Genomic DNA, 115343 nt, shown 5'->3' with positions numbered 1-115343 from the left:
AGCGCAGCACTACCTTGTTCGCTGAGTGTCCCTAAAGGAACTTGTACTAAATGATCGCTAATCTGCCGACGCAAAATTGGTTCCAAAGCAAAGGCTGCTAAGTGTGAATACTTGAAGGACAGGCTACGAAAAATATAAGCAAAAATAGCAAAAAGCAATGCCGTCAAAAACCACGTCCATGCCACTGTATCGGGTTGGGCGATTAACTGGCGGATTAACCCCGCCAGCAACAACATTGTGAATAAAGCGCATGCCGCTGCAAGCACGGCAACTGCCATGGCAAAATAAATTGTTTTTTTGACAGGGGCGATAATATGCCAATGTGAGAAAGATTTAGATGGTTGTTTGTTCATGGTGGGCTTTAAATAGGAAAACAGGTGGATATGCCGGTCAATACTATGTAGTCATTTTTTTTGCTTAGAAGAGGTAAAGTATCAAATATACTAATGTAAATAATAATCGTTATCAATATAAAGAGTAAAAAACTGTGGTAGTATCTACATCCGATAATTTATCTACCTAAAATATAAAGTAATAAAATTACTCTTGAATGGTTTTCTGTTAAAAAATGCTGATAAATTCATTTACCAATATTGAAAAAATGTCTATTTTTATAGCATCGAATTAAAAATATCGTTGTCGTTGAGCGAGATATAAATGCTAGTAAGGCAACTAATCGGCGTAGCAATAAACTTAGCTAAGTAAAAATTAACACTTGTCAATAAAGAACAATAACGGTATAAATAACGGTTCGCTTAGTTTTTGCGGTTTAGGGTTCTAAACACCCTTATAAGTAGGCAAGTTATAAAAATGAAGGATCTATCATCGCGTATTGCATGGCAATATCCTGAGTTCAGCAAACGGTAGGGCTGGTGGTAGTTGGTAAACGTTTTACGATTGGCGAGAGCTTTCATTACGCAGTTCATGCGTTGCGAGGTGGTAGTCGAGGTGCAAAAAATATTTTAAATGAGGTAAGGGTTTATGGGTGGACTGCTGTATAACATATCAGACGAACGTTCGAATTGTGGGGTTGGATTTATTACCCACAAACGCAGCATACAAACCCACGAATTACTCGAATTAGCCAACCAGGCGTTATGTAAAGTCCCGCATCGCGGTGGTTTTAACGCAGAAGGGGTTGGTGATGGCGGCGGTGTAGGGATTGACCTGTCGCCGCGTTTTTATCGTCATCTAACCGGACTGCCTCTAGAGGCAGGCTCGTTTGCGGTAGGCAATTTCTTCTTACCTACCGATCAGAGTGTACGTATCTCCGTGTTGCAGTATCTGCAGTCGGTGCTCGATAAACATGGTTTAGACGTTTTGCACCGACGTGATGTGCCGGTGAGTAACAGCGCGTTAAATGAAGCAAGTCAAAAAGCGCAGATGCCAATTGTTCAATGGGTTTTATCCTGCCCGGATAGCTGCACCGATTGGGACAGTTTTGAACATTTTCTCTGTGGCGTGTTGCTCGAAATCGAAGAAAATGCGGTCAATGAACACCAGTTTCCTGGCTTTTATCCGCTTTCTTTTAGCTCACGCACGCAGGTGTATAAAGGCTTGCTTAACTCGTGGGAAGTGTTCCCTTATTATGATGATTTACGCAATCCAGAGCATGAAGTGAGCATGCTGTGGTTTCACACCCGTTTTTCCACCAATACCGCGCCTAACCCATCCTTTGCCCAGCCATTTCGCCGCTTAGCACACAATGGTGAGCTTAATACCGACCGCAAAAGCCGGATTAGTGAGCTGGCGGTTGCGCGTCATGAAGGCTATAAATTGGTGTTTCCAAAAGGACAGTCTGATTCAGCGCGACTTGATCAAACCTTAATGCGCCGTTTATGGGATGACCGCCAGCCGATTGATGAAATTATGGTCAAAATGATGCCGCCGGCGTGGGAAAATAAACAAGATGAATATCCGCTGGCTGAGCGCGATATGTTGGCGTATTTCTCGCTCTCGGAAGAAAAAAATGACGGTCCGGCAGGGTTGGTGTTTTGTGATGGGATCAAAATCGGTGCAGCATTAGATCGCTTAGGTCTACGCCCTTTGCGCACTGTGGAAACTGACGATTATGCCGCGGCAATGAGTGAAGCAGGACAAATTGATTTTCCTCCAGAAAGCGTCACTCGCCGTGGGCGGATTAAAGCCGGTGGGATGTTTGTTTTTGATCATGCTTCAAAAACGCTTAATGATGAATACGAGATTCTTGCGCGAATGGCTGCTGCTCAGCCCTATGGTGAGATGCTTCGCGATAAACGCGTGCGCTTAAGTGCGTTACCTGAAGTTTCTATCAGTGAGTTATCCGATACGTCGCCGCTGGATTTTACCAGCCGCCATATTGCCTATAGCCTGAATCAGGAAAGCTTCCGTTTTCTACTCGATCCTATGCTCGATACGGGCGCTGAACGAGTGTCTGCGATGGGCTATGGCCTGGCGATTAACGCAGTAACCGGCGTTGAAGGCGGTATGTCGCGTTATTTTACCCAGCGCTTTGCGCAAGTGACGAATCCACCGCTGGATTCTATCCGCGAAACCGAAGGCATGACGTTGCGCGTAAGCCTCGGCGGAAAACCGAATTTTGTGCGACGCAGTACCAAACAATTGGTGCTGGAAAGCCCGTTATTATTGCCACAGGAATTAGCTGCCATTGAGCGGGCAGGTGCTGAAGGGATATTGCGTGTCGGTAGGATTGAAGCACTTTATGACTATTGTGAAAACCCCGAAGAAAATCAGGCCTCATTAGAGGCAGGCTTAGCAGCAGTTTGTGAGCAGGTGTGGACGCTGTGTAAAGCGGTCACCGATATCATCATCCTCGATGATAGTGGGGTGAGTAAAGAGCGTGCGGCGCTGCCGGCAGTACTATTAAGCGCGATGGTCAATCGTTACCTTATTGATAACGGCTTCCGTTTTCACACCAGTATTGTTTATCACAGTGGCCAGATCGCAAGCACCCATGATGTGGCGCTAATTCTTGGTTTTGGTGCTTCAGCAGTGTGTCCGGCAACGGTGTATAACCGTGCACGTGAGCTTTATGGTGCAGAAGGTACAGCAAAAGCGATGGCGAAATTTAAAAAAGCGCTGCATAAATCGCTGTTAAAAACGATGGGTAAATTCGGTCTGTGCACGGTGGAAAGCTATAGCGGTGGTGCGTTCTTTGAACCGGCATTTTTAGATACGGAAGACCCGAAACTGGCGCCCTATTTCCCGAACAGTTATTCGCCACTTGGTGGCGTGGGCTTCAGTGAGCTGTGCTACAGCGCGTGGCAGTGGCATCAAAGCGCTGTGCAGCATCATGAGGGTGAAGATGTGCCATTATTGGGCTTGTTTAAAGAGCGTGGTGATGGTGCAGGCCATAGTTACGGCAATGTTGCGGTGCGTACCTTTGGAGAGATGACCGAAGAGGCGATTAGTTTTGCTGAAGTGACTTCTCGCGAAGGAGAACGCTTGGATATTTTGCCGCAAGACGATAGCTATCTCTTCCAAAGCCATCAACCACGCACGCCAGAGCAAATTGATGCCCACCGTATCACGCCTGCGTATGAAGCCTTTATCGAAGCGATGAATGCTGAACGCGTCGCACGTCCTTCAGCTTTGCGTGACTTACTCGGCTTTCCAGCAGATGTGACGAGCGCTGATTCGCAAGCAGCCTTCACTGCGGCATTAGCGACCTTCAAAACCGATACCGCAGTGCATAGTGCGGTGCGCGGGATGACTGTAACCCATGATGGTAGTGAGTGTATTATCAAACTGGATAACCCCAGCAAAGCGAGACATCAGGCGTTAGCTGGCGCCTTACAAGAACGTTTCGCTTCACTCGATATCGTGCGCTGCGATGATGAGGCGCTGCAGGTGAAGGCTGATGATGAAGCACAAGCGTTTTTCGATAGCTTGATCGCAGCACCAAAACCGATAGCGTTGGACGACATCCAGCCAGCGCATGAGATTACTGCCAACTTTACCGGCGGCGCAATGAGTCATGGCTCGCTCTTGTTTAAGGCACATCAGGCGGTAGCGATAGGTGCGAATATGGTCGGCGCGAAAAGCAATAGCGGTGAAGGTGGTGAGCATCCTTCGCGTTATAACTCTATCCGCGCGAGTAAGATCAAACAGATTGCTTCAGGGCGTTTTGGGGTGTGGGCCGGTTATTTAGCTGATCCGATGCTTGAAGAGTTGGAGATTAAAATCGGTCAGGGGGCAAAACCGGGCGAAGGTGGGCAGTTGCCTGCGCAGAAAGTCACGGTGGAAATCGCCTCAATGCGTGGTGGGACACCAGGTGTGGAGCTGGTTTCACCACCACCACACCACGATACCTATTCGATTGAAGATTTAGGACAGTTGATTCACGATTGCAAAGCCGCACGGGTGAAGGTGATTGTGAAACTGGTGTCTTCTGAAGGAGTGGGGACGATTGCCGTTGGCGTGGCGAAAGCCGGCGCGGATATCATCAATATTGCCGGTAATACCGGTGGCACAGGCGCTGCGCAAGTCACCAGCTTGAAACACAGTGGGCGAATTGCTGAGCTCGGTTTGGTTGAAGTCCATCAAGCGCTGACCCTCAATGGCTTACGTGAGAAAGTGGAGCTGCGTTGCTCTGGCGCGCATCAAACCGGCAGCGACATTATTAAATCCGCAATGCTCGGTGGGGATTCGTTTGAATTCGGCACCACGTGTTTGATGATGCTCAAATGTGTGATGGCGAAAAACTGCAATATTAAATGTCCGGTGGGTTTGACCACACCGCATGAAGTGTTCGATGGCGATCCACGTGCGCTCGCGCAGTATTTCTTAAATGTCGCTCATGACGTGCGCCGTTTGCTTGCTGAATTGGGTTTTAGCTCGCTGCAAGCTATCCGTGGACGCGCTGATTTGTTGCATTTGATTGATCATCCGAATTTAGTCGGTCGCTACCATATGGAGGGCATGTTGCAGCATGTTTCTTTTGATCTCGGTAAAGAAGCGGTGGCGCTTGAAGCCGATTACACCCTCGATGAAGCGCTTTGGCATGAATTCAATGATGCGTTTAGCACCATGGCTGAAGATGATTATTTAGCGATTGATGTGGATAGCATTAGTAATACGCATAAAACAGTGGCAGGACGCTTTGGGATTGATGTCGAGCGTTATCTCAATTATCAGTTCACGGATATGCATCCGAAAGTCTACACGCTGACTGATGGTCGTCGAGTACTTAGCGATGGCGCAGTAGAGATCAGCAGCAGTAATGCAGCAGGACAAAGCTTTGGCGCGTTTAATAATAGCGGCATTACCTTAATCCATCGCGGCACGTGTAACGATGGCGTCGGTAAAAGTATGAGTGGCGGGCGGATTATTGTACAAGATCCGGGCGGCGGCAGTCATGAATCCGGTGGTAATGTGTTGCTCGGTAATTTCGCCTTATTTGGCGCAACCGGTGGCGAGCTTTATGCCGCCGGTGAGGCAGGGGATCGCTTCGGAGTGCGTAATTCTGGGGCGGTGTCTGTGATTGAAGGCGTTGGCGATTTTGGTTGTGAATACATGACCAATGGTGCGGTGGTGAACATCGGTAGCTTTGGACGCGGATTTGGTAACGGCATGAGCGGTGGTGTTGCCTATCAATACGATCCGAGTGGCAAGATTGCCGAACACTGCGCTAAAGATAGCGTCAGCGCGATCGCCCTTGATAGCGAACACGAAGCACTCAGCGGACAAGAAGATGCACTGCTGTGGTATCTCTCGCGACATGCGGCATTTGCAGAGTCTGCTTTAGCGGAGCAGTTGTTAAATGACTGGGAGAACGTTCGCCACGATTTTTATTGTCTGTTGCCGAACGCGTGGATTGCCGCACATGATGGTCGCGAGATTGCCTCTGATACGGATCGTGCGACGATGGTGAGCGAATTAGCGGCAGGGATAACCCAAGCATTGCTCGATGAGGTTGGCGCGCACTACGCCGCCAAAACCCCGTTATTTGCTGGTCGATTGCCTGGTGAAGCGCTGACCAGTGCCTCTGATTACATGGTTGCCGCGGGGATTTTCTTCCGTGCACAGGAGCAGGTTCGTGAACGTGGGGTAGATGATATCGCCGAAGCGGCGAAAAAACTCTTGCTCAACGATGATCGCAGCTTACATGATACCTTGCAGCGCGATGTGATTGGCGCATTAGCAGATTATGAAGATGGTGAACTGGCGCACCTGCTCGCAGCGCAGCGGGTTGATGATTATTGCCGCGCACTAAGTATGCGTGCCAATTTTGATTCACATGCGCTGGGTACGTATGCATGGATTTTGCATCGTCGGCGCGCTAATACAGCTGCATTACTCAATATTACCCCTATTAAAGAACCACTCGCGCAACGTTTGTCTGGTGTTATCGCTGAGGCGATGTATCAGCAACGAGAGCAGAACGCGGCGTAAAGGAATAGTATGAATCAAAACAAAAAAACGCCTCTTTTTCCCCAAGACCTGCCCTTGGATCAAGGGCAACGGCAATGGCTGGAAGGTTATCTTGCCGGACTTGATGCCGCTTATGCGGCATTGCGTGCCAATGGCTTCGATGGCACAAGCGCTAGCGGTAAACCCTTAACCATTCTTTACGGTTCACAAACTGGCAACGCTGAAGGGCTTGCCTGGCAGTGTGCTGAAGCCGCAAAAGCGCATGATTTGGCAGCCAGCGTGGTCGATATGGATGATTTTGACCTCGCAGACTTACCGAGTATTGAGCGGTTGTTGGTGATCACCTCTACCTACGGCGAAGGCGAAATGCCCGATAACGGTGAAACGCTGTGGCAGGCAATACAAAGCGATGACGCGCCCGCACTTGAGCAAACTTTTTTCAGCGTACTCGCGCTTGGCGATACGGCGTACGAACATTTTTGCTTAGCCGGTAAGCAATGGGATGCGCGTTTGGCTGCGCTTGGTGGTGAACGGGTGAGCGATCGCGTCGATTGCGATGTCGATTTTGATCAAGCAGCTGAGGCATGGATCGAAGCCGTATTACCGGCGATTAGCGAGAAAGGTTCGCAAGAAACGGTGAGTGCGGCGAGCGCTGCGCAAAAACCACAAGGCTACAACCGAAGCAACCCACTAGAAGCGTCGTTGAAAAGCAAGCGCGTGCTTAGCGGAGCGGGTTCGAGTAAAGAAATTGTTCATTATGAAATTGATCTCGCTGACAGTGGCGAAACGTACGAAGCGGGCGATATTTTGCATTTAATACCGCGTAACCGTCAGGGGTTAGTCGATGAATTATTGGCCGCGATTGGTGCAAACGGCAATGAAAGCGTGAGCTGGCAAGGCGATAATCACGAACTGGCGAGCTTACTGCGTGATCAACTCGATATTCGTATGCCGTCGAGTACGTTTTTGCAAGCGTTACTGATTGCCGCTGATGACGACGACCTGCACCAACGCTTTGCCCAGGAAAAAGGTACAGAGCTGGATGATTTTCTCTACGGTAAAGATATCGTCGATTTCTTACATGCCTACCCTGATGCAGGATTTGATGCGCAAAGCTTAGTTGATGTGCTTAAACCGATTGCCCCACGCGCCTATTCCATCTCATCGAGCCATAACCAACATCCGGGTGAGGTGCATTTAACCATCGGTTCGGTGCGTTATGAACACAATGCGCGCATGCATCATGGTGTGGCTTCCACCTGGCTGGCTGATGAGGTCAGCGCAGGTGATACGCTACGTTGTTATTTTGCGGCGAATAAGCATTTTTCTGTGCCCGCTGATGACAGCGCACCGATGATTATGGTTGGGCCGGGTACAGGAATTGCGCCGTTTCGTGCTTTTTTAGAAGAACGCGGGGTTCGTGAAGCTGAGGGTGACAATTGGTTATTTTTCGGCGATCGCACGCGAGAGCATGACTATATTTACGCGGATACACTGGAATCCTGGCAGCAAAATGGTTTGCTCACTCGACTGGATCTGGCATTTTCTCGCGATCAGGCTGAGAAGGTGTATGTGCAGGATTTAATGCGTAAAGAAGGCGCAGAACTCTTTGCCTGGTTAGAGCGTGGTGGATACTTTTTTGTTTGTGGTGATGCGCTGCGTATGGCGAAAGATGTTGATCACGCACTACATGACATTATCGCAGAACATGGTAAGATGAGCGCCGATGATGCCGCAGATTATGTTGCGGCGTTGAAACAGGCGAAGCGGTATGTTCGAGATGTTTATTAAAAGCCGCTATAAAGCGCGTTGCTTAAGCTTTTGCAATGCGAGCAGTGGCATGACACACAGCCGCCTGTAACCAGCGATGATGAAGCCGCCGAGGCGAGCTCGGCAGCAATCAGCATTGAAGATCAACCCAATTAAGTGCATGTTGTTTATCTATCACAGTATTTTTAATAACAAATTATCGCAGTCACTATTGCTGCGGTGGTGTGTTAGCGAACAGCGTGCCAACAACAATGAGAGGATGGCATGAGCCAAGCCGCAAACTCACCTAACTTAACCTGTCGTCGTCTTGATGGTAAAGATTATGGCATAACCAACAACCAATTCGACCGCCGAGCGGTTAATATCGTCAAACAAATCAATCAAGCCGGCTTTGATGCCTATTTGGTTGGTGGCTGTATACGCGATCTACTGCTCGGACTTCCCCCAAAAGATTTTGATATCGCCACCAATGCGCGTCCGGAAGAAGTGGCGGGATTATTTCGCAATTGCCGCTTAATCGGTCGGCGTTTTCGCCTCGCGCATATTCATTTTGGGCGCGATATTATCGAAGTCGCTACCTTCCGCGCCTCACCTGATCAAGAACAGCGTACTGACGCACATGGTCATGTGCTCGAAGACAATCATTACGGCCATATCGAAGACGATGTCGTGCGTCGTGATTTTACGGTCAATGCGTTGTATTACGACGTGCGTAGTGGTGAAATCCTAGATTATCTGAACGTGATGGACGATATCGAGGCCAAACGCATTGCGATGATTGGTGATCCGGAGGCGCGTTATACCGAAGATCCAGTGCGTATGCTACGTGCTGCGCGCTTTGCCGCCAAGCTGAACATGACCATTGAGCCCAAAACACAAGCCGCGATCGCGCAGTGTCGTGACGGTATTAAAGCAGTTCCTGCAGCGCGTTTATTTGATGAGGCACAAAAATTATTTATGGGTGGCTATGGTGAGCGTTGCTTTGCCAGCCTTCAAGAACACGATTTATTTACCGCGCTTTTTCCCGATACAGCGAGTGTATTTGAACATCAACAAGAAGATTATGCGCGTTATGCCCAAGAACTGGTGCGTATTGCGCTGGCCAACACCGATCAGCGCATTGCTGAAGGGCGTCCGGTCACGATTGCCTTTTTACTGGCAGCGATTCTTTGGCCGGTCTATCAACTTGCCTACCAAGGGTTATTTGAAGAACGTGATAACTGGCATGCAGCGATGCATGAGGCAGTGGATGTGGTGCATTTAGCGGCAGCAGAACGCTTGTCGATTCCAGTACGTTTGCGCGGGATGATCCGTGAGATTTGGACGTTACAAGCGCGCTTTGACTTAGCCGGTCGCTCAACGCGGAAAATGCAAAGCTTGCTCAGTCATCCGCGTTTTCGCGCGGCTTATGATTTCTTGCTTATTCGCCATGGTGCTGGTGAGCCGTTAGATGCGCTGGTTGATTGGTGGACTGCGCTGCAACAAGATAACGATTTGATGCCTAGTCATGATGAAAAGCCTCGCCCGAAAAAACGGCGTAGTCGTGGTGGGCGAAAGCGTCGGGGTGATCGATGAAGCATCGCGTGTGGGTGGCTTTTGGCAGCAATATAGAAGACCCGGTTGCCCAGCTTGTGCGTGCGCGTGCGAGCTTGGCGCAAACGATGGTTGAAGAAGCTGCCTCACCGCTGTATCAAACCCCACCATTTGGCTTCACCGAGCAGCCGGATTTTGTCAATGCGGTGGTTCGCTACCGTACTGATCTTTCCCCGCATGCGGTTTTAGCGCTGTTGATGCGCACCGAACACGCGCAAGGTCGCGTGCGCAGTATTAAAAATGGCCCGAGAACGTTAGATCTCGATGTGCTGCTTTATGACGATGCTGTAGTCGAGAGCGCGGATTTAATCGTGCCGCACCCAGGCCTAACCTCGCGCGATTTTGTCTTACAACCGCTCGCAGCTATTGATGCTGAATGTGAGATTCCCGGTCATGGACGAGTCGCTGACGTATTAAGCACATTAGCTAGCAAGCCATTACCAATCATTGAGGACAAGCGATGGGTATCACCTTAACCACCTTACAAAAAAAGAAAGCCGAAGGCACGCGCATTACCATGCTTACCGCTTATGACGCAAGCTTTGCAGGGCTGATGCAGCAAGCTGATATCGATTGTCTATTGGTTGGCGATTCGTTGGGTATGGTGGTCGCAGGACACGTCAATACCACACCAGTGAGTGTCGATGATATGGCCTACCATGCTGCTGCAGTTGCACGTGGCGCGCCAGGATGTTGGCGGATCGTCGATATGCCGTTTATGAGCTACGCCACAGTCAAGCAAGCTTTAGCAAGCGCGCAACGCTTGATGCAGGAAGGGCAGGCGAATATGGTCAAACTCGAAGGTGGACATTCGTCGCAGCTTGACGTCATTCGTGCACTGAGTGAACAAAATATTGCTGTGTGTGCGCATTTGGGGTTAACCCCACAAACGGTCGATAAGCTTGGTGGCTACCGTACAGTTGGTAAACGCGACGGTGAAGCAGAACAACTGCGCGAACAAGCGTTAGCGGTGCAGGCGGCAGGTGCTGAGATGCTGGTGCTTGAATGTATTCCACGTGGTTTGGCAGCAGAAATCACCGCTGCGCTCGATATCCCTGTAATCGGTATTGGTTGTGGGCCAGCAACCGATGGGCAGGTTCTGGTCAGCTACGATGCCATCGGTATCTCACCGCATATCCCGTATTTTTCGCACAATTTTCTCGAAGGTCAAGCGAGTTTGCTCGACGCATTTGCAGCCTATCGTGAGGCGGTAATCAGTGGCGCATTCCCTGGAGACGAACATGCGCGTGATTAAAGACCTCAAAAGCTTAAACGAATGGAAGCTCAATCAGCGTGATGCTGGTGCGTCGTGGACGTTAGTGCCGACGATGGGAAATTTGCATGATGGGCATTTATCGCTGGTTGATGAGGCGTTAACGGTTACGGATTGTGTGATGGCTTCCGTGTATGTGAATCCTACGCAGTTTGGTGTAAACGAAGATTTAGACAGCTACCCACGCACGCCAAAAGAAGATATCGAAAAGCTTGAGGCGGCTGGTATTGCTGCGGTGTTTATGCCTGATGACGGGCTAATCTACCCATTTGGTAAAGACAACGCGATTGGCTTTACCTTACCTGATGTGTTCACCAAGATCTTGTGTGGTGTGAATCGTCCGACGCATTTCCAAGGCGTGGCTGCAGTCGTCTCACGCTTGTTTCACTTAGTTGAGCCAAAATACGCCGTTTTTGGTTTAAAAGATTTCCAGCAGCAGTGGATTATTCGTCGTTTGGTCGCAGACCTGCATATACCAGTGGAGATTGTTGGTGCGGAAACAGTGCGCGCTGAAGACGGTTTGGCGATGAGCTCGCGTAACCAATATCTAAGCACGACTGAGCGCGCAATCGCGCCAGTTTTACACAGTACGTTGCAGCAAAGTCAGCTCGCGATTAGTGCTGGTGAGGATATTGAGCGTACGCTAAGACAGGCCAAAGAGCGCTTAACCCAAAAAGGGTTTGTGGTGGATTACCTTGAACTGCGCCAGCAAAGCGATTTGATGCCCGCAACGGATATCTGTGAACCGGTTGTGCTGCTTGTTGCGGCAAAGCTTGGCCGTACACGTTTGATCGATAATATACAGTTCACGAATTAACCGTTTTGACGCTGTACAGTTCATGGGCCATTAACGACTCAGCTTGATAGGTAACATGATTGCCTGAAACTAAAAGCGGATTGACATAAAAGTATTCTCTTTTGCACTATGATTTTGTAGGAAAAATTGGCTATAATCATTTTGGTTAACCATTTTTAATCATCGTTAATGGAGCAAATTATGTCTATTAAACAAACCCCAGTTGGTAGTTTGCCACGTTCTGCGGAATTACAAGCCGCCTATGCCGCTTATGCGGATGGGCAGTTGGCTAAGTCTGAGCTCGATCGTTTAATCGAGAAAGAAATTAAAGACGTTGTTCAGACTTACGAACAGATTGATGGCAATCCGATCATTACTTCTGGTGAGGTGGAAAAGCCCAATTTTCTCACGTATTTCCTTGAGCAAGGATTTATTAAACTTGGTGAACCCAATCCTAAAGACAAAAAAGGGTTTGTGATCGATTTTGAAGGGCACCATTCGCGAGAAATGGCAGTTTTACAGAAAGAACAAACGCCGTTTAAATTTGCTCATTACAGCGATGAATGGCTGCCAGTGCTAAAAAAATACAGCAACAAACCGTTTAAAGCCACAGTCATTTCTCCCTCAGCTGTATCATTGATTTATGTTGATGAAATTGAAGGCTATAGCAAAGCGCAATTTACCGAAGATTTGGTGAATGAATGTGCTAAAGATATTAAAAAAGCCATTGCTGCTGGTGCTTCTGAAGTGGGTTTGGATATGACCGAGGCTACTTATGCTCAGAAAGTGGATAGTAGCGGGGCGTTACTCAAACAAATGGTCGGTTTAGTGAACCAGGTATGCGATAAACTCACGCCGCAAGAATTACAAGCAGTAACGCTACATACTTGCTTTGGTGCGGATAATTTCACCAACCATAATTACAGTAATTACGCTGAAATTTATCCTGTGTTATTGCAATCGAAGATTCAGAATTTCCATTTTCCATTTGCCAGCTTAGGTGAGCGAGAGTTCGAATCGATCCTGCATTGTATTAAAGAGTATATCGGCAATAAATTCGTGTATTTAGGTTTTGTGTCGCATCTGAATAAAGAGATTGAATTACCGACACGGATTGCCGAACGAATTGTGTTGGCGAGCGATATTCTTGGGCAGGTGCCAGGGGTGTCAGAATGCTGTGGTTATTCGCCATTTTGCAATGATTTAACCACCACACGTGAATGGGCGTTTGAAAAAATACGCGCCCGTGTAGCTGGTGCGCAGTTAGCGGCAAAAAAATTAGGGATTTAAAGCCTAATCAATGTGTTTCCGCAAGTGGTGCCTGGGCAATAAATGGTTCGAGTAACACACGAAAACGCAACGTCGTTTCCAGCCAGCTGTGCGCAGCGGCGAATTCTGCGCAGTCGTCGCGATTTAGCGCGAGTGCGTCTAAGCAGGCCTGCGCTAAATCCTTATTTAACGCACCGGTTTTAGGGTCGCTAATTACATCTATAGGCCCTTCAACCGGATACGCCGCCACCGGTGTGCCACACGCCATTGCTTCGAGCAGCACCAAGCCAAAGGTATCGGTTTTACTGGGAAACACGAACACATCGGCTGCGCGGTAAAATGGCGGCAGTTCTTTTTGCGGATACGCGCCGAGAAAATGCACCTCAGGATAGGCTGCTTCAAGTGTGGCTTTTGCAGGGCCATCACCTATCACCCATTTGCTGCCGGGTAAATCCAGTTTAAGAAACGCTTCGATGCTCTTTTCCGGCGCCACGCGACCAATATAGACAAAGGTAGGACGTGCGCGTTCTTCGTCACGCATCATGGGCTCTAATGCATTGCGCTCACCGGGATAAAACCGCGCAGTATCCACACCGCGGCCCCAAATTACCGTGTGCTCAATGCCACGTGCATTGAGTGCTTTGCCAATACCTTCGGTAGGAACCATCACCCGCACCGATGGCTTATGGAACAGGCGCATGATCGCATAACCGATGCTTAGTGGTAGGCGAAAACGGGTATGGATGTATTCAGGGAAACGGGTGTGATAAGCGGTCGTAAACGAGAGTTTGTGACGCAAGCAATACCGGCGTGCCGCCCAACCGAGTGGTCCTTCGGTGGCGATGTGAATGGCATCAGCAGAAAATTCATCGAGTAGAGTAGCAACGCGGCGTTTTGCACCGCGAGCCAAACGGATTTCCGGATAGGTTGGACAAGGCCAGGTGCGAAATTGGTCGGGGGTGATCATCAATACATTGTCGCCTTGATCAAGCAAGGCACGGCGTGTTTGTGTAAGCGTGCGTACAACGCCATTAACTTGAGGATGCCAGGCGTCACTGACAATCGCGATATTCATGCGGCATCCGCAGTTTCTTGGACGCTGGTTTTTTCCATACGCTTAGCGACTACATCCGCCCAGTAAATAATCTCCATTCGTCCGTCGCTGTGTTCAACTAACGCGGTCACACTTTCTACCCAGTCACCGCAGTTGTAGTATTCGATGCCTTCGATAGTACGCATTTCTGCGTGATGGATGTGTCCGCAAACCACACCATCAAAGTCACGTTTTTTTGCCTCGCCAGCCAGTAAGCGCTCAAACTCACTAATAAAATTCACCGCATTTTTCACTTTATATTTTAAGTATTGCGAGAGCGACCAATAGGGCTTGCCTAAGTAGCGCCGGATTTTATTGAGCAGTGTATTCAGCGAAAGGGCGAGCTGGTAAAGTGTATCGCCAAGGTGGGCTAACCACTTGGCGTATTGCATAACGCCATCGAATTCATCACCATGCATGATGAGCAAGCGTTTACCATCGGCCGTGGTGTGTTCGCTTTGCTGTCTAATTTCTACCCCACCAAAATCAAGATCAACGTATTGCCGTGCCGCCTCATCGTGGTTGCCCGGAATATAAATCACTCGTGTGCCTTTGCGTGCTTTACGTAGCAATTTCTGCACCACATCATTATGCTCTTGAGGCCAATGCCAATGCTTTTTCATTTGCCAACCATCGACGATATCGCCCACTAGAAACAGCGTATCACTTTCCGTATGGCGTAAGAAATCGAGCAACATATGGGCTTGTGAGCTGCGGGTACCAAGGTGGCAATCGGAAATCCAGATAGTGCGGTAGTGTTTGCTCATGAGTACTCCGGTTTGTTGGCTTACCGGCAAGTTAACAGCGCGATGTTACGGTTTTATGACCATCGTCACTAAGATCATTCATGATAAAATTGATGAGATAGAGTCCATAAAACACAGCGATAGGGCTGCGCTTTTTCGTAAAAACTGCGCGTGCTGATCAACGCATTATTTTGCACGTCGATAGGAGAGATAGATTAATGACAAACCCCATTCACAACAGTATCGCGCGTGTGCTCGAACAGATCTCTGGCGCTTGTGAACAAGCTGAGCGCTCGCCTGAAGATGTACGATTAATGATGGTCACAAAAACGGTTGAAGCCGCGCGTATTCGTGAAGCCTTGGCTAGTGGGCAAACGCTGATTGGCGAGAATAAGGTGCAGGAAATTAACGCCAAATATGATGCGCTCGCTGATGTGGCACATGACACGCACCTGATCGGTCATTTACAAACCAATAAAATTAAAGATGTGATCGCGCAAGTGAGCTGTATTCAGTCGCTCGATCGGGTGAAGCTGGCGCATAAACTTGAGCAGCGTCTGGAATTTGAAGACCGTACCATAGATGTGCTGGTTCAGGTCAATACCTCTGGGGAGGCGTCAAAATTTGGCGTAGCGCCAGAAGACACGCTTGCGCTGATTGAAGAAACGCTGCATTGTGAGCGGATTCGCATTCGTGGTTTGATGACAATTGGTGCCAATACCACTGATGAATCGCGTATTCGCGCGTGTTTTCGTAGCTTGCGTGAGATTCAAGCTCAAGCTCGAGATCGCTTTGCTGATCGCGCGCAATTCGATGAATTATCGATGGGGATGAGCGGGGATATGGCGTTGGCAATTGCTGAAGGCTCAACCTTGGTGCGGGTTGGCAGCGCTATATTTGGCGCACGCTAATCGCTCAGTGAGTAGGGGAATTTTCACCAAGCAACGGACAAGATGGACAGTTGCCGTTATAATTGGCTTACGTTACAGCTAGTTTAGAGACGGGATTATGGCGCAAGACCGCAAAATCGTTTTAATAGGGCCGATGGGTGCAGGGAAAACCTCGCTCGGAAAACGCTTGGCAAACCGCCTGCGCTGGCGGTTTGTTGATACCGATCAAGCGATTTGCGCACGAACTGGTGTGGATATTCCGACGATTTTTGATACTGAAGGTGAAGAAGGATTTCGCCGTCGCGAAGAACAAACCTTAGCTGATGTGTTAGCGGAACCGCATGATTGCGTGGTGGCTTGTGGTGGTGGGATTGTGCTTAGCGAGCATAATCGACGCCTCATTGCACAACAGCGCCTGGTTGTGTTTCTTGATGTGTCTGTAGAACGTCAACTGCAACGCGTGGGCAATGATAAGCGCCGGCCACTGACGCAAGTCCCCGATGTTGCGGTACGATTGCAGGTGTTGCGCGATGAGCGCTTAGGGCTATATGAAGGCTTGGCGGATTACCGCCTGGATACCGACGCGAATTACTTTTCCCTGTCGTTTAAATGGTTATGGGAAGAAGTCCAACGCCGCTTGGAAATGGAAGGCGTTTAATTCAAAACCTAAGCTAGCAGTTTTTTATTTCTCTATGAGAAGTAGGCCACTATAAAAAGACATAGTCGATCACTTAAATCGTATACCTATAACCATAGATGGCAATTGGTTTTTACATCAACTCAAATGTAATAGGGGTTTTGTAACGCTTGGTGGTTAACTCAGCCCTAAAGGATTTTTTAGGGTTCAATATGATTTTGTTATTTTTAACCCCAATAGTGTCAACCAATGAATAGATATCTTCGTAATCTTCCAGTGTAAAGTTATGAGTGGTTGTTGAAGCATTTTTCTTATCTTTATATTCAATAATTGCATTATCCAGCTTGTTAACCGGAGCCACTTGGTAATAAATATCTATTCGATAGGTTTTTGTTTCTTTGGTTTTGAAATGGATTTTGAGTTCACGACCATACTTGGCTAGTTCGAATTTGGTTTGTTCTATAAGTTTTTGGGAATTTTTGTTACTTATCGATTCCAGAATCTCTAAAATTTTAGTCTCAATAAACGCATCTTTTTGATTATCTTGTAAGGCATTGAATTTTTCTGGGACAATCCCAAAGTCCACATATTGTATTCTTCTATCAATATTACGATTAGAAACATGGAGTTTGTTTTCCTTAAGAAGGGAGGTTAAATTGATATAAATATGGTCTTGCTCGCCAAAAGAATAGTTTAATTCATTGAGTTTTCTTGCGATTCTTTGGGTAATATGCACTAAGTTTTTAGTTGGCTTTAAAATAATGCCTAAATATGACGGCAAACTATGTCCTGAAATATTTTCAATCTCACTTTCATAGAGCCGGATGTCTTTAAGTACTCTGTTAGCCATTGTAAATACCTGCTATATAAGTCGTGTCGGCGTTGAAAGCCACCAGTTTAAATTAACAGCCTAACCTTGATGTTGTTCTCGCCATTGTTCAATGGCTTCGTTGGCGAGCGTATCCGCGACTTCGTTGCCAGGGTGGCCGCTGTGGCCTTTAACCCAGGCCCACTCAATATCGTATTGCTGCACGAGGTTATCGAGTTGTTGCCAGAGTTCTGCGTTTTGTACCGGTTTTTTTTGTGCGGTGCGCCAGCCATTCTTTTTCCAGCTGTGAATCCATTGGGTAATGCCGTTTTTAACATAGACTGAATCGGTGGTGATGCGGATTTTACATGGGCGCTTGATCGCTGATAACGCTTCAATCGTTGCTTGTAGCTCCATGCGGTTATTGGTGGTGTGTGATTCAGCGCCTTTAAGCGTTTTTTCATGGCTGCCATAGCGCATGAGTACGCCCCAGCCGCCAACGCCTGGATTACCTTTGCATGCACCATCGGTATAGATGTCTAAAAAGTCGTTACTCATGGCTGCTTGCGATTGCCTCACCCATATAGATTTTTTCTCCACACTCAAGTTTGTCATTCGCCCAATCAATGGCTTGTGGTTCGAATAATAAAATGACCGTTGAGCCAAGATTAAAGCGTCCGATTTCCTCACCTTTATTAAAGGATAGCGTTTGTTCGCGGTAGTCATACGTATTATCGGCGGCGTTTAATACATCACCATGCCAGACGGTGCTGATACTGCTGACGTTTAATGCGCCAACCATTACCACCGCCATTTTGCCTAAATCCGTATTAAATAGACACACTGCGCGTTCATTGCCGGCAAAAATGTTGGGAATTTTATCGAGCAGCGATAAGGCAACGCTGTGTTTGTCGCCGGGGCAAAAACGCATCGCTTGCAGGGTGCCGGGATAAGGCATGTGGATGCGATGATAATCGTCGGGTGCGAGATAAAGTGTTGCTGCGCTGCCGCCAATAAATGGTTGCGCCCAATCTTCGCTGCCAAGCAGTGCAGCGAGTGAATAGGGCATGCCTTTGGCTTGCAAGAGGGTTTCGGCGCTGAGTTGTTCGTGGATCGCGCATCTGCCGTCAACCGGGCTGATAATATGGCCTGGGTTATCGTCAATCGGGCGCGCACCATCGGCGAGGGCGCGGGTAAAGAAGTCATTAAGGCTATGGTAGGATAAAGGGTCTTTTTCGGCGGCAAAATCGGTGCGTGCACCGGTAATGCGCATATAGCTTTTAATGATGGCGTTTTTTATTTGTGGCTGTTCGATGCGCGCCAAACGAAACATCAGTTGGCTCATCAAACGCCGCGGAATCAGGGTATAGAGGGCTTTATTCATGGTCGAGGATTTTAGCATATCCACCTGCCAGCTTTTGACATCTTTCAGTAACACGCCATTTTTATAATGCGTCAAAACCTTAAGGTGTGTTTATGATTGATATTGCCAGTTCCTATAAAGCCCATGCTCGAGGAATCATGCATCTTCCCGGGGTGCGCCATGCAGCGATTGCTTTTTTACGCTATCTATTACACGAACGCGAAATTAATGATTTTTTGCAGCAGCATGGCCATCTGCCGCTAAAAGCATTTATCGAAGAAGCTTTTGCCTATTTAGAGATCGATTATTCGTTAGAGCTCGGCGTTGATGCCGCTATTCCAGCTCACGGCCGTTGCGTTGTGGTCGCCAATCATCCGTTAGGCGGGATCGATGGATTGATTTTATTACACGCAATGCTTTCTGTGCGCGATGATGTGAAGATTGTCGCGAATGAGCAGTTGTGCGCGATTACGCCACTCGCGCCTTATGTTATCCCCGTTGATGTCTGGCGCCATGATTTTGCACGCAAGCAAATTCGTGCGATTGAAGCAGCGCTGCATGATGAAGAGATGGTGATTATTTTTCCAGCTGGCGAAGTCTCGCGGATGCAGCAAGGTGAGGTTGCTGATCGTCAGTGGTCAAAAGCTTTTTATCATATTGCGCGCTCTTCTGATGCGCCAATACTGCCGATTTATGTGGATGGGCGTAACAGTCAGTGGTTCTATCAAGTGAGCCGCGTTGCCCCATTTGTTTCAACACTCATGCTGGCGCGTGAAATGTGGCGGCCGCCAAAATCTGCGGTAAAACTCCATTTGGCTAAAGCGCTATCGATTAAGATGCTCCAAGGTTTGCCGCTCGATTTATCGCAGGTGGTCACGCTCATTCGTCAGCATGTCTATCAGCTCAGTGGGCCAAGCAGTGGCATATTTAATACGCCAAAACCGATTGCTGATGCGCTTGATCGGCGAGTCATTCGCCATGCGCTACGCTCGACAAAATTGCTTGGCCATGTCGGTGAGTATCAGCGGATTTTGTATTATCAGCCACAACATAATGCCGTTTTACTGCAAGAAGTTGGGCGGCTGCGTGAATTGGCGTTTCGTGAGGTAGGAGAGGGCAGCGGTCAGGCGCGTGATCTGGATAAATACGATAGTTATTACCACCATTTGCTGATCTGGCATAACCAGGATCAGGCGTTGATGGGGGCGTATCGTGTGTTGCCGACTGAAAAGATTTATCGCACGCAGCAGCTTGATAAACTCTATACCCATCAGTTTTTTGAATTCTGTGGTGATACGGCATGGCTTAATGAGGCTATGGAGCTTGGGCGAGGCTTTATTTGTCCAGAGTATTGGAATACGCGTGCGCTCGATACCACATGGCAAGGTATCGGTGCATACTACGCGCAGCACCCATCGATTCGCTATTTATTTGGCGGGGTAAGTATTTCGCCACAATATCCACGCGAAGCGGTTGATTGGCTGGTGGCTTATTATCGGTTGTATTATGCGTCAGACCGGCAATGGGTTAAGGCGCGTAATCCGTATGTGATTACCGCAAAACGCCGGCGTATGATTGAAGAAACTTTTACCGGTATGGGACGTAAAGAAGCGGAAAAAACCCTCAAGCAACGACTGAAGCATATGAATTTAGTGATTCCACCCCTGTTTAAACATTACAGCGCGCTGTGTGAAGAAGGCGGGGTGGTGTTCGCGGATTTTGCCGTTGATCCGGATTTTGGCTGTTCGGTAGATGGTTTTGTGGTGGTCGATATGCAGCAAATGAAAGCGAAGAAGCGACAACGCTATATCGATCCGCATTGTGGGGATCAGCAACAAAAGGGCGAGGCTCAGCCATCGAGTGATGCGTTGGTGGCGATGACTCTGGACGAGTAAGCTAAATACTGCTTGCTTTGTTGGCAAGGACTCTGTAAAATTTCGCAGTTTTTCAGCCGAATGAGTTTAACCCGGAGTAGATTATGAAAAAAGACATTCATCCAGAATATCGTCCTGTTGTTTTTCAGGATGTTGGTGCAGATTTTGCCTTCTTGAGCAAATCAACTGTTGAGACTAAAGAAACCATTAAATGGGAAGATGGCGAAGAGTATCCATTAGTACGTGTGGATATCAGCAGCAAATCACACCCATTCTATACTGGTAAGCAGAACATCGTTGATAGCGCGGGTCGTGTTGACCGCTTCCGTCGTAAATACGGTAAAAAATAAGCCCAAACTAAACGTTTGCTTGACGTTAATTATTGATTGGGTTAATTTGGTGCGTGTTTTATGATGTTGCGCAGATAGAGGAGGCGTTATGGTTGATCGTTCGGTAAAATTGGTTGATTCACAGCAGGGTAAAGAGATTGAACTGCCGGTTTATGAACCAACCTTAGGGCGCCCCGTTATCGACATCGCTAGCTTGCCAAAAGAGGCAGGCTATTTCACGCATGACCCTGGCTTTGGCGTGACCTCAAGCTGCGAAAGTAAAATTACCTTTATCGATGGTGGTGAAGGTAAGTTACTTTATCGTGGCTACAGTATTGAAGATGTTTCTGAGAACTTAAATTATCTTGATACCGCGTATTTGCTTTATCACGGTGAAGTACCGACAAAAGAACAAAGCGAAGCCTACACACAAAAAATCAAATACTACCGCCTGCTCAATGAGCGCGTGCATCATTTCTTTGATGGCTTCTATTATGACGCGCATCCGATGGCGATGATGACAGGTTTAGTTGGTTCATTGGCTGCATTCTACCCTGATGCCATTGATATCAATGACGAAAAAATGCGCGAGATCACCTCGTTGCGTTTGATCGCTAAAATGCCAATGATTGCAGCAGCAATTTACCGTCATTACAAAGGCTACCCCGTCATTTATCCTGAGCATAATGAAGGTTACACTGAAAGCTTCTTACGCTTGATGTTTGAGCGCCCAGGTCAAGACTACGAGCCTGATCCATTAGCGGCAAAAGCGCTCGATTTGTTGTTTATCTTGCACGCTGATCATGAGCAAAATGCGTCAACGTCAACGGTGCGCTTGGCCGGTAGTACCGGAACCAACCCTTATGCGGCAATTTCTGCTGGTATCGCGTCATTGTGGGGTCCAGCGCACGGTGGTGCAAACGAAGCTGTGCTCAATATGCTTGATGAAATTGGCTCGGTCGAGAATATTCCTAAATTCATCGAGAAAGCTAAAGACAAGCAAGACCCCTTCAAACTCATGGGCTTTGGGCATCGTGTGTATCGCAATTATGATCCGCGCGCCAAAATTATTCAGAGCATTTGCTATGAGATTCTTGAGCGCTACGGTGATGATCCGCGTATGGAGTTGGCGATGAAGCTCGAAGAAGCGGCGCTGAAAGACGATTATTTCATTGAACGTAAACTTTATCCGAACGTTGATTTCTACTCAGGGATTATCTATAGCGCGCTCGGCATTCCAGTAAATATGTTTACGGTGATGTTTGCGATCGCTCGTACCTCTGGTTGGGTGGCGCACTGGAACGAAATGGTCAGCGATGGCTACCGCATCGGTCGACCTCGCCAGCTTTACACTGGAAATAATATCAGAAAGTTATAAAGAAATAGATAATAGACTGGTAAAAATAGCGCTTATATTGTAATCTTGTCCGTAATAATAAATAATTTCTAATTATGCTGGGCAGATGGAATTTGATTTAGCAAAGGAGCAACAATGCTAAGCGCAAAGACGAGCGATGTGGCGATTGATATTGGGCAGTATGCGGTTAAGCTTATTGAGCTCAAAAAAAATAGTGGGACCTACGTTGTATCAACGTACCGCGCGTCTCGTCTTAACCGAAGCGAAGTACATAATGAAGTTGGTGCTATTCAACAAGCGGTAAGTAATGTTGCCGGACAATATAATTTCTCCAAGCGAAGCGCGATAACCCACATTCCTTTGGGCGATACCATCACTCGAAAAATCGATATCGAACCAAGTTTGAGCGATTATGACACTGATGGCTCTATTGAAGTTGAATTAGGCGAAGTATTGCCTTTTACACTTGATCAAGTTTATTACGATTATCATATGCTGGATAATGAAGGTCATTATCTAGCCGTTGCTGCGCGGCGTGATATTGTTAATCAGCGCGTTGATGCGATTACCCAAACAGGAAAATATACGAAGCGTAGTCAGCCACAGATCGAGGTTGATGTTGACGCGTATGCTTATGGTCGTCTGGTCTCGCAAATCTATAGCCGGCATTTTGCTGATAATGAGATTATTGTTTTGGTCGATATTGGCAGCAAGAAATCCCGCTTCTATTTTTATGATGCAACGGGATTGATTTTCCACCGGGAGCAGCAAATTGGTGGGCAACAAGTTACCGATAGTATCATGGATATCTATTCGTTATCAGAACAAGAAGCTGAAGAGCGTAAGGTACATCAGAGCGTTGGTGAGGAATTTACGGATTTGGTGCTTACGCCTTATGCCAATAGCTTTGCTGAACAAGTCAATTTAGTGTTTGATTTCTTCGATGCCAGTAAGAAAACCGACGCTCCGATTGCAAAAGTGGCACTTTGTGGTGGTGGTGCTTGCCTGAAGGGGCTGCGCAAAGCGTTAAATGCTCAGGTTGAGTATCCTATTGGTGATCTTGATTTAAGCGAAGTTGTGATCAATAAGCATGCTGATGATCAAGATTGGGCAAACGCCATGCTGCAGTTTGCACTCCCCGTAGCGTTGCTGTGTGAAGGAGAATAATCATGAAAACACGTTTTAATTTATTACCTTGGCGGGAAAAAAAACGTGCTGAACAGCAGCAGCGTTTTGTTGGTATTACCGTTTTTGTTGGTTTAATCTGCGCGGCAATTTGGGGTTATAACTACTTCCTCGAGAAAAAATATATTGAACAACAAAACGATACAATCGCGATGCTCACATCCGATATCCAAGGTTTTGAGCGTGCAAAAAAAGAAGTTGAAGAAATCAAAAGCTTAGTTGGTGATATTAATAAACAAATAACCACGATTTCTGCGCTGAGCGTTAAGCGTGAAGTGGTGGTTGACACGTTAGCGTTTATTGCCAATAACACCCCAGAAGAAATTTTCCTAAACTCTATCTCGTTTAACGGTCAAATTTTAACCATCGATGGAGTGGCTAAAAATGATGCGGAAATCGCCAATTTTATGCGTAAGATGAAAGGCCTTGAATTTTTCACTGAACCCAGGTTGCGCGGGATTAATGCCGCAAAATCTTCCTCACGTTATACCGTGCCTGAGGAATCAGAAATCAAAACATTTACCATCGTGATTTATTTGGCCTAAAGGAGTCATTCGTGAATATTGTTAGGTTATCACAATTAGACCGAAGCCGCCCCGGGACATGGCCAATTTATTATCAGGTGTTGATTTGGGTTGCGATTGCGGTTGTTCTGTCGTTTCTCTATCTCAGGTTTGTGCACGGTAAATTAGCGGACGAGCAAGATTCTTTAGACAATCAAATTAATAACTTAGTCGGGCAATATGATAAGCTCTATCAATATAGTGTTGACTTACCGGCTTATCGCGAACATAAGAAACAACTGGTTGGTCAATTACAAGAGTATTTGACCTATCTGCCGTCTGAAACCGAAATGCCGAGTCTGGTCGATGAAATTTATCAAACCGGCTCACAAAATGGCATCGTGTTTTCAGCGCTCACCCCAGGACAAAGCAGCGCTAAAACCTATTACAATCTTGAACCGATTTCTTTAGCCACGAAAACCTCTTACGACAGCTTTGCGCATTTTGCCGAACAAATCGCTTCTTTCCCACGCATCCTCAATGTGCAAAACTTTGATATGAAAGTAGAGGATGATTCGCCTAGCGGGATTGCAATCAACAGTATTCTTGAAACCTACATCTACAACCAAGATATTTCAAAATACCTAGGTGAGGGACAGTAAGATGCCGACACGTAACGCTGGAATACACAAAAGTGCGCTTATAGTTATGGCGGTATGTTCAATGGGGTTTACAGAATTCTTCATTAAAGATAATCCGAAAGAGGGTATTGAAGAACATATCCAGCGTACGGTTGAGTCAACTCAACCCAGCGAAACGCTTGATGTTGAGTCGGTTGCGGATCTGCAGGTGGCTTTTCCTATCCGCTATAAAGGGAGTGAAAACAGTCCATTTGCGGTGAAAAGCTTTGTTGGTCGTACGGATGTGTCTAGTCAAGAACAACCGGAAGATATCTGCGAAGATACGCAGTGTGGTGATGGTCCGCCCACCGATCATTTACCATTTTTCTTAGAAAAATATAGCCTTGATGCCTTGGCCATGGTTGGTACGCTAGATGCACCTAATGGTGGTAAAAGTGCACTCATTAAAACACCTGATTCTGGCATTGTCACTGCCGATGTTGGTCAATATATCGGTAAAAACAACGGGTTAATTATCGCTATTGGTCGGGATAACCTGATCGTTAGAGAAAAATACCGCGTGGCGAATGGCTGGGAAGACCGGATGGATAAACTGATATTGATAAGGAAATAAGAAAGGTTAATTATGAAACATATAGCGCTTGTATTGGCAATCTCAGTAGCGACAGCTGCACAGGCAGCGACCCTTTCAGACCTTTCTTATGGTCCGACGAATGGTCGTTATCAGCTCATTTTTGAAAACGCTGGTGTGAAACCGAATGTGTTTACCACCGCCGAACCAGCAACGATTGTTTTGGATTTTGCGGGGGTGAACTCTGGCTTGAGCGCGCGCGAGATCGCGATTTCCCAAGCTGGGATCTATGACGTTGATGTCGTAGAGGCCGCTGGCACAACTCGGGCCGTTGTGAACTTGGCTGCACCACAATCTTATGAAGTTGTTCAGCAAGGTAAGGATATTATTTTGCTGTTTACTAATCCACCAAAACACATGCCTGCCAAAGCTGCACCAGTGGCTACGGCCACAGCTTCTGGAGGTTTGTTCAACAGCGTCATCAGCCCAACGGGATCCGCAGGTGAGGTGACGATTTCTCGCCAGCCGACGAGCGTTACACCAATGCCAAAACCGGTTGTGAGAGAGCCTCAGCCGCCAACACAGACCAAACAATTTGAAGCACCTGCGCAGGCTTTACTCAGCCCACAATTTCGTAAGAAAGACGGTAATACAGCCGTGATTTCATTTGTGCTCCCAGCGCAGCATCGGGTCGTGAATACCCGAAAACAAGCTGGGGAAATTATGGTGACCCTCGATGGTCATCAGCTTGCGAAATCAGAACAAAAACGCATGGAGTTTGCGGATTTTGGTACCGCGGTAAATTATATTGATTTAGCGCGTACCACAACCGGCACAAACATGGTTATCGCAACCCAGAAAAATACTCCTTATGAATACACCACGTATCAAAATGGGGATATTTACACCATCGAGTTGACTATCCCTAAGCCCGATACCAGCTTTATGGAGCAAGTTGATGAAGTACAAGGGTTCAGCGCAACCAAGCGTTATCGTGGTGAGCCATTGTCGCTTAATTTCCAGGATATTGAAGTGCGTGCGGTGCTGCAAATTATCGCTGAATTTACCGGCAATAACGTGGTGGTTAGCGATGCAGTGTCCGGCAACATCACTCTGCGCTTAGATAATGTGCCTTGGGATCAAGCGCTTGACATTATCTTGAAAACCAAAGGGCTAGGAATGCGTGAAAATAATTCCGTGATCTATATTGCCCCGGCAGCTGAGTTAGATCAGCGTGAATTAGACGCGCTGCGTGTGGTGCAAGAGCGTAATGAATTGGTGCCTTCGCGTACCGAGCTGATTCAAGTGCAGTATGCGCGCGCGGCCGATTTGGTCGGTATCATCGAAAAATCGCGAGAAGGCAGCGGCGGTGAAGGTCGCGGCGCATTTTTCCGCGATGCGATTCTTTCCAGTAAAGGAACGGTGAGCGTTGATGAACGCACTAACACCTTATTGGTCAGCGATATTCCCAGCAAAATTCAAGCAGTCCGCGAACTGGTGGCGAAACTTGATGAGCCAGTACGTCAGGTATTGGTTGATGCACGCTTGGTGATCACCAATGATGATTTCTCTCGTGATCTTGGCGCAAAGTTTAACACAAGGTTTACTTCAAGAATTGCAAACGAAAATGATCAAAGAGGAAGAGATCTAAGAAATCAAACATTGACAGGTCGATTGGGAGTCGATTTACCTAAACCTGCTACTTATGGCTTAGCGATTTTGGGTTCTGATTTCTTAGTCGATTTAGAGCTCTCAGCGCTTCAAACTGAAGGTCGTGGGGAAATCATCTCCAGCCCACGTGTGGTTACTCAAGACGGACAAAAAGCAACCATTGCTTCTGGTCAAGAGATCCCTTACCAGACTGTGAGTAGAGATGGTGTGCCTTCAGTTGAGTTTAAAGAGGCAGAATTATCCCTTGAGGTGACCCCGCGCATCGCGCCGGATAATCGTGTTGATATGGAGCTTAATATCACCAAAGATTCACCAAACTTTGCCAACCAGTTAGGCAATAATGTGCCGATCAATACCAACCAATTAGAAACCAATGTGTTGGTTGATAATGGCGAAACCATTGTTTTGGGTGGAATTTATGAACAGGCCCAAAGTATCAGCACCAATAAAGTGCCACTATTGGGGGATTTACCGTTAATCGGTAATGTGTTTAAGAAAACCAACAACCAGTTTAAGAAAAATGAGCTGTTGATTTTTGTTACCCCAAGAATTATTGATCACCGCTTATCGCAATCAGATAAGTTCTCTAACTTGCGTGACTAAACGGTTCTTTTTATAATCTTAGCTTTGCCCCACTGAACGTGGGGCAGCTTGCTTTATCAGGATGGCATCATGCGTTATGAAGCTGTGATTGGTTTGGAGTTGCATATTCAGCTCGATACCAACAGTAAACTTTTTTCTAGCTCCCCAAACACTTTTGGCTCAGAGCCGAACGACAATACCAACGAACTCGACTTAGCTTATCCTGGGGTTTTGCCTGTGCTCAATCGTCAGGCGGTAGTCTATGCGGCGATGTTTGGCCAGGCGATTGACGCCAAGGTCAATCCGCACGCGTTTTTCATGCGTAAAAATTATTTTTATCCTGATCTGCCGAAAGGTTATCAAATCAGCCAACTGGATGATGCGGTCATTCAAGGCGGTACGGTGGTGCTTGATATGGGTGAGTATCAACGCGAAGTACGCATTAATCGTGGACAACTCGAAGAAGATGCTGGTAAATCGGTGCATGATGCGTTTTCAGATCGTACCGGGATTGATCTCAATCGTGCGGGTGTTCCACTGATTGAATTAGTAAGCGAGCCGGATATGCGTAGCGCTAAAGAAGCAGTCGCCTTTATGCGCAAAATTCACCATCTAGTGCGCTATCTTGGCATCAGCGATGGCAATATGCAGGAAGGGTCATTTCGCTGCGATGCGAACGTATCGATTCGTGAGCCGGGCAGTGAGGCATACAACGCACGCGTTGAGCTTAAAAACATCAACTCATTCCGCTTTGTCGAGCAGGCGATCAATATCGAAATTGAGCGGCAAAGCGATTTAATGGATCAAAGCCAGCCAATTGACCAGGAAACGCGCTTATTTGACGCTGAAAAGCAAGAAACGCGCACTATGCGCAGTAAGGAAGAAGCGAACGACTACCGCTATTTCCCTGATCCTGATTTGCTACCACTGGATTTGGATGAAGCATTTTTTGAGGAAGTGGCAGAACAATTGCCGGAATTGCCTCATCTGCGTCGCGAACGCTATAGACAAGCGCATGAGCTTGATGAAGATAGCCTGGATTATATTCTTCAAGATCGTTATAGCGCGGATTTTTTTGATGCCGTGGTCGCGCAATGTGGCGATGGCAAGCTGGTGAGTAATTGGTTGCAGGGTGAATTTGCACGACTATTAAACGAACATCAACTAGACATCGATGAAGCGCCGGTTAGTGCTGAGGCTTTAGCAGCACTATTGCAACGCATTCAGGATGGGACGATTTCTGGCAATGCCGCCAAAAAATTACTCCCACAAATGTGGGAAAGTGGTGAGTCAGCTGATGTGCTGATTGACGCGCAAGGCTTGAAACAAGTCAACGATGATCAGCAAATCCTGAGCTGGATTGATGAGGTGATTGTTGAAAGTCCTGATCAGGTTGCCGCTTATCAAAATGGGCAGGAAAAAATGCTGGGTTATTTCGTCGGGCAAGTACTTAAGCGTTCAAAAGGGCAGGCGAACCCGAAAACGGTTAATCAATTGTTGCGTGATAAGCTTAAACAATAAAGTTAATGAGAAATATTCTGATTATTGTTGCTTTTTGTATTAAGTAGGCGTAGTCTAACGCCCACATTCACACACTAAGGATTAATGATGACTCATTCCTTTAAGAAAGTGGCGCTCGCTGTCGCTATTGGTTTTACGGCTACTGGTGCGTTCGCACAAGAACCAGCCGCAGTATTAAATACCTATGCTGAAATTGCCCAGGCTAACTATAGCGATGCGCTCGCTGATGCGATTAAGCTGCAAGAAGCGATTAAGCGTTTTAGCGACAATCCAACGGAAGAGTCACTACAGGCGGCTAAAGACGCTTGGCTGCAGTCGCGCGAAAGCTACGGTGAAACAGAAATTTTTCGTCTTTCAGCCGGTCCAATTGACGCCGAAGAAGGTTGGGTAGCTGATGCTTATGGTGCCTTAGAAGGGCAAATCAACGCCTGGCCGCTCGATGAAAACATGATTGACTATACGATTGATGCCGATGGCCAAAAAACCACTGGTAATATCATCGATTCAACGGGTGAGTTTACCCCAGGTGGCGAAGAGCCTGAAGCGGTTAATGTTGATGAGATTAACGTTGAGGTTATCACCGCGCTTAATGAAAATGGTGGTGAGGCGAACGTTGCCTCTGGTTATCACGCCATCGAGTTCCTGCTCTGGGGACAAGATCAAGACTACAATAACTTTATTGAAGACACGATTACCAATGGTGCCATGGTCGCTGGTCAACGTCCATTAACTGACTTTACTGAAGACAAATTCGCTGAGCGTCGCTTAGCGTATTTAAACGCGGCCGCTGATAAGTTAGTGGCTGATGTTGAGTTGGTCAGCAGCGCTTGGGCTGGTGAAGTTGATGGTAATAAAGGGCTTTATCGCGCCGCGTTGCTTGGCCAACTTGATGGTGCAGACGCCGATAAGAATATTGCTAGTGATGAAGCATTGAAAAACATCTTTATTGGCATGGGGATGTTCATTAAATCAGAGCTTGCTAATGAGCGTATCGCGGTCGCTGTGCTCACGCCGAGCGAAGAAGATGAACATAGCTGTTTCTCAGATAATACGCATCGCGACATCGCACAAAACTTCCAAGGATTTAAAAATATCCTGATGGGTGAGTATTTAAACGATAAAGTTGGTGCGGCACCATTTGATGCGCTTTCTGAAGAAGATCAAAAAGCTGTTACTGCTTTGGTTGACGATATTGATGCACGAATTGCCACCATCAATGATCTGGCGATAAACAGTATGCATTTTGATTATCAAATTCACCCAGAAAATGAAGACAGCGTCAATAACGTGGTTGCGCTGAAAAATCAGCTACGTAAATTGGGCGATAAAATGGTCACCGTTGGTGCGGCCTTTGATGTATCGCTTAACGAAGACGACGTAACCGACGCAGAAGAAACTCAAATTTAGTTTTAAAGCGTTTCGTAAAAAAACCTCGGTTGCTTCTCTTGCAGTCGAGGTTTTTGCATAATAAAAAGGCAGTGATGATGGATTACCGTCGCGTATTGATATTAGGGGCTTTGGGGTTATGTTCATGGGTAGTCGCTTCCCCTGATGAGTGGTTTAGCGATACGAGCAGTGAGCGACCGATGGCACAACGATTAGAGTCACTCGATGATGCGACGCTCGATCAATTTATTTTAGGACGCTCATTTTTCTCAATCCCGTGGGTGGTGGCGCCTAGTGCGACGACCGCGCGAGATGGATTAGGGCCACTATTTAGCGCCAATACCTGCGCCAGTTGTCATCAAAATAACAGCGGTGGGATGGCGATTAATGATAAGGGTGAGCCATTGCGTGCACTGGTGTTTAAGTTAGCGCAACCTGAGTTACATGGAGCGCGTCGCGCTGATGAGATCAACATTGCAGATCCGTCTTATGGCCGGCAAATTTCGATTAATGGCACGGGTGCTGTGCCCCATGAAGCAAATACCCATTTAGAGCGGGTTGAGCGCATCTTTAGCTTTCCGGATGGTACAGAAGAAACGCTAGAGGTATTTGTGCCGTATTTGAGTAATCAACAATATGGCGACCTACATCCTAAGAGTCAATTTGCTCTACGCCAGGCGCTACCTTTAACCGGCATGGGCTTGATTGCCAAGATTGACCCGCAAGATTTGCTAGAGGCTGCTGACCCTGAAGATAGCGATGGTGATGGCATCTCTGGGCGGGTGAATTGGGTGCATGACATAGTGAGTGATAGCTCACGTGTCGGTAAATATGGTTGGAAAGCAGGTCAACCCACCGTTTTACAACAAACTGCGGATGCGGCAGCGCACGATATGGGCTTAACCAACCCCTTGTTCCCTGAAGAATTGTGCACACAGTCACAAACTGAATGTTTAGCAGCACCAAGAGGTCGACCAAGTCCACTGGGTGATTTTGATTTACCAGAAATGCGCTTACAAGCGATTGTGGCTTATGTCCGATCGTTTAAGGCGCCACGCCCTGTATCGCTCAGTGAAGAAGCGCAATCAGGAAAGACGTTATTCACAGAGATAGGTTGCGCGACCTGTCATAGCCCACTCCAACGCACCCGTGAAGGGCTTGAGTTTGCCCCGTATAGTGATTTCTTACTTCATGATATGGGCGTGAATTTAGCCGATGGGCGACCAGAATTTGATGCTGATACGTTTGAATGGCGTACAACCCCATTGTGGGGTATGGGTTATCGAATACGGGCTGGTGAGCGTTTTTTACATGATGCACGCGCAGCCACACCGTTGGCGGCTATTTTATGGCATGGTGGTGAAGCAGAGGCGGTACGTGATCGCTTTAGTGCCTTACCTGCCGCGCAGCGACAACAGATTCTCAGCTTTTTGGAGGCTTTATGAAACCGATTTTGCTTGCCCTTACCTTAGTGTGTTCTTCATTAATCCACGCTGAATCTTATAGCGATGATGAGGCGCTCGCGGGCATCTATGATCAAGTGCTTAAAACCAATGCTGCACAAGCAATTGGTGCTTGCAGCAGTTTGCAAGAAGCCCTTGGTGGTGGCATAGAAGGTTTGCCCTATGAAACCGCTTTTAGCGAGCTGGTGGTGGCTTGGAAGCAGGTAGAAGCAACCTATATGCTCGGCAGCATCGATGTGGCGGCGATTGATTTTCCCACCTATATCGATATGTTCCATATGGGCAACGAGGATATTAATCAATCGTTAGCGCGCGCGCTTGATGGCGACAGTGAGCCGAAAACGGCGTTATTCAAAAATGCCTACAAAACGATCGGTGCACTGGAGTATTTGCTTTATCAAGAGGCGAAAAGCCCACGTCAGTTAGCGTTTGCCCAAGTGGCCACGGATAATCTCTGTCGTCGTTTTGGTGATATTGCGCAAGTGCTTGATGACGCGCAAGGTGATTATATGAATAATCCGGATAAATCTACCGCGCTCCTGCTTAATGCGCTGGTTGAAAGTGTGTATAAAACACGCGAATGGCGGGTAGGGGATCCGGCAGGCTTATCGCGTAAATATGGTGGTTCCCCTGATCCTGCACGTGCGGAATATCGCTTAAGCGGTCAGTCGCTGCCAGCGATCCGCGCGATTTTGGCCACGCATCAGCAAATGATTGGTGAGGACGCACAACCGAATTTAGCAACAATTGCCTATAATCATGGCGCTGATGAAGCGATTGCCTTAGCACAAGGCGATTTGTTGACCGCGATTGCTGCTGCTGAGGTCATGGAGGTTGGCGAAGATTTGACGCCAGAGAATGCACAAGCGCTATTTGACGCGATGAGTGCGCTACAAACCGATTACTACCAACATTTGGTGAAATCGCTTGATGTGGTGGCGAAAATATTGGATGCTGATGGGGATTGATGATGGCGTGGTATCTGAATGATCCAAGCGAGCGTTTGTACTGGGGGTATTTAGTAACCTCTGTATTATTAGCGCTGATGCTTAGTTTCATTCAATACCGAAAACTGCCGCAAATTTCAGCGATTAAACGTTGGCTAACCCACCGTGATACGCGTTTGGACGTGGGCTATTTCTTTGTTATCTGGGCGATTAAAGCGTTAGTGATTGCGCCGTTAATGCTCTCAGCACAGGTAGTCGCTATGGCCACTTATCAGCTTTCCTCGCAGTTCTTGGAGCCCATTTATCGGCCGATTCGTTATGAATGGTTGGTGATCGCATACACCGTATCATTATTTTTGGTCAGCGATTTTACGCGTTATTGGCTGCACCGTTGGCTACACAGCAATCGCTTTTTATGGTCTTTTCACAAGGTTCACCATTCACCGGAAGTGTTGAATCCTCTGAGCTTTTATCGCGTTCACCCGGTAGAGAATATTTTGTTTGGCCTGCGATATGCCTTCAGTGCAGGGTTGGTCACTGGGGTTTTTATGGCGTTATTTGGTGCGCGCTTTAACCTCTATACTGTCTTTGGGGTCAACATTACTATTGTTATTTTTTCTGCACTGGGCGCAAATTTACGCCATTCACCGGTGCGCCTGAGTTATGGGCGATGGCTGGAGCATATTTTTATTTCTCCCGCACAACATCAAATTCATCATGCCACCAAACATATGCATCATAATTATGGCGGTTATTTAGCGGTTTGGGACTGGCTCTTTGGCAGCTTGAAATGTAATCACGAAGTAGAAAAAAACCTGCAAATCGGTTTGGGGCGAGGGCAATTTAAAAAATACAATACAATAATAAAAATGATAATATATCCTATTAAGGAGAGTGGGCGACTCATTTATCGTTCTTTGAGGAAAAATGACTATGAAACAAGCAATCATCATCGCACTGGCCATAAGTTCTATTCAGTTAAGTTTTGGCGACGAACTCACTGAAGCCGATCTTGGACAACTACTGTTTTTTGACGCCAACCTGTCGCTCAATCGCAGCCAATCATGTAGCACCTGTCACGACCCTGCACGCGCGTTCACCGATGGGCGCGAAACAGCAGCCTTAGGGATTGCTTCTCTAGGAGATGATGGTCATTCATTTGGAAACCGGAACGCACCAACCGCTGCCTATGCCAATACATCTCCGGCCTTTCATTATGATGAAGCGCTTGGGGAATACGTTGGTGGTCAATTTTGGGATGGGCGCGCGGCAACCTTAGCCGATCAAGCTGCTGGTCCACCGCTCAATCCAGCCGAAATGGGCATGCCCGATACCGCAACGGTTTTTGAACGCTTAAACGCTAATGCTGTCTATAAAGAAGCGTTCCCAGCGCTCTATGGAGAAGCGGTGCTCAACGACCCGGATACTGCTTATCAGGCGATGACACAGGCGATCCAAGCTTTTGAGCAGACCGAATTATTTTCGCCGTATGACAGTAAATACGACCGGTTTTTGCGTGGTGAGTATGAGCTTACGGTGCTAGAAGATTTAGGGCGCACGCTGTTTTTCTCGGAAGCGAATGTCAATTGCTCAACGTGTCATATGCTCAAGCGCGAAGATGCAGCACAAGAACCATTCACCAACCATCAATACCGCAATATTGGTGTGCCGTCGAATCCGAACATCATTGCTGCCGCAGAGTTAGGAGAGGCATATATTGATCATGGCTTACTGGAGAATCCAGCAGTCGATGATGCGACGTACGATGGCAAAATCAAAACGCCGACCTTGCGTAACGTGGCGATAACCGGGCCGTATATGCATAACGGCGTATTCAAAGACTTACGCACAGTCGTTGAATTTTACGACAAGTATAACAATACCGAGCGCACCATTAACCCTGAAACAGGTGAGCCTTGGCGTGAGGCAGAAGTCCCCGGGACGATTGATTTAGACGATTTGCGCGCACAAAAACTCACTGAGCGTAAAATTGATGCCTTAGTGGCGTTTATGAAAACGCTGACCGATGCCCGCTATGAATATTTGCTTGAAGAAAAATAGTCTTGAATGCTTTTTCACGGCTTTGTTAACGAGCGGTTTTAGCCTACTCATCTAACACGGATGGTTGCAATTCCCTTATCGTGGTGGTGATTTGTTCGGTTTTCAGCGACAATAGCGTTTAATGTTAAAAGAGAATGTATAAAGCATGAATCATGAGGCGCTAGCGGGGAAAACCGCTGTATTGTTAATCAACCTGGGCTCACCGGAAGCACCGACAAAGCAGGCGTTGCGTCCGTATTTGCGCGAGTTTCTTTCTGATCCACGGGTGATTGATTTACCGCGTTGGCAATGGTTGCCGATACTATATGGTATTGTGCTCAATACTCGGCCAAAAAAATCCGCACAGGCTTATGAGCAAATTTGGTGGGATGAAGGCGCGCCCTTGATTGTGATTAGCGAACGACAAGTCGCTGCTTTAGAAGAACGTTTTGTTGCGCAAGGCTTAGATCATGTGGTGGTTGATTATGCGATGCGCTATGGTCAGCCGTCGATTGATAAAAAAATGACCGCTTTAGCCAAACAAGGCGTTGAGCGAGTGTTAGTGGTGCCGATGTATCCACAATACGCCGATGCGACTACTGCGAGTGTGTTTGACGGAGTTGCTATGGCGCTTGAAAAGCAGCGCAATGTTCCAGAATTACGCTTTGTGCGCAGTTGGCATGATCATCCGCTGTATATCAACGCACTCGCTGATTCAATCCAGCGCCATTTTGATGAATACGGTCAACCGCAAAAGCTGTTGTTTTCGTTTCATGGCGTACCTAAGCGCTATTTGCTCGAAGGCGATCCGTATTTTTGCCAATGTCATAAAACCACACGTTTGGTGGTTGAGGCGTTGGGCCTTGCAGAAAACGACTACCAACTGGTGTTTCAATCGCGCTTTGGTCGTGAAGAGTGGCTGCAGCCTTATGCCGATAAAACAATTGCCGCCTTGCCAGCGCAAGGGATTGAGAGTGTGAGTGTGATCTGTCCGGGCTTCAGCGCCGATTGTTTGGAAACCTTGGAAGAAATGGCGATAGGCAACCGTAATCTCTTTTTAGAAAACGGCGGCAAACGCTATGATTACATTCCCTGCTTAAATGAAGACCCAGCGCACATTGATTTATTGAGTGCTCTGGTGCGCCAACACACGCAAGGTTGGGCTGCTTTTGATCAAGGCTTACCACCAGATGATCAAGCCGCGCAAAAAGCATTAGCAAGACGGGCACAATGGGAAGAAACACAAAAGGTGGCGCGATGAGTGACACACCACGCAGTATTTTAATCACCGGTTGCTCGAGCGGGATTGGCTACCGAGCAGCGCACACTTTACATGAGCGCGGTTGGACAGTGATTGCCAGTGCGCGCGATGCGGCAGACGTTGAGCGCTTGAAAAGCGAAGGGCTTGCCGCTGTTCAGCTTGATCTAGCTTCGCCAGATTCGATTACTATGGCGCTGGATTGGACGATGAAATATACCGATGGGCGGCTCGATGCGCTGTTTAATAACGGCGCATTTGCCATTCCCGGTGCGGTAGAAGATTTATCGCGCAGTGCGCTCGCCTATCAACTCGATAATGGTTTACTAGGTTGGCATGATCTCACCCGTCGCGTGCTGCCGTTAATGCGCCTGCAAGGCTCTGGCCGTATTGTCCAGAATAGCTCGGTGCTTGGCTTGGCGGCGATGCGCTATCGTGGCGCGTATTGCTCGATGAAATTTGCCTTAGAAGGGCTAAGTGATGCCTTGCGCTTGGAATTATCGGGCAGTGGCGTTTATGTCAGCTTGATTGAGCCCGGCCCGATTCGTACCGAGTTTCGCGACAACGCATTTAAAGAATTCCAACACTGGATCGATGCCTCACACAGCCTGCACAAAATGCACTATGTGAATATGATTCAGCGCTTGGAAAGCGATAAACCGGAGCCATTTACCCTAGAGCCTGATGCGGTGGTCGATAAATTAATCCATGCACTGGAAGCGAAGCGCCCGAAACCGCGCTATTACGTCACCAAAGCCACTTGGATTATGGCGATACTGCGTCGTCTATTGCCCACACGCTGGATGGATCGTTTTGTCCTGCATCTCGCCGAGCGCGAAGGTAAGCGCTACCGTTGATCGAGCTAGACACCTTACGTAAACAGCCCATCGCAGCGCTACCTGCTGTGTGTGAGACTCTGCGCGAAGAAATTATTACTATCTGCGCGAAGCAAGGTGGGCATCTTGCCTCATCGTTAGGTGCTGTGGAACTGGTAGTCACGCTGCATTATGTGTTGGATACACCAAATGCGTCGGTATGTTTTGATGTCGGACATCAAGCGTACGCACACAAACTATTAACCGGCCGTTGGCAGGAGATGCAACGCGTACGTGCACCCGATGGTGCAGCGCCATTTCCGCTACGCAGTGAGTCAGCCTATGACGCGTTTGCAGGCGGGCATGCCGGTAATGCGCTCTCTGCAGCAGCAGGATTTGCGGCAGCTGGACAAAGCAGTATCGCGCTGATGGGCGATGGTTCGCTGACCTGCGGGATGACTTTTGAAGCGCTTAATCATATCGGTGATAAAGGGTGGGGCGTGCTCGCGATAGTTAACGACAATGGCTATTCGATTGACGATAATGTCGGCGCGCTGAAGCGCTTTGGAAATCTTGAAGCCTACGCACGTTCGCTCGGTTGGGATTATGTCGGTATCGATGATGGTCATGATATTGCTGCGTTAGTTAGCCGGCTGCGCGCACTGTTGCCTATCACCAAGCCGATTTTATGGCATGTGCGTACCCAAAAAGGCAAAGGGTTGATCGAAGCAGAAACCGATCCTGTAGCCTGGCATGGCCGGCCGGCGAATACCGTAAAACAATCTAATACAACATCTGCGGCGTCAGTGTTGTCCTCATGGCTGATTGAGCGAATGGCGCAAGATTCGCGCATCCATATGATTACCCCGGCAATGATGTTGGGCTCTGGATTAAGCACTGCGCTAAAACACTTCCCTGAACGGGTGCATGATGTCGGGATTGCTGAGCAACACGCGTTGAGTTTTGCCGCTGGGTTAGCAGCAGCCGGACAAAAACCGATTATCGCCATCTACGCGACGTTCTTGCAGCGTGGCTATGATCAGCTGGTACACGATATTGCCTTGCAAAACCTTCCGGTTACGTTATGTGTTGACCGCGCAGGCGCGGTTGGTGGCGATGGTGATACGCATATTGGTGCTTATGATATGGTGATGAGTAAAGCGCTACCCAATCTTTGTGTGGCCGCTCCTGCCACAGCTCGTGAACTCACGATGATGCTCGATTGGGCGCAAGAGCAATCTGGACCGGTATTGTTGCGCTATCCACGCGATTTACCAAATGAACCAGCGTGTCATGAGCCGATTGAGTACGGACGAGCGGTGGTGTGTCGACGAGGTCACGGTTGGTTAATCATCGCGGTTGGTGAACTGCTGGCGACGCTCATGCCATTAGCGCAAGAAAAAGACGCAACTTTAGTCAATTTACGCTTCATCAAACCCTTTGATCGAGCGTGTTTATCTCAGCTGGTTAAAGCACACGATCGGGTGTTGATCGTGGAGAGTGGCGTACAGATGGGCGGGATTGGTCATGATTTGGCAGCCTGGATTAACACCCAGGTGCGTCTGCCGGTGGTTGTTCGTGGATTACCTGATGAGCCGCTGGGGTCAGGTAGTACGCCAGAACAAATGGAACGTGCCGGCTTGTCTCTAACGCATTTACGCACGCTGTTAGATGGGTTAAATCTGACATGAAATCTTGTTTAGCTATGGCGTGATGCTATAAAAGCTACTGCTTCACCGTTATAATGGTCGTTTTTTTGCGGTTGGGGTTAGACAATGAATAAGTGGCAAAAATGGACATTGACCAGTGTCATGGCATGTTTGGCATTTGCAGCACAAGCTGAAGAAGTGCCGTTACCACCCAATGATATCAATGTGGTCGGTAAAGTGCGTGTCGTTGAGGCGAAAGATGAGGATACGCTACCAGCCATTGGCCGTGAATTTGGCGTCGGTTTTGAAGCGATGGAGCGTGCGAATCCTGGGGTAGATGTGTGGTATCCGGGTGAAGGGCGACAAGTGCTGATCCCTTCTCGTTACATCTTGCCTGATGCGCCACGTGAAGGGATTGTCCTCAACCTGCCGGAAATGCGTTTGTATTATTATCCGCCGGGTAAGAACGTGGTTCACGTATATGCGGTCGGGATCGGTCGTGAAGATTGGCAAACGCCGTTAGGTGTGCAGAAAATCACAGAAAAACGTGCTAATCCAACCTGGACACCGCCAGCCTCTATCCGCGCAGAGCATGCGGCAAAAGGTGATCCACTACCAGCAGTGGTGCCGGCAGGGCCTAATAATCCATTAGGATTATTTGCGATGCGTCTGAGTAACCCAAGCTATTTATTGCACGGCACGAATAAGCCGTGGGGTGTCGGGATGCGTGTATCACACGGCTGTATCCGTTTATATCCTGAGGCGATTGAAGAGCTCTTTTCGATGACCAATCACGGCACCAACGTGAATATCATTAACCAGCCGATGAAAGTCGGGTTCTACGGTGGTAGCGTGTATTTGGAATACCACGAGCCTTTAGAAGAATACGGTATATCCCCTGAAGAAGCGCTAGCGCAGGCGCGTAAGATTGTTGCTGAGAAAACACAGGGTAGTAACTATCATGTGGCGGATGATGTGATCCAAGCGGTAGTGCGCGAGAAAAGTGGTATGCCGGTAGAAGTGGCAAGTTATAAGTTATAAAGCGCTCTAAAACGATCACATAACGTAATGAAACCGCTAGTTCGCTAGCGGTTTTTTTATGGGCGTAACAGCCATGAGCTGTGTGCTGGATCTTGACTGAGTAGGGTGGTGAGCTCAGGCAGGGTGGCTGTGAGCGCTTCTGAAAGTCGGTAAGGTGGGTTAATCACCAACATACCGCTGCCGGTCATCCCTGGCTGAGAGGCCGCTAAGACGCGCAGTTCGGCTCGTAAATAAGCATCAGGGGCGCAGGTTTTAACTGCATCGAGCATTTTAGGGAGTTCATCACGGTTTAGGAGCGGATACCACAGCATAATGCATGCCTCACGGCATCGTTGATGCATGGCAGCAATCGCTTTAGGGATCGCCTGGTAATCGCTTTTCACTTCATAAGAAGGATCCATCAGCACCAATGCCCGTCGGTTCGGTGGCGGTAAATAGGCGAGCGCGCCTTTTAAACCATCGCGTTGTTCAATGCTAGCGCGTTTTGCCATCGCCCCCTTCTTAATTAGGCGATCTAAGTCGGTATAATCACTTGGATGAAGCTCAAACAAACGCAGGTAGTCTTGGCGTCGCAGCAGGCTGGCTGCCAGTAACGGTGAGCCTGGGTAGAACTGCTGATTACTGGTGCAATCATCAATCGCTTTCAGAAAGGCGTTGAGCTTAGGGGGCAGGTTCTCGGCGTTGCGCAGTCGGGTGATGCCGCTGTCGTATTCCTGATTTTGTGTGGCGAAGGTGGCGTGTAAATCATACAAGCCGGCGCCAGCGTGGGTGTCAGCATAAATAAACGGCTTATCTTTTTGAAGGTAATGCTCGAGCGCTTGGTAGAGGACAAAATGCTTGAGGATATCAGCGTGGTTGCCGGCATGAAAGCCGTGGCGGTAACTCAACATGGTTATTCTGCAGCAAGATTATGGTCGCGTTTGGCGTAGCGTCGCCAGGCTTCCATAATCGCTTTGACGAGTGTTGCCAGTGGAATGGCAAAAAAGATGCCCCAAAAACCCCACAGGCCACCAAATACCAAGACAGCGATAATGATCGCCACCGGATGAATATTGACCGCTTCGGAGAAAATCAGTGGGACGATCACGTTCCCATCCAAAATTTGAATGGCAAAATAGATCGCACAAATCCACCAAAAATCGCTATTCACTCCAAACTGGACATAAGCGACTACGACAATCGGAACCGTCACCACGCTCGCGCCGATATACGGAATGAGCACCGACAGCCCAACCATTAAACTCAATAGCAAGCTGTACTCTAAGCCAAAGAGCTGGAATGGGATGAAACACAGCACCCAGATAATAAGAATTTCAATAAACTTGCCGCGGATATAGTTACCGATTTGCTGGTCCATTTCTTGCCAGATTTCTTGAATAATCTGTTTGTTTGGCGGTAAAAAACGGCCTAGCCAGTTTAAAATAGTGTTCTTATCCTTAAGGAAGAAAAACACCAAAATAGGGATTAAGATGATATAAATCAATATAGTGATCATCGTGAGCAATGAGGCGAACAGTTTCTGGCTAAAGAAATTAGTACTAAAGTTTGAGAGCTCTCGGTTGATCGCGGTAATGATCGGATGAATGTCTGTATCTTTAAATAAATTCGGAAAATATTCGGGCAGCATCATTAACTTTTGCTGACCAATCACAAAATACGAGGGTAGGTTAGACACCAGCGTTTTCGCCTGATGGATGACCGTTGGTAATAGGGCAATCGCGATATAGGTGATAAAGATACTGAAGGCGAGGAAAACCAGCGACACAGCCATCATCCGCCGGATACCAAAGCGTTCGAGCTTATGGATTAACCCTTCGAGTAAATAAGCCACCACGATGGCAATCATCACCGGCAGTAGCCAGCTGCCTAAAAAGTAAAAGACCAAAGCCAGGCTGATGATAAAAAGCACCAGCCCAACCAAGGAAGGGTTGCGTAAGAACCGCTGAATAGGCGAAAAAATGAAATTCATGGTTATCCAGCGGTAAGGGCGCTAACTTGAAGGCAGCGCTTTGTTTTCATCCATCACAGGCAACAAGTCGCCTTCGATGCTTTGTTCGCCGCCCGGCAGGGCAACAACGCTTTGTCGATAAGCAGCCAGTGCTGCTTGTGGCTCATTTTTCGCTTCAAGAATGAGCGCCCATAAAGCAAAGGCTTCTGGTACTGGCTGGCGAGAAATCGATGCTTCAATCGCTTGGCTCGCTTTGTCGTAGTCTTTCGCACGATAAGCAACACGCGCTAAAGCGTGTAAGAAAGTCGCGTCGTTTGGATGATGGGTTGACCAGTTTTCCATGTTAGCTAACTGACGGTGCGCATCTGCGCTGCTGAGCTGACTGTAGGCTTGAATGAGTTTAAGGTCTTGTGAATTCTTAATTTCATTAGCCAGGATGCGTTCGGCTTCTTCGCTGTGCCCATTTTCAATTAATGAGCCGGCGTAGAGCATAATCATCTCATCGTCACGACGAATTTCTGCCGGAAGTTTGCGCCAGGCGCTGTTAAGCTCTGCAACGCTCTCAATAGCATCTGTATCGGCCAACATACCTTTCGCATAGGTTTTTCTACGCGCTTCATACTCGGCAACAGGAAGATAAGGCCTGAGCTTAGGTAACAGTGACCAAGCGTTCTGCCATTGCTCTTGTGCAACATAGGCTTCGTCTAATAGACCGATAATCTTCGCGTTTTTAGATTCCTGCTGGTGTAGTTTTTCCAAAAGCGGTAGTGCTTTGTCGAAATCGCCGTGGCTGGCGTGTAGCTCGGCTTCAGAAAGACGGGTCAGCGCGGTATGCTGTTGCCCCGCTTCCTGACGCGCTTTGATCAAATATTGATCGCGGCGTGCATTGGCCTGTAATTTATCGGCAGCAATCGCCGCATTTTCAAAATAAATCACACTCGACTCGCCCACTTCTTCGGCTAAATCTGCGCCTTTAACCAAATGCTTTTCAGCTTTTTTGTAGTGTCCGGCAAGCAGTTCGCTCATGCCGTTACGCAGCAGTTTATTCGCTTTATGACGTTTACGTGTTTTCGCGTTACGGCTAAAGATTTGAGGGGAGCGCCACAAAAAGACAAAAAACTTAAACAGCAGCATGATAATCCATGCGGCAATTAACGAAACGATGCACCAAATGATTAAGTTAGTGCTCAAGGTGTGCTCAGGCAAGCGAATGTTTACCATCGCAGGAAAGGTTTTAATAAAATAACCAATCGCGCCGCAAATGACTAAAACAATCAGGGCAAGAATAAAACGAATCATTATAACCTCCTGATTTATTTCGCTTGTTGGAGTTCGCTGATTAAGCTGGCGATATCTGGAGTCTCGCTCGCTTGTGCTTGTCCGGCATCGCTTAGCGTTTGTAACGCACCACTGACAGCCTCATTATTGGTGTCGAAATAGCGCTCAATCTGTGTGCTTAATGTTTCAGCGAGGCTTTGATACGCATCAAACTCACCGGTGGCGAGCAGGTTGCGCGCCATGCTGAGATCTAAGCGAACATTTTCACGAACGATTTGCTGTAACGCTGGGTTTTTGCTCACCCAGTCCAAGCCGGCGGCATCGTTATTGGTGATGCTTACGGTGCTGGTAAGGATATCGTTGCCAACGGACTTAAGTTTGGCTGACCAATCATCAGTTGCCGCTTGTTCATTGCTAGCGAGTAAGTTTTCACTCTCTGGCGTTTTAAATGGCCATTCATCGATGCCAGCAATTAATCCAGCCACTTTAGTCGATGGATTCTCTGAAGCGGCAAGCTGGTCGTATTGGGCTGCCATCTCACTAATTTTGCCAGCGAAGTTGGCATATGGAGGCTGGTCTAAATGTAGCGAGCTAAAGCTTTCTTCAGCTTGCTGTAAATAGCGTGCGGCCGTATCGTACTGGCGGCTATCAGAGGCGATATTGGCTAAACTCAAGTTGTTGATCAGCGGATAAACCAGTGGTTGGGCTTTGTTTTCGCTGATTTGCGTTTGTGCTTGCTTTAACTGGCTGCCAATTGTGTTTTGTGTTTGCTCAGCAAGCTGGGCAATCTCTTGTTTATACGATTCAATTTGTGCCATTTCTTCGCTCAAATCCACTTTTGGTGCATCACCACCAGCGCTGCTTAACGCGGATTTGATCATCGTTTGCACATCTTGTTTGCTTAAGCCCGTTGGCTGTGATGCAGCAGCGCTTTGTTCAGCGAGTTGTGCTGAGAACGCTTTTTGTTGCTCATCGCCTGCGGATTTAATGCTTTGATCGATTAGTGATTGAATCTGTTGGTCGCTGACTTGTTGCTCTTGAATTTGTTGAATGTCTTTTTTCAAGCTTTCAATCTCATCGGCGCTTACTTGCTGGCTTTGCGCCTCGTTTAAACTCTGCACGCTTTGCTTTAATTCAGCAATATTCGGATCAGCTGGCTGGTTCATGCCGAGATATACCCCGTAACCGCCAACCCCTAAGGCGACTAAGGAAATAACCAACGGCAAGATATTACCCTTACCCGAACCACTGTTTGCTTTATGGTTTGTGCGCGAAGCTGGTGGTGGGGTATTTGCTTTAGACGACATGCTGTCAGTTGAAGTCGCTGGGCTTTTTTGTGCACTTTGCGCTTTATTTGGTGTCTGTGTGGCTGCAGGTTTGCTGCTTGTTACTTTAGGATCTGGCTTAGGTGTTTGCGCTGCTGGTTTTTGACTTGGAGCCACTTTAGGATCTGCACCTTTATTCAAACCTGTTTGTGGTTTGTTGTCGGCTTTATTCGCTTGTGCCGTGCCGCTCGTGGTCGGTTTGTTACCTTGAGTTGTATTTACTTCGGGCTTTTTAGTTTCTGCAGTAGCCTTCACATCGGGCTTTTTTGTCTCGGGTTGGCGTTGATTAGCTTTATTTTGCTGATTTGAGGGGTTCTTCTTGTCGCTCATAAACGTTCTCCAAAGTTCCTAGTGTTGCTTTGCCCACCATGATGCCACACTGTTCAACAAACTGTCTTCATCAGCGGTGGGGGAGCAGATGATGTTGCGAAAGCCGTGTTGCTCAAGGTTTTTTGCTACACGCGCACTAATTGCCGCGACGCAAAGTTCATATTGTAACAGCTTATGCTGCTCCCGCGGGGTAATTTCCATGAGATGTTCACCAGCCTGTTGACTGGTGATTAACAACACATTTTGTTGATCTTTCTGCCAGGGTAGTGGTGAAGGGGCTGTTTGTGGGTTGATTCGCCGATAGGGCGAGATGATTTGCACCTGGTTTTGTGTTTTAAGGGAGTTATAGAGTAGTTGCCGGCCATTAGGTGCGGCAATGATGGCAATGTGTTGATCGCTTGGCTGCCATAATTCCAGTAAGGTTTCGCTGTGGAAGGGCTCTGGTGTGATGAGTAGTTTGTGATCAGGTAGTTCAGCGCGTAACGCACTCGCAGTTGGGTGCCCAATAGCGACTAACAGTTGCTTAATCCCTGGACTATATTGTTGGTGAAAAAAAGCCTGTGCGTTCGCGCTGGTATAGAGCAGCGCGTCACTTGCTGCACAATAAGCGAGCGCTTTGTCGCTAAGCGGTATTGATTGAAAAGCGAGCAAAGGAAAGTGGCTCAGCGTGGCGCCACTACCTTTGAGCTTGTGTTGAAAAGTGTTCCAATGGGCATCGTTGCGGCTATGAATTAAATGGATGCCGCTTAATGCCTGATTAGTGAGCATCTTCTTGCAGGCGGGCTAAGATATCCAGAGCACCCTGTTCAATCAGATAATCGGCCGCACGATGCGCCATCGCTTCGCTATCCTCCATCGAACCGCTGGTGTGATATTCAATCATCTCACGCCCATCGGGCATCCCTATGCGTGCATCAAATAATAACTGACCATCAAGCAGACGTGCATAAGCAGCAATTGGCACTTGGCAGCTTCCTTGTAAGCGTTCGTTAATAATCCGTTCAGTGCGGACACAATGCGCGGTCTCAGCGTCATTAAAAGCGCTTAAATAGTCGATCCAACGCGGCTCATTGCGACATTCAATCCCTACAGCGCCTTGGCCGATTGCCGGCAGGCTTAAGGTGGGTTCGAAATGATGGCGGATACGATTTTCAAGCTCTAAACGAATGAGTCCAGCGCTGGCGAGCACAATCGCATCAAAATCGCCACGATCAAGCTTTGACAGTCGGGTTTGCACATTACCACGTAAATCAAGTAACTCTAAATCTGGTCGCGCAGCAGCAATTTGCATACGGCGACGTAAACTACATGTGCCGACTTTTGCGCCTTGGGGTAAGTCGGTGAATTGTGCGTAATCGTTACTGACAAACGCATCAAAGGGTGTTTCGCGCGATAAGATCGCTGCTAAGGTAAAGCCTTCAGGAAAGGTGACACCCACATCTTTCATTGAGTGCACAGCAATGTCTGCCTCATCATTGGCCATCGCGATTTCCAGCTCTTTAATAAAGAGCCCTTTGCCGCCGATACGTGCTAAAGGGGTGTCGAGAATCTTATCGCCTTGAGTAACGATCGGGACAAGGCTGACCTCTAACTCAGGATCATTAGCGCGCAGTTTGGCGGCCACATGCTCGGCTTGCCAAAGCGCTAATTTACTTTTACGTGTTGCAATGCGGATGTGTTTAATCGGGGTGTGTGACATGGCTTAATCTGTGTGAAAAAATTTCCTTAAAGGATAGCGAGATTAAGCGGTGCATTCAAGCCAGCTTATCACCATTCATATACATTATTGTTTGAGTATCGCGAGGATATCTGCAAGCGCGGTATCGAGTTCTTGATCGCTGGGTTTACTGGCGGGTGTGCCGGTGCCATCTTGCCAGTTTATTTCATCTTGCGGTAATTCAGCGAGAAAACGACTAGGCTCGCTGGCTTGCCATGTACCACCGCGGCGACGCTTTTTCGCATAAGATAAGACTAAATGCGTTTTTGCCCGCGTCATACCAACGTAGAGCAAACGCCGCTCTTCTTCGATCCCTTCGGGTGTCGCTGAGCTATTGGCATGTGGCAATAACTCTTCTTCAACGCCCGCGATATACACATGTGGAAACTCCAGACCTTTGGCAGCGTGTAAGGTCATGAGTTGTACGGCGTCTTGTTCCTGCTCCTGACGCTCTAAAATATCGAGCAGAGTGATGTGCTGGATGAGGCCATCTAAGGTCTGGTAGCGTGGATCTTCTTCGAGCTTGAGTAGCCAGCTTTGCAATTCACTAATGCGTTTGGTGCGTTGTTCAACTTTATTGGGTTGCTTATGTAAGGCGAACAGATGATCTTCGTAGTTAGTGTCGTTTAAGATGCGGGTGAGTAATTCGCTGGGTAGGGTGTTTTCAGCGGCGTAACGCAGCTCGCTAACCCACTCGTGAAATTGTTGCAGATTATGGCTCGATTTCACGCCCAGGATCTCTTTGAGTGCATGATCCCCCGCGCTTTGGCTCAAGGTTTGTTCACGCAACGCGGCGTATTGCCCAAGTTTGGCAATGGTGGTTGTGCCGATTTCGCGTTTAGGTACGTTGACCACACGCAGAAAAGCCGCATCATCTTCCGGGTTTTGAATCAAGCGCAGGTAGCTGAGTAGATCGCGAATTTCGTTATGGGCAAAGAAGCTGGTGCCGCCGCTTAAGGTATAAGGGATGTTGAGCTCGCGTAGCTTTTCTTCTAACAGGCGTGCTTGAAAATTGCTGCGATAGAGGATCGCAAAATCTTTATACGCCGCGCGCTTGCGGATATGTGCGACATGCAGATCTCGCACGATAGTTTCTGCCTCATCGAGTTCCTCGCGACCACAGATCACGCGAATCTTTTCACCAGTGTCGAGCGTTGACCACAGGCGTTTTTCAATAATATGCGCGTTGTTGGCGATTAGCGCGTTCGCTGCTGAGAGGATTTTTTGATCGCAGCGGTAGTTTTGCTCGAGTTTGATCGTTTTAAGCTGTGGATAGTCTTCGTGAAGATGGGCGATATTCTGCGGCTGGGCGCCACGCCAGGCATAAATCGACTGGTCGTCATCACCAACCGCGGTAAACGCTGCGCCATCACCACTTAACAGTCGCATCAGTGCGTACTGGCAAGCGTTAGTATCCTGATATTCGTCAACCAGCATATAGCGCACTTTCGCCTGCCAGCGATCGCGCAATGGCTGGTTTTGTTCGAGTAAATTCAGCGGTAGGAGGAGAAGATCATCAAAATCGAGTGCGTTATAGGCCCGCAAGCGTTCGTTATAATGTTGGTAAACGTGGGCGGCAAGCTGCTGGTTTTCATCTTTAGCAAGCGTTAGAGCATCTTGCGCGCTCAGGCGTGCGTTTTTATAGTTCGAAATCAGGCTTTGTAAGTGGCGCACGTTGGCGTCATCTTCATTTTTTGACAGTTCTTTAATCAGATTGGCGCTGTCGCGGGCATCAAAAATCGTGAAGCCACGGCGCAATCCTGCAGCCTGGTATTCTTGTTGTAATAGGTCTAAGCCTAGGCGATGGAAGGTGGAAATATGTAAGCCACGTCCGCTTTTGCCGAGTAATTTACTGGTACGACTACGCATTTCTCGTGCAGCTTTGTTGGTAAAAGTGACCGCGAAAATGGTGCGTGGATCGTAGTTGGCTTGGTTGATTAAGTAGGCGATTTTTTGGGTAATCACACCGGTTTTGCCGCTGCCGGCGCCGGCGACGACTAAAAGCGGGCCGCCAAGGTAGGTTGCGGCTTCGCGTTGTTGTGGATTGAGCTGTTGCATGATATAACGGCGCGATAAGATTTTTACGGAGGGTTATTCTATGGAATTTCGTCGGCTAGGACAAACCGACCTTGAGGTGAGCGAAATTTGCTTAGGTACCATGACCTGGGGTGAGCAAAATAGCGAGCAGGAAGCGCATGCACAGCTCGATTATGCGATCAATTGTGGTATCAACATGATTGATACCGCAGAGATGTATCCTGTTCCGCCACGAGCAGAAACCTATACCCGAACCGAACAATATCTTGGTTCATGGCTCGCGCAACGTGGACGTCGCAGCGATTTGGTGCTAGCCACAAAAATTGCCGGCCCAACGCGTGTTGGCGATGATATGAACTATATTCGTGGTGGTTCGCGTTTTACCCGTGAGCAAATTCATGCAGCCTGTAATGCAAGCTTGCAGCGTTTAGGCACAGATTATATCGATCTCTATCAGCTACATTGGCCTGAGCGCTCGACCAATTTTTTTGGACGTTTGGGGGTCAATAAACTCTCAGACAAAGAAGACGCGATTACTTTACAAGAGAGTTTGGCCGCGCTTGATGAGCTGGTTAAAGCCGGCAAAGTGCGTCATATTGGCCTGTCGAATGAATCGCCGTGGGGTGTGATGCATGCTTTGCGCCTGGCGGATGAGCAAGGCTTGCCGCGGATTGCCAGCGTACAAAATCCGTATAGCCTGTTAAATAGAAGCTATGAAATAGGGCTTGCCGAAATCTCTTTGCGTGAAGAAGTGAGCTTGTTAGCGTATTCGCCGCTGGCCTTCGGTCTGTTGAGTGGTAAATACCGTCATGGCGCAAAACCAGCAGATGCGCGCTTAACGTTATTTGATCGCTTTCAGCGCTATAACAAGCCGCAAGCGATAGTTGCTGTGGAGCGTTATGCCAAGGTTGCTGAAGATGCCGGCATCAGCATGGCGCAGATGGCCTTAGCCTACGTTAATAGCCGCAGTTTTGTCACTAGTAATATTATTGGCGCGACCACAATTGATCAGTTGGTGGAAAATATCGGTAGCGCCACAGTGGAATTATCGAGCGATACCATTGCTGCTATTGATGCTGTGCATGAGGAGATCAGCAATCCATGTCCATAGAACCTCAAGCGATACGCGTACAAATGCCGCATATGACCATGCGTGGCTTGCAGTGGGGTGCGCCCGATGCAGCGCGTGTGATCATTTCTTTGCACGGCTGGTTAGACAATGCGATGAGTTTTTCGCGCTTAGCCCCGTTGTTGGTGGATGAAGAGACACGAGTGATTGCTTTTGATCTCGCCGGACACGGCTTGAGCGATCATCGGCCTTTACGTAGTGGCTATCATTTTACTGATTACTTGCGTGATCTTTATTTGGCGCTTGAACAACTCGATATTCAAACCTTTGAATTCGTCTGTCATTCGCTGGGGGCTGCGATCGCCACAATTTATGCCGGCTCTTTTCCTGAGCAAGTGCAGCGTTTTGTGGCGATTGAATGTTATGGCGTTCCTCTGGTATCTGATAATAATCCACTACCGGAACGTATGGCAGAGCGCTTACCAAAACTCGATGTGATGCGCTCACGCTCTGAAACGGTTTATCCACAACTCAAACCCTTGATTCGTGCGCGGCGTCAAGCTGGCGAAATGCTTGAAAGCAGCGCTGAATTATTGTTGCGACGTAATTTAGATGAAAGCAAAGATGGGTTTCGTTTTATCAGCGACCGTAGGTTGACGATGGGGCAGCCGATGCTGATGAGTGAAGCGCAGCTTGCGCCGTTCTTAAAGCGTATCAGCGCTGAAGTGTTGGTGATTGAAGCTGAAGATGGGCTGATGCCACATTGGCAATTCTTACCCGGACGTTACGCAATCACACCCAATATCACGGTCAAACGCTTACCTGGTGGCCATCATCTTCACCTCGATGACCCTAGCCGTGTCGCAGAGGTTATTCACAGCGAAGCGCTGTCGTTTGATAGGGCGCAGTAAAGGCAAAACGTTGGCTTGGTGCAATACCAAGTCAACGCGTTTATAACTTCAACACCCACTTTCTCATCGTCGTTATCTTAGTTGATTCCCTTCCTGACTTAGTTTAATCGTTCGCTTTTCTGGTATTGGTCTTCAAGTGATCATATGGTTAAACCACGCCGTAAATTCGTGTAAAGCTAATAATTAATGATAAAGATTATCAATTAATTATTTTAAATAAATTATGGCGCCAATATAAAAAATAATAATTATACATTGATAAAATAAAAAACATTTAATATACTTACTTTGACATTAACACAACATGAGGTGATGTATGACAAAGCTCAATGCAATAACGCGTTTAGCAGTCGCTGTGGCTGTGGGAATAACGACCGGTGCAAGCGTTGCTGGCGAACTTGATGTGGGTGAATTACAAAAACAAGCGCAAACGATTTTCCAGGCGTTGCCGGATCGTGCAGAAGTTGATGAGGCGAACCCGCTTCGCGATGGGGAAATTGCGCTTGGGCAAATGCTTTATTTTGATCCGCGCTTGTCATTGAGTGGCAATATTTCGTGTAACACGTGTCATAACCTTGCCAGCTATGGTGTGGATAATAGCGCAAAAAGCTTAGGCGTCGATGCGCAGCCTGGTGGACGGAACTCACCAACCGTGCTTAATGCGGCGCTTAATGCCACGCAGTTTTGGGATGGGCGTGCGCAAGATGTCGAAGAGCAGGCGGGCGGTCCGATGCTGAATCCTGTTGAGATGGCTTTACCAGATGAAGCAACCGCCGTGCAGCGGATTGCCGAAATCCCGGGCTATCAAGATTTATTTACCGAAGTCTATGGCGATGAAGGGGTGACGTTTAAGAATATGACCCATGCCATTGGCGCGTTTGAGCGCACGCTTATGACGCCATCACGCTTTGATGCGTTCATCGCAGGCGATGCTGAAGCGCTGAGCGAACAAGAATTGCTTGGGATGCAAAGCTTCATTGATAATGGCTGTGTCGCTTGTCACCGAGGGGTCAACTTAGGCGGCGATCAATTCCAGAAATTTGGTTTGGTTAAAGGGCCGTACTGGCAATTTACCGGATCAGAACAACAAGATAGTGGCCGTTTTGAAGTCACCCAAGCTGAAAGCGATAAATTTATTTTCCGTGTACCAACCTTGCGTAACGTTGCCCACACCTATCCTTATTTCCATGATGGCAGCGTGAGTTCGTTAGATAATGCGGTGCAAATCATGGCGATGGCGCAGTTAGGTAAAGAATTACCTGAAGCGGATATTGCTAATATGGTGGCGTTCTTGGAAACCTTGAGTGGGGAAGTGAGTGAAGAAGCACGCACCTTACCAATCCTGCCTAAGTCGGTATTCCCTGATGAAATCATCGAAGGATTAAGTAAGGCAGAAGCCATACAGTAATGTGTCACCCAACAAAAAGGGCGGATGATTCCGCCCTTTATTGATTTTGGAGTCAGTACTCGTTATTTTCTCGAGTCAGCAATCGCTAAAGCGGTTAAGGATAATCCAGTGGTTTTAAGCGAGTTGTGAAAACACTTCATAATCTGATTCCTTTATAACGAATGACAGGGTTGCCTGAGAGCTCAGGCAACCCCACTAAGGATTACCACTGATAACCTGCGCCAAGAGAGGCACCAATGTTACCGCGTGAATCGCCGCCTACATTCGCTTTGATGATCCAGTTGCCATTGTCAGAAATTGTTGATAAGCCGACGGTGTAGCCACTTTCGCCATTGTAGGTTCCGCCGCCAACAGCCACCATACTCTTACCAGGTAAGTAAGCTTGAGGCATACCAGCAGCTGCTAAGGCTTGGGCAGTCCCTGCATTGGCATCGCGCTCAACGCTGTTCACTCGGGTTTCTAATCTTTGCATATTAGTACCCACTGCGTTTAACGCTCTATCGAACTGCGCGACATTCACCGCATCTGTCGGCTTAACACCAGCGGCCACGTTAGAGATGCGTTGACCACCAGCGTTGATGCCGCCGCTCTTGGTCACGCTAGGCCCACCAACGATGGTAATACCATCGTTATTGACCGTTGTATCACCAGTTTGCACGCTGCCGTCTTCACCTAAATTGACATTTTTAGCCATTCTTACGACAAGGGCATCTCCTTCATTAACTACACCGATATTATTATCGGTTAGCTTTTTAGGATCAGCGCCACCTTTGATCGAAACAGTCTGGCCTAGTTTTCGTTCGATGGATTTATCATCGTCGCCGACAAAGTTTAAGGGTTTATTGGGGGTGCCGGTAGAGTTATTAATTTTTTCTTGGAGTTCCCAGATTTGACCACCATTAACAGCATCAGTACTGTCCTTGGAAATATCGCCTTTTCCTACTTGAGTAATTTTGGTACCACCAGCATCGATCCCTTCTTTGTTGATGGCCACTTTTCCACCAACTTTCACACTATCGACTTCGATATCTTTGGCCATATCTACCGTATAGTTAGTACTGCCATCACCATTTGTTGTTGTGTCACCTTTGACTGTAATATTGTTACTACCTGCGCTAACAGTTGTTTTAGCTTTGGTCGCCGCTGTGCTGGCTGCATCAGCTACAGCTTTGAGCTGATCTTCAGTCGCAGCTTGACCAGAGGTGATCTTATTAGGATCAAAGGTTGTATTGGTTAAGCCACCGATCGTTCCTTTATTGCCATCAATCGTTACGGTATTAGCGGCACCAACCTTAATAACATTACCTAAGTCAAATTGCAGATTGTTTCCTTTGCGTATAATTGTCAGGTTGTCACTTGCAGGGCTGAAATCAACCGTTGATCCTGGTGCAACTTTAGATGTGGATCCACCTTTAACGCTAAGATACCAACCTTTGTTTGCCGTTTCTTGAACAGTTTTAAGCTGACTATAGTTCACAGCATCATTATCAGTAGTACCGGCAGCTACGTTGGTAATCTTATCCCCACCTACATCAAGCCCTTTATCGGTGCTGGTAAGTACAGTATTGTTTGTTGCATCACCTAAGGTTATCTTAGTGAATGCAACATCATCTTTTGTTGCTACAGTAATCTTACCGGCAGCTTGAGTAAGGGCGATATTCTTACCGGCATCAACAGTGATGGTGTCGCCTGCTTGGATGGCCTCATCTGAAGACCCAGTCACAGAACCACCTGATTGAGTGGTTGTTAACGTAAAGCCAGTACCTAATTTATTAATCGCTTGGTTAACACTGGTATATTTAGTACCTGCAAGATTAATCTCAGTGTTATCGAGTTGTGCCACTGTATCGCCAGATGTATTTTTAATGGCAACGGTTCCTTGAGTTGTTAGACCGCTATTGTTAATGATGGTGCCACCGGTTGTCAGGCCACCATCGGTGCCTAAATCGACATCTTTGGCTAGCTTAATGCTCAATGTGTCCGTACCGTTTGCGACCACTCCGATATTCTTATCAGTAAGTGCTGTAGTATCTGTGATGCCACCATTGAGTTTAAGCGTTTCACCCAACTTGCGATCAACGTTACCGCCTGTATCACCGCTGAAGGTTAACGGATTGTTAGCGACAGCAGATGTTGCTGCATTGAGATCACTTACATTAACGGCATTGTTTGCATTAGCAGAATCGCCAAGGTCACCTGCTGATGCAAGATTAGTGATTTGTTTATTACCCGCATCAATACCCGTTTTAGTCACAGAAGGGCCACCAGTCACCTGGAAGCCAGTGGCAGAAGTAACGGTGCCTGTAAAGATAGGGGCATCAGCCAACTGAATATCCACTTTACCGTCAGTTACAACAGTACGGATATTGCTATTGCTAGAGGTTTTGCTAGTATCAATTAACCCACCAACAATCTTAAACTTAGAGCCTAAGATTTGATCACTACCGCTGTCGACACCTGTACCAGAGTTGGTATTACCAGTAAAGGTGAGTGGTTTATCTTTGACTTCGTTGAGCTGTGCTACGTTAACCGCGTCACTATCGTTTATGCCCTTAGCAACATTAGTAATGGTTGTGCCACCTGTGCCTGCAGTCGCATTATATGTTGTGCCCTTTAAGGTCACTGTGTTGTTGTTATCTGCGTCATAGGCAACCACATTCTTGGTCGCAATCGTAAGCTTATTGCTGTCAGTAGCATCACGTGTAACGGTGATGTTGTCACTGCCGTTGACGGTAACCTTACCACCAGGTGCTACGTTGGTCGCTGTGTCGCCATTTGCACTTAAGTTCCAGCCCTTACTCGCTGTAGTATTTAGCAGCTTCAACTGTTCTTCAGTTGCAGCTCTACCTTTTGTCGCAAAGTCAGTTGCACTTAAGTCTGTATTCTTTAAGCCCGTTATTGTGCCGGTGTCATCGGTATTTAGTTGAATTTGATTAGTATTGCCTGCTGTCACACCACCTGTAAATGTCGGTGCGTCTGCTATCTCGATTGAAATACTGTTGTCAGCGGCATTTACCTTAGTGCGTATGTTACTGTCACTTGATGTCTTGCTGGCATCTGTAAGTCCACCTTTAATGGTAATCGCTTCACCTAGTTTACGTTTAATCGTATTGGTCTCACTTGTCATACCAACATCGGTACTGTTATCACCAGCAAAGGTGAGTGGTTTATCTTTGACTTCGTTGAGCTGTGCCACGTTAACCGCGTCACTATCGTTTGTACCCTTAGCAACATTAGTAATAACATTGTTGCCATTATCTAACCCATTGTTGCTTAGGACGACTTGATTGTGAGTTCCTCCAGTTAAGAAAATACTTTTAACTCCTGTAATCTCTTTTGCTAGTCTAATATTTAATGTATTAGTAGCACTGTCTGTGACTACACCGATATTCTTACCAGTAAGTGCTGTAGTATCTGTGATACCACCATTGAGTTTAAGTGTTTCGCCCAGCTTGCGATCAATGTTTGTACCTGAGTCACCACTGAAGGTGAGTGGGCTATTTTGGACTCCAGCAATAGCTTTATTCACATCGCCTGCATTAACCGCGTTATTAGCATTTTCAGACTTGGTAATATCACCTGCTGATGCAAGATTAGTGATTTGTTTACCCCCCGCATCAATACCTGTCTTGGTCACAGAAGGGCCACCGGTCACCTCAAACCCTTTGCTAGCCGTGATATATGTTACTTTTACTGAATCGAATTCTGGATTGTCTGCCATTTGAATTTGCAGACGTTTGTTTGGTTGATCTGAAAATACCTGAATATTTTTGGCAGTATAGACACCTTTTGTTGGCGCATCTGTTGAATTGGCTAAAGTCGTGGTGGTATCAGTCTTTTCAGCGCCAATCAGTTTGAGTGGACTACCTAAAGATCTATGCACGACATCATCATTGTTGCCTACGAATTTTAAGCCAGCACTACTAAGTTCTGATTTTACACTATAAAGCTGACTGCCATTGATAGCATCATTACTACTTGGTGCAATCAGACCTGGTGCTACATTAATAATCTTATTATTTGCCGCATCAATACCTGTCTTAGTCACAGAAGGGCCACCACTAACAGTGACACCTTTACTATTAACGGTGGTAACACCTGTTTTAAGGCTGCCATCGGTGCCTAAATCGACATTTTGAGCCAGTTTAACGCTTAGTGTGTCCTTACCGTTTGCCACAACACCAATGTTGTTATCGGTAACTGTAGTAGCACCACCTTTAATATTTACTGTACTACCAAGTTTACGCGCAACGTTTGTACCCGAATCGCCAGCAAAGGTCAGTGGCTTGCTTACTGCTGTATCTAAACTGTTTGCCACATAATAAAGTTGACTACCATTGATGGCATCGGTACTGGTGGCAGAGATCTGGCCAGCAGCAACATTTTTTATTTGACGCTCAGCACCTGCTTTACCTACAGAAACAATCGAACCTGCGGATAGAGCATCTGAGCCAGCAAATGTGCCATAGGTCGTACCATTGATCGTTGTGCTCTGAGTTTGTACATAGTCACTTGTGGCAGAAGCATCGCCAAGAACAACTGCGCTGTCTTTACCTTTGTCAATATTCACGTTATTGCCAAGCACAAAAGCATTGTCAGCAGCTATCGTGTTGTTATTACCCAGTGCATAACTTCCTGTACCACTAACGGTGTTAGGGCCACCAATCGCACCTGATTTAGCACCAGAGACGATATTGCCCGTACCAATGCTGATTGACTGCAAGCCTGTCGCTTGTGCACCATCACCAATGGCAACAGAACTATTCCCGCTTGCTTGTGTACCCACACCAGCCGCTAAAGCATTGCTGCCAGTGGCGCCATCATTGCTGTAGTTACCAGCTGTACTATCAGTATTATTTACGCTGTAAAAATGAATTTCTGACGCTTTTAGCTGCGCGACATTTACGGCATCAGTATCAACTGTGCCTGCCGCCAAGCCTGTGATTTGACGGGTGACGCCTGCGCCTGCATTACCGATTGAAACTGCCGCTCTTGTCGAGGTCCATGTTGATGTAGCAATGTCTGATGGTGTACTTAGACCGTAATAACCCACTACACCTGCAGCGGTGTTGGCGTTGCTATTTGCACCAAGAGCTACACTATCTTCCACGTTTGCATTAGCCGAATGGCCTATTGCTACTGCATTTTGTTCAAGTGAAAAGGTGAGTTTACCAATAGCAATAGAATTGAGCTTACCAGCTGATCCGGCTACAGCTATATCGCCTATGGCTATAGAATAATCAGATTGACTGGCGCTATTAGCACCCAATGAAACAGCGTTAAGACCAGTCGAATTTGCGCTTTGACCTATAGCAACAGACTTTTCACCTTGAGCTGTAGAGGCGTTGCCGACGGCAATAGCATTTTTTGCTGATGAACTACCGCCGATGGCTATACTGTTTTCTTGAGTAGCTATAGAACCCACACCAGCTGCTAAAGCATTCGTTCCAGTTGCGCCTTCGTTATTGTAGTTACCCGCTGTGCTATCTGAGCTGTTAACACTATAGAAATGGGTTTGCGCGGTTTTGAGTTGCTGTAGGTTAACCGCATCAGTATTTGCGATGGCGGCGCTAACATTAGTGACGCGATTGCCGCCCATGTCTACTATTGCGCCATTTTTTACATGAACCGATTGATTTAGAAAAACATCACCACCAAAGGAGGCGTGGGTTGCGGTTGAATCGCTTGCTGGGCTTGCGCCATCCCAAAACAACACACGGTCGGTTTGTATATCTGCTTCGTTACCAGGATTGGTGGAGTTACAATTATCTCTAGTTTTTGTGTGAACTCCTGTAGTATCACTTACTAGACATTCATTATCGATATTGTCGTTTATAAACACTTCTGCTTGTGCCTGACCAATGCCTAAGGCGAGGAGTATCGATGCGCTAAGTAGTTTGAGGGTGAAACCGCTTATACTGGCAGGAGTGCGCGAAACAAAGTCGTGACGGGTGGTGTCTACTGTGCTGCCGCGAGAATGGCTCTTCGCTAATTCAGAGGCAACAACTAGTGCATTTAATGATGCGTTCCATACTACACGATAAATTTTGTTCATCCTGAAAACCTACCTGTTAAATGAATTTAATATCTTTTTTGTGAAAAAACACCCAAGTTAAAAATAGTTGCACGCTTTGGCGCGATTTATGTCAGTTTATTAATGAAATGCAATTTTTAATCCATAGATAAAAATACTAAATATTACATAGTAATAGGTTGTTAATACCTAAATAATTAAATTATTTTCCTGTGATTGACATAATTTGACACTAATGTTGCTTTTTTTTGTAAAAAAATTGAACCAATAAGCAGGGTAAAATTTATGGTGGTGTTGATTATAAAAAATAAATTGCGTTAGGTTTTTAATTAGGTTTTGATGATTGCATATTGCGTTCTGTGCTGGAAATAAGTAAGGTTGATTTTGAGCACTAGAAAGAGAGTGAATATGAGTATGATTCCAACCGATGGTTATCGCGTTTATCCAGGAACGAACGTCAGCTTGGCGCAGATTGATACCAACAGCCGCAAGCATATGCCGGATAGCAAAAAACAGCGAAAAGCATTACTTGCTGAATTAGGCCCTGAATTAGATGAATTGCAAGAGCGCTTGCATGCTGAGGGTAAGCGTAAAGTGCTATTGGTATTGCAAGGCATGGATACCGCAGGCAAAGATGGCACAATCCGCCATGTGTTTGCCAATTGCGATCCGTTGGGTATTCGCGTTGCGGCTTTTAAAGCACCGTCAGATAATGAATTGGCGCGTGATTATTTGTGGCGGGTGCATCAGCAAGTGCCGCGAAAAGGCGAGTTGGTGATTTTTAACCGTAGCCATTATGAGGATGTGTTGATCACCCGTGTGCGCGGCTGGATTGATGAGGCTGAAGAGGCGCGGCGCTTCGCGCACATTAATGAGTTTGAGCGGATGCTGAGTGAAACGGGTACCACAATCATCAAATGCTTTTTGCATATTTCTAAAGATGAGCAGCGTGAACGTTTACAAGATCGCTTGGATCGATCGGATAAAAATTGGAAATTTAACCCCGGTGATTTAGATGACCGAAAGCTATGGGGCAATTTTCAGGCACAATATGAGAAGGTGCTCAATGCTACGAGTACGGAATATGCGCCTTGGTATATCATTCCCGGCGATTCGAAATCCACACGCAATGTCATTATCATCAATTTATTAATCGAGACGCTAAAAACGATGGACCTACGCTATCCAGAAGTCGACACCAGCGGTTGGCCAAAAAAGATCGAAGATTGAGGTTGTTAGCGCCACGGGTGTTAAATTCCTTGGCTGGGCATAACAACATAGCGCTGGTAATCATGCGACCAGTGCGCATTGAGTGCAATGTGGTAGGTGTTATCAAGTGCATTGCTGGTCAGTAGCTTATCAGGTGAACAGGCTTTATGTGTCACGCCTTGATCAAGTAGCACCAGCTGATCGGCATTATTGAGCGCTAGCCCAAGGTCATGCAGGACACAAATAATTGTCAGTCCGCGTTTCTTAAGCTGGTTGAGCTGCATGAGTAGCGTATGTTGATGACGAATGTCGAGATGGTTGGTGGGTTCATCAAGAAACAGAACTTTACCGCTTAAATCGCTATCAATATTGCTGAGGAGTTGAGCAAGGGTGCGCGCGATTTGTGCGCGATGTTGCTCACCGCCAGAGAGCTGTTGGTAGTGCTGATTGCTAAGATGTTTAATGTCGAGCAGATCCATAACATATTCAATCACTGATTGATCATGCACTTTAGCGGGATGTTGGCGATACACCTCACGGCCAAAGGCAACGATTTCATGCATGCTGATGGCAAATGGCACTGTGGAAATCTGTGGTAATACGGCGCGCCATAAGGCTAATTCAGCTGGTGTGTAGGTGCTGAGTGCGCGATTGGCAATCGTTATGCTGCCATCGCTTGGCTCTAAATCACCGCATAAACAGCGTAATAAGGTTGATTTGCCAGCGCCGTTTGGCCCAATCAGGGCGTAGAATTGTCCGGCTTCAAAATGTAGGTGGTCACTTTGCAGCAAGTAGCGACCGTCACGCAGACTATAGCGTAGGTTTTCAACACGAATCATGTGATACCTTTGGTGGTTTTCTGCCACACCAGCCAAGCTAGAAATGGTGCACCAATAATTGCTGTGACAATACCAATAGGCAATTCTGCTGGTGCGACAATGACGCGGGCGAATAAATCAGCGAGCAACAGCAATAATCCACCGCATAAGGCACTTGCGGGTAACAGTAGGCGATGGTTTGCGCCTATGATACTGCGCATAATATGTGGTACAACCAGACCAATAAAGGCGATGCCGCCAGAAAATGCCACACACACACCAGAAAGCAGGGCGACCATCAAAATTAAGCGCGATTTACTTTTTTTGATGTCAAAACCAAGGTGGGTGGCGATATGCTCACCGAGCATCATCGCATTGAGCGCGCGAGCTTCTTTTAGCAGTAGCGGTATGGCAAAGCATAATATTGTCAATAAAATCGCAACTTTGACCCAATCAAAAGAGGCCAGTGAACCCATGCTCCAAAAAGTCAGCGAGCGAATTTGTTGGTCGTCGGCTAAGTAGGTGAGTAAGCCGGTGAGCGCACCGGTAAATGCTGCTAATGCTATGCCGAGTAGGAGCATGATGGCTACATGCAGCTGTCCGTTGCGTCGTGCCAGAGCGTATAAGAGTGAAGTGGACAGCCAGCCACCAATAAACGCACTTAGTGGTAAAACATAATCGGCATCAAAAGGCAGTAGGGCTACAAGGGCAGGGGGTAATAAGACAATACTTAGTGATACTGCCAGCGCAGCACCGCTCATAATGCCAACAATGCTCGGATCGACCAATGGATTGCGAAACAATCCTTGCATGGCAGCGCCAGCCAGCGCCAACGATCCGCCGACTAAAACGGCTGCTACTGCGCGCGGCAAACGAATATGAAGCAGAATATAGCGCAAACTTTCTTCGCGCGAACCCTCAACAGCCCACAGCGTTGATAATGGTATATCAACCGCACCTTGAATCACGCTCGCACCCATAAAGATGATGAGGGCTGCGCATAACAGACTGAATACTAGACGATTAGACATGTATTAGGGATTGTGTCATCAAGAGGCCTTTAGTGTTCGACAATCTGTGGGTCATTAACCAAGCACGCAATCCGTTTTTCATAAGGATTTGAGCTGATAAACGACCCACGATAGTTGATCTATTAAAGAGCGTTTTAAGCTTTTGCCATCGCCACTAAGGCTTCACGCACTTCTGTGGCGTCTTTTGGTTGCTCAGCAAAGGGCACGAAATAGAGCGCTTCACCATGACGCAAGACAAAGCCATATTGGTGAATGGCGCACATGGTCACTTCATCATCGTCATTAACCGCTATATTCATGTCGCGTAAATAGCGACACATGGCATCCATATGGTCTTCGTTCATATGCGTGATCATGCGTTGCTTGGTTTCGGCGTCAAATGGACAGGGGTGATAGGGGGCATCGCCTGCGATCCAGCGAATATCACCAAAGCCCATGATAATGCGGTATTTCTTAATGTGTAAACGGAAAAAGAAAAAATCGTGCATGCGCTTGAATGTTCGCGCATGAGGGTAGTGTGCGTAGTATTGCTCAGCAATCTCCTCGATATCTTCTGCGGGTACGCGCTGTAAATCACCAACCATACAAATACGCCACTGCTTTTGCACATCGCCGCCATCATAGCGCTCGCGCAGAAAGATAGAGGCTTTGGGGTTGGCATCAGCGTTGTGGGTATGTTCGGCAACGTTAGCAATCTGGATAATCGGATTAAAGTTCTTATCGAGGAAAAATGGTACAACAGAACTCACTGGATAGCCGGTAAGCGGATGATCATCACGACAAATCGTTGCCAAAGAACCAGCAAAGCTTGAGAGCATGTGCTGGCGCAAATCAACCATTGCCTGCTTGGTAGTGTAGGTTGTAGCGCGTTGTACTTCTTTATTGGTGAGAATTTTATCCATATTAGTTACTCTTATTGAGACACTCATTAATGTGCTTGGCAAATGTGTTGGCAACATCAGCAGTATCAGGGCCAAAGCCCAGCGCTTTCATAATATTGACTTGAAACACACAACCGTTACTCATCGCTTTGTGATGATCAAGCGCGTCATATCGACCACTGGTTAATGGTTTAATAACCGTTAAATCACGTGCATCATTGCGCGTAGCAAGCAAAACAACATCGGCTTGGTCAGTGAGTAGCGCTTCTTTAGAGACAGGTTTCATGCCATCTAAGCTTAGTGAGGGCTCGCCAGCGAGTACCTCAGTCATATGCGCGCCAGCACTATCTTTGCCTAGAGCAAAGAGCGCGCCATCACCTGTATCGATCAGCATCAGTAGTTTAGGCGTGCGCGGATAGGCTGCGATGTTTTTTGTTAGAGCTTCAGCTTGTTCTACCTGCTCGGCAATTAAAGCCTCCGCTTCTTGTTCAACTTCTAGCACATCGCCTAAACGCTTAATATCGGCATTAATCCCGGCGAGCGTTTGCTCGTCTTGTAAGTAAAACAAGGGAATCCCTGCGCCTTCAAGCTGTTTAACCACCGCAGTCGGGCCGGCATCTGGGGCAAGAATGACCAAATCAGGGTTCATCGACAAAATCCCTTCAGCGGATAGTTGGCGACGGTAGCCTACTTTGGGCTTGTCTTTCATGACCTCTATAGGAATGATGCTGGTTGTATCAACGGCGACCAGATGGTCTGCGAGACCGAAACGTGCAATCTCTTCTGAAGCATTGCCGCTGGTTGAGACAATGCGCTCAGGCGTTGTGGCTTGTGCAAAAGAAGCGCAGCAGAGTGCAATAGCAAAAACAAGTTTTTGTCGTGTCATGGCGATTCCAGAGGAATGGGAGATCGATATACTAAATGATAATCAAAACATTAACAATAATCTAAATAAGAATAATTTACTTAGACTATAGCCAAGAGTATAGTGGCGGGTCAATTTTGGAGATTATTATGAATGCTATTGAATACCTTAAAACCCATCTAGATCTCGCTATTTTTATCATTCTTGGTTTGATGAGCTTGATCATGCTCTGGAAAACCTTAGAACGTTTTTGGTTTTTAAACCGTATTAATTTGCAGCGCTATCGTGACATTCACCAACTTGATATTGCTTTGGAGAAGAATCTTAATCCAATTTATACCGTTGGTGCAAATGCACCGTATGTTGGTTTGCTTGGGACAGTCCTTGGTATTTTGATTACTTTTTACGATATGGGCCAAGCAGGTGGCGATATTGAAGCTGGTGAGATTATGATTGGCTTGGCGTTGGCGCTCAAAGCAACCGCGTTGGGTATTTTGGTAGCGATTCCTTCTGTGATGTTCTACAACATGCTCTCGCGTAAAATCAGCGTGCGCCGCAATGAATGGCTATCTTTATATGAGCAGCGTTAAGAGCATTTGTCATGAAAAAGTTTGATCAAATTAACGTTATCCCGTTTATTGACATCATGCTTGTTTTATTGGCCATTGTGTTGATGACAGCGAGCTTCATTTCACAGGGGAAAATTAAGGTTGATGTGCCTGAAGCACAGACAGCCACATCACTTGGTGCAGATGATATTTCACGCCTGATCACTATTACTGCTGATGGGCGGTATTATCTTAATGATCAAGAAACTAATCTTGATATGCTTGCCGATAATATGGAGCTCTGGAGTGATGAACAGGCGGTGACGCTAAAAATTGATGCGCAAACCGCATTTAATGAATTTATCCAAGTTAGTGATTTATTACGCAAATATAGCTTGAAAAATGTGCAAGTAGTGACCTTGCCTAAGGCTGAGTAATGCGCAGTTTGCTTGCTTTTGCTACTTCAGCATTGATTCATCTATTGATTGTTTTAGTTGTGATGTATTGGTTGGTCAACCGAGAACCAGCCGAAGCTAGTTTGGGCGAAGAAATTACTACTTGGGATTGGGTGCGTGAACCTGAGCCAGAGCCAGAGCCAGAGCCAGAGCCTGAACCTGAACCAGAGCCTCTAATAGAAGAGGAAGGTCCCTGCTATGTAACACAAAAAAATCCTGATGTACCGGGTGAATCAATATTAGTTCCTTGCCCTACTGAAGTGCAACCAGAACCGGAACCGGAACCAGAGCTGAAGCCAGAGCCGAAGCCAGAGCCGAAGCCAGAGCCGAAACCAGAGCCGAAACCAGAGCCGAAACCAGAGCCGAAACCAGAGCCGAAACCAGAGCCGAAACCAGAGCCGAAACCAGAGCCGAAACCAGAGCTGAAGCCAGCTGAGTCACAGGATAAAGCCTTCGGTAATCTGAGCTATGCTGGGGCAGCTAATGCACAACCTGCTTCAACACCAACAGCAGGAAAAGGGGCACAAACCATCCAAACGCTTCCAGGTAATGGTTCAGGATCACAAGCAGGTAATGGTCAAGCAGGAGTCAAAGCTGGTGATGTTGGGACATCAAGCGGTACATCAACCGATGTGTGGAAGAGCTATAAAATAGGTTTGGGACGCCAAATAGAGCGCAATAAACGCTATCCACGCCGTGAAGAGCGCATGAATATTACCGGCGCAGCGACGATCAGTTTTAGTGTGCTGGCTGATGGGACGATTCGTGGTGTTGGGGTGAGTTCAAGTAGTGGTAACAGCAATTTAGATAGTGCGGCATTAGAAGCTGTAACGCGCGTTGGGCGTTACCAGCCAACACCAAATGGACAAACGTTTCAGACCAGTGTGACGATTAAATTCAATTTGCGATAGTTACTTTTATCTGACTTAAGGAGGTTGTATGTTAAGAAAATCTTTACTATTAAGCGCATTAGCAATTTTTGGCGCTGCGCAAGCAACAGAGATAGGTAGTGCACGCGGTGTGGTTGACGTTCCCAATCAGCCACAAACAGTGGCCGCCTACGATCTTGGTGTAATTGATACCCTTGATGCGATTGGTGTTGCGGTTGCTGGTGTGCCAGATAAAACGTATGTTGATTATTTGGATCTTAGCCAAGCAGAAGTGGTGGGTACGTTATTTGAACCCAATTTAGAAGCGCTGAATGCCTTAGCCCCAGATTGGGTGGTCGTTGCTGCGCGTTCTGCGGCTAAATTTGACGCTGTGTCCCAGATTGTCCCTGCGGCCGATCTTACGTTGAGCGGAGAAAATTTATTTAACGAATCCTTACAGCGTCTGGCTGATTTAGGTCAAGTTTTTGCTAAGGAAACTCAAGCAGAGGCTGTTAAGGAGCGTCTTGTTGCGCTACGTGATCGAGTGGCAGCAAAAGTACCGACCGAAAATAAAGCGTTGATGTTGTTGGTCAGTGGGCCAAAAATTGCGGTCTATGGCCCGGATTCACGTGGCGGCTGGTTAGGTCAGGAGCTTGGCTTTAACTTGGTAGAAAGTGAAAAAGATGCTTCTGCACATGGTGAGCCGGTTTCTTTTGAATATATTGCTGATACCAACCCTGATTGGTTATTAGTCATTGATCGCGCTGCAGCGATTGGTCAAGACGATGTCTCGGCTGCTGAAGCCATACTGGATAATCCATTGGTGGCGCAAACAACCGCATGGCAGAAAGGGCAGGTTGTCTATATTGATCCTGCTGCGATGTACATTGCGATCGGTGGTGTGCAAGGTATTGAGCGTGTGCTACAACAAATTGAAGCTGTTTTAGACCGTTAAGCACGTTGTTTAAGAAGATATGCGCCCGCGTCTATATGGCGTGGGCGTTATTGCTGGCGTTATTTGTTCTCAGCCTGTTTATCGGCGTGAGCCAGTTAAGCTGGGCAAACATCAGCGATCCGGATGCATTAACGGTGCTGTTTGTCAGTCGTTTTCCGCGCACATTCGCCGTTGTGCTTACCGGAACGTCAATGGCGGTTGCTGGTTTGGTGATGCAGATGGTGGTGCATAATCGCTTTGTTGAGCCTTCTACCGCAGGGACTGCACAAGGCGCGGCTTTAGGTCTGCTGGTGACCTTGCTCTTTTTTCCTGCTTGGCCGCTGTTAGGCAAAATGACGCTGGCAATTGCGGGTGCGTTACTCAGTATGTTGCTATTTTTGGCTATGGCGCGGCGCATCCCACCTCATGATCCTTTATTGCTGCCGTTGGTTGGCCTTATTTATGGTAGCGCGCTCGGCGCTTTAGCAACGTTTATTGCTTATGAAGCGGATCTTTTGCAGGTTATTGAAATATGGTTTAGCGGCGATTTTTCAGCCGTATTGAAAGGGCGTTATGAGCTGCTGTGGCTAGGCGGGATAGCATCACTATTGCTCTATCTGCTCGCTGATCGTCTAACGATTGTTGGTATGGGTGAGCAAATGAGCCAAACGCTCGGGATTCCTTACCGTCGTTTGGTATTGGCAGCTATGAGTATGGTGGCGTTGATGACGGCGCTGGTGGTAATCAGCGTTGGTATGGTGCCGTTTATTGGTCTGGTGGTGCCTAATATTGTCCGTCGGTTTACGGGTGATAATATTCGCCGGAGTTTGCCTTGGGTCGCTTGGACCGGCGCTGTACTGTTGTTATTTTGTGATGTGCTTGCTCGCATAATCCGTTTTCCTTATGAAGTGCCAGTCAGTGTGGTCTTTGGCGTATTCGGTACAGCAGTCTTTCTTTATCTTTTGCTCAAACCAATGCGGGGGCAAGCATAATGCCTGTGCACCGTCGTCACTTATTAAGGCTGAGTATCGTTGTGGGCGCGTTATGTTTATCGGCCATACTCTTTATGCTCTGGCAGGCACGTGGTAGCTGGGATTTTCTTTTACCGTTTCGGGGCAAAAAGCTCTTTGCGCTAATGTTGGTAGCCAGCACCATAGCCATTGCGACGATTGTCTTTCAAACCTTAACCCAAAACCGTATCCTGACACCTTCTGTAATGGGTTTGGACGCCTTATATTTATTGGTGCAAATTGTTTCAGTTGCACTATTGGGCGGTGGCGACTACGCGCAAATGGACGTCCGCTGGCGATTTGTGATCGATGTTGTGTTAATGAGTGTGGCAGCATGGTTGCTTTTTGGTCTACTGCTACGCAAATTCAGTCGTGATTTATTCCGTTTATTGCTGATTGGCGTGGTATTTGGGGTCTTTTGCCGTAGTTTAACCAGCCTATTTGCGCGGATGATCAGTCCGGAAGATTTTGCCGTCTTCCAAGGCGCGGCATTTGCGCAGTTTAACCATATCGATGACACGCTGCTTTTGAGCGCAGCCATTCTTAGCGCGCTATGTTTGGTCACTATTTGGCGCATGCGCTATGTTCTCGATATTCTGATGCTTGGCCGGGATAACGCGATAACTCTTGGAGTTGAATACCGCCGTGCGATGAGCCGTTTGATGATTTGTGTGGCCGCATTAGTGGCGGTTTCGACTGCCTTAGTGGGTCCAGTGCTGTTTTTTGGCCTATTGGTCAGTGCGCTGACTTATCGTTTATTTAGCGGTGCGCGCCACAGCATTCTGCTACCTGCTGCCGCATTCATTGCCATGCTGATCTTAGTGCTTGGTCAAACCTTATTCGAACGTGCACTGGGCTTTGCCGCTACGTTAAGTGTGGTGGTGGAGCTTTTAGGCGGCCTGGTCTTTATCTTTATTTTATTATCCGGGAGACGGGCATGATCCATGTTAAACAGCTCCACCATACCTACGCCAAGCATCCTGTGTTGCAGGATATCAGCTTAAATCTGCCTAAACAGCAATTAAGCGCGATTATTGGCCCGAATGGTGCCGGAAAATCGACTTTATTACGCCTTATCGCTCGATTAGAGCCGTTGCAACAAGGTGATATTTTTGTTGATGGCCTGGATATTCGCCATACCGACAGCGATAAGATGGCGCAAAAAATGGCCATTTTGCAGCAACACACCCATTTTCTCAGCCGCTTGAGTATTGATGATTTGTTGATGTTTGCGCGCTATCCCTATCATAAAGGTCGTCCTCGCAAAGAGGATTACCAACGTATCGAAGAAATTTGCGCGTATTTTCAGTTGAATGATTACCGAAACCGCTTTATTGATGAACTCTCCGGTGGGCAACGTCAGCGTGCATTGGTGGCGATGGTTTTTGCTCAAGACACCGACATCATTTTGCTTGATGAGCCGCTGAACAATCTTGATATGTTCCATGCGCGTCAATTGATGCAAACCTTGCGTTTGGCGGTTGATGATTGGGGGAAAACGATTACGATTGTGTTGCACGATATCAATTACGCGGCGCGTTATGCAGACTATATTACCGCCTTACGCCATGGCAGAGTATTTGTCAGTGGATATCTTGAAGAAGTGCTTACCGAGGCAACGATTAGTGAACTCTATGGCGTCGATGTGGAGATCATCACGCATCATAACAAACCGCTGTGCGTACATTTTTAGTACCCTTAATCGTTGGATCAAAGTAGCGTTTAGGTGGTGCTGTGGTGAATGTTGATGCTTGAGCTCAGTTTTGCGCCACAAGCGTTAGAAGTCGTTAGAATCATTAATAAAAATTACTTGCATTCGGCTTGTGAGAGAGTAATGATTGGTTGTGATGAGTAAACCCTAAAAAGGAGCGTTGTGATGTCTAAGACTATGAAAGCGGCGATTTTTATTGCGCCGGGTCGTATTGAAATTGATGAGAAGCCTGTTCCAAATGTCGGCCCTAATGACGCGCTACTCAAGATTACAACCACCACAATTTGTGGCACGGATGTACATATTCTCAAAGGCGAATACCCTGTTGCAAAAGGGCTGACAGTGGGGCATGAACCTGTGGGAATTATTGAAAAACTCGGCAGCAATGTTAAAGGGTATCACGAAGGGCAGCGGGTCATTGCTGGTGCGATTTGCCCAAGTTTTACTTCTTATCCGTGTCAAGATGGTCTGCCCAGCCAGGATGGTGCATACTTAGAAAAAGATGAGCATTGTTCGTGTCATGGTTATAAAGCTACCGCTGGATGGCGTTTTGGGAATATTATCGACGGTGCGCAGGCAGAATATGTGGTGGTACCCGATGCGCAAGCCAATTTGGCGCCAATCCCCGATGGACTGAGCGATGAGCAGGTGTTGATGTGTCCGGATATTATGTCCACTGGCTTTAAAGGCGCAGAAAATGCCAATATCAACATTGGCGACATCGTGGTGATTTTCGCGCAAGGTCCGATTGGTTTGTGTGCTACCGCAGGCGCAAAACTGCGTGGCGCATCAATGATTATTGCCGTTGATGGTAATGATGCACGTTTGCAGATGGCCAAACATCTTGGCGCAGATGTGGTCTTAAACTTTAAAGAAGTTGATGTGGTTGATGAAGTGATGAAGCTTACCGGTGGGCGTGGTGCGGATGCATCTATTGAAGCATTAGGCACGCAAGTCACTTTTGAGCAGGCGCTTCGTGTATTAAAACCGGGAGGTACATTGTCCAGTTTGGGCGTGTATTCTGAAGATTTAACCATCCCGCTTTCAGCATTTGCCGCGGGTTTAGGGGACCATAAGATTAATACGGCATTATGTCCGGGTGGTAAAGAACGCATGCGTCGTTTGATGAATGTACTGGCGTCTGGGCGTGTGGATTTAAAACCATTGGTTACTCATGAATACGCGTTAGACAATATTGTCGATGCTTATGACTTATTTGTTCATCAACGCGATGGTGTGCTAAAAATCGCGATTAAACCGTAAGTTTTCGGCATTTTGATGGTGGATATCGAGGCGTTGCCACTATTTAAGTTAATGATCATGAGCGACGGATTGCCCGCCGCTCATGCTTAGAGGTTGGTAGTACGATTTACCAGCCTTTAACTGCTGCGCCTTTAAACGCTTCCTCAGCCGCTTTTTCTACCGCCTCTGTTTGATAGGCCTGGACAAATTGCTTAACTGCTTCTTTGTCCTTGTCTTCGGTGCGGGTGACGATAATATTCACATACGGAGAGTCTTCCGCTTCACGCAAAATTGCATCTTTGGTTGGTACTAAGCCCGCGTCAACTGCGTAGTTTGAGTTGATAAACGCCACATCCACTTCATCGAGTACGCGCGGTAGCTGCGCCGCATCGACTTCTTTGATGTCATAGTTGTGCGGGTTTTCGCTGATATCAAGCACAGAGGCTTCAAGGTTGGTGTTGTCTTTTAAGGTGATCAAGCCTTCTTTATCCATCAGGATCAGCGTACGTGCGCCGTTTGAAGGATCGTTCGGGATTGCGATGCTTGCGCCATCTTCAAGCTCATCGAAGCTTTCGATTTTTTCGCTGTACGCACCGATTGGGTAAACAAAGGTGTTACCAACCGCGACTAAATCAAAGCCGCGCTCTTGAACCATGGTGTCTAAATAAGGGCCGTGCTGGAACGCATTCGCGTCGATTGAGCCGTCAGCAAGCGCGATGTTTGGGGTGACGTAATCATCGAATTCCACCACTTCAACATCTAAATCAAATTGTTTTTTCGCTTCCTCTTGGGCCGCGTATAACAAATTAGCTTCTTTGCCGCTCATAGTGCCGACTTTGAAAGTGTCAGCGTGCGCGCTAAAGCTGAGCGCAGCGATAATGGCTAAAGATAGAGTTTTGACAGTGTTCATATTAAGCTCCTTAAGTTGAAATGAACAGTATTAACGATGATCAAAGCGTTTGGCGAGATAATCGCCGAGGCTTTGCACACCTTGCACCATCAGCACCAAGATGATGACAGTGTAATTCATGATTTCGATGTTATAGCGCTGGTAGCCGTAAGAAATGGCCACCTTACCCAGCCCGCCAGCGCCAACGGCACCAGCCATCGCCGAATAACCAATCAGCGCGATTAAGGTAATCGTCATCGCGTTGATAATCCCCGGGGTGGCTTCAGCGAGTAACACTTTACGGATGATTTGTAGCGGGGTAGCGCCCATCGATTGCGCGGCTTCAACCAAACCACCCGGCACTTCCACCAACACGCCTTCAACCATACGCGCGACAAAAGGAATCGCGCTGATGGTGAGCGGTACAATTGCTGCGGTATTGCCGATAAACGTACCGACTAAGAGTTTGGTGAATGGGATAATGTAGAGAATCAAAATGATAAATGGAATCGAGCGCCCAATATTAACTACAATCCCCAATGGCCAGTTAATCCACGGGTTGGCGTAGAACTTGCCTTTACGGGTGATGTATAAAATCACCCCAAGCGGGATGCCAAATACAGCGCTCAACAGGCCGCTGACCCCGACCATATAGATCGTATCCCAAGTGGCGGTGAGTAAGAGATTAATGAGTTGGCTCGACATAACCGAGTACCTCCAGTTCAATCGGTTGAGCGCGCAAATACTCAAGCGCTGCCTGATTTTGTTCGTTGCTGCCTTCAAGTTCGGCAATCAGCAAGCCAAGATTACTGCTGCGGATGTGCTCAACCTTTGCTTGAATGATATTCACATCAATATCAAAAGTGCGGGTGAGGTGAGAGAGCAGTGGGGTATCGACGTTATCGCCATGAAACGCCAGCTTGACCACCGGGTGGCTGCCTTGTTCGCGCAATTTACTCGCGATATTCGGCGGCAAGTCGAATTGTTGGATTTGTGCGATAAATTTACGCCCTAATTCTGATTGTGGCTGCGAGAAAAAGGCTTCCACATGATTGGTCTCAACGAGTTTTCCGTCTTCAATCAGCGCGACACGGTGACAGATTTTTTTCACCACTTCCATTTCATGGGTAATCATCAAAATCGTTAGCCCTAATTGCTCGTTGATATCACGCAATAGCTCTAGAATCGATTCAGTCGTTTTTGGATCGAGCGCCGAGGTCGCTTCATCAGAAAGCAAAACCTTCGGATCGCTGGCGAGCGCGCGGGCAATCGCCACGCGTTGCTTTTGTCCACCAGAGAGTTGTGATGGGTAATGGCGCACCTTATCTTCTAAGCCGGTAAGCGCTAAAAGCGGGCGTACTTTTTCGTTGATTGTTCGTTTACTTTCGCCAATGAGCTCAAGCGGCAGGGCGATGTTGTCATAAACCGTACGGCTCGAAAGCAAGTTGAAGTGCTGGAAAATCATGCCCATTTCGTGGCGCGCTTTAAGCAGTTGTTGTGGGGTGAGCGCGGTGAGCTCTTTGCCATCAACGGTCACTGTGCCGGCGCTTGGGCGCTCTAAAAGATTCACGCAGCGAATGAGGGTGCTTTTGCCAGCGCCGCTTTGTCCGACCACGCCATAAATCTGCCCACGCTCAACCTCAAGGTTGACGCCGTCTAACGCATGGATGGTTTGTCCTGCGTGGGTGTAGGTTTTACTAATGTTGGATAATTTAATCATTGTCCCAAAATCATCGTCTTTTTGACCACGCGGTCAAAAATCTAAGTTGTGTTGATGCTGATTGGCGAAAAGCCGGGGACTGAAGAGAATGACGTGAGTCAGTTAAGCGATCCCTTTTAGCTCGATTTCTTCAGTCGCGCCAGCAATCCGGGAACAAATCAGCGCGTGGGACTATTGTGCGCGAGGCTCAGGCAAACGTCAACCACCCATGCGGTGTTTTTTCTCATAACGTTATGCGTTTAATTCATAGAAGTTATTTTGGTGCGACTGGTATTTTACATTGATGTAATAATTTGGTCATATTCTATCGTTATGGTTCGTTTTGTTACTTAACACTAAGGACAAACTATGAATCAGACGCTACAACTGCAAGGATTTACTGGTATTTCTCGTTTAAGTCTATTTTTTGCGATTTTGTTAATCGGTATTACATCCTACTTTATGTGGTGGGGGCTAAATTATACCGAGTACCACCAGGTATTAATTTTTATCTTCGCCAGTTTATTCGGCATTTTTATGGCGTTTAACATTGGTGGTAATGACGTTGCTAATTCTTTTGGTACCAGTGTGGGGGCGGGTACGCTGACCATCACTCAGGCACTCGCTGTAGCCGCAGTATTTGAAGTGAGCGGTGCGGTAATTGCTGGTGGGGAAGTCACTGACACCATCCGCAAAGGGATTGTCGATTTATCTTCTGTCACAATGGAACCTTTGCAATTTGTTTTCATCATGACTTCAGCATTAGTTGCGGCAGCGTTTTGGTTACTCTTTGCTACGAGGAAAGGCTGGCCAGTTTCCACCACGCATTCAATTATTGGTGGGATTGTTGGTGCATCTATTACCTTGGGTTTTATGTTATCTGGCGCTAGTGCGGCGGACTTGGTGCAATGGAATAAGATCGGTGCGATTGCTGTGTCTTGGGTGCTTTCACCCGTACTTGGTGGCACAATGTCATACGTGCTTTTTGGACAAATTAAAAAACATATTCTTAATTTTAACGATGCAGCAGATGTCAAACTCAAAGACATCAAGAAAAAGAAAAAAGCGTTAAAAAAATCACATAAAAAAGCTTTTGAACGCTTATCTGAGCTACAGCAAATCGCCTATACCAGCGAGATGGCACGTGATGCACGCACATACTCTGACAGCGACTACGACCCAGAAGATTTAGAATCCGATTATTACCGAGAACTGCATACCATTGAGCAAGAAAAATCTGATGTACATGCGCATCGTGCGTTGCAACAATGGGTGCCTATGTTGGCATCATTTGGTGCGATGATTATTTCGGCGATGTTACTGTTTAAAGGCTTAAAACATCTTGATCTTGGGCTTACCTCGCTAAATAACTATCTGATTATGGCGATGGTGGGGGCGGCGGTATGGATGGCAACCTTTATTTATGCGAAAACTTTGCAAAGCAAGAATCTTGCTAAAGCGACTTTCTTGTTATTTAGTTGGATGCAGGTATTTACTGCTGCAGGTTTCGCATTTAGTCATGGCTCAAATGATATCGCTAATGCCATCGGTCCTTTTGCCGCCATTCTTGATGTATTGAAAACCAATAATATTTCTACTCAGGCACCAGTGCCTACTGTGGCAATGGTTACCTTTGGTATCGCGTTGGTTGCCGGGTTATGGTTTATTGGAAAAGAAGTCATTGCGACTGTAGGTACAAATTTGGCAAAAATGCACCCCGCATCAGGTTTTTCTGCGGAGCTTTCGGCTGCTTCGGTAGTCATGCTGGCATCCATTATGGGGTTGCCTGTGTCGAGTACGCATATTTTAGTAGGCGCTGTGCTTGGTATTGGTTTAGTTAACCGTAATGCCAATTGGAATTTAATGAAACCTATTGCCTTGGCGTGGGTGATTACCTTGCCTGCCGCTGCCGCAATCGCTAGTATTGCCTTTTTAATGATGAATGCGATTTTTTAAGGTTTAGAGAGATTGCTATCGTAGCTTAAAGAACTGGGTAATAACTCTCGGACATCAGGTTATTCCACTGGTTAGTGTTACGTGTCAATCACTATTACGCGAAGTATTTTGATGTGTGTGGCGTTATTATAAAGCCGCTTTACAAGATTGCGCAGGTAGCGTATAGTCAACGTACAGCATAACTGCTGGGTTTGCGTTTCCTAAAGACCCCTTGACCCTAATTACTTAGTGCCTGGGAGTCAGACGCAGCCGGGCGAGCAAGTTCACCTTGAGTGAAAAGCCCAAAGGCTGACTGAGACGCCCACTTGAACCTTTCGGTTCAAGGGCAAACGGTTAAGCGGCCCATGCGGTTATGCTCTCGAATCCTTACGCCTGCGAAGATTTTCGCGGGCGTTTTTGTTGGGTTGATCACAAAGAGCGTGACGCGCTGCTCTAAAACTGCTACATTCTGATTTTTAGCGATAAAACGCATGTTTGATTTTTCCGCCCGATTACGACCAAAAAAACGCGCGCGCTGGCGATTGTCGAGAACGTGGTTGGTTGTGTTACCACCAGCGTTTAGCTTTATCACCGCGGGGGTGGTGATCGCGGCAACGGATCGTCCGAGCTACAGTGTCCCCTTGTTTTTAGGGATTATTGCCGGTGGTATGGTGGAGATGGATCATCGCGTCAAAGGGCGGGTGATTAACGCCGGCTATATGCTGATTGGCTTTGCCTGTGCGTCTTTATTGATGCAACTCTCGATTGACCGTCCCATCATCTCAACGCTGCTGCTGACCGGATTATCGTTTGGCCTGACGATGTTTGCCGCGGTTGATACCCGCTTTCGTACCTTGGCCTTTGGCACATTGGTTGTCTCACTTTATACGCTATTAACCGCGCATCTCGGGCTGAGCTGGTATCTCAATCCACTAATGATTTGCTGTGGTGCATTGTTACATCAGTTAATGACGCTGCTCTTACATATCGTTTCACCGAGTCGTCCAGTGCAACATCGCCTAGCGCAAGCTTATCGGTCATTAGCGAGCTATGGACAACTCAAAGCGCAATTATTTGAAGCGGATGAAATCGATAGCGTGGGGCAAGTGCAATTAACGCTGGCTGATAAAAATCATGAACTTACCGAAGCGTTTAATCAATGCCGTGATGCGTTGTTTTATCGCGCAGCAGGGCAGTCGGCAACGGTACGCACCCAACGCCAATTACGCGATTATTTTGTCGCACAAGATATTCACGAGCGTCTCACCTCGGCACACGTTGATTACGCCGCATTTGCCGCTGATTTAGCCGATAGCGAGGTGTTATTTCGCCTTGAGCGGCTGGTGCGTTTGCAGGGGCAAGTGTTTGCCGGTGTCGCACAAGCGCTCGATGATGAACGCCTGCCAAGCTATCCAGAAAAGTTACGTCGTGCGATGGACGGGGTAAAAACCGCGTGTAAACGCCATGAGGTCAAGGCCCGTTGGCAAACAGCACTGCCACGATTGCTGGCTAATTTAGAAGAGGTTAATCGACAATTAGCACGCCTAAGCAAACCAATGGCGCAGAGTACGCGTCATGTGCTTGACCAACGCATTGCCTCACAAGATGCGCTTACCTGGCAGGTTGCTTGGCGACGTGTGCGTGATCAGTTAAATCGTGGCTCCGGGGTGTTTCGTCATGCGGTGCGCGTGGCCGTTTTGGCGTTTGTCAGTTCGGTGATTGTGCATTTGTTTGACCTCCATCTTGGCTATTGGATCTTTTTAACCGCATTGTTTGTGCTGCAGCCTAATTATAGTGCGACGCAAAAACGGATGGCACAACGGATTATCGGCACATTGTTTGGTGTATTTATTGGTGCATTAGTGCCGCTGATTTCGCCGTCTGTGAACACGATGTTGATGATTATGGTGGTTGCCAATGTGTTGTTCTTTTATTTTCGCGCACGTAATTACAGCTTTTCGACACTCTTTATTACCCTGCAAGTATTGGTCGGGTTTTCGTTAATCGGTATTGATGTATCCGGCACGATTGTTGCGCGTATTTTTGACACGTTGCTCGGTGCGGCGATGGCGTGGTTGTGCGTGGTGTATTGGTGGCCGGATTGGAAATTTCAACACTTATCGGATATTGCCCAGCGTGCGTTAAACAGTTTAGGGCGTTATGTGCATGTGGTGATTGGTCAATTTCAGCGTGGTAGCGATGATGATGTGTGCTATCGCAGTGCGCGGCGTCGTGTGCATGAGCATGCCGCAACGCTGGCCCAATTAAGCAACGAGATGCACGATAATTCTGAACGCTATGGCGATCGCGCCGTTCATGCGCGCAATCTACTTGAATGCCATTATCGGTTATTGGGTTATCTTTCTGCCTTAGGCGCGTATCGTGGGCAAATTGAACCGATTGAGGCGGCAGCGTTTGCACCATACCAAGAAGCTTGTGAGGCGTTAGCTGATGTACTTGATCAGTTTGCCGCTGAACCAACAAAGCTCAGTGCCGCGCAAGAGCGGTTAGACGCGGCGCTTGGTGCGTTACCGGAAGAAGGCGATGGGGTGCTGATTGGGCAGCTAAACCTTGCGGCGGCGCTGTTGCCTGAATACGGTAAGCTGTTAAGGCAGTGCTAATCGCGCTTGTTGTGGCGATGATTGCGTTCTTCCTCTTCAATCCAGCTATGAAACTCTTTATTCATGCGGTCGAAGGTTTGTTGGACGGTTAATTGTCTGGGGCTTTTTTGCCGTAAGTAGTAGATAAGCAGCGGCAGCCACGAAAGCAGGCCGACTAAAGCAAATCCGGCAATCAGCTGCTCACGTTCAAGCGCAAAACGTTGTGCGGCTTCAGCGTTGAGCGCAATATCAAAAAGCCCGTATAAACATAAAGCACTCCACAGTGCAGCGCCAATATAATACAGCCACCAGGCCCAACGTTTATCCATGTTTGACGTCATCATAGCGGTCGTAACGCTGAAAAGCGCTTACCACATAGCTGCATTGAGCCTGTATTTTTAGATTCTCTTCGCGCGCATAGTCAGCGAGTGCGTCAAGCAATTGTCCTGCCACGCCTTGGCCACGTAAGCTGGGATCAACAAAGGTATGATCGGCAACAATCACACCATCGCCTTGCGGGCGGAAGGTGATCTTGGCCAAGTTTTCTCCACCGTCATTTTGGTAGACAAAGGCGTTGTCTTGTTTATGGATACTCATGCGTCCTCCAAAACAGCGTCGAGCGCTTCTTTTTCTATGGGTTGATACGGTTGGCTGCGCGTTTTGGCGGCTAGCTCTAGACGATAACGCACAAAATCCGCTTCGTTCTCGATCATCATAAACGGATTATGCGCAAATTGCTCGCCTAAGGTGGCCGTTTGGGTGCTGCCGTAGTCGTGTCCGACCCAAATGCGCGTTTCTTCAGGCAGCTTTTTAAGCTTTTGCAAGCTATTAAATAGCTTATGTGGATCGCTGCCTTTAAGATCTGCGCGGCCTGCGCCATAGATAAATAGGGTATCGCCGGTAATCAAATCATTACCGATATGGTAACAGCATCCACCAACGGTGTGTCCTGGGGTGCTGATGACACCAATGGTTGTGCCAGCAAAGGTAATTTCATCACCATCGCTAACCAAGATGGCGTCTTCAGGACAGTCTGGCCAAGCAGGATATTCCAATTCGCTGATAAAGACGGCTACTTGATCATTACCAGCGCGCAGTTCATGAACAGCATTCACATGGTCGTGGTGGGAATGGGTGATTAAAATTGCGGTTAAGGAAAGCCCTTCATCACCGAGTACTTCGGCAATCCCTTCAGCATCCCACGCCGGATCAACAACTGCTGCTTCACCGCTGTTTCGATCCGCGATGATATGAATAAAGTTATCATGGTCTTCGACCATCAGCTGGATGATTTCATGACTCATCGTGCCTCCTATATAGCGATTAGTGGTTAGGGTGTGATGAACGATTATTATTGATTATTCGCTTTCATCACTCGGGCTTTTTGCCGCTGCCAGTCGCGGTCTTTTTTGACCGCACGTTTATCAAACGATTTTTTACCTTTAGCAATGGCGATGTTGACCTTAACATAGCCATTTTTCCAATACAGATTTACTGGCGCCAGCGTATAGCCTTCGCGCTCCACCGCACCAATCAGCTTACTGATTTCATGACGATGCAACAGCAGTTTGCGTGTGCGTGAAGGATCTGCGAGCACATGCGTAGACGCTGCCGGTAGCGGATTGATGTAGGCGCCGAATAAAAAGACTTCGCTATTTTTCACTAAAATATGACTTTCTTTGATCTGAATGCGCCCAGCACGTAACGCTTTGACTTCCCAGCCTTCTAAGGCAATACCTGCCTCAAAGTGTTCCTCGAGAAAATAATCGTGAAACGCTTTTTTATTGGTCACAATGTTGTTGTCGTGCGTTGGCTTTTTCTTACTCATGTTGTGTCGTCTGGGTTGTGGTTTTACAATGTCCTGGTTAAGACACTGTCAGTAAAGGACGCTATTGTGCCACAAATCCGCAAGTCGAAAAAATTACCACATACGGCAGCGCAAATGTTTGACTTAATCGCTGATGTCGATAAATACCCAGAATTTCTACCTTGGTGCAGCGCAGCGAAGCTTGAAAAATACGATGATGAAGAAATTATCGGTACCCTCACTGCGCAAAAAGGGGGCTTTAGTAAAACATTTACTACCCGTAACCGCTATCACTATCCAGACTGGATGAGCATTGAGCTGGTCGAAGGGCCTTTTAAAAAGCTCAATGGTCGCTGGAATTTTACCCCGAGTGGTGATGGCGGCTGTGTGGTGGATTACCGTATGGAATTTGAAGTTCCTTTTCTGTTAGCACCGATTTTAGGTGGGTTGATGGAATATATGGCGAACACTATGGTTGAGTGTTTTGCCAAGCGCGCCAAGGTGATTTATGGCTGATACGCTACAAGTGGAAGTGGCTTATGCTGAACCGAAGCGACAAAAAATCATCCGTATAATAGCCAATGAAGGGATCACCGCGGAGCAGGCAGCGTCGCGCTCAGGGATTGTGCGTTTTTTCCCGGGGTTAGATTTGACCGATGCAGAATACGGGATTTTCAGCCAGCCGTGTGAGCCCGATACGGTGCTGCGCGATGGTGATCGGGTCGAGATTTATCGACCCTTAATCGCTGATCCTAAAGAAATGCGTCGCCAACGCGCCAATCGCTAAGCAGCATCACCCTGAGTTTTACCGATTAATTAACGGCCGTAGTAAGCGGTAAAGCTTGCCTGCGCGAGGGTGTTACCGAGCACATTAAATCCAGCAAACGCGGTCGTTGCGTTCTCTGGCAATTCGAGTCGATCGACACCAAGCGCATAGACGGTAAAAATATAGCGGTGTGGCTTATCACCTTGTGGCGGAAACGCGCCAACAAAAGCTTTTTGCGCAATGTCGTTGTTCATTTGCCGCGCACCGCTTGGTAGCTGCGGGGACGCTGGGTTACCCGCGCCTGCTTTAAGATGGGTGCAATCAGCAGGTAGGTTAATCACATACCAGTGCCAAAAACCTGAACCGGTCGGTGCGTCGGGATCATAGCAGGAAATAGCGAAACTTTTTGTACCTTCCGGTGCGCCTTGCCAATGAAGCTCTGGCGATTGATTATCGCCGCTATAGCCCCAATCGTTAAAAACATGGGTATTCGGGAGCGTATCGCCGTCTTTGATGGTCGGGCTGGTGAGAATAAACTGACTCATGGTTAACTCCTTTTGATGGTGCAAGGTTCAACGCTTAGGGTAGCGCGCCTAGCCGTGGTGAATCAACTGGCTTAAAAATGCTTGCGCGCGAGGGTGCTCTGGATTGGTGAAAAACTGCTCTGGTGGAGCGGTTTCCATAATCTCGCCTTTATCCATAAAAATCACCCGATCGGCTACCTGGCGGGCAAAGCCCATTTCATGGGTCACACACAGCATGGTGATGTCGCTGTCTTCGGCGAGTTCAATCATCACATCAAGCACCTCTTTGATCATTTCTGGATCAAGCGCTGAGGTAGGCTCATCAAAGAGCAACACATCGCAGTCCATACACAGCGCACGCGCAATCGCCACCCGTTGCTGCTGGCCGCCGGAAAGTTGTCCGGGGTATTTTTCTGCCTGTTCACCAATACCAACGCGTTCGAGAATTTGCCGTGCTTTAGCCTCTGCCTCGCGTTTAGGTTGTTTATTGACCCAAATCGGGCCAAGGGTGAGGTTATCGAGGATGCTGAGGTGTGGAAACAGATTAAATTGCTGGAACACCATACCAACTTTACGGCGTAAGTTGCGCGTTTGTTTGGCTGATTTATTGAGCAACTCACCAGCCACATGAATGCGGCCTTCTTGATAGTCTTCGAGTAAGTTAATACAGCGAATCAGCGTCGATTTTCCCGAACCAGAAGGTCCACAAATCACCAGGCGTTCACCTTTTTCAACGCTCAGGTTGATGTCTTTTAAAGCGTGAAAGTTGCCGTACCATTTATTGAGGTGTTCGATGTGAATAATAGGGTCGTTCACTTGCGGCGCTCCGGTGAAAAATAGCGTTCGAGGGTGTAGCTGGTTTGGCTCATGCCATAACAAATCAGGAAATAAACCAGTGCGGTAAAGGCGTAGCCTTCAATGCCATAGCCTAACCACTCTGGATCTTGTGAGGCAGAATGGACAATACCAAGAAAATCATACAAGCCAATAATCGACACTAAGGTGGTGTCTTTGAGCAGGCCAACGTAGGTGTTGGTGATGCCGGGGATGACAGTGCGTAGCGCCTGCGGCAAGATGATTAAACGCATTTTCGCCACATAACTGAGACCAATACTATCTGACGCTTCGTACTGACCACGATCGATCGCCGCCAGACCGCCGCGCACCACCTCCGCCATATACGCTGAAGCAAAAAGCGCCACGCCAATCAGCGCACGCACCAGATTATCAACGTATAAACCGCCGGGCAAAAACAGCGGCAACATGCTCGAGGCCATAAACAATACCGTAATCAGCGGCACGCCTCGCCAGAGTTCGATAAACGCGGTGCATAGCCAATGAATCACTGGCAGCCTTGAACGACGGCCGAGCGCCAATAAAATCCCCAGCGGCAGGGAAAATAAAATCCCGGCTGAAGAGACGACTAAGGTAAGCATCATGCCGCCCCAAAGCGAGGTGGGTACGGTTTTTAAGCCCAGTGTGCCGCCTTTGAGCAGCGTCCAAGAAACAATCGGCATCAAAACCATCGTCGCAACGATTGCATAAAAGCGTTTATTACCCTTGCTCAGCACAATCGCCAGTACAGCCAGCGGTAAGAGCACTAAAAAGACCACATTGACTCGCCAACGCGCATCTGTTGGATAAAAGCCATACATCAGCTGCTGCCAGCGATTGGCAATAAAGACCCAACACGCGCCGCCGCTATCGCAAGCCTCGCGGCTTTCTCCGCGGAAATTGGCGCTAAATAAGACCCAATCAAGCAATGGCGGCATGATGCGATACAGTGCGTAGAGGCTAATCAGGGTTAGGGCTGTGTTGAGCCACGATGAGAATAGGTTATGGCGCAACCAGGCGATGATTCCGCGGTCAATGGCTGGCGGTTTGCGGTTGGGTAAATACTCAACGTGCTCTTCGTTCATCGGCTGACCAACTGTTTACGGCGATTATAGGTATTCATCAACAGGGCAATGATCAGGCTGATGGTGAGATAGACCGCCATCGTCATGACAATAATCTCAATCGAGCGACCGGTTTGGTTAAGCGCGGTGCCAGTAAATACCGACACTAAATCGGGATAGGCGATCGCGGTTGCGAGTGAAGAATTTTTGACAATATTGAGGTATTGATTGGTTAGTGGCGGAATGATCACACGTAGCGCCTGGGGCAAAATCACCAAACGCATACTTAAGCCACTACCCAGACCAATCGCGGCAGCGGCTTCGTATTGACCCTTGCTCACTGCTTGAATGCCAGCACGCACGTATTCGGCGACATAGGCGGCGCTGTATAAAGTGAGCGCTAACCAGAGCGCAGCAAGCTCTGGCAGAATCGTTAATCCACCACGATAGTTAAAACCCTTGAGCTGGGGCAGGCTGTAATCATCAGCGCCCATTTGACTAAACCAAAATAGCGGTGCAATGGCGAGCAGGACGATAAACCATGGCCATAGGCGCCAGCGTTTGCCGCTTTGCTGTTGGTGGCGTTTCGCTAGCCACCATAAAATGACCATCACGCCGACACTGACCAGCGCGAGAAGCACGGCAATTAATGTGGTTTGCGTCCATAGTGGTTTGGCGAGATCAAGTCCTCGATTGGTTAATGCGGCGAGACAGCTGTTTTCGGCATCACAACCTAACACCCAATCGCTCGTGCGTGGTGAAGGTAGGACCGCGAGGACGGCGAAATACCAAAAAAACAGCTGTAGCAATAAAGGGACGTTGCGAAAAACCTCAACAAAGACTGCGGCGAGTTTGCGCAGTAACCAGTTAGGTGAGATACGAATGATGCCAATCACAACGCCAATCAACGTGGCGGTGATGACCGATAAGGCGGAGATGAGTAAGGTGTTAAGTAGACCCACCCAAAATACGCGTAGATAAGAGTCGCTGCTGTCATAGCGAATGAGTGATTGGCTGACCGGAAAGTTCGCTGGATCTGAGAGGAAATCAAAGCTGATGTGTTGCCCGATACGGCTTAAATTGCCCTGCACATTACTACCGATCCACACGACAAAAACAATCACCATTGCTGCTAAAGCAAGTTGGAAAAGGTGGGCGCGCAATGGTAGGCGAGTATGCTGCATGGATTAATATCGTGTTAAGCAAGTTTCTATTAAAGCATGCTCATGCGCTTTGCGGCAAATTATTACCAATAAATAGACTATTGATGAACGTTAAGCAATGGTGGGCTGTGTCTTGACGAGCCTTTTGGCTATACTGCCTGTTTTTTAGGCTGAAAAGATGAAACACAATCTTTGGCGGCAGGCCTTGGTGTTGTCGCTGCCGGTGATGATGGGGTATTTGCCGCTTGGTATGGCCTACGCCGTATTATGGGTTAAGGCAGATTTACCCTGGGCGTATGGGCTGCTTGCCAGTGTGTTGCTCTATGCCGGGGCGATGCAGTTTTTATTGGTTGGTCTCTTTGCAGCTGGTGCAGACTTGGCGCAGATTGCTTTAGTGACTTTGGCGGTGAATGTGCGCCATGTATTTTATGGCCTGTCGTATCCGGTTGCGGCATTATTGTCTTATCGTTGGGCACGATATTACGCGATGTTTTCGCTTACCGATGAAGCGTATTCTCTGGTTGCGCAGCAGGGTGAGGACGCTGATGGGGCATTGTTGTTGCGCATTCAGCTGTTGTGTCAGTCTTATTGGGTGCTCGGCAGTGCTTTAGGCTTAGGGCTGGGGATGCTCATTCCGCCGTCAGTCATTGGCTTTGATTTTGCCTTGTCCGCGCTGTTTGTCGTACTGGCGCAGGCGCATTTCTATCACCACAATCGACGCTTGGCGATGTTGATGGGGTTAGTGGCGATGATTTTCGCCTTTGCCTTATTTGACGATCAAATGTTGAGTATGGCGATCGTGGGTTTTCTTGTGTTGCTGATCTGGCATCCGAGGGCGCGTTATGTCTGAATCTTCGCTGTATTTACTCGCCGGTATTGTTATCTCAGCATCGCTCACCTTTGTTTTGCGCGCCTTTCCCTTTGCCTTGATGCGTGTGGCTAAACGCTACGACGGTATCTTTCGCTTTCTCGGACAAGTCATGCCGCCGGGGATGATGGTGATTTTAGCGCTCTATGCGGCGCTATCGCTTAAATGGTCGCAGCCAGCGCAAGGTTCGATCAGCGCGCTGGCACTATTATTGGTGGTGTTGGTTGAACACCGCACGCGACAACCGTTGCTTAGTATTGGAGTTGGTTTGGCCGTGTATGTGGCCGGACAAAGCGTATTGGCTTAACTAACGCTTTAAGGCACAATGGCAAAAAACGTTGAGGAACTCAGTTATGGCAGAACACGTTAATCTCGAAGCTTTAGCAGGGAAACAGTGGTCATGTACCGGTGAAAGCAGCTTTAGCGTGGCTGATTTATCCGGGCAGTGGACAGTGCTGTATTTTTATCCTAAAGACGCCACGCCGGGATGCACCACGCAAGGTTGCGATTTTCGCGACCGTTACCCCGATTTTACGGTGCTCGATGCACAGGTTTTTGGCGTGTCACGCGATTCAATCGCCTCACACGAGCGCTTTAAAGCGAAACAAGATTTTCCGTTTGCGCTGATTAGCGACCCCGATGAAACCTTATGCCGCGCGTTTGACGTCATCAAAGAAAAAACGCTGTTTGGCAAAAAAGGTTTTGGTATCGAGCGCTCGACCTTTTTACTCAACTCACAAGGCCAGGTGGTGCGCGCGTGGCGAAAAGTTAAAGTGGCCGGGCACGTGGATGCCGTCGCCGAAGCACTCAAGCTTGCACAGCAAGGTGGTTGACGTGCATCGCTCAATCACACTGCTTGGGACTTCTGGAGTGGGTAAAACCACGCTAAGTCATACCCTTATCGATAGTGGTTGGTTTCATTATTCTGGTGATTACCGTATCGCCACGCAGTATTTATACGATGAAATCAATCATTGGCTTGAAGAGGTGGCGCGACAGCAACCGCTGCTCGCCTCACTTTTTAACGCGCAAGCGCTCACGATGCAAGCGCACATCACTGCTGATAATTTGCGCGCTTTGTCGGCGTTTATCGGTAAATTAGGCAAAGATGGCCATGATTATACGACCTTTACCGCGCGACAAAGACTTTTTGCGGCAGCAGAAAAGCGAGCGATGCTCGATTTTGCGACCTTGCGCGCCCAGGCCGCTGAGCAAGGTGATTATTGTGGCTTTATCAATGATGCCGGCGGCAGCTTGGTGGAATATATTGATGATGAACCTTTGATGGATTTTATCTGTAGCCAAACGCTGCCGGTGTATATTCACGCCGATGATAGCTTAAGTGAAGAGCTTAAAGACCGCGCGATCGCTTATCCTAAGCCGATGTGCTACGACCCACAGTTTTTAGAGCAGATGATTGAGGGTTTTAAAAGCGAATCAGGCATGGCTGAGGCTAATGATTTTGAGGCGGATGCATTTTTGCGCTTTGTCACCCCACAAATGCTGCAACACCGCCAACAGCGCTTTAACCAATTATTAGCGCGTGCTGGCGTGCAGCTGGAAGCGCGAGAGGTTTGGTTGGTGCGCGATGGCGCGGATTTTGACGAACTGTTAGCGCGCGCCTGTGCCGAACAAGGGAGGAGCCATGCCTTTAGTAGCGCATCGTGATTTGGAATCCTTGGCGCGAATTCGCGCTGAAGGGCAGGAAGTGCTCGACGTTGAGCGCGCCTTGCATCAGGATATTCGCGAACTCCATATTGGCTTGCTCAATATCATGCCTGATGGCGCGCTAAAAGCCACTGAACGACAGTTTTTACGCCTCATTGGCAACTGTAACCGCATTGCGCAGTTTTATGTGCATATCTTTACTGTCCCTGGTGTGCCGCGTAGTGAAGAGATGCAGGCCTATATTGATCAGAACTATGAATCGTTTGATACGATTAAAGCGGAAGGGCTTGATGCGCTAATTGTCACCGGCACAAACCCGGTGCACGATGATTTTGCTGATGAGCCGTTTTGGCCACACACTCGAGACGTGTTGGCGTGGGCAGATCTGCATGTTTCCTCAGTGCTCTGTTCATGCTTGGCATCGCATGCTGCCTTTGAACATTTTTATGGCCTCAAGCGAGAACCGCTGGCAGAAAAACTCTTTGGGGTGTATAGCCACCGGGTATTAAATCGCACGCATCCTTTACTCTCGAATATTAATACCCGCTTTGATATGCCGCATTCGCGGCGTAATGATGTCAGCCAAGCAGCGCTGGAGAGTAAAAGTGTGCCTGTGTTGGTGGCTAGTGAGGCAGCCGGTGTTGCTTTATCTACGTCATCTGATGGGTTTAAGCGTATTTATTTACAAGGTCATCCCGAATATGACGAGCAAAGCTTGCTGAAAGAATATTGTCGCGATGTACAGCTGTATTTTGACGGCGAACGTGAGGACCTGCCGCAACCGCCGCTGAATTATTTCTCACCACGCGGATTAGAGATTCTCGATGGCTTTATCAATGATGTAAACAGCGATATGCGCAGTTTTCCGCTTGAAGCATTGGCTGAGGAAATCGATATTACCTGGCGCGATACCGCGAAAGCGATTTTTGCTAACTGGCTGGGCTTTGTGTATCAGTTGACTCACCGCGAACGGACGATTCAATTTATGGATGGTGTTGATCCGAATGATCCACTAAATTTAGCGGGGCACAAATGAATACCCGCTGGCCAGCAATCGCCGCCATTTGGTGCTGTTTTTTGGTTTGGGGGCTGTTCCCTATTTATTTTCGTGCGATGGATGCCATACGCAGTGATGAGTTCTTATATGCGCGGATTGTGACTTCTGTGGTGTGTTTAATTGGCTACTTTATCTATCAAGGTCGACTACGCAAGATCTGGGTAGAAATATTGCGTCCAACGATGCTGGTGCGCTGCGCCATGACTTCATTGTTTCTCGCCTGTAATTGGTATGTTTATATTTGGGCGATCCAAAATAATCAAACTATAGAAGCCAGTTTAGGCTATTTTATTACCCCGATTTTTAATGTGTTGTTTGGTTTTTGGCTGTTTGGTGAGCGTATGGGGCGCTTGCAATGGATGGCGGTAGCACTGGTTTTTCTCGGAGTGATTTATCAAATCGTGATGCTTGGGGTTGTGCCATGGGCATCATTTGGTATTGGTGTGGCGTGGGCAATTTATGGCGGTCTGCGTAAGAAATTCGGCATCGCACCGGTAACTGGCTTATTCACCGAACTGTTGATTTTATTGCCGCTGGCGCTACTTGGCTGGGCGTTAATCTATGCGGACGGACAAGGCTTTAATTATCATGGTCATATGGGTTTACTCATTGGTATGCTATTATCGGGCTTGACCACTTTGGTGCCCTTGCTGCTATTTTTATACGGCGTGAGCCAGTTATCGATGACCACAGTGGGTATGACACAATATGTGACGCCAACCATCCAGTTCCTTATCGCGGTATTTTTATTTACAGAACCGTTTGGTATCCACCGTTTGGTGAGTTTTATTTTGATTTGGATTGGTCTGGCGCTATATAGTGTGCATCTTTTTAGCACCTTCAAAAAGGCAAAACATGTTTCATAAAATTGTATTGACGACAGCGGTTGCATTAACCATAAGCGCTTGTGGGGTGATCGATGGACGTGGTGCGGGCTCGCACAATCTCTCACGCGGAACCTGCGAAAACATCAGCATCTGCGAGCAAGGGCAAAGCGATTGCCGTGTGCGTAAAGACACGATGACCCAAAATCATTGCGAGATGGTTGGCGGCACATTTACCCCAGCGAACCACGATAGCGGCTGGCTCTAAAGATCGTGAGTGCACGCGAAATCAAAAAGTACGCCAACCGGCGGCTTTACGATAGTCAGGACAGTCAATATATTTCGAGCAGTGATATCCGCGCCATGCTTGAAGATGGTGAAACGCTTAGTATTATTGATTCACGTAGCGGCAACGACATTACGCGCGCCGTGCTTTTAAACCTCCTCGCGGAATCCGACCAAGAAGGCACAAAAACCATCCTTAGCCAGCAAATGCTTGGTGATTTACTGCGCTATGACGACCCTTTGCTCGCGGGGATGGTAGGCGTTTATTTAGAGCAGTGTTTTGCCTTATTGATTGAACATCAAGACCAACTCCACAGGCTGATGCATGATTTTGACGCGCCAAGCCCGCATGCGTTGATTGAGCAACTCATCGACGCGCAGCGCCAGGTAATCAATAAATTTTCTCAGCATTAAACACGCTGAATTTTCTCCGACAGATTCAATGAATCACTGTAAAAACAGTGTGCGCGGTTGATAAGGATGTTTGCGAGGTGCGGCAATGTTAAAATACTGCAGGGATGCTTGTTATTAGCGAATAAGGTGCATACACTTGCGCAAGATTTAACTTGAGGGTTTGCGGTGAGTCAAGAAGATTGGACAATACAGGATGCGGATGATCTTTACCGTGTCAGCGGTTGGGGATCAGGCTATTTTCATATCAATGATGCAGGACAGCTGGCGGTGCGTGTGCCGCAAGCAGAAGAAGTGTCTGTACCGTTAGTGGATTTAATTGAAGGTATGGAAGCGCGAGGCCATATGATGCCGGTGCTATTGCGCGTACAAAACTTACTCGAAAATCAAATTCGCCTGATTAATGAAACGTTTGCTAAGGCTATCGAAGATAGCAATTACCGCGGGGTGTATCGTGGTGTCTTCCCGATCAAGGTGAACCAACAAGCACAAGTCGTTGAAGACATTGTCCGCTTTGGTGAGCCGTATCAGCATGGGCTGGAAGCAGGCTCAAAAGCGGAATTAATGATCGCGCTCAGTATGCTGAAAACGCCAGGGCCGCTGATTGTTTGTAATGGCTATAAAGACCGAGAATTTGTTGAGCTGGGTTTGGGGATGCTCAAACTGGGCTTTAAAGTGATTTTTGTGATTGAGACGCCTTCGGAGTTACCGATTATTGTCGAAAGCTCAAAGGCGATGGGCATCAAGCCGATCATTGGTGTGCGCACTAAGCTCTTTTCGCACGTTTCTGGGCACTGGAACGATACCAGTGGTGATCGTTCGATGTTTGGTTTGAATGCCAGTCAGCTGGTTGGGGTCATCGATGGCTTGAAAGCGGCTGGTATGCTCGACTGCCTGCAGTTTTTGCATTATCACCTCGGCTCGCAGATTCCTAATATTCGCGATATCCGTACCGGTGTGCGTGAGGCGTGTCGCTATTACGTTGAATTGGTCGAAGAGGGCGCACCGATGTGTTATCTCGATCTGGGCGGTGGTTTGGCGGTCGATTATGACGGCAGTCGCAGTAGTGCAATTCATAGCCGCAACTACGGCCTGGAAGAATATTGTGTCGATGTCGTGGAAACAATTCAGTCGGTGCTTGATGAGCAAGGGATTGAACACCCAACGATCGTTACAGAATCCGGGCGTGCAACGGTGGCGTATTCGAGTATTTTATTGTTTAATATTCTCGATCAAACCGGCTTTAGCGATGCACAGTTGCCGCCAAAACGCGACGACGAGCCCAACCGTATGCTGCGCAATTTATATTATAGCTATGACACCTTGAGTGAAAAAACCGTTCAAGAATGTTTTAACGATGCGGTGTATTTTCGTGATGAAGCGCGCGATTCGTTTATGCGCGGTTTGCTCGATTTACGCACCCGCTCAGAAGTTGAGCAGATCTTTATGGTGATTATGGCGGAAGTGCGCAAGATCGCTGAGCGTAATCCCGATGCGCTTTCAGAGCCGGAAGTGCTCAAAACGATGCTTGCCGATATTTATTACGGCAATTTCTCGGTGTTTCAATCATTGCCGGATGCGTGGGCTATTGATCAGGTATTCCCGGTCTCGCCTTTGCATCGTTTAGCAGAACGTCCAACGCGGACGACGATTATTGCCGATATGACTTGTGATAGCGATGGCAAAATCGACCGTTTCCCCGAACAGGGCGAGATGTCGCGTGTGTTACCCCTGCATGCGCTGAAATCGGATGAAGAGTATTATTTGGGCGCTTTTTTGGTGGGCGCATATCAAGAAACGCTTGGTGATTTACACAACCTATTGGGCGATACCCATGTGGTTTCGGTGTATATCGACGAAGACGGCAGTTATGAATTTGTCAATGAGGTTGAAGGCGACTCAGTGGCTGATGTACTGAGTTATGTGGAATATCATCCGCAGCATTTGCTGAAAAACTTTCGTAAAACTGCTGAAAAAGCGGTGCGTGATGGCACGATTAGCGCCGCTGAGCGTCAGCGCTTGGTCGGGGCTTTTGAAGCCGGGCTGCGCGGTTATACGTATTATGAACAATAGAAGGAGAGCAAAATGGCTCATGTATTGATTATTGGCGCCGGTGGCGTGAGTAATGTGGTGGTGCATAAATGTGCTGAGGCGAGCGAGACGTTCCAAGAGATTACGCTGGCCAGTAGAACGCTGAAAAAATGTAACGACATCGCGCAAGCGGTGAAGAAAAAATACGGTGTGACGGTAAAAACGCGCGAAATTGACGCCGATAACGTTGGTGCGATGATCGAGCTGATCGAAGAGATTAAGCCCGATTTGGTGATGAATATCGCACTGCCGTATCAGGATCTGCATATTATGGATGCGTGTTTGGCGACCGGTGTCGATTATCTGGATACCGCCAACTACGAGCCGCCAGAAGAAGCGAAGTTCGAATATAAATGGCAGTGGGCGTATCAAGAGCGCTTTAAGGAAAAAGGGATTATGGCGCTGTTAGGCAGCGGTTTTGACCCTGGGGTGACCAATGTGTTTACCGCCTATATTAAGAAGCATTTGCTCGATGAGATCCATGAGCTCGATATTATTGATGCCAATGCCGGCGATCATGGTCTACCGTTTGCCACTAACTTCAATCCAGAAATTAATATTCGCGAAGTGACCGCCGAAGCGAGGCATTGGGAAGATGGTGACTGGGTGGTTACGCCTGCGCTATCGAATAAACGCAGCTTTGATTTCCCTGCTGGTATTGGTGAGAAGAACATTTATATGATGTATCACGAAGAGCTTGAATCTTTAGTCAAGCACTTTCCGGAAATCAAACAAGCACGTTTTTGGATGACCTTTTCTGATAATTACCTCAACCATTTGAAGGTACTGGAAAATGTTGGCATGACTGGGATTGAGCCAGTAATGTATGAGGGTAAAGAAATTATCCCGATTCAGTTCTTAAGGGCTGTTCTGCCTGATCCAGCCTCGCTTGGCCCACGCACGAAAGGTAAAACGTGTATTGGCTGTGTCGCTAAAGGCGTTAAAGATGGTCAGGAAAAAACCGTTTATGTCTATAACATTTGTGATCATGAAGCGTGTTACGCGGAAGTTGGCTCACAGGCGATTTCCTACACAACCGGTGTGCCAGCAATGGTTGGGGCAAAAATGATGCTCGAAGAGACTTGGCAGGGCGATGGTGTGTTCAATATGGAACAATTTGACCCTGATCCATTCTTAGAAGCGTTGTCTGCATACGGCTTGCCTTGGCAAGCAACCGAGCTTTAAAACACACTGCCAGAGGTTATCCCTCTGGCAGTCAATAAAGTAATGGACGCTCGAGGCTGTTATAAATAGCCTTGAGCGATCATCGCGTCAGCGACTTTAACAAAGCCCGCAACATTGGCGCCACATTGGTAATCAACCGTACCTTTGATTGCTGGTGAATACGTCAGGCAATCAGCATGAATTTGCTGCATGATTTCACGCAGTTTTGCATCCACTTGCTCGGCTGGCCAGAAATAGCCTTGACGGTTCTGCGTCATCTCTAACCCTGAAGTGGCGACACCACCTGCGTTACTCGCCTTACCCGGCGCATAAAGGACTTGGTGTTTTTGCAAGGCGATAATCGCATCATTCGAACACGGCATATTCGCGCCTTCTGCGACCAATTGACAGTCATTAGTAATCAGCGCTTTAGCGTCGTCAAGCTCGAGTTCGTTTTGGGTGGCACAAGGCAGGGCGATATCACAGGCAATCTGCCAAGGACGTTGGTCAGAATAAAAGGTTAGATTGTGTTGTTCTGCCCATTGTTCAAGTCGACCACGTTCTTCATTTTTCAGTTGTTTAATCGTCTCAAGCATCTCACGTGTCAAACCGTCTTTAACGTATAGCGTGCCGCCAGAATCCGATAAGCTTAGCACTTTGGCGCCTTCATTGAGCAGCTTTTCAGCCGCGTATTGCGCAACATTGCCAGAACCAGAAATACATACTGTTTTGCCTTTAAGCCCATCACCAATATGGGCGAGCATTTCTGCGATAAAATAGATCAAACCATAGCCTGTGGCCTCGGTGCGCATTCGGCTACCGCCGTAGGCCAGTCCTTTACCAGTGATTACACCTTGTTCAACCAGGTTATTCAGGCGGCGGTATTGCCCATAGAGATAACCGATTTCGCGCGCACCAACGCCGATATCGCCCGCGGGAATGTCAGTGGTTGGGCCAATGTGGCGATAGAGCTCGTTCATCATCGATTGGCAAAAGCGCCGTACTTCATTATCTGATTTACCTTTAGGATCAAAATCGGCACCGCCTTTTGCACTGCCTAAAGGAAGGGTGGTCAGGGCATTTTTAAAGGTTTGCTCAAACGCTAAAAACTTCAATACACTTAGATTAACGCTCGGATGAAAACGTAAGCCCCCTTTATACGGTCCAATCGCCGAGTTCATTTGCACGCGGTAGCCGCGATTAACCTGTAGGCGACCGTTATCATCAACCCAGGGAATCCGGAAGATAATAATCCGCTCAGGCTCAACCAGGCTTTCTAAGAGTGATTGATCGCAATAGCGCGGGTTGTGCTCTAAAAAGGTGTTCACGGCATGCCAGACTTCTTCCACCGCTTGGTGAAATTCGTATTGCATTGGGTCGCGTTTGCGAAGGTCGTTGATAACACTTTGGAGAACTGGCAGCATAGGTATCCTTGGTTAGTGTGCTTTAGCGACAGGCGCTACGAGCAGTTATATGAAATCAAAGAATCAAAATATAACACATAAATATCTCGGTAACGGCGGTTTATACACACTATAATGCGCATTTATGTGAGCGGAATAACCGCAAGATTACTGACAGAGGCTCATGATTTGGATACTTTTTCTCAGCTAGATACCGCACGACTTCCCACGCCATGTTATGTGGTTGATCAGGCGCTGCTTGAGCGCAACCTGCGCTTATTAGCCCGAGTGCAACAAGAAAGTGGCGCGAAGGTATTACTGGCGCTTAAAGGCTTTGCCATGCACCATTTTGCCCCGCTGATCGATCAGTATTTATCCGGCGTGTGCGCTAGCGGGTTGCACGAAGCGAAATTGGGGCGTGAGTTCTTTAGTGGCGAAGTGCATACCTTTTCAGCAGCATTTCCCCCAAGCGATATCGAAGAAGTGCTCGCGCTGTCAGATCATGTGATTTTTAATTCTTTTTCGCAGTGGCAACGCTTTCAACCGCAAATCAAGGCGGCAAAAATGGCGCGACCGAACCTGGAATTTGGCTTACGGGTGAATCCGCAGCAATCAGAAGGCACGGTGGAGATTTATGACCCCAGTGCACCAGGTTCGCGTTTAGGGATTATTCGTGAGGATTTTAACGGTGCGTCACTAGACGGTATTAGTGGCCTGCACGTGCATAATCTGTGTGAGCAAGATGTCGCGCCTTTAAAACGCACTTTGGCGGCTGTTGAGGCACAATTTGGCGAGTTTTTACCACAAATGCGTTGGGTCAATATGGGTGGTGGGCATCATATTACCCGTGAGGATTATCAGGTTGACGAATTGATTGAGTTGATTCAAGCGTTTCGTGCGCGGTGGGACGTTGAGGTGATCATCGAGCCGGGTGAGGCGATTGCGCTTGGCACAGGCGTGTATGTCACAGAGGTACTCGATATTAAAGAAAATGCGATGCACTTAGCGATTATTGATGGCTCGTGTACTGCACATTTGCCTGATGTACTCGAGATGCCGTATCGTGCCGAACTCTATGGTGCGGGTTTGCCACAGGCAAAAGCGCATACCTATCGTATCGGTGGTTTGACGTGTTTGGCAGGGGATGTGATTGGTGATTACAGCTTTGACGAGCCGCTAACAGTCGGCCAGCGTTTGATGTTTATGGATATGAGCCATTATACGATGGTCAAAACCAACACCTTTAACGGGGTGAAATTGCCGAGTATCGTGGTTTGGGACAGTCGTGATGATTCGCTTAAGGTGGTGCGTGAATTTGGTTATGATGATTTCAAAATGCGGCTTTCTTAAGCGATGAAGATTGCCGTACATAGCGACCTGCATACCGAGGTCAGCCTTTGTTGGCTAGATCGCTTGCAAGAAGCTGATTTGTTAGTGCTCGCTGGGGATATTGGTGATCAAGATACACTACCAATCTTTTTTAATCTTCTGCGTCGTGCCGCGCCTGATCTGCCAACGCTCTATGTGTTGGGTAATCATGAATATTACGGTCATGACTTTCATCAGGCCAAAGAAACGTATCGCCAGCTAGCTGCTGATTATGACGTACGCCTGCTTGATGATGAGGCGGTGCGTTTTGGTGATCTGTTGATAGCTGGGACGACGCTATGGAGCAATTTTCAGTTAGCCGGGGACACTCAAGCTTCGATGGACTGGGCGCAGAAGACGTTACCGGATTTCAAATATATCCGCTATGCTAAAGGGGTGTTCACCACTGATGATTTAGTTGCCGAACATCAGCGCGCGGTCGCGTTTTTAGCAGACGCGCTTGCCCATGATGCGACGCATAAATTGGTGGTGAGCCATTTTTTGCCGAGTCGGTGTCTGGTTGCGGAACAACATGCCAAAGTACCTGGTGGCTTGGTTCGCTCGGCGTATTGGACGAGCGAATTGCCCGAATTATACGAACTAGCCGATACGTGGATTTATGGCCATAGCCACAGCAATATTGAGCTCACTCATGGCGGTTGTCGTTTTATCAGCAACCAACGCGGCTACAGCAAAACCCTCAATGGCCATGAAAACAATGGTTATCGAGGCGATTATTTAATCAATTTAGAGGAGTAAGAATGGGTATTTTTCTCGGCTCAGAAATTGAGCAACCCCAAGAAGACCAAGCGCTGTTTCATATTGTGCCTGTGCCGTATGAACACAGCGTGAGCTATGGTAGCGGGACGTCGTTAGGCCCCGCAGCGATCATTGAGGCTTCAGATCAGCTTGAGACCACCGATGGGGTTAGCGAGCCGTGTAATGAGGGGATTTATACTCATCCGGCGATTGATTGCTCTGGTGATCCTGAAGCGATCATGCAGCGGATCCGTAGCGTGAATGGCAAAATCGCTGCGCGCAAGCAGATCCCAGTAGTGCTTGGTGGCGAGCATACGGTGAGTTATGGTGCTGTGATGGGGGTGGCGGATGCGTATCCGGAGCAAAAAATTGGCATCGTGCAATTTGATGCGCATGCGGATTTACGTGATAGCTATGAAGGTAGTAAATGGAGTCACGCCAGTGTGATGAAACGCTTGGTCGATGAAGGAATGTCTTTATTCCAGCTTGGCGTGCGCGCGATGAGCGTTGAAGAACAAGCAGTCCGTGATGCGCATAGCGATCGTATTCATTATTTGGATGCGCGGTGCCTCTGTCGGCAAAACCCAACTCATAGCATGACCTTACCTGAGGACTTCCCGGAGCTCATTTACATTACGGTCGATATTGATGGCCTTGATGGGGCGATTATGCCAGCAACCGGAACGCCGGTGCCTGGGGGGTTAAGCTATTGGCAAATGATTGATCTGCTTGAATCAGTGATTGGGCAACGTCAGGTGGTTGGTATGGATGTGGTTGAATTAGCACCGATTGATGGCTTTCATGTTTATGACTACACCACAGCAGAAGTGGTGTATAAAATGATGGGGTTGGTGTCGCGCGCACGAGACTGACACTATCAAACTCATCCATAAAAAACGCCGCATTTGCGGCGTTTTTTATGGGCTTATCGTTCAGATTAGAAGCGATAAGTGTACTGCAAGCCAAGGATGTGGGCGCTGCTATTATAATCCGCTTTTGCGGTAGTATGTGTGCTGGCATCATTATAATCAACCGAAGCATCTTTGATGTGCAGGTAGCTATAAGCGAAGTTCAAGCTATGCTGTTCGCTGATATCGTATTTAGCACCCAAAGACAACCAGATGCGATCGTTATCTGGCATCGTGGCGAGACGATCTTCAGGGCCACGGACTGGTGATTTATCGTAAGCAACCCCACCACGTAATTGCCATTGATCGTTTAGCTGGTAAGCCGCGCCAAGAGCCACTTTATAGGTATCACGCCAGTTTGGTTTAAAGCTAACTTTTTTGCCACTTTCGAGTTCGATATCTAAATTATCAAAGCGTGAGTGCTTGGTCCAAGTGACATCAGCAAATAAGTCCAGCTGAGGATCAACTTTAACCATGCCGTGTAAAGAAAGTGACTCGGGAGTGACGATATCTACTGAGGCCTTTTCTTTGGCTAAAAGTGGTTGAAGTGGAGCTGGTACTCCACCTGCAAAGGCTGGACCAATAGCTTCTTTAGTTGCGCTACCTTCTAAGGTGTGTTTAATTTTTGAGCGGTAGCTCAAACCAATACGTGCGCTGTCGTTGATATCCCACATCCAGCCGAGGTTATAACCGATACCCCAATCATCACCAGAGATGGTTGTGCCGATATCGGCTGAACCAACTGGTGCGCCAAGCATTCCTGCAATATTGGTATTTTTCTGTAATTCAGCATCCATATACTGACCAATGACGCCGACCGCCACGCTATGGCCATTGCCAAAATCATACGCAATCGTTGGGTTGATGTCGATGGTCGCTAAATCGGTGCTTTTAATGCTGTAGCGCATCACAGAATTGTCTTCGTATGAAGAGCTGGTACCAAATGGAACGTAGATACCCAAACCTGCAGTGAGTTGCGGGGTGATTTCATGGCTGGCATAAATATGCGGCACAATCACCGGTGGATCAGTAATTTTACCTTCGCTACGCTCAGTTGGTGGAATTGCTGAACCTGAAGCCTTGCCTTTGGCATTGCTATATTTCACACTTGGGAAGACTGAAACGACATTCGCGGTAACTTGGGTGCCTTTTAAGTGGCTCAAACCGGCTGGGTTATAGAAAATGGTTGCCGGTGAATCTGCTTCAGCAGATGAGGCGTTTGAGGTGCTTTGCGCGGCAATGCTTTGCGTACCAAAATGATAGCCCGAAGCAAAAGCAGCCTGGCCAGCGATGGTAGACATAACAATCAGCGATAGGGCGCTGAGACGAAATTGCTGCATGGTGTTCTCCTATTTGTTGCTATTTAACCCACATTCAAGCGAACGTTTGATGTTTGGTTATAACAGATTGTAACCTGCAGCTAATATAAGCGCAACAATTTTTATGCTTTGTTACTACCTTCAGATTTATCAATGATAAAAAGATCAGCAAAACAGATAAATAGTGGCTAAAAAGTACAAAAACAGCGCATGTGTTTATGCGCCGTTAAGCTCAAATGTGTAGATGACGCTTAAATATCGATATTGCCAACATTAATTGCGTTATCTTCGATAAACGCACGACGCGGTTCGACTTCTTCACCCATAAGCGTGGTAAAGAGTTCGTCGGCCAAGCGTGCATCGTTGATTTTGACTTGCAGCATGCGGCGTGCTTGCGGATCAAGGGTGGTTTCCCACAGTTGATCCGGGTTCATCTCACCCAAACCTTTATAGCGCTGAATCTCATAGGCTTTTTTCCCTTCTGAGAATAAGGCGTTGATGACATCGCTAAAATAATGCACTTCGATGTGGTTTTTGCTGTTGGCAAAATACGCACCTTCTTGCAGGAGCCCGTCGATCTCTTGCCCGAATGCGGCAACTCTGCGGTATTCCGGTGAGTCAAAGAAATTGGCATCAAGGTAGTTGTGAATGAGGTTCGCGTGCTGCTCAATTTCGATATGAATACGCGGTAGCGCGCTGCCTTCAGAGAGTGACACATTAAGTGTAATCCCAGGCGCGCTATAGAGCGCGAGCTGTGCTTGATAGGCGTCTAACCACTTCTGAAGCGTATTTTGATCATTGAATCCATCGCGTGTTAGCGCTGGGGCTTCAATGAGCGCTTTCAGTACGCGCTGATCGTAGCGTGCAGCTAAGCGCTTAATCATCGACTCTAGCTCAAGATAGCCGCGGGCTAAAGATTCAAACGCTTCTTTACTCACTGCTGGCGCATCCGCACTCACATGTAAATTGGCATCATCGAGCGCTTGCGTGAGTAATAACTCATTAAGCTCGCTATCGTCTTTGATGTATTGCTTTTGCTTGCCTTTGCTGACTTTATAGAGCGGTGGTTGTGCGATATAGATATGGCCGCGCTCCACCAGCTCCGGCATTTGCCGGTAGAAGAAGGTCAGCAGCAGGGTGCGGATATGCGCACCATCGACGTCCGCATCAGTCATGATGATAATACGGTGATAACGCAGTTTATCGGGGTCAAAGTCTTCTTTACCAATGCCGGTGCCAAGCGCGGTGATCAAGGTGCCGATTTCTGCTGAAGAAAGCATTTTGTCAAAACGCGCTTTTTCGACGTTTAAAATTTTACCTTTTAACGGCAAAATCGCTTGGAATTTACGGTTACGCCCTTGTTTGGCCGAACCACCCGCTGAATCACCCTCCACGATGAAGATTTCAGAGTGCGCCGGGTCTTTTTCCTGACAGTCAGCAAGCTTACCAGGTAAGCCGGCGATATCGAGCACATCTTTACGGCGCGTCATTTCACGCGCTTTACGCGCTGCATCGCGTGCACGAGCAGCGTCGACCATCTTATTGACGATAACCTTTGCTTCGGCTGGATGCTCGTAGAGGAATTCTTTGAGTTTCTCAGAAAGCACGCTATCGACAATGCTTTTGACCTCAGAAGAGACCAATTTGTCTTTGGTCTGTGAAGAAAACTTAGGATCAGGTACTTTGACCGATACGATCGCAGTTAATCCCTCGCGCGCATCATCGCCAGAGGTGGCAATTTTACCTTTTTTATTTAAGCCTTCAGCCTCGATATAGCTATTGAGTGTACGGGTTAGTGCGGCACGAAAACCGGCCATATGCGTACCGCCATCGCGTTGTGGAATGTTGTTGGTAAAGCAATAGACGTTTTCCGCAAAGCTATCGTTCCACTGCAAAGACACTTCCACAGTCACCGCATCTTTTTCGGTACTGCAATAGAAAATATTCGGGTGGATAGGGGTTTTATTGCGGTTTAAGTATTTGGTAAAAGCTTGTACACCGCCTTCGTATTCAAACACTTCCTGCTGATCGTTGCGCTCGTCGCTAAGTACAATACGTACACCAGCGTTCAAGAACGATAATTCTTGTAAGCGTTTTGCGAGTTGCTCAAACTCGAATTCTACCGTACCAAAGGTATCTGTGCTGGCGAGGAAATTGATTTCTGTACCGGTTTGCTCAGTAGAATCCACGGCTTCTAAAGGTGCTTGTGGTTCACCATGGTGATAAACCTGCTGATATTTATGGCCTTCACGCCAGATGGTCAGCGTTAGGCGCTCAGAAAGGGCGTTGACCACCGACACACCAACCCCGTGCAGGCCACCAGAAACTTTATACGAGTTATCGTCGAATTTACCGCCAGCGTGAAGGACTGTCATGATGACTTCAGCCGCAGATCGGCCTTCCTCAGCATGATGATCTACCGGAATCCCACGACCATTATCGCGTACGGTAATCGATTCATCTTGATGGATGATGACGTTAATTTCGCTACAATAACCGGCTAACGCTTCGTCAATCGAGTTATCGACGACCTCAAAAACCATATGGTGTAAACCTGAGCCGTCATCGGTATTACCGATATACATCCCAGGGCGAGTACGCACTGCTTCAAGACCTTTAAGCACACGTATGTTTGAGGAATCGTAACTCATTGATATCAACCCGACACAAAAAAAGCAATTATAGCATATTGGGGCTTTTCTCGCGTGGGAATTCTCGAGAAAATGGCGCGTTAAGCGGCATAAACGCGCGAAAATCCGTCGCTGCGGTTGCCCTAGTTAACCGGCAAAGAAATGCCGGTAAGCTTCTTATATAGCGAAACGGCGTATGAATCGGTCATGCCGCTGATGTAATCACAGGCGCCAAGTAAGTTTTGATAGAGCGTGCCTTGTTCGCGTCGATAGCGATGCGGCAGCAGGGCAAGAATCATCTCGTCGTGGCGTTTGCTGTGTGGATTGTTTTGCGCGAGGTTGGCGGTGGCGCTGCAGAAAATGTCCATTAAACCGCTCAACACACGGTGCCCGGCAATTTGCACTTCAACCACAGGACGCGAGACATAGATATGCTCACGCGCATAGGTGCGTAGCGCTTCAAGTTGCTTGATTGAAGGAATGGCTTTTAGTAGCGGCTCATGGTGGCTGCCATCGAGTAATCCTTGCTCACTTTCCCAAAACACCTTAACGGTTTCGTGAACGAGTTTACCGATTGCTTTTGCGCGCAGATAGCTGAGTTGATCGCTTTTGCTGCGCATATGGGCAAAACGCGCTGGATCAACCAATTCACCACCGAGCGCCTGTAGTTTGCTAAGCGCGGTATGGTGGTCGATTTGCCCGACTTGATACGCGTCTTCGATATCAACAATTAAGTAGCAGATATCATCTGCGGCTTCCATAAGGAATGACAAAGGATGTCGCTGCCAGGCTTGCTCGCTGCGTTGCGCCAAACCCAAATGGTTAAAAATGTCAGAAAAATCAGCGAGATCATCCTGGTAACAGCCATTTTTCTTCATATTGGCAGCTTTTTGTGCGGCAGCGGTGCAGGGATATTTACTCGCTGCCGCCAACGTCGCGGCGGTTAGGCGTAGTCCACCTCGCGTATCGGGGCTTTCCAGGCGATTGCAGATGCGAAACCCTTGCGCGTTACCTTCAATCGCGGTCAGATCAGCGCGTTCATCGGCATGATCGAGTAACTCAAGGATAGATTGCCCACTGTCACTAGTGAAAAAATCACGCATCGCTTGTTCGCCAAAATGGCCAAACGGTGGGTTGCCGATATCGTGCGCTAAGCATGCTGCGGCAACAATATCGCCGATATCCGCAGGCTGGATTCCTTGATCTTTGAGCGCTGGGTAACGTTTGAGTAATTCAACACCAACGCTACTGCCCAAGCTGCGCCCGACGCAAGATACTTCCAACGAATGGGTAAGGCGGGTGCGTACATAATCGTTTTTTTCTAACGGAAACACCTGCGTTTTATCTTGCATGCGGCGAAACGATGCCGAAAAAAGCAGACGGTCGCCATCGCGTTGAAATTCTGAGCGCACTGAGGCTTCAGGCTGTGCAGCTTGGCCGATACGATAAGACGAAAGAAGGGTTTGCCAATCAGCCATTAGTCAATCTCAATCGGCGTTTGCGCTTTAACCAGCGTATCAATTTCCTGCATTTGCTTGAGATAAGGTTCAAGCTTATCGAGCGGCAGTGCGCACGGTCCGTCGCATTTTGCTTGGCTGGGGTCAGGATGGGTTTCGATAAACAGCCCAGCGAGTCCCAGCGCCATACCTGCTTTAGCAAGTTGCGCAGCTTGCTGGCGTCGACCATCGGCGCTATCGCTGCGCCCACCCGGTTTTTGCAGTGCGTGTGTGGCGTCAAAAACCACTGGCGCATAAGCTTTCATTTCATCCATTCCGAGTATATCCACCACTAAATTATTGTAGCCAAAGCAACTGCCACGCTCACAGAGCATCACACGCTGATTGCCAGCTTCAGCGAACTTATTCAAGATGTGACGCATTTCATGTGGGGCTAAAAACTGCGGCTTTTTGATGTTAATCGCGTTACCGGTTTGCGCCATCGCGACCACCAAATCGGTTTGTCGGGCGAGAAATGCCGGGAGTTGGATGACATCAACCACCTCGGCGACAGGGGCTGCTTGATACGGTTCGTGTACATCAGTGATTAGCGGCACGCCGAATTCCGCTTTCAGCGCGGCAAAAATTTCTAAGCCTTCGTCGAGTCCTGGCCCACGGTACGAATGCACCGAAGAGCGGTTGGCCTTATCAAACGATGCTTTAAACACATAGGGGATGCCGAGTTTGTCGGTGACTTTGACAAAATGCTCGCAAATGCGCAGCGCCAATTCGCGGCTTTCCAGCACATTCATGCCACCAAATAGGGTAAATGGCGAATCGTTGGCTACATGAATATCGCCGATCTGAACAGTAGAGCTCATGGTTTGTCCTGAAAAAATTGTGCGTTTATTGTAACCAAAGCGGCTGATTTATGCAGGTTTTAACGTCTAGATTTGTTTGTCGCGTAAAATGAAGGGCAATGTAGCAAAAGGAACGATGATGGCTCTATTGGAAGTTTGTGTAGAAACGATTGCCGATGCCAAGCTCGCAGTGGCACATGGCGCTGATCGTATTGAGCTATGCGCGCAATTAAGCGAAGACGGTTTGACGCCGACTGCTGATATGCTCACCGAAATCTCATCGATTGATGCGCCGTGTATGGTAATGATCCGCCCGCGTGCAGGTGATTTCGTCTATGACGCCGCAGCACTCAAACAAATGCATGCAGAAATCACTGCGGCGAAACTTGCTGGTGCGGCAGGATTGGTGTTTGGTGCGCTGAATGTCGATAACGAGCTGGATATTGCGGCATTAAAAGAGTTGCTGGCAGCGGCAGAAGGCTTGCCGGTCACGTTGCATCGCGCTTTTGACGCATTAGAAGACCCATTTGCCGCGCTAGAGACGGCGATTGAATTAGGCTTTAGCCGTATTTTGAGCGCTGGTGGCGCGGCGTCAGCCTGGGTGGGGCGTGAGCAGTTAGCCGCGATGGTCAAACAAGCGGGTGACCGACTCACCATTTTGCCCGGCGTCGGCGTGCGTGCAGAACACGCCAGCGCATTATTACGCGAAACCGGAGCCAGTGAATTACACGCATCGTGTCGGCAGTCTGGATTGCCGGCTGATCAAGTGCGGGTAGATTTTCAGGCGGTGCAAGCGTTGCGTGCGGCTATCGATCGATAGCCGCGATACAACGGGTGTTAACCGCGCTTAGCTTTTAAGCTGTTGGCTGAGATATAACCAAGTTGGTACCACCGAATCTGGGTTGAGCGAGATACTGCTGATACCCTGTTCGCGCAGCCAATGGGCAAGATCTGGGTGATCTGATGGGCCTTGTCCGCAGATGCCAATGTATTTGCCGTGTTTACGACAGGCAGCAATCGCCATCGCCATCATCGCCTTAACTGCTGGGTTACGCTCATCGAATAGGTGGGAAATTAAACCACTGTCGCGATCTGAACCGAGCGAGAGCTGGGTCATATCGTTTGAGCCGATCGAAAAACCATCAAAATGCTCTAAAAATGCTTCAGCCAATACAGCATTAGAAGGGAGTTCACACATCATAATCAGCTTAAGGCCGTTCTTGCCACGCTCTAACCCTTGCTCACGCAAAATCTCGATCACTTGTGCGGCCTCATCCGGTGTGCGGACAAATGGGATCATGATTTGAACATTGCTCAGTCCCATGTCATCCCGCACGATTTTTAACGCACGACATTCGAGTTCAAAGCAGGCACGGAAATCGTCTGAGGTATAGCGCGATGCACCACGCCAGCCGAGCATCGGGTTTTCTTCGTGGGGTTCGTAGTTCTCACCACCAAGTAAGTTTGCGTATTCGTTGGATTTAAAATCCGACATGCGCACAATCACTGGCTTGCCGGCAAAACTTGCAGCAATTGTAGAAATGCCTTCAACGAGTCGTTGCACATAAAAATCTACCGGGCTGTCATAAGCGGCAATCAATGGCGCGATTTCGGCTTTTAACGACGTATCGAGTTGTTCGTATTCGAGCAAAGCGCGTGGGTGAATGCCGATCATACGGTTGATGATAAATTCTAAGCGCGCCAGACCAACGCCAGCATTCGGCAAGCTGGCAAAATCAAAGGCACGATCAGGGTTGCCAACGTTCATCATGATGTTAAAGCCGATATCGGGCATATTATCGAGTTCGTGGCGCTCCACCGCGTAATCAAGCACACCTTTATAGATATAGCCGGTATCGCCTTCAGCACAAGATACGGTGACTTGTTGGCCGTCTTGCAGGCATTCGGTGGCATCCCCACAGCCAACGACTGCTGGCACGCCAAGTTCGCGCGCGATAATTGCTGCGTGACAGGTGCGGCCACCACGATTAGTGACAATCGCACTCGCGCGTTTCATCACTGGCTCCCAATCCGGATCAGTCATATCAGACACCAATACATCGCCGTCTTCAACGAGATGCATTTGATCAAGACTATTCACCACGCGCACAACGCCGCTGCCAATGCGCTGACCAATCGCACGACCGCTGACTAATACCTCACCACGCTGATTGAGCTGCCAGCGCTCTAAAGTATGCGTATTGTCGCGGCTTTTTACTGTTTCTGGACGCGCCTGGAGAATATATAACTTGCCATCAAGGCCGTCTTTACCCCATTCGATATCCATCGGGCAGCCGTAATGGGCTTCAATGGTCATCGCCTGTTGTGCCAACGTTTCAATGTCTTGATCGCTTAGCGCGTAGCGTAAGCTATCGGCTTCATCAACCGCTTCGGTGGTCACGGTTTCTTTCGCTTCTTTGCTGGCATACACCATTTTCTGCGCTTTCGAGCCGAGTGTGCGACGGATAACCGCTGGACGACCAGCCTCCAAGGTGGCTTTATGGACGTGGAATTCATCCGGGTTAACCGCGCCTTGTACGACCATCTCACCAAGACCATAAGAAGCGGTGATGAAAATCACATCGCGAAAACCGGATTCGGTGTCTAAGGTAAACATCACACCGCTCGATGCTAAATCCGAGCGCACCATGCGCTGAATACCTGCAGATAAGGCGACGTTTTCATGGGCAAAGCCCTGGTGGACACGATAGGCAATCGCTCGATCGTTATACAGCGAAGCAAACACTTCTTTAATCGCGTGCAGAATTGCTTCAATGCCCTGAACGTTTAAAAACGTTTCCTGTTGCCCGGCAAAAGAGGCGTCAGGTAAGTCTTCGGCCGTCGCTGATGAGCGCACCGCAAACGACACACCGTCACCGACTTCATCAGCAAAATTTTGATAATAGTCGCGAATTTGGCTTTCTAGCACCTCAGGGAAGGGCGCGTCAATCATTGCTTGGCGAATCTTTTTACCGGCCGCAGTAAGTGCGTGAATATCATCGACATCGAGTGCGGCTAACGTGCTATTGATTTCCTCGACCAGATCGTTTTCTTGTAAAAACAGGCGAAACGCTTCGGCTGTGGTTGCAAAACCGTTCGGTACGGATACGCCAAGATTGCTTAAATGGCTGATCATCTCACCAAGAGAGGCGTTTTTACCACCAACGCAGTCAATATCATTTTTACCAAGCTGAGAAAAAGGGAGAACGTATGACATGGAGAGTCCTAATAAGCGAATGTAAAACGGTGAATATTACCGCGATAAGCAAAACAGTCAATCCTTACTCGGCGATTAAGCGCAAGGAATAGAGCATGTCTCTGTTTATCGCTAGAATCGGCCTATTTGGGCAGAATATTCTCTAAGCTATAGCCATCCCATTGGTGCTCAGCATCAGGAATGAAGGTGACCCCGCCATCTTCACCGCTGCTAATCAGCCAGCCGCCCGGCACTGGGCTGCGGTACAGTGAGGCAATTTTTTTCTGGTCGCTGCTGAGGGTCTGCCAACGGATTTTTGGCGCTTTTGAACCAAAGAATTTCATAAACGGTGTTCCTGTGAATGAGACTGTTTTTTAAGATAGATATGCAGTAGTGATAACGCAGCAGGGGTCACCCCCGGGATTCTTGCCGCTTGGTCGATATTCACCGGTTGCACACGCTGTAATTTTTCGGCAACTTCAGCCGATAATCCACGCACTTTGGCATAATCAAAGGGCACCGGCAGGCGCTGTTCACGCTGACCACGCATTTTGACCACCTCTGCCTGTTGCCGCGCAATATAACCATCGTATTTAGCATGAATGTTGATTTGCTCGATGACTTCATCACTGAGCTCAGGTGCGCTGAATTCAGGCAAGGCAGCTAAGGTTTCGTAGGTGATTTCCGGGCGCTTGAGTAACTCTGCAGCATGGGTCGGTTGCTTGAGTTCGGGTAATTGTGCCGGGCGAACCAAGGTTGTGGTCAGGCGCGATTGTTCCTGTGCAATCGCTTCCATTTTTTCGCTGAACACTTGATAGCGCGCTTCATCCACCACACCGAGTTGATAGCCGGTCTCGGTTAAGCGCGCATCAGCGTTGTCTTCGCGTAACAGCAGGCGGTATTCAGCGCGTGAGGTGAACATGCGGTAGGGTTCGGATGTACCTTGGGTGATTAAATCATCGACCAAAACGCCAATATAGGCTTGTTCTCGAGTGGGATACCATGGTTCGCGTTCCTGCACGCGTCGTGCGGCGTTGATTCCGGCCAATAAACCTTGGGCGGCGGCTTCTTCGTAGCCGGTGGTACCGTTGATTTGCCCGGCGAAAAAGAGGTTGCTGATCGTTTTGGTTTCTAGGTGATGGTGTAGGCCTTGCGGGTTAAAGAAATCGTATTCGATTGCATAACCGGGTCGGGTAATGAAGGCTTGCTCTAGACCCTTCATCGCGTGGATGTATTGGATTTGTGCTTCAAACGGTAAACTGGTTGAAACGCCGTTAGGGTAGAGCTCGTTAGTGGTTAAGCTTTCCGGCTCGATAAAAACTTGATGGCTGGTTTTATCAGCAAAACGCATCACCTTATCTTCAATCGAGGGGCAATAACGCGGGCCACTGGCGTTGATTACCCCTGTATACATCGGCGATTGGTCGAGGTAGCGACGAATAACATCGTGGGCTTGTTCGTTGGTGTGCGCGATATAGCAAGATACTTGCGCTGGATGTTGCGCGCGGTTCCCCATAAATGAAAACACCGGTCGTGGATCATCGCCGGGTTGTTCAGTGAGCATGGCAAAATCAACCGTGCGCGCATCAATACGTGGTGGGGTGCCGGTTTTTAAGCGTGCCACATCAAACGGCAGATCACGTAAACGTTGTGAGAGCTCTATGGAAGGTGGGTCACCAGCGCGACCACCAGAGAAATTATTCAGCCCAACATGGATCTTACCGCCTAAAAACGTGCCCGCAGTCAGGACAACCGTTTGTGCGTAAAAATCGATTTGGTGCTTGGTTTTAACCCCTGTCACACGCGCACCTTCAACAATCACATCAGTGACTGGTGATTGGAAGATATCGAGATGTTGTTGGGTTTCAACCAGCTGGCGAATGGCAGCTTTGTATAAAATCCGGTCAGCTTGGGCGCGGGTGGCGCGTACTGCTGGGCCTTTGCGGCTGTTGAGCGTGCGCCATTGGATGCCTGCATGATCAGCGGCACGCGCCATCAATCCGCCAAGCGCATCGACTTCTTTCACCAAATGCCCTTTACCAATCCCGCCAATCGCAGGATTACAGCTCATTTGTCCAATGGTTTCAATGTTATGCGTCAGCAGAAGGGTGCGAACCCCCATCCGTGCTGCGGCACAGGCGGCTTCAACGCCGGCATGACCACCGCCAACAACGATTACATCATAAGTTTGTGGGTAGCGCATCATGGTTAAAAAAGTAGTTGTGAGGTGAGCCAATTAAGGCCTTGGCGCGCGAATTGAATCGCAAACAGCGCAGCAATTGGTGAAAAATCAAGCCCACCCAGTGATGGGATAATCTGACGGATTGGCGCGAGCAACCATTCACAACACGCTAAGGCGATTTGCATCACCGGTTGACGTGAATCTGCCTGTAACCACGAGCCAATCACCACAATTAACATCGCATAAAACACGACCTGTAACCAGGTGCCGAGTAAGAAAATGTTCACCCCGATAATGAGCGCATGATAAGCGACACGTGCGGTAATAAAAGCGGCTAATACCGCGATAATCAACGCCGGTATTAGCGAAGCAATATCAAAGCGTTTGCTCGGTATGAGTCGTTGGAAGGGCAATACCAACGGATTGGTGAATTCGTTGAGCTTGGCTACCACTGGATTGTCACCAAGGTAATAAGCATTAGCGTGAAAACGGATAATAAAGACCGCAATCGCCAGTTGAATGATAAAACCAATGAGATGCATCATCTTACCAGTCTCCGGTTAAGTCGTCGCGTAAGGCACGGGCTCGATCGATAACCGCATCCATGGTCTCACGCAGTGTGCTGTCGATATCTCGTCCATCAAGCACATTGATACCTTCGGCGGTGGTGCCGCCTTTAACCGCGACTTGTTGGCAGAGTTTGGCAAAAGATGTGTTGTTATCAGCATTTTCTAACGCGAGACTGGCTGCACCAAGCGCGGTCAACGTTACAATGTCATAAGCTTCATCACGTTCAAAACCGTAACGCTCGCCTGATTGAGCCATCGCCTGCATAAAGCGGAAGAAATACGCAATGCCACTACCAGCCATCGCCATTACACCATCAATTTGCGTTTCATCGTCGAGCCACAGGCTATCTCCACAGCTGCTGATGATCTGCTCAATCAGCGCCGTATCAGCGTCGTCCAAATCAAGATCGCTGTAAATGCCAGTGACAGAGGCTTGAACTTCGGCAGCGATATTCGGCATGGTGCGTACAATCGGCAGCTCATCACCGAGCAGTTTGCGATACGAAGCGGTATCAATCCCAGCGGCTAGGGTGATGATGATTTTGTCGTTGAGGTCATATTTGGTGATTTCTTTAAGCAGCGCGTGCATATCTTGGGGTTTGACCCCTAAGATGATGACATCAGCTTGTTCGCATAACCATTGATTATCCGTGCGACAATCAATCGCAAAGCGCTCACTCACCGCCTTTGCGCTTGGTTTGGTGTGACAAGTGGCGATCACTTGCGAGGGTTGAAATGCGCGCTCTTCTTCGCTGAGCATGCCGGCGATCACGGCCTGGCTCATGTGTCCGGCGCCGATAAAGCCAATAATCGATTGGGTCATAATGCCTTCTAAGTAGGTGAAATGATGGGAAATGGTACCACGATTTCTTTATTTGGTCAGGATGGTCTTATTTAGGTTAGAATGTTACCGAAAAATCACAAAGAGGGTAACCATGGCCAGCAAAACTTTGTTAGATGATTTATTGCGTTTTGCCCATCAAAATAATGCCTCAGATTTGCATTTAAGCTCCGGCTTACCGCCAATAGTGCGTGTTGATGGGGATATCAAGCGTCTTAACATGCCTGAGCTTGATGCGCAAGAGCTGCGCAATATGGTTTATGACATTATGGCCAATTCGATGGTGCGTGATTTTGAGGAAACGTGGGAAGCGGATTTTTCCACCGAAATTCGCGGTATTTCGCGTTTTCGTGTCAATGTGTTTAATCAAAACCGTGGGATCGCCGTTGTTTTCCGGATTATTCCTAGCAAAGTACTTTCCTTACGGGAGCTTGGTGCGCCGGAGAAATTTGTTGATATCATCGATGTGCCGCGTGGATTGGTGCTGGTTACTGGTCCGACGGGTTCGGGTAAGTCAACCACTTTGGCGGCGATGCTCGATCATATTAATAACACCAAACACGAACATATCCTCACCATCGAAGATCCGATTGAATTCGTCCATCAAAGCAATAAGTCTTTGATTAACCAGCGTGAAGTTTATCGTCATACGCAAAGTTTTAATAACGCCTTGCGCGCGGCGCTTCGTGAGGACCCGGATATTATTCTGGTTGGTGAGCTGCGTGATTTAGAAACGATTCGTTTAGCGCTCACTGCTGCCGAAACAGGCCATTTAGTCTTTGGTACACTGCATACCAGTTCAGCGGCCAAAACCATCGATCGGATTATCGATGTGTTCCCTGGCGAAGAAAAGCAATTGGTTCGTTCGATGCTTTCTGAGTCACTTCGCGCGGTTATCGCACAAACCTTACTCAAAAAACAAACTGGTGGGCGTGTTGCAGCGCATGAAGTGTTAGTCGGTACGCCTGCAGTGAAAAACTTGATTCGTGAGGATAAGGTTGCACAAATCTATTCGATGATTCAAACCGGTGCGCAGCACGGTATGCAAACCTTAGACCAATCGTTGCAGGATTTGGTGATGAAAGGGGTTGTCGATTCAGAGCATGCGCGCACTAAAGCCCAAGATAAATACTCATTCTAAGGAACGTTATGGTCATTGAGCAAGACAAAATTAGAGCGATTTTTGAAAAAATTGCAGCGACTGCGGTAGAGCGCGAAGCCTCCGATATTTTTATTAATGCTGAAAACCATGTAGCGATTAAAATCAATGGCTTAATGCACTATATGAAGAATCTGTGGTTTGAAAGCAAGGATGTCTACAATCTGCTTAAAACTATCGTTCGCCCAGAAGCTTATGAGCAATATTTAAAAACCAACGAAATGAATGTGATGGTGGATATCCCGAATCTTTCTTTATTTCGTTTGAATGCCTATATGCAGCGCAGTAAGCCTGGAATTGTTTTGCGTTTAATCCCATCAGTCATTCCTAAAATTGAGGATCTACATTTACCGGGGGAGCAAAAAATTAAAGACCTTGCGATGCTCAAACGAGGGTTGGTGATTGTCTGTGGTGCTACCGGAACCGGGAAATCGACGACGCTGGCGGCGATGATTGACCGGCGTAATGAACAAAGACGGGGTCATATTATTACCGTGGAAGATCCGATTGAGTTCATGTATCAATCGAAAAAATCGGTGGTGATTCAACGAGAGATCGGTATTGATACGGAATCGTTTGGTACGGCACTAAAAAACTCTCTGCGTCAAGCGCCGAATGTGATTTTGATTGGGGAGATTCGAGACCAAGAAACGATGGAATACGCGATTCATTTCGCAGAAACAGGTCATCTTTGCTTGGCGACTTTGCACGCAACCAATGCTGTACACGCCCTTGATCGTATCGTAAATTTTTTCCCAAGAGATCAGCGTAAAATGCTGTTAGAAGAATTGGCAACACATCTAGAATGTATTTTAGTGCAACGGTTGTTACCGCGGTCTAATCAGGAAGGGCGTATTGTGGCGATGGAGATGATGTGTTTAACGCCGTATATTGAAAAATTGATTCATGAAGGTGAATTAGAAAAAATCCATGACGCTATGGAACGTGCGAATATCGATGATGGTGTTTTTACCTTTGATCAGTGTATTTTTGATCTCTACGAAAAAGACCTAATTAGCTTTGAAGACGCAGAAATGTTTGTTGATTCACCGAATGATTTTCGTGTGCGTGTACGTAATGAATCTGAACGACCTATGGCACAGGCGATGCAGTCAAAAATGTCATTTAAGATCCAAAGTGATGAAAGTCTGGAACACGAAATGCTTAGAAGACGCCTTGCTGAACGTCAACGCTCGCAAGGAAAATAATAGCTGACTATAATGGCATGTTTATCGTATTTTTAACCCTTAATTTGTTTGTATGAGCCAACCGTATCGCGCGGCGGATTTATCGCTGCTTAAAGGTCTTGACCCGGTCAAAATGCGCCCGGGTATGTATACCGACACAACCCGCCCTAACCACTTAGCCCTTGAAGTTATCGACAACAGCGTCGATGAGGCGCTTGCCGGACACGCCACAAAAATTGAGGTAATCCTACACCGTGATAACTCATTAAGCGTGCGTGATGATGGGCGTGGTATGCCGGTCGACATTCATCCTGAGGAACAGGTTAGCGGGGTGGAATTGATTCTCACTCGCCTGCACGCGGGTGGTAAATTCTCGCGTAAAAATTATGCCTTTAGTGGTGGTTTACACGGCGTCGGTGTGTCGGTGGTCAACGCCTTATCTGATCGATTAGAAGTCGAGATTGAGCGCGATGGGGCGCGTTATGGTTTGGTCTGTGAGCATGGGGATGTGGTAGAGCCCTTGCAGGAAATCGAGCGCATCGGCAAACGCCGCCACGGAACGTATTTACGCTTTTGGCCGGAAGCACGCTATTTTGATAGCACCAATTTTTCTGTGCCAAGGCTGGTACACGCACTCAAAGCCAAAGCGGTACTCTGCCGTGGGTTGACCATAACCTTGCACAATGAGCATAACGAAGAAACCCATACTTGGTGCTTTAATGGCGATCTGGTCGAGTACTTAAATGGTGAGCTCGATGGCGCTGCAGTCTTGCCAGAATTACCGTTTGGTTTACAACACAGCGATGATGAAGGCGCGCTTGAAGTGGCGCTTTGCTGGTTGAGTGAGCCGGCAGAGCTCAATATCGAAGAAAGTTACGCCAACTTGATTCCAACTACCGGTGGCGGCACACATGTCAATGGTCTTCGCTCAGGACTTGTCGATGCACTGCGTGAATTTTGTGAGTTTCGTCAGTTACTGCCGCGCGGAATCAAACTCACTCCGGAAGATGTGTGGGCGAGCTGCCAATATGTCCTGTCGGTAAAAATTCCTGAACCACAGTTTGCCAGCCAAACCAAAGAGCGCTTGACCTCAAGACAATGCGCGAACTGGGTGAGTGCGCTGATAAAAGACCAATTTGCCTTATTCCTTAACCAACACAGTGAAATTGGTGAGGCGATTGCCGAGCTCGCGATCAGTCACGCACAAAAACGGCAACGTGCGGCAAAAAAAGTTGCACGTAAACGCGTTTCTGGTGGGCCGGCGTTGCCGGGCAAGCTCGCCGATTGTATCAATCAGGATCCACTGACTGGTGAGCTGTTTTTGGTGGAAGGGGACTCGGCTGGTGGTTCGGCGAAACAGGCGCGTGATCGTAATATTCAAGCGATTATGCCGCTGCGTGGAAAGATTTTGAACACTTGGGAAGTCGAAGCCGATCAATTAATGGCCTCGCAAGAAGTGCATGATATTGCGGTGGCGATTGGCATGGACCCGGGTAGTGAGGATTTAAGCGGTCTGCGCTACCATAAAATCTGTATTTTGGCCGATGCGGACTCTGATGGGCTGCATATCGCGACCTTGATTTGTGCGCTGATGGTTCAGCATTTCCCAGCCTTGGTTAAAGCCGGGCATCTCTATGTGGCGATGCCACCGCTTTATCGCTTAGATGCTGGTAAACGGGTGGAATATGCGCTGGATGCCAGCGAACGCGATGCGCTGGAGAATCAAATTCGTCGCGATGGTTTTCGTGGCAAGATTGAAGTCACGCGCTTTAAAGGGCTGGGTGAAATGAACCCACCACAATTGCGCGAAACAACGATGAATCCGGATACGCGCCGTTTGGTGCAATTACAACTTGATGAAGAAGATACTCACGCAACACTCGATATGCTGTTAGCGAAAAAACGCTCAGCGGACCGGCGCGACTGGCTGGAACGCAAAGGCGATATCGCCGATGATATGACGGTGGTGCGAGAAGAGGGCAGCGAATCATGATTAGCGAAGAACAACAAAAATTAAGCGCCTTTAGCGAAAAAGCGTACCTTGATTACGCGATGTACGTCATTCTCGATCGTGCCTTGCCGCATATTGCCGATGGGCTAAAACCCGTACAGCGCCGTTTGGTTTATGCGATGTCTGAGCTTGGGCTTTCTGCAGCGGCGAAACATAAAAAATCATCGCGCACGGTTGGTGATGTGCTTGGTAAATACCATCCACATGGTGATAGCGCCTGTTATGAGGCGATGGTGCTAATGGCGCAAGAATTTAATTATCGCTACCCGTTGGTTGATGGCCAAGGTAACTGGGGCAGCGTTGACGACCCTAAATCATTCGCCGCAATGCGTTATACCGAATCACGGTTAACCGCGTATGCAAAGAGCCTGTTGAGCGAGATCGATCAAGGCACGGTCAGTTGGGTGGCCAATTTTGACGGCACACTCCGTGAACCCGCGCAATTACCCGCGCGCCTGCCGAATATTCTCTTAAACGGCGCCAGTGGGATTGCGGTCGGGATGTCGACTGATATCGCGCCGCATAATTTGCGTGAAGTGGTTAATGCCTGTCTGGCCTTGATTGAAGATCCGAGCTTAGATGAAGAAAAACTGCTTGACTACATCCCTGCGCCAGATTTTCCAACTGGTGGCGAACTCATCACCCCGCGCTCAGAAATTGCCGCCATGTATCGTAGCGGCACAGGTTCATTAAAACTGCGTGCGAAATATCGCATTGAAGATGGCAATATTGTGATTGAACAACTGCCGTATCAAGTCTCGGGCAGTAAAATTCAAGAGCAAATCGCCAAACAAATGCAGGCGAAAAAGCTCAATTGGCTCGATGATTTGCGCGATGAATCTGATTATGAACACCCGATTCGTCTGGTGCTAGTACCGCGGTCAAATCGGGTCGATAACGAGCGTTTGATGCAGCATTTATTTGCGACCACCGATCTGGAAAAAAATTACCGCGTACATTTCAATATGATCGGCCTCGACGGTAGGCCACAAGTGAAATCGCTCTATGACGTGCTGAGTGAATGGCTGAGCTTCCGCGAGCAAACCCTGCGTCGGCGCTTGCAACACCGCCTAGGGCAAGTCAATGACCGCTTGCATATTTTAGATGCCTTGCTGCTCGCTTATCTTAATTTGGATGAAGTTATTCGCATTATTCGTGAAGAGGATGAGCCGAAACAACGCTTGATTGATATTTTTGCGCTCACCGAAGTGCAGGCCGAGGCGATTTTAAACACCCGCCTGCGCCATTTAGCACGTTTGGAGGAGATGAAAATTCGCGACGAGCAATCAGCGCTCAGCGAAGAAAAAGCCGGCATTGAAACCTTACTCGATAGCGATAAACGCCTGCGCTTGTTCTTAGCTGAAGAACTGCGTCAAGATGGTGAAACTTATGGCGATGCGCGTCGTACGATGTTGGTTGAGCGTGAAGCAGCCAGCGCGTTAGACGAACGTGAATTAATGCCGAGTGAGGCGGTCACATTGGTTGTCTCACAAATGGGCTGGGTGCGCGCGGCTAAAGGCTATAATGTCGATGGTGCGAGTTTGAATTATAAAAGTGGCGATGGGTTTTTAACCCAGGCGAGTGGCCGTAGCAACCAGCCAGCGTGTTTGCTTGCTGATGATGGCCGTTGCTACACGCTCGCTTTGCACGATTTACCGTCTGCACGCAGCTATGGTGAACCACTCTCAGGCAGCTTGTCGATCAGTGCGAAACAAAAAATTATCGCTGCGCTGGTGGTTGATCCGAAAGCACGTTATGTGGTGGTGGCCAATAATGGTTATGGGTTTGCTGTGGCAGGCGAAGACTTGCTCAGTAAAACCAAAACCGGTAAAGCGTTAATCAATACTGGCAAAACCGCAACCGCATTTGGCATGTACGGCCCGATTGGCGATAATGGCCGGTTGGTGTTAGTGAGCAACGAAGGACGTGTGGTGCTGTTAGATGTGGCGGAGCTGCCGCAGCTGGCGAAAGGTAAAGGCAACCAGCTGATCGGTATTAGCGGCAAAGCATTTGCTGATGGCACACGTTTAGCAGCGTGTCACTATATTGAAGATGGGAAAGATGTCGCGTTATACAGCGGCAAACAAAAAATGTACATTCGCCAGCGTGATCATGAGCAATATCAGGCTACGCGCGGACATAAAGGACAACTCTTACCCAAAGGTTATCGCAAAATCGATCAGATTATTGCGATTGATGAGGAGCAAAATTCATGACCCCTTTACCGATTCCGGCTTTAAACGACACGTTAGAGCGGTATCTCCGATGGCTAAAGCCACTTGTTGATGAGAAAACTTATAAGCAATCAGTGGTTGCGGTGGAAACGTTTAAAAGTGATGCTGGGCCGCGTCTACAGGAAGCATTACAGCATTTTTCTGCCGGTTGTGCGCCGAATTCGTGGCTGATTGAGCGTTGGCGTGAAAATAACTTACGCAATCGCGACAGTTTGCCGTTATCAACCAATGTCGCGATGGAAATCGCTTGGAAGGCAACACAAAATGGACTCAAACGTGCAGCGCACTTTATTAGCGCGCTGGTGCAAGTGCATGCGGATTTTCAATTAGAAAATATTGAGCCGAGCAAAAGTCCACGCGGTGAAAAGCTGTGTATGTCGCAGATGGCTATTTTAAAAGGCGCTTCACGGCGTCCGGGCAAAGATATTGATCGCTACGTTTTTAACGATAGCGATGAGCCTTCACGGCATATTGTTGTCTTGTATTTAGGCTATGCTTGGCGGGTGGAAGTGCTCGATGAACAGGGCAATGTGGCAACGCCGGCGCAAATCGATAACGT

101 protein-coding genes and 1 other RNA gene (2 of these 102 cut by a window edge) are annotated in these 115343 nt (G+C 47.9%); 63 read left to right on the top strand and 39 right to left on the bottom strand.

Annotated features, from left to right (window positions below):
* On the bottom strand, positions 1–353 hold the 5' portion of the coding sequence (locus tag L0B52_RS02990; protein ID WP_235065060.1) for an ABC transporter ATP-binding protein. It extends 1399 nt beyond the left edge of the window; only the first 353 of its 1752 coding nucleotides appear in the window; the start codon lies at positions 351–353; its stop codon lies off the left edge, out of view.
* A 628-nt stretch (positions 354–981) separates the two neighbouring features.
* On the opposite strand from L0B52_RS02990, the gene L0B52_RS02985 reads away from it, so the two are divergent.
* The 7 genes from L0B52_RS02985 to L0B52_RS02955 all read left to right on the top strand — a co-directional run bounded on the left by L0B52_RS02985 (position 982) and on the right by L0B52_RS02955 (position 13094).
* Positions 982–6393 carry a glutamate synthase-related protein gene (locus L0B52_RS02985; protein WP_235065059.1) on the top strand — a complete coding sequence of 1804 codons (5412 nt, stop codon included), beginning with the start codon at positions 982–984 and terminating at the stop codon, positions 6391–6393.
* A gap of 9 nt (positions 6394–6402) precedes the next feature.
* Entirely contained in the window at positions 6403–8163 is a 1761-nt protein-coding gene (locus L0B52_RS02980; RefSeq protein ID WP_235065058.1) for a sulfite reductase subunit alpha, read from the top strand.
* A 243-nt stretch (positions 8164–8406) separates the two neighbouring features.
* Positions 8407–9717 carry a polynucleotide adenylyltransferase PcnB gene (gene pcnB, locus L0B52_RS02975; RefSeq protein ID WP_235065057.1) on the top strand — a complete coding sequence of 437 codons (1311 nt, stop codon included), beginning with the start codon at positions 8407–8409 and terminating at the stop codon, positions 9715–9717.
* The gene (folK, locus tag L0B52_RS02970) at positions 9714–10211 is read left to right on the top strand and encodes a 2-amino-4-hydroxy-6-hydroxymethyldihydropteridine diphosphokinase (RefSeq protein ID WP_235065056.1); all 498 of its coding nucleotides are present in this window, start codon (positions 9714–9716) and stop codon (positions 10209–10211) included. The genes pcnB and folK overlap by 4 nt, the downstream gene beginning before the upstream one ends.
* The gene (gene panB, locus L0B52_RS02965) at positions 10196–10990 is read left to right on the top strand and encodes a 3-methyl-2-oxobutanoate hydroxymethyltransferase (RefSeq protein ID WP_235065055.1); all 795 of its coding nucleotides are present in this window, start codon (positions 10196–10198) and stop codon (positions 10988–10990) included. The genes folK and panB overlap by 16 nt, the downstream gene beginning before the upstream one ends.
* The gene (panC, locus tag L0B52_RS02960; protein ID WP_235065054.1) at positions 10977–11825 is read left to right on the top strand and encodes a pantoate--beta-alanine ligase; all 849 of its coding nucleotides are present in this window, start codon (positions 10977–10979) and stop codon (positions 11823–11825) included. Before panB ends, panC begins: the two co-directional genes overlap by 14 nt.
* Positions 11826–12005: 180 nt before the next feature.
* On the top strand, positions 12006–13094 hold the full coding sequence (locus L0B52_RS02955) for a hypothetical protein (RefSeq protein ID WP_235065053.1): 1089 nt from the start codon (positions 12006–12008) through the stop codon (positions 13092–13094).
* 7 nt (positions 13095–13101) lie between these two features.
* Here the strand turns inward: L0B52_RS02955 and L0B52_RS02950 are convergent, their stop codons facing one another.
* Positions 13102–14148 carry a glycosyltransferase family 1 protein gene (locus L0B52_RS02950; protein WP_235065052.1) on the bottom strand — a complete coding sequence of 349 codons (1047 nt, stop codon included), beginning with the start codon at positions 14146–14148 and terminating at the stop codon, positions 13102–13104.
* Entirely contained in the window at positions 14145–14933 is a 789-nt protein-coding gene (locus L0B52_RS02945) for a UDP-2,3-diacylglucosamine diphosphatase (protein ID WP_235065051.1), read from the bottom strand. The genes L0B52_RS02950 and L0B52_RS02945 overlap by 4 nt, the downstream gene beginning before the upstream one ends.
* Positions 14934–15130: 197 nt before the next feature.
* On the opposite strand from L0B52_RS02945, the gene L0B52_RS02940 reads away from it, so the two are divergent.
* Together L0B52_RS02940 and L0B52_RS02935 are read left to right on the top strand one after the other, a co-directional pair.
* Positions 15131–15823, top strand: a complete 693-nt coding sequence (locus L0B52_RS02940) for a YggS family pyridoxal phosphate-dependent enzyme (RefSeq protein WP_235065050.1) — start codon at positions 15131–15133, stop codon at positions 15821–15823.
* 97 nt (positions 15824–15920) lie between these two features.
* Positions 15921–16460 (top strand): shikimate kinase, encoded by a 540-nt coding sequence (locus tag L0B52_RS02935; protein ID WP_235065049.1) that lies wholly within the window; start codon positions 15921–15923, stop codon positions 16458–16460.
* A 112-nt stretch (positions 16461–16572) separates the two neighbouring features.
* Here the strand turns inward: L0B52_RS02935 and L0B52_RS02930 are convergent, their stop codons facing one another.
* Genes L0B52_RS02930 through asd form a run of 3 tightly spaced genes read right to left on the bottom strand, consistent with a single transcriptional unit; the run spans position 16573 to position 18631 of the window.
* On the bottom strand, positions 16573–17289 hold the full coding sequence (locus tag L0B52_RS02930) for a hypothetical protein (RefSeq protein WP_235065048.1): 717 nt from the start codon (positions 17287–17289) through the stop codon (positions 16573–16575).
* Positions 17290–17349: 60 nt separating this feature from the next.
* Entirely contained in the window at positions 17350–17805 is a 456-nt protein-coding gene (rnhA, locus tag L0B52_RS02925; RefSeq protein ID WP_235065047.1) for a ribonuclease HI, read from the bottom strand.
* The gene (gene asd, locus L0B52_RS02920) at positions 17798–18631 is read right to left on the bottom strand and encodes an archaetidylserine decarboxylase (protein ID WP_235065046.1); all 834 of its coding nucleotides are present in this window, start codon (positions 18629–18631) and stop codon (positions 17798–17800) included. Before asd ends, rnhA begins: the two co-directional genes overlap by 8 nt.
* Before the next feature lie 92 nt (positions 18632–18723).
* On the opposite strand from asd, the gene L0B52_RS02915 reads away from it, so the two are divergent.
* The 18 genes from L0B52_RS02915 to L0B52_RS02830 all read left to right on the top strand — a co-directional run bounded on the left by L0B52_RS02915 (position 18724) and on the right by L0B52_RS02830 (position 39443).
* Positions 18724–20505 (top strand): GNAT family N-acyltransferase, encoded by a 1782-nt coding sequence (locus L0B52_RS02915; protein WP_235065045.1) that lies wholly within the window; start codon positions 18724–18726, stop codon positions 20503–20505.
* A gap of 83 nt (positions 20506–20588) precedes the next feature.
* A complete protein-coding gene (locus tag L0B52_RS02910) occupies positions 20589–20834 on the top strand; it encodes a type B 50S ribosomal protein L31 (RefSeq protein ID WP_235065044.1) in 246 nt (81 codons plus the stop codon).
* 88 nt (positions 20835–20922) lie between these two features.
* Positions 20923–22191, top strand: coding sequence for a citrate synthase (locus L0B52_RS02905; RefSeq protein ID WP_235065043.1), 1269 nt, complete (start codon positions 20923–20925; stop codon positions 22189–22191).
* A 114-nt stretch (positions 22192–22305) separates the two neighbouring features.
* A complete protein-coding gene (gene pilM / locus L0B52_RS02900; RefSeq protein ID WP_235065042.1) occupies positions 22306–23337 on the top strand; it encodes a pilus assembly protein PilM in 1032 nt (343 codons plus the stop codon).
* A gap of 2 nt (positions 23338–23339) precedes the next feature.
* Entirely contained in the window at positions 23340–23900 is a 561-nt protein-coding gene (locus tag L0B52_RS02895) for a PilN domain-containing protein (protein ID WP_235065041.1), read from the top strand.
* 11 nt (positions 23901–23911) lie between these two features.
* Complete coding sequence (locus tag L0B52_RS02890; RefSeq protein WP_235065040.1) at positions 23912–24520, top strand: type 4a pilus biogenesis protein PilO; 609 nt, start codon at positions 23912–23914, stop codon at positions 24518–24520.
* A 1-nt stretch (position 24521) separates the two neighbouring features.
* On the top strand, positions 24522–25112 hold the full coding sequence (locus tag L0B52_RS02885) for a pilus assembly protein PilP (protein WP_235065039.1): 591 nt from the start codon (positions 24522–24524) through the stop codon (positions 25110–25112).
* 12 nt (positions 25113–25124) lie between these two features.
* The gene (gene pilQ, locus L0B52_RS02880; protein ID WP_235065038.1) at positions 25125–27344 is read left to right on the top strand and encodes a type IV pilus secretin PilQ; all 2220 of its coding nucleotides are present in this window, start codon (positions 25125–25127) and stop codon (positions 27342–27344) included.
* Positions 27345–27413: 69 nt separating this feature from the next.
* Positions 27414–28844: an Asp-tRNA(Asn)/Glu-tRNA(Gln) amidotransferase subunit GatB gene (gene gatB / locus L0B52_RS02875; protein ID WP_235065037.1), complete on the top strand. Its 1431-nt coding sequence runs from the start codon at positions 27414–27416 to the stop codon at positions 28842–28844.
* Between the two features lie 87 nt (positions 28845–28931).
* Positions 28932–30251, top strand: coding sequence for an imelysin family protein (locus L0B52_RS02870; RefSeq protein ID WP_409202310.1), 1320 nt, complete (start codon positions 28932–28934; stop codon positions 30249–30251).
* 74 nt (positions 30252–30325) lie between these two features.
* Positions 30326–31675, top strand: coding sequence for a di-heme oxidoredictase family protein (locus L0B52_RS02865; protein WP_235065035.1), 1350 nt, complete (start codon positions 30326–30328; stop codon positions 31673–31675).
* Positions 31672–32661: an imelysin family protein gene (locus L0B52_RS02860; RefSeq protein WP_235065034.1), complete on the top strand. Its 990-nt coding sequence runs from the start codon at positions 31672–31674 to the stop codon at positions 32659–32661. The genes L0B52_RS02865 and L0B52_RS02860 overlap by 4 nt, the downstream gene beginning before the upstream one ends.
* Positions 32661–33644, top strand: a complete 984-nt coding sequence (locus tag L0B52_RS02855; protein ID WP_235065033.1) for a sterol desaturase family protein — start codon at positions 32661–32663, stop codon at positions 33642–33644. The genes L0B52_RS02860 and L0B52_RS02855 overlap by 1 nt, the downstream gene beginning before the upstream one ends.
* Complete coding sequence (locus L0B52_RS02850) at positions 33574–34701, top strand: cytochrome-c peroxidase (protein ID WP_235065032.1); 1128 nt, start codon at positions 33574–33576, stop codon at positions 34699–34701. Before L0B52_RS02855 ends, L0B52_RS02850 begins: the two co-directional genes overlap by 71 nt.
* 145 nt (positions 34702–34846) lie before the next feature.
* Positions 34847–35941 (top strand): ferrochelatase, encoded by a 1095-nt coding sequence (gene hemH / locus L0B52_RS02845; protein WP_235065031.1) that lies wholly within the window; start codon positions 34847–34849, stop codon positions 35939–35941.
* Complete coding sequence (locus tag L0B52_RS02840; RefSeq protein ID WP_235065030.1) at positions 35938–36795, top strand: SDR family NAD(P)-dependent oxidoreductase; 858 nt, start codon at positions 35938–35940, stop codon at positions 36793–36795. Before hemH ends, L0B52_RS02840 begins: the two co-directional genes overlap by 4 nt.
* The gene (locus tag L0B52_RS02835) at positions 36792–38444 is read left to right on the top strand and encodes a 1-deoxy-D-xylulose-5-phosphate synthase (protein ID WP_235065029.1); all 1653 of its coding nucleotides are present in this window, start codon (positions 36792–36794) and stop codon (positions 38442–38444) included. Before L0B52_RS02840 ends, L0B52_RS02835 begins: the two co-directional genes overlap by 4 nt.
* 84 nt (positions 38445–38528) lie before the next feature.
* Positions 38529–39443 (top strand): L,D-transpeptidase family protein, encoded by a 915-nt coding sequence (locus L0B52_RS02830; protein WP_235065028.1) that lies wholly within the window; start codon positions 38529–38531, stop codon positions 39441–39443.
* A gap of 56 nt (positions 39444–39499) precedes the next feature.
* On the opposite strand, the gene L0B52_RS02825 is transcribed toward L0B52_RS02830, so the two are convergent.
* The 7 genes from L0B52_RS02825 to L0B52_RS02795 form a co-directional block, all read right to left on the bottom strand.
* Positions 39500–40333, bottom strand: a complete 834-nt coding sequence (locus L0B52_RS02825; RefSeq protein ID WP_235065027.1) for a 23S rRNA (adenine(2030)-N(6))-methyltransferase RlmJ — start codon at positions 40331–40333, stop codon at positions 39500–39502.
* Positions 40334–40335: 2 nt separating this feature from the next.
* Entirely contained in the window at positions 40336–41412 is a 1077-nt protein-coding gene (locus L0B52_RS02820) for an AI-2E family transporter (RefSeq protein ID WP_235065026.1), read from the bottom strand.
* 21 nt (positions 41413–41433) lie between these two features.
* Positions 41434–42690 (bottom strand): heme biosynthesis HemY N-terminal domain-containing protein, encoded by a 1257-nt coding sequence (locus tag L0B52_RS02815; RefSeq protein WP_235065025.1) that lies wholly within the window; start codon positions 42688–42690, stop codon positions 41434–41436.
* Positions 42691–42704: 14 nt separating this feature from the next.
* Entirely contained in the window at positions 42705–44324 is a 1620-nt protein-coding gene (locus tag L0B52_RS02810) for a uroporphyrinogen-III C-methyltransferase (protein ID WP_235065024.1), read from the bottom strand.
* 18 nt (positions 44325–44342) lie between these two features.
* Positions 44343–45092, bottom strand: coding sequence for a uroporphyrinogen-III synthase (locus L0B52_RS02805; protein WP_235065023.1), 750 nt, complete (start codon positions 45090–45092; stop codon positions 44343–44345).
* Entirely contained in the window at positions 45082–46023 is a 942-nt protein-coding gene (gene hemC, locus L0B52_RS02800) for a hydroxymethylbilane synthase (RefSeq protein ID WP_235065022.1), read from the bottom strand. The genes L0B52_RS02805 and hemC overlap by 11 nt, the downstream gene beginning before the upstream one ends.
* An 84-nt stretch (positions 46024–46107) precedes the next feature.
* Positions 46108–48099: a UvrD-helicase domain-containing protein gene (locus L0B52_RS02795; RefSeq protein ID WP_235065021.1), complete on the bottom strand. Its 1992-nt coding sequence runs from the start codon at positions 48097–48099 to the stop codon at positions 46108–46110.
* Positions 48100–48139: 40 nt separating this feature from the next.
* Between L0B52_RS02795 and L0B52_RS02790 the strand changes: the two genes are divergently transcribed.
* From L0B52_RS02790 to L0B52_RS02780, 3 genes are all read left to right on the top strand, one after another.
* On the top strand, positions 48140–49189 hold the full coding sequence (locus L0B52_RS02790) for an NADP(H)-dependent aldo-keto reductase (RefSeq protein WP_235065020.1): 1050 nt from the start codon (positions 48140–48142) through the stop codon (positions 49187–49189).
* Positions 49180–50058, top strand: coding sequence for an alpha/beta fold hydrolase (locus L0B52_RS02785; RefSeq protein ID WP_235065019.1), 879 nt, complete (start codon positions 49180–49182; stop codon positions 50056–50058). Before L0B52_RS02790 ends, L0B52_RS02785 begins: the two co-directional genes overlap by 10 nt.
* Positions 50059–50374: 316 nt before the next feature.
* Positions 50375–51466 (top strand): cytochrome-c peroxidase, encoded by a 1092-nt coding sequence (locus L0B52_RS02780; RefSeq protein WP_235065018.1) that lies wholly within the window; start codon positions 50375–50377, stop codon positions 51464–51466.
* A 202-nt stretch (positions 51467–51668) separates the two neighbouring features.
* On the opposite strand, the gene L0B52_RS02775 is transcribed toward L0B52_RS02780, so the two are convergent.
* Positions 51669–57521 carry a YadA-like family protein gene (locus L0B52_RS02775; RefSeq protein WP_235065017.1) on the bottom strand — a complete coding sequence of 1951 codons (5853 nt, stop codon included), beginning with the start codon at positions 57519–57521 and terminating at the stop codon, positions 51669–51671.
* Between the two features lie 387 nt (positions 57522–57908).
* Between L0B52_RS02775 and L0B52_RS02770 the strand changes: the two genes are divergently transcribed.
* The gene (locus L0B52_RS02770; RefSeq protein WP_235065016.1) at positions 57909–58730 is read left to right on the top strand and encodes a polyphosphate kinase 2 family protein; all 822 of its coding nucleotides are present in this window, start codon (positions 57909–57911) and stop codon (positions 58728–58730) included.
* Between the two features lie 20 nt (positions 58731–58750).
* Here L0B52_RS02770 and L0B52_RS02765 read toward each other — a convergent pair whose 3' ends face one another.
* From L0B52_RS02765 to L0B52_RS02750, 4 genes are all read right to left on the bottom strand, one after another.
* Positions 58751–59548 carry an ATP-binding cassette domain-containing protein gene (locus L0B52_RS02765; protein ID WP_235065015.1) on the bottom strand — a complete coding sequence of 266 codons (798 nt, stop codon included), beginning with the start codon at positions 59546–59548 and terminating at the stop codon, positions 58751–58753.
* Positions 59545–60558, bottom strand: coding sequence for an iron ABC transporter permease (locus tag L0B52_RS02760; RefSeq protein ID WP_235065014.1), 1014 nt, complete (start codon positions 60556–60558; stop codon positions 59545–59547). The genes L0B52_RS02765 and L0B52_RS02760 overlap by 4 nt, the downstream gene beginning before the upstream one ends.
* Before the next feature lie 134 nt (positions 60559–60692).
* Complete coding sequence (locus L0B52_RS02755; RefSeq protein ID WP_235065013.1) at positions 60693–61460, bottom strand: HugZ family protein; 768 nt, start codon at positions 61458–61460, stop codon at positions 60693–60695.
* Position 61461: 1 nt separating this feature from the next.
* Complete coding sequence (locus L0B52_RS02750) at positions 61462–62325, bottom strand: hemin ABC transporter substrate-binding protein (protein WP_235065012.1); 864 nt, start codon at positions 62323–62325, stop codon at positions 61462–61464.
* Between the two features lie 128 nt (positions 62326–62453).
* Here L0B52_RS02750 and exbB point away from each other — a divergent pair, with 128 nt between their 5' ends.
* From exbB to L0B52_RS02710, 8 genes are all read left to right on the top strand, one after another.
* Positions 62454–62894 (top strand): TonB-system energizer ExbB, encoded by a 441-nt coding sequence (gene exbB / locus L0B52_RS02745; RefSeq protein ID WP_235065011.1) that lies wholly within the window; start codon positions 62454–62456, stop codon positions 62892–62894.
* Positions 62895–62905: 11 nt separating this feature from the next.
* Positions 62906–63289 carry a TonB system transport protein ExbD gene (gene exbD / locus L0B52_RS02740; protein WP_235065010.1) on the top strand — a complete coding sequence of 128 codons (384 nt, stop codon included), beginning with the start codon at positions 62906–62908 and terminating at the stop codon, positions 63287–63289.
* Complete coding sequence (locus L0B52_RS02735; RefSeq protein ID WP_235065009.1) at positions 63289–64218, top strand: TonB family protein; 930 nt, start codon at positions 63289–63291, stop codon at positions 64216–64218. Before exbD ends, L0B52_RS02735 begins: the two co-directional genes overlap by 1 nt.
* Positions 64219–64246: 28 nt before the next feature.
* The gene (locus L0B52_RS02730; protein ID WP_235065008.1) at positions 64247–65131 is read left to right on the top strand and encodes a siderophore ABC transporter substrate-binding protein; all 885 of its coding nucleotides are present in this window, start codon (positions 64247–64249) and stop codon (positions 65129–65131) included.
* Between the two features lie 35 nt (positions 65132–65166).
* Complete coding sequence (locus L0B52_RS02725) at positions 65167–66102, top strand: ABC transporter permease (protein ID WP_235065007.1); 936 nt, start codon at positions 65167–65169, stop codon at positions 66100–66102.
* Complete coding sequence (locus L0B52_RS02720; RefSeq protein ID WP_235065006.1) at positions 66102–67061, top strand: iron chelate uptake ABC transporter family permease subunit; 960 nt, start codon at positions 66102–66104, stop codon at positions 67059–67061. The genes L0B52_RS02725 and L0B52_RS02720 overlap by 1 nt, the downstream gene beginning before the upstream one ends.
* Entirely contained in the window at positions 67058–67813 is a 756-nt protein-coding gene (locus tag L0B52_RS02715; RefSeq protein WP_235065005.1) for an ABC transporter ATP-binding protein, read from the top strand. Before L0B52_RS02720 ends, L0B52_RS02715 begins: the two co-directional genes overlap by 4 nt.
* 183 nt (positions 67814–67996) lie before the next feature.
* Positions 67997–69094, top strand: coding sequence for an NAD(P)-dependent alcohol dehydrogenase (locus tag L0B52_RS02710; protein WP_235065004.1), 1098 nt, complete (start codon positions 67997–67999; stop codon positions 69092–69094).
* Between the two features lie 106 nt (positions 69095–69200).
* Here the strand turns inward: L0B52_RS02710 and L0B52_RS02705 are convergent, their stop codons facing one another.
* The 3 genes from L0B52_RS02705 to L0B52_RS02695 are packed head-to-tail and all read right to left on the bottom strand — an operon-like array spanning position 69201 to position 71682.
* Positions 69201–69983 (bottom strand): MetQ/NlpA family ABC transporter substrate-binding protein, encoded by a 783-nt coding sequence (locus L0B52_RS02705; protein WP_235065003.1) that lies wholly within the window; start codon positions 69981–69983, stop codon positions 69201–69203.
* A 30-nt stretch (positions 69984–70013) separates the two neighbouring features.
* The gene (locus tag L0B52_RS02700) at positions 70014–70667 is read right to left on the bottom strand and encodes a methionine ABC transporter permease (RefSeq protein WP_235065002.1); all 654 of its coding nucleotides are present in this window, start codon (positions 70665–70667) and stop codon (positions 70014–70016) included.
* Entirely contained in the window at positions 70648–71682 is a 1035-nt protein-coding gene (locus L0B52_RS02695) for a methionine ABC transporter ATP-binding protein (RefSeq protein WP_235065001.1), read from the bottom strand. Before L0B52_RS02695 ends, L0B52_RS02700 begins: the two co-directional genes overlap by 20 nt.
* 348 nt (positions 71683–72030) lie before the next feature.
* On the opposite strand from L0B52_RS02695, the gene L0B52_RS02690 reads away from it, so the two are divergent.
* The 3 genes from L0B52_RS02690 (at position 72031) to yccS (ending at position 76217) form a co-directional block, all read left to right on the top strand.
* Positions 72031–73617, top strand: coding sequence for an inorganic phosphate transporter (locus L0B52_RS02690; RefSeq protein WP_235065000.1), 1587 nt, complete (start codon positions 72031–72033; stop codon positions 73615–73617).
* 176 nt (positions 73618–73793) lie between these two features.
* Positions 73794–73974, top strand: a non-coding RNA gene (gene ssrS, locus L0B52_RS02685) — 6S RNA.
* Between the two features lie 113 nt (positions 73975–74087).
* Positions 74088–76217: a YccS family putative transporter gene (yccS, locus tag L0B52_RS02680; RefSeq protein ID WP_235064999.1), complete on the top strand. Its 2130-nt coding sequence runs from the start codon at positions 74088–74090 to the stop codon at positions 76215–76217.
* On the opposite strand, the gene L0B52_RS02675 is transcribed toward yccS, so the two are convergent.
* Genes L0B52_RS02675 through smpB form a run of 4 tightly spaced genes read right to left on the bottom strand, consistent with a single transcriptional unit; the run spans position 76214 to position 78024 of the window.
* A complete protein-coding gene (locus L0B52_RS02675) occupies positions 76214–76525 on the bottom strand; it encodes a hypothetical protein (protein WP_235064998.1) in 312 nt (103 codons plus the stop codon). The genes yccS and L0B52_RS02675 overlap by 4 nt on opposite strands.
* Positions 76518–76793 carry a GNAT family N-acetyltransferase gene (locus L0B52_RS02670; RefSeq protein ID WP_235064997.1) on the bottom strand — a complete coding sequence of 92 codons (276 nt, stop codon included), beginning with the start codon at positions 76791–76793 and terminating at the stop codon, positions 76518–76520. Before L0B52_RS02670 ends, L0B52_RS02675 begins: the two co-directional genes overlap by 8 nt.
* Positions 76790–77500, bottom strand: coding sequence for an MBL fold metallo-hydrolase (locus tag L0B52_RS02665; protein WP_235064996.1), 711 nt, complete (start codon positions 77498–77500; stop codon positions 76790–76792). Before L0B52_RS02665 ends, L0B52_RS02670 begins: the two co-directional genes overlap by 4 nt.
* Before the next feature lie 47 nt (positions 77501–77547).
* Positions 77548–78024, bottom strand: a complete 477-nt coding sequence (smpB, locus tag L0B52_RS02660; protein WP_235064995.1) for an SsrA-binding protein SmpB — start codon at positions 78022–78024, stop codon at positions 77548–77550.
* A 66-nt stretch (positions 78025–78090) separates the two neighbouring features.
* Here smpB and L0B52_RS02655 point away from each other — a divergent pair, with 66 nt between their 5' ends.
* The gene (locus tag L0B52_RS02655) at positions 78091–78519 is read left to right on the top strand and encodes a type II toxin-antitoxin system RatA family toxin (RefSeq protein WP_235064994.1); all 429 of its coding nucleotides are present in this window, start codon (positions 78091–78093) and stop codon (positions 78517–78519) included.
* Positions 78512–78790 carry an RnfH family protein gene (locus tag L0B52_RS02650; RefSeq protein ID WP_235064993.1) on the top strand — a complete coding sequence of 93 codons (279 nt, stop codon included), beginning with the start codon at positions 78512–78514 and terminating at the stop codon, positions 78788–78790. Before L0B52_RS02655 ends, L0B52_RS02650 begins: the two co-directional genes overlap by 8 nt.
* 29 nt (positions 78791–78819) lie before the next feature.
* Here the strand turns inward: L0B52_RS02650 and L0B52_RS02645 are convergent, their stop codons facing one another.
* The 4 genes from L0B52_RS02645 to L0B52_RS02630 are packed head-to-tail and all read right to left on the bottom strand — an operon-like array spanning position 78820 to position 82375.
* The gene (locus tag L0B52_RS02645; protein ID WP_235064992.1) at positions 78820–79314 is read right to left on the bottom strand and encodes a YbhB/YbcL family Raf kinase inhibitor-like protein; all 495 of its coding nucleotides are present in this window, start codon (positions 79312–79314) and stop codon (positions 78820–78822) included.
* Positions 79315–79362: 48 nt separating this feature from the next.
* Positions 79363–80109 carry an amino acid ABC transporter ATP-binding protein gene (locus L0B52_RS02640; protein ID WP_409202298.1) on the bottom strand — a complete coding sequence of 249 codons (747 nt, stop codon included), beginning with the start codon at positions 80107–80109 and terminating at the stop codon, positions 79363–79365.
* Positions 80106–81212 (bottom strand): amino acid ABC transporter permease, encoded by a 1107-nt coding sequence (locus L0B52_RS02635; protein ID WP_235064991.1) that lies wholly within the window; start codon positions 81210–81212, stop codon positions 80106–80108. The genes L0B52_RS02640 and L0B52_RS02635 overlap by 4 nt, the downstream gene beginning before the upstream one ends.
* The gene (locus tag L0B52_RS02630; protein WP_235064990.1) at positions 81209–82375 is read right to left on the bottom strand and encodes an amino acid ABC transporter permease; all 1167 of its coding nucleotides are present in this window, start codon (positions 82373–82375) and stop codon (positions 81209–81211) included. Before L0B52_RS02630 ends, L0B52_RS02635 begins: the two co-directional genes overlap by 4 nt.
* Before the next feature lie 157 nt (positions 82376–82532).
* Here L0B52_RS02630 and L0B52_RS02625 point away from each other — a divergent pair, with 157 nt between their 5' ends.
* The 10 genes from L0B52_RS02625 to L0B52_RS02580 all read left to right on the top strand — a co-directional run bounded on the left by L0B52_RS02625 (position 82533) and on the right by L0B52_RS02580 (position 90743).
* Positions 82533–83204, top strand: a complete 672-nt coding sequence (locus L0B52_RS02625) for an AzlC family ABC transporter permease (RefSeq protein ID WP_235064989.1) — start codon at positions 82533–82535, stop codon at positions 83202–83204.
* On the top strand, positions 83197–83529 hold the full coding sequence (locus L0B52_RS02620) for an AzlD domain-containing protein (protein WP_235064988.1): 333 nt from the start codon (positions 83197–83199) through the stop codon (positions 83527–83529). The genes L0B52_RS02625 and L0B52_RS02620 overlap by 8 nt, the downstream gene beginning before the upstream one ends.
* 46 nt (positions 83530–83575) lie before the next feature.
* Complete coding sequence (locus L0B52_RS02615) at positions 83576–84055, top strand: peroxiredoxin (protein ID WP_235064987.1); 480 nt, start codon at positions 83576–83578, stop codon at positions 84053–84055.
* Positions 84012–84890, top strand: coding sequence for a hypothetical protein (locus L0B52_RS02610; protein WP_235064986.1), 879 nt, complete (start codon positions 84012–84014; stop codon positions 84888–84890). Before L0B52_RS02615 ends, L0B52_RS02610 begins: the two co-directional genes overlap by 44 nt.
* Positions 84868–85926, top strand: a complete 1059-nt coding sequence (locus tag L0B52_RS02605) for a homoserine O-succinyltransferase (RefSeq protein ID WP_235064985.1) — start codon at positions 84868–84870, stop codon at positions 85924–85926. Before L0B52_RS02610 ends, L0B52_RS02605 begins: the two co-directional genes overlap by 23 nt.
* Positions 85923–86813: an EamA family transporter RarD gene (rarD, locus tag L0B52_RS02600; protein WP_235064984.1), complete on the top strand. Its 891-nt coding sequence runs from the start codon at positions 85923–85925 to the stop codon at positions 86811–86813. Before L0B52_RS02605 ends, rarD begins: the two co-directional genes overlap by 4 nt.
* On the top strand, positions 86803–87039 hold the full coding sequence (locus L0B52_RS02595; RefSeq protein ID WP_235064983.1) for a hypothetical protein: 237 nt from the start codon (positions 86803–86805) through the stop codon (positions 87037–87039). Before rarD ends, L0B52_RS02595 begins: the two co-directional genes overlap by 11 nt.
* Positions 87040–87044: 5 nt before the next feature.
* Entirely contained in the window at positions 87045–87470 is a 426-nt protein-coding gene (locus tag L0B52_RS02590) for a polyhydroxyalkanoate synthesis regulator DNA-binding domain-containing protein (RefSeq protein WP_235064982.1), read from the top strand.
* Positions 87471–87635: 165 nt separating this feature from the next.
* Positions 87636–89540, top strand: coding sequence for a biosynthetic arginine decarboxylase (speA, locus tag L0B52_RS02585; RefSeq protein ID WP_235064981.1), 1905 nt, complete (start codon positions 87636–87638; stop codon positions 89538–89540).
* Positions 89541–89552: 12 nt separating this feature from the next.
* Entirely contained in the window at positions 89553–90743 is a 1191-nt protein-coding gene (locus L0B52_RS02580) for a saccharopine dehydrogenase family protein (protein WP_235064980.1), read from the top strand.
* A 59-nt stretch (positions 90744–90802) separates the two neighbouring features.
* Here the strand turns inward: L0B52_RS02580 and gdhA are convergent, their stop codons facing one another.
* Complete coding sequence (gdhA, locus tag L0B52_RS02575) at positions 90803–92146, bottom strand: NADP-specific glutamate dehydrogenase (RefSeq protein WP_235064979.1); 1344 nt, start codon at positions 92144–92146, stop codon at positions 90803–90805.
* Between the two features lie 168 nt (positions 92147–92314).
* Here gdhA and nspC point away from each other — a divergent pair, with 168 nt between their 5' ends.
* From nspC to speB, 3 genes are read left to right on the top strand one after another with little or no spacing between them, the layout of a single operon-like run.
* Positions 92315–93475, top strand: coding sequence for a carboxynorspermidine decarboxylase (gene nspC / locus L0B52_RS02570; protein ID WP_235064978.1), 1161 nt, complete (start codon positions 92315–92317; stop codon positions 93473–93475).
* A gap of 3 nt (positions 93476–93478) precedes the next feature.
* Positions 93479–94252, top strand: coding sequence for a metallophosphoesterase (locus L0B52_RS02565; protein ID WP_235064977.1), 774 nt, complete (start codon positions 93479–93481; stop codon positions 94250–94252).
* Between the two features lie 2 nt (positions 94253–94254).
* Positions 94255–95124 carry an agmatinase gene (speB, locus tag L0B52_RS02560; protein ID WP_235064976.1) on the top strand — a complete coding sequence of 290 codons (870 nt, stop codon included), beginning with the start codon at positions 94255–94257 and terminating at the stop codon, positions 95122–95124.
* Between the two features lie 65 nt (positions 95125–95189).
* Here the strand turns inward: speB and L0B52_RS02555 are convergent, their stop codons facing one another.
* The 4 genes from L0B52_RS02555 to kdsA all read right to left on the bottom strand — a co-directional run bounded on the left by L0B52_RS02555 (position 95190) and on the right by kdsA (position 101426).
* The gene (locus tag L0B52_RS02555; protein ID WP_235064975.1) at positions 95190–96500 is read right to left on the bottom strand and encodes an OmpP1/FadL family transporter; all 1311 of its coding nucleotides are present in this window, start codon (positions 96498–96500) and stop codon (positions 95190–95192) included.
* Positions 96501–96730: 230 nt separating this feature from the next.
* Positions 96731–99130, bottom strand: coding sequence for a DNA topoisomerase (ATP-hydrolyzing) subunit B (gyrB, locus tag L0B52_RS02550; protein ID WP_235064974.1), 2400 nt, complete (start codon positions 99128–99130; stop codon positions 96731–96733).
* Between the two features lie 122 nt (positions 99131–99252).
* The gene (locus L0B52_RS02545; RefSeq protein WP_235064973.1) at positions 99253–100587 is read right to left on the bottom strand and encodes a deoxyguanosinetriphosphate triphosphohydrolase; all 1335 of its coding nucleotides are present in this window, start codon (positions 100585–100587) and stop codon (positions 99253–99255) included.
* Positions 100587–101426, bottom strand: coding sequence for a 3-deoxy-8-phosphooctulonate synthase (gene kdsA / locus L0B52_RS02540; RefSeq protein ID WP_235064972.1), 840 nt, complete (start codon positions 101424–101426; stop codon positions 100587–100589). Before kdsA ends, L0B52_RS02545 begins: the two co-directional genes overlap by 1 nt.
* A 115-nt stretch (positions 101427–101541) precedes the next feature.
* Between kdsA and L0B52_RS02535 the strand changes: the two genes are divergently transcribed.
* Positions 101542–102225: a copper homeostasis protein CutC gene (locus L0B52_RS02535; RefSeq protein ID WP_235064971.1), complete on the top strand. Its 684-nt coding sequence runs from the start codon at positions 101542–101544 to the stop codon at positions 102223–102225.
* 27 nt (positions 102226–102252) lie between these two features.
* On the opposite strand, the gene ppsA is transcribed toward L0B52_RS02535, so the two are convergent.
* The 5 genes from ppsA to proC all read right to left on the bottom strand — a co-directional run bounded on the left by ppsA (position 102253) and on the right by proC (position 108175).
* Positions 102253–104622 carry a phosphoenolpyruvate synthase gene (ppsA, locus tag L0B52_RS02530; RefSeq protein ID WP_235064970.1) on the bottom strand — a complete coding sequence of 790 codons (2370 nt, stop codon included), beginning with the start codon at positions 104620–104622 and terminating at the stop codon, positions 102253–102255.
* A 122-nt stretch (positions 104623–104744) separates the two neighbouring features.
* Positions 104745–104945, bottom strand: a complete 201-nt coding sequence (locus L0B52_RS02525; RefSeq protein WP_235064969.1) for a hypothetical protein — start codon at positions 104943–104945, stop codon at positions 104745–104747.
* Positions 104942–106804: a tRNA uridine-5-carboxymethylaminomethyl(34) synthesis enzyme MnmG gene (gene mnmG, locus L0B52_RS02520; protein ID WP_235065424.1), complete on the bottom strand. Its 1863-nt coding sequence runs from the start codon at positions 106802–106804 to the stop codon at positions 104942–104944. The genes L0B52_RS02525 and mnmG overlap by 4 nt, the downstream gene beginning before the upstream one ends.
* A gap of 5 nt (positions 106805–106809) precedes the next feature.
* Complete coding sequence (locus L0B52_RS02515) at positions 106810–107328, bottom strand: YggT family protein (RefSeq protein ID WP_235064968.1); 519 nt, start codon at positions 107326–107328, stop codon at positions 106810–106812.
* Position 107329: 1 nt separating this feature from the next.
* Positions 107330–108175: a pyrroline-5-carboxylate reductase gene (gene proC, locus L0B52_RS02510; protein WP_235064967.1), complete on the bottom strand. Its 846-nt coding sequence runs from the start codon at positions 108173–108175 to the stop codon at positions 107330–107332.
* Positions 108176–108287: 112 nt separating this feature from the next.
* On the opposite strand from proC, the gene L0B52_RS02505 reads away from it, so the two are divergent.
* The 5 genes in view from L0B52_RS02505 to L0B52_RS02485 are tightly spaced (at most 52 nt apart) and all read left to right on the top strand, a layout consistent with a single transcriptional unit that may run on beyond the window.
* Entirely contained in the window at positions 108288–109334 is a 1047-nt protein-coding gene (locus L0B52_RS02505; protein ID WP_235064966.1) for a type IV pilus twitching motility protein PilT, read from the top strand.
* Between the two features lie 8 nt (positions 109335–109342).
* Entirely contained in the window at positions 109343–110560 is a 1218-nt protein-coding gene (locus L0B52_RS02500; protein ID WP_235064965.1) for a PilT/PilU family type 4a pilus ATPase, read from the top strand.
* A 52-nt stretch (positions 110561–110612) separates the two neighbouring features.
* Complete coding sequence (gene parE / locus L0B52_RS02495; protein ID WP_235064964.1) at positions 110613–112532, top strand: DNA topoisomerase IV subunit B; 1920 nt, start codon at positions 110613–110615, stop codon at positions 112530–112532.
* Positions 112529–114766: a DNA topoisomerase IV subunit A gene (gene parC, locus L0B52_RS02490; protein WP_235064963.1), complete on the top strand. Its 2238-nt coding sequence runs from the start codon at positions 112529–112531 to the stop codon at positions 114764–114766. Before parE ends, parC begins: the two co-directional genes overlap by 4 nt.
* Positions 114763–115343, top strand: the 5' portion of a protein-coding gene (locus L0B52_RS02485; protein ID WP_235064962.1) for a choline/carnitine O-acyltransferase. The gene runs 1129 nt beyond the window's last position; only the first 581 of its 1710 coding nucleotides appear in the window; its start codon is at positions 114763–114765; its stop codon lies off the right edge, out of view. Before parC ends, L0B52_RS02485 begins: the two co-directional genes overlap by 4 nt.

The organism is Suttonella sp. R2A3, assembly GCF_021513215.1.
GTDB lineage: Bacteria > Pseudomonadota > Gammaproteobacteria > Cardiobacteriales > Cardiobacteriaceae > JAHUUI01.
Note: the sequence above shows the minus strand (reverse complement) of the source record. Positions and strands in the feature narration are given on the sequence as shown.

Excerpts from the sequence above, each read along its gene's own strand:
- L0B52_RS02985 (WP_235065059.1), top strand. The coding sequence starts at position 982 with ATGGGTGGACTGCTGTATAACATATCAGACGAACGTTCGAATTGTGGG.
- L0B52_RS02980 (WP_235065058.1), top strand. The coding sequence starts at position 6,403 with ATGAATCAAAACAAAAAAACGCCTCTTTTTCCCCAAGACCTGCCCTTG.
- pcnB (WP_235065057.1), top strand. The coding sequence starts at position 8,407 with ATGAGCCAAGCCGCAAACTCACCTAACTTAACCTGTCGTCGTCTTGAT.
- folK (WP_235065056.1), top strand. The coding sequence starts at position 9,714 with ATGAAGCATCGCGTGTGGGTGGCTTTTGGCAGCAATATAGAAGACCCG.
- panB (WP_235065055.1), top strand. The coding sequence starts at position 10,196 with ATGGGTATCACCTTAACCACCTTACAAAAAAAGAAAGCCGAAGGCACG.
- panC (WP_235065054.1), top strand. The coding sequence starts at position 10,977 with ATGCGCGTGATTAAAGACCTCAAAAGCTTAAACGAATGGAAGCTCAAT.
- L0B52_RS02955 (WP_235065053.1), top strand. The coding sequence starts at position 12,006 with ATGTCTATTAAACAAACCCCAGTTGGTAGTTTGCCACGTTCTGCGGAA.
- L0B52_RS02950 (WP_235065052.1), bottom strand. The coding sequence starts at position 14,148 with ATGAATATCGCGATTGTCAGTGACGCCTGGCATCCTCAAGTTAATGGC.
- L0B52_RS02945 (WP_235065051.1), bottom strand. The coding sequence starts at position 14,933 with ATGAGCAAACACTACCGCACTATCTGGATTTCCGATTGCCACCTTGGT.
- L0B52_RS02940 (WP_235065050.1), top strand. The coding sequence starts at position 15,131 with ATGACAAACCCCATTCACAACAGTATCGCGCGTGTGCTCGAACAGATC.
- L0B52_RS02935 (WP_235065049.1), top strand. The coding sequence starts at position 15,921 with ATGGCGCAAGACCGCAAAATCGTTTTAATAGGGCCGATGGGTGCAGGG.
- L0B52_RS02930 (WP_235065048.1), bottom strand. The coding sequence starts at position 17,289 with ATGGCTAACAGAGTACTTAAAGACATCCGGCTCTATGAAAGTGAGATT.
- rnhA (WP_235065047.1), bottom strand. The coding sequence starts at position 17,805 with ATGAGTAACGACTTTTTAGACATCTATACCGATGGTGCATGCAAAGGT.
- asd (WP_235065046.1), bottom strand. The coding sequence starts at position 18,631 with ATGAATAAAGCCCTCTATACCCTGATTCCGCGGCGTTTGATGAGCCAA.
- L0B52_RS02915 (WP_235065045.1), top strand. The coding sequence starts at position 18,724 with ATGATTGATATTGCCAGTTCCTATAAAGCCCATGCTCGAGGAATCATG.
- L0B52_RS02910 (WP_235065044.1), top strand. The coding sequence starts at position 20,589 with ATGAAAAAAGACATTCATCCAGAATATCGTCCTGTTGTTTTTCAGGAT.
- L0B52_RS02905 (WP_235065043.1), top strand. The coding sequence starts at position 20,923 with ATGGTTGATCGTTCGGTAAAATTGGTTGATTCACAGCAGGGTAAAGAG.
- pilM (WP_235065042.1), top strand. The coding sequence starts at position 22,306 with ATGCTAAGCGCAAAGACGAGCGATGTGGCGATTGATATTGGGCAGTAT.
- L0B52_RS02895 (WP_235065041.1), top strand. The coding sequence starts at position 23,340 with ATGAAAACACGTTTTAATTTATTACCTTGGCGGGAAAAAAAACGTGCT.
- L0B52_RS02885 (WP_235065039.1), top strand. The coding sequence starts at position 24,522 with ATGCCGACACGTAACGCTGGAATACACAAAAGTGCGCTTATAGTTATG.
- pilQ (WP_235065038.1), top strand. The coding sequence starts at position 25,125 with ATGAAACATATAGCGCTTGTATTGGCAATCTCAGTAGCGACAGCTGCA.
- gatB (WP_235065037.1), top strand. The coding sequence starts at position 27,414 with ATGCGTTATGAAGCTGTGATTGGTTTGGAGTTGCATATTCAGCTCGAT.
- L0B52_RS02870 (WP_409202310.1), top strand. The coding sequence starts at position 28,932 with ATGACTCATTCCTTTAAGAAAGTGGCGCTCGCTGTCGCTATTGGTTTT.
- L0B52_RS02865 (WP_235065035.1), top strand. The coding sequence starts at position 30,326 with ATGATGGATTACCGTCGCGTATTGATATTAGGGGCTTTGGGGTTATGT.
- L0B52_RS02860 (WP_235065034.1), top strand. The coding sequence starts at position 31,672 with ATGAAACCGATTTTGCTTGCCCTTACCTTAGTGTGTTCTTCATTAATC.
- L0B52_RS02855 (WP_235065033.1), top strand. The coding sequence starts at position 32,661 with ATGATGGCGTGGTATCTGAATGATCCAAGCGAGCGTTTGTACTGGGGG.
- L0B52_RS02850 (WP_235065032.1), top strand. The coding sequence starts at position 33,574 with ATGAAACAAGCAATCATCATCGCACTGGCCATAAGTTCTATTCAGTTA.
- hemH (WP_235065031.1), top strand. The coding sequence starts at position 34,847 with ATGAATCATGAGGCGCTAGCGGGGAAAACCGCTGTATTGTTAATCAAC.
- L0B52_RS02840 (WP_235065030.1), top strand. The coding sequence starts at position 35,938 with ATGAGTGACACACCACGCAGTATTTTAATCACCGGTTGCTCGAGCGGG.
- L0B52_RS02830 (WP_235065028.1), top strand. The coding sequence starts at position 38,529 with ATGAATAAGTGGCAAAAATGGACATTGACCAGTGTCATGGCATGTTTG.
- L0B52_RS02825 (WP_235065027.1), bottom strand. The coding sequence starts at position 40,333 with ATGTTGAGTTACCGCCACGGCTTTCATGCCGGCAACCACGCTGATATC.
- L0B52_RS02820 (WP_235065026.1), bottom strand. The coding sequence starts at position 41,412 with ATGAATTTCATTTTTTCGCCTATTCAGCGGTTCTTACGCAACCCTTCC.
- L0B52_RS02815 (WP_235065025.1), bottom strand. The coding sequence starts at position 42,690 with ATGATTCGTTTTATTCTTGCCCTGATTGTTTTAGTCATTTGCGGCGCG.
- L0B52_RS02810 (WP_235065024.1), bottom strand. The coding sequence starts at position 44,324 with ATGAGCGACAAGAAGAACCCCTCAAATCAGCAAAATAAAGCTAATCAA.
- L0B52_RS02805 (WP_235065023.1), bottom strand. The coding sequence starts at position 45,092 with ATGCTCACTAATCAGGCATTAAGCGGCATCCATTTAATTCATAGCCGC.
- hemC (WP_235065022.1), bottom strand. The coding sequence starts at position 46,023 with ATGTCACACACCCCGATTAAACACATCCGCATTGCAACACGTAAAAGT.
- L0B52_RS02795 (WP_235065021.1), bottom strand. The coding sequence starts at position 48,099 with ATGCAACAGCTCAATCCACAACAACGCGAAGCCGCAACCTACCTTGGC.
- L0B52_RS02790 (WP_235065020.1), top strand. The coding sequence starts at position 48,140 with ATGGAATTTCGTCGGCTAGGACAAACCGACCTTGAGGTGAGCGAAATT.
- L0B52_RS02785 (WP_235065019.1), top strand. The coding sequence starts at position 49,180 with ATGTCCATAGAACCTCAAGCGATACGCGTACAAATGCCGCATATGACC.
- L0B52_RS02780 (WP_235065018.1), top strand. The coding sequence starts at position 50,375 with ATGACAAAGCTCAATGCAATAACGCGTTTAGCAGTCGCTGTGGCTGTG.
- L0B52_RS02775 (WP_235065017.1), bottom strand. The coding sequence starts at position 57,521 with ATGAACAAAATTTATCGTGTAGTATGGAACGCATCATTAAATGCACTA.
- L0B52_RS02770 (WP_235065016.1), top strand. The coding sequence starts at position 57,909 with ATGAGTATGATTCCAACCGATGGTTATCGCGTTTATCCAGGAACGAAC.
- L0B52_RS02765 (WP_235065015.1), bottom strand. The coding sequence starts at position 59,548 with ATGATTCGTGTTGAAAACCTACGCTATAGTCTGCGTGACGGTCGCTAC.
- L0B52_RS02760 (WP_235065014.1), bottom strand. The coding sequence starts at position 60,558 with ATGTCTAATCGTCTAGTATTCAGTCTGTTATGCGCAGCCCTCATCATC.
- L0B52_RS02755 (WP_235065013.1), bottom strand. The coding sequence starts at position 61,460 with ATGGATAAAATTCTCACCAATAAAGAAGTACAACGCGCTACAACCTAC.
- L0B52_RS02750 (WP_235065012.1), bottom strand. The coding sequence starts at position 62,325 with ATGACACGACAAAAACTTGTTTTTGCTATTGCACTCTGCTGCGCTTCT.
- exbB (WP_235065011.1), top strand. The coding sequence starts at position 62,454 with ATGAATGCTATTGAATACCTTAAAACCCATCTAGATCTCGCTATTTTT.
- exbD (WP_235065010.1), top strand. The coding sequence starts at position 62,906 with ATGAAAAAGTTTGATCAAATTAACGTTATCCCGTTTATTGACATCATG.
- L0B52_RS02735 (WP_235065009.1), top strand. The coding sequence starts at position 63,289 with ATGCGCAGTTTGCTTGCTTTTGCTACTTCAGCATTGATTCATCTATTG.
- L0B52_RS02730 (WP_235065008.1), top strand. The coding sequence starts at position 64,247 with ATGTTAAGAAAATCTTTACTATTAAGCGCATTAGCAATTTTTGGCGCT.
- L0B52_RS02725 (WP_235065007.1), top strand. The coding sequence starts at position 65,167 with ATGGCGTGGGCGTTATTGCTGGCGTTATTTGTTCTCAGCCTGTTTATC.
- L0B52_RS02720 (WP_235065006.1), top strand. The coding sequence starts at position 66,102 with ATGCCTGTGCACCGTCGTCACTTATTAAGGCTGAGTATCGTTGTGGGC.
- L0B52_RS02715 (WP_235065005.1), top strand. The coding sequence starts at position 67,058 with ATGATCCATGTTAAACAGCTCCACCATACCTACGCCAAGCATCCTGTG.
- L0B52_RS02710 (WP_235065004.1), top strand. The coding sequence starts at position 67,997 with ATGTCTAAGACTATGAAAGCGGCGATTTTTATTGCGCCGGGTCGTATT.
- L0B52_RS02705 (WP_235065003.1), bottom strand. The coding sequence starts at position 69,983 with ATGAACACTGTCAAAACTCTATCTTTAGCCATTATCGCTGCGCTCAGC.
- L0B52_RS02700 (WP_235065002.1), bottom strand. The coding sequence starts at position 70,667 with ATGTCGAGCCAACTCATTAATCTCTTACTCACCGCCACTTGGGATACG.
- L0B52_RS02695 (WP_235065001.1), bottom strand. The coding sequence starts at position 71,682 with ATGATTAAATTATCCAACATTAGTAAAACCTACACCCACGCAGGACAA.
- L0B52_RS02690 (WP_235065000.1), top strand. The coding sequence starts at position 72,031 with ATGAATCAGACGCTACAACTGCAAGGATTTACTGGTATTTCTCGTTTA.
- yccS (WP_235064999.1), top strand. The coding sequence starts at position 74,088 with ATGTTTGATTTTTCCGCCCGATTACGACCAAAAAAACGCGCGCGCTGG.
- L0B52_RS02675 (WP_235064998.1), bottom strand. The coding sequence starts at position 76,525 with ATGGATAAACGTTGGGCCTGGTGGCTGTATTATATTGGCGCTGCACTG.
- L0B52_RS02670 (WP_235064997.1), bottom strand. The coding sequence starts at position 76,793 with ATGAGTATCCATAAACAAGACAACGCCTTTGTCTACCAAAATGACGGT.
- L0B52_RS02665 (WP_235064996.1), bottom strand. The coding sequence starts at position 77,500 with ATGAGTCATGAAATCATCCAGCTGATGGTCGAAGACCATGATAACTTT.
- smpB (WP_235064995.1), bottom strand. The coding sequence starts at position 78,024 with ATGAGTAAGAAAAAGCCAACGCACGACAACAACATTGTGACCAATAAA.
- L0B52_RS02650 (WP_235064993.1), top strand. The coding sequence starts at position 78,512 with ATGGCTGATACGCTACAAGTGGAAGTGGCTTATGCTGAACCGAAGCGA.
- L0B52_RS02645 (WP_235064992.1), bottom strand. The coding sequence starts at position 79,314 with ATGAGTCAGTTTATTCTCACCAGCCCGACCATCAAAGACGGCGATACG.
- L0B52_RS02635 (WP_235064991.1), bottom strand. The coding sequence starts at position 81,212 with ATGAACGAAGAGCACGTTGAGTATTTACCCAACCGCAAACCGCCAGCC.
- L0B52_RS02630 (WP_235064990.1), bottom strand. The coding sequence starts at position 82,375 with ATGCAGCATACTCGCCTACCATTGCGCGCCCACCTTTTCCAACTTGCT.
- L0B52_RS02625 (WP_235064989.1), top strand. The coding sequence starts at position 82,533 with ATGAAACACAATCTTTGGCGGCAGGCCTTGGTGTTGTCGCTGCCGGTG.
- L0B52_RS02620 (WP_235064988.1), top strand. The coding sequence starts at position 83,197 with ATGTCTGAATCTTCGCTGTATTTACTCGCCGGTATTGTTATCTCAGCA.
- L0B52_RS02615 (WP_235064987.1), top strand. The coding sequence starts at position 83,576 with ATGGCAGAACACGTTAATCTCGAAGCTTTAGCAGGGAAACAGTGGTCA.
- L0B52_RS02610 (WP_235064986.1), top strand. The coding sequence starts at position 84,012 with ATGCCGTCGCCGAAGCACTCAAGCTTGCACAGCAAGGTGGTTGACGTG.
- L0B52_RS02605 (WP_235064985.1), top strand. The coding sequence starts at position 84,868 with ATGCCTTTAGTAGCGCATCGTGATTTGGAATCCTTGGCGCGAATTCGC.
- rarD (WP_235064984.1), top strand. The coding sequence starts at position 85,923 with ATGAATACCCGCTGGCCAGCAATCGCCGCCATTTGGTGCTGTTTTTTG.
- L0B52_RS02595 (WP_235064983.1), top strand. The coding sequence starts at position 86,803 with ATGTTTCATAAAATTGTATTGACGACAGCGGTTGCATTAACCATAAGC.
- L0B52_RS02580 (WP_235064980.1), top strand. The coding sequence starts at position 89,553 with ATGGCTCATGTATTGATTATTGGCGCCGGTGGCGTGAGTAATGTGGTG.
- gdhA (WP_235064979.1), bottom strand. The coding sequence starts at position 92,146 with ATGCTGCCAGTTCTCCAAAGTGTTATCAACGACCTTCGCAAACGCGAC.
- L0B52_RS02565 (WP_235064977.1), top strand. The coding sequence starts at position 93,479 with ATGAAGATTGCCGTACATAGCGACCTGCATACCGAGGTCAGCCTTTGT.
- speB (WP_235064976.1), top strand. The coding sequence starts at position 94,255 with ATGGGTATTTTTCTCGGCTCAGAAATTGAGCAACCCCAAGAAGACCAA.
- L0B52_RS02555 (WP_235064975.1), bottom strand. The coding sequence starts at position 96,500 with ATGCAGCAATTTCGTCTCAGCGCCCTATCGCTGATTGTTATGTCTACC.
- gyrB (WP_235064974.1), bottom strand. The coding sequence starts at position 99,130 with ATGAGTTACGATTCCTCAAACATACGTGTGCTTAAAGGTCTTGAAGCA.
- L0B52_RS02545 (WP_235064973.1), bottom strand. The coding sequence starts at position 100,587 with ATGGCTGATTGGCAAACCCTTCTTTCGTCTTATCGTATCGGCCAAGCT.
- kdsA (WP_235064972.1), bottom strand. The coding sequence starts at position 101,426 with ATGAGCTCTACTGTTCAGATCGGCGATATTCATGTAGCCAACGATTCG.
- L0B52_RS02535 (WP_235064971.1), top strand. The coding sequence starts at position 101,542 with ATGATGGCTCTATTGGAAGTTTGTGTAGAAACGATTGCCGATGCCAAG.
- ppsA (WP_235064970.1), bottom strand. The coding sequence starts at position 104,622 with ATGTCATACGTTCTCCCTTTTTCTCAGCTTGGTAAAAATGATATTGAC.
- L0B52_RS02525 (WP_235064969.1), bottom strand. The coding sequence starts at position 104,945 with ATGAAATTCTTTGGTTCAAAAGCGCCAAAAATCCGTTGGCAGACCCTC.
- mnmG (WP_235065424.1), bottom strand. The coding sequence starts at position 106,804 with ATGCGCTACCCACAAACTTATGATGTAATCGTTGTTGGCGGTGGTCAT.
- L0B52_RS02515 (WP_235064968.1), bottom strand. The coding sequence starts at position 107,328 with ATGATGCATCTCATTGGTTTTATCATTCAACTGGCGATTGCGGTCTTT.
- proC (WP_235064967.1), bottom strand. The coding sequence starts at position 108,175 with ATGACCCAATCGATTATTGGCTTTATCGGCGCCGGACACATGAGCCAG.
- L0B52_RS02505 (WP_235064966.1), top strand. The coding sequence starts at position 108,288 with ATGGCCAGCAAAACTTTGTTAGATGATTTATTGCGTTTTGCCCATCAA.
- L0B52_RS02500 (WP_235064965.1), top strand. The coding sequence starts at position 109,343 with ATGGTCATTGAGCAAGACAAAATTAGAGCGATTTTTGAAAAAATTGCA.
- parE (WP_235064964.1), top strand. The coding sequence starts at position 110,613 with ATGAGCCAACCGTATCGCGCGGCGGATTTATCGCTGCTTAAAGGTCTT.
- parC (WP_235064963.1), top strand. The coding sequence starts at position 112,529 with ATGATTAGCGAAGAACAACAAAAATTAAGCGCCTTTAGCGAAAAAGCG.